68 protein-coding genes (2 of these 68 cut by a window edge) are annotated in these 115,343 nt (G+C 39.2%); 46 read left to right on the top strand and 22 right to left on the bottom strand.

Annotated features, from left to right (window positions below; genetic code table 11):
* The 7 genes from ACESQI_RS09005 to ACESQI_RS08975 all read left to right on the top strand — a co-directional run.
* Positions 1-2,876, top strand: partial view of a cellulase family glycosylhydrolase gene (locus tag ACESQI_RS09005; protein WP_229127621.1) — the 3' portion only. The gene continues 577 nt to the left of window position 1, outside the view; the window shows 2,876 of its 3,453 coding nt (coding positions 578-3,453); the start codon falls outside the window, past its left edge; the stop codon is at positions 2,874-2,876.
* A 13-nt stretch (positions 2,877-2,889) separates the two neighbouring features.
* Positions 2,890-4,707 carry a heparinase II/III family protein gene (locus ACESQI_RS09000; protein WP_122201406.1) on the top strand — a complete coding sequence of 606 codons (1,818 nt, stop codon included), beginning with the start codon at positions 2,890-2,892 and terminating at the stop codon, positions 4,705-4,707.
* 29 nt (positions 4,708-4,736) lie between these two features.
* Positions 4,737-6,173 (top strand): sialate O-acetylesterase, encoded by a 1,437-nt coding sequence (locus ACESQI_RS08995; RefSeq protein ID WP_195660432.1) that lies wholly within the window; start codon positions 4,737-4,739, stop codon positions 6,171-6,173.
* A gap of 29 nt (positions 6,174-6,202) precedes the next feature.
* Positions 6,203-6,352, top strand: a complete 150-nt coding sequence (locus ACESQI_RS08990) for a hypothetical protein (RefSeq protein WP_007482850.1) — start codon at positions 6,203-6,205, stop codon at positions 6,350-6,352.
* 54 nt (positions 6,353-6,406) lie between these two features.
* Positions 6,407-8,263 carry a sodium:solute symporter family protein gene (locus ACESQI_RS08985; protein ID WP_007482848.1) on the top strand — a complete coding sequence of 619 codons (1,857 nt, stop codon included), beginning with the start codon at positions 6,407-6,409 and terminating at the stop codon, positions 8,261-8,263.
* Between the two features lie 24 nt (positions 8,264-8,287).
* Positions 8,288-10,723, top strand: coding sequence for a GH36-type glycosyl hydrolase domain-containing protein (locus ACESQI_RS08980; RefSeq protein WP_195660431.1), 2,436 nt, complete (start codon positions 8,288-8,290; stop codon positions 10,721-10,723).
* A 238-nt stretch (positions 10,724-10,961) separates the two neighbouring features.
* Positions 10,962-11,795, top strand: coding sequence for a DUF4886 domain-containing protein (locus ACESQI_RS08975; RefSeq protein ID WP_195660430.1), 834 nt, complete (start codon positions 10,962-10,964; stop codon positions 11,793-11,795).
* Between the two features lie 82 nt (positions 11,796-11,877).
* Here ACESQI_RS08975 and ACESQI_RS08970 read toward each other — a convergent pair whose 3' ends face one another.
* The 3 genes from ACESQI_RS08970 to xerD form a co-directional block, all read right to left on the bottom strand.
* Entirely contained in the window at positions 11,878-12,909 is a 1,032-nt protein-coding gene (locus ACESQI_RS08970) for a TlpA disulfide reductase family protein (protein ID WP_195660429.1), read from the bottom strand.
* A 109-nt stretch (positions 12,910-13,018) separates the two neighbouring features.
* Positions 13,019-14,707 carry a tetratricopeptide repeat protein gene (locus ACESQI_RS08965; RefSeq protein ID WP_007482840.1) on the bottom strand — a complete coding sequence of 563 codons (1,689 nt, stop codon included), beginning with the start codon at positions 14,705-14,707 and terminating at the stop codon, positions 13,019-13,021.
* Between the two features lie 143 nt (positions 14,708-14,850).
* Complete coding sequence (gene xerD, locus ACESQI_RS08960; protein WP_002558314.1) at positions 14,851-15,798, bottom strand: site-specific tyrosine recombinase XerD; 948 nt, start codon at positions 15,796-15,798, stop codon at positions 14,851-14,853.
* A gap of 145 nt (positions 15,799-15,943) precedes the next feature.
* Here xerD and aroQ point away from each other — a divergent pair, with 145 nt between their 5' ends.
* From aroQ to ACESQI_RS08935, 5 genes are all read left to right on the top strand, one after another.
* Positions 15,944-16,357 carry a type II 3-dehydroquinate dehydratase gene (aroQ, locus tag ACESQI_RS08955; RefSeq protein WP_002558313.1) on the top strand — a complete coding sequence of 138 codons (414 nt, stop codon included), beginning with the start codon at positions 15,944-15,946 and terminating at the stop codon, positions 16,355-16,357.
* Between the two features lie 98 nt (positions 16,358-16,455).
* Positions 16,456-17,913 (top strand): pyruvate kinase, encoded by a 1,458-nt coding sequence (pyk, locus tag ACESQI_RS08950; protein ID WP_002558312.1) that lies wholly within the window; start codon positions 16,456-16,458, stop codon positions 17,911-17,913.
* A gap of 109 nt (positions 17,914-18,022) precedes the next feature.
* On the top strand, positions 18,023-18,655 hold the full coding sequence (locus ACESQI_RS08945; protein ID WP_373125840.1) for an O-methyltransferase: 633 nt from the start codon (positions 18,023-18,025) through the stop codon (positions 18,653-18,655).
* 162 nt (positions 18,656-18,817) lie between these two features.
* On the top strand, positions 18,818-19,150 hold the full coding sequence (gene rbfA, locus ACESQI_RS08940; protein WP_002558310.1) for a 30S ribosome-binding factor RbfA: 333 nt from the start codon (positions 18,818-18,820) through the stop codon (positions 19,148-19,150).
* Positions 19,147-20,385 (top strand): FtsX-like permease family protein, encoded by a 1,239-nt coding sequence (locus ACESQI_RS08935; protein WP_025867519.1) that lies wholly within the window; start codon positions 19,147-19,149, stop codon positions 20,383-20,385. Before rbfA ends, ACESQI_RS08935 begins: the two co-directional genes overlap by 4 nt.
* Positions 20,386-20,488: 103 nt before the next feature.
* Here the strand turns inward: ACESQI_RS08935 and ACESQI_RS08930 are convergent, their stop codons facing one another.
* The 10 genes from ACESQI_RS08930 to ACESQI_RS08885 form a co-directional block, all read right to left on the bottom strand.
* Positions 20,489-24,448 carry a Por secretion system protein gene (locus ACESQI_RS08930; RefSeq protein WP_373125838.1) on the bottom strand — a complete coding sequence of 1,320 codons (3,960 nt, stop codon included), beginning with the start codon at positions 24,446-24,448 and terminating at the stop codon, positions 20,489-20,491.
* 101 nt (positions 24,449-24,549) lie between these two features.
* Complete coding sequence (locus tag ACESQI_RS08925; protein WP_373125836.1) at positions 24,550-26,403, bottom strand: T9SS type A sorting domain-containing protein; 1,854 nt, start codon at positions 26,401-26,403, stop codon at positions 24,550-24,552.
* 19 nt (positions 26,404-26,422) lie between these two features.
* Entirely contained in the window at positions 26,423-27,706 is a 1,284-nt protein-coding gene (locus tag ACESQI_RS08920) for a DUF4302 domain-containing protein (protein ID WP_002558303.1), read from the bottom strand.
* The gene (locus ACESQI_RS08915) at positions 27,699-28,598 is read right to left on the bottom strand and encodes a putative zinc-binding metallopeptidase (RefSeq protein WP_002558302.1); all 900 of its coding nucleotides are present in this window, start codon (positions 28,596-28,598) and stop codon (positions 27,699-27,701) included. Before ACESQI_RS08915 ends, ACESQI_RS08920 begins: the two co-directional genes overlap by 8 nt.
* Positions 28,599-28,622: 24 nt before the next feature.
* Positions 28,623-30,152, bottom strand: coding sequence for a RagB/SusD family nutrient uptake outer membrane protein (locus ACESQI_RS08910; protein ID WP_226812679.1), 1,530 nt, complete (start codon positions 30,150-30,152; stop codon positions 28,623-28,625).
* A gap of 16 nt (positions 30,153-30,168) precedes the next feature.
* Complete coding sequence (locus tag ACESQI_RS08905) at positions 30,169-33,780, bottom strand: SusC/RagA family TonB-linked outer membrane protein (protein WP_373125835.1); 3,612 nt, start codon at positions 33,778-33,780, stop codon at positions 30,169-30,171.
* A 23-nt stretch (positions 33,781-33,803) separates the two neighbouring features.
* Positions 33,804-34,910, bottom strand: coding sequence for a FecR family protein (locus tag ACESQI_RS08900; RefSeq protein ID WP_002558299.1), 1,107 nt, complete (start codon positions 34,908-34,910; stop codon positions 33,804-33,806).
* A 124-nt stretch (positions 34,911-35,034) separates the two neighbouring features.
* Positions 35,035-35,646 carry an RNA polymerase sigma-70 factor gene (locus ACESQI_RS08895; RefSeq protein ID WP_373125832.1) on the bottom strand — a complete coding sequence of 204 codons (612 nt, stop codon included), beginning with the start codon at positions 35,644-35,646 and terminating at the stop codon, positions 35,035-35,037.
* A 168-nt stretch (positions 35,647-35,814) separates the two neighbouring features.
* Entirely contained in the window at positions 35,815-36,540 is a 726-nt protein-coding gene (locus ACESQI_RS08890; protein ID WP_373125830.1) for a response regulator transcription factor, read from the bottom strand.
* Positions 36,537-37,895: a cell wall metabolism sensor histidine kinase WalK gene (locus ACESQI_RS08885; protein ID WP_007482815.1), complete on the bottom strand. Its 1,359-nt coding sequence runs from the start codon at positions 37,893-37,895 to the stop codon at positions 36,537-36,539. Before ACESQI_RS08885 ends, ACESQI_RS08890 begins: the two co-directional genes overlap by 4 nt.
* Before the next feature lie 245 nt (positions 37,896-38,140).
* Here ACESQI_RS08885 and ACESQI_RS08880 point away from each other — a divergent pair, with 245 nt between their 5' ends.
* Positions 38,141-38,590, top strand: a complete 450-nt coding sequence (locus tag ACESQI_RS08880) for a DUF3267 domain-containing protein (protein ID WP_373125828.1) — start codon at positions 38,141-38,143, stop codon at positions 38,588-38,590.
* Here the strand turns inward: ACESQI_RS08880 and ACESQI_RS08875 are convergent.
* The 3 genes from ACESQI_RS08875 to ACESQI_RS08865 all read right to left on the bottom strand — a co-directional run bounded on the left by ACESQI_RS08875 (position 38,587) and on the right by ACESQI_RS08865 (position 45,590).
* The gene (locus ACESQI_RS08875) at positions 38,587-40,812 is read right to left on the bottom strand and encodes a sensor histidine kinase (protein WP_373125826.1); all 2,226 of its coding nucleotides are present in this window, start codon (positions 40,810-40,812) and stop codon (positions 38,587-38,589) included. The genes ACESQI_RS08880 and ACESQI_RS08875 overlap by 4 nt on opposite strands.
* Positions 40,813-41,282: 470 nt before the next feature.
* Positions 41,283-43,256, bottom strand: coding sequence for an FG-GAP repeat domain-containing protein (locus ACESQI_RS08870; RefSeq protein ID WP_373125824.1), 1,974 nt, complete (start codon positions 43,254-43,256; stop codon positions 41,283-41,285).
* A 66-nt stretch (positions 43,257-43,322) separates the two neighbouring features.
* Complete coding sequence (locus ACESQI_RS08865; RefSeq protein WP_373125822.1) at positions 43,323-45,590, bottom strand: glycoside hydrolase family 97 catalytic domain-containing protein; 2,268 nt, start codon at positions 45,588-45,590, stop codon at positions 43,323-43,325.
* A gap of 79 nt (positions 45,591-45,669) precedes the next feature.
* Between ACESQI_RS08865 and ACESQI_RS08860 the strand changes: the two genes are divergently transcribed.
* The 12 genes from ACESQI_RS08860 (at position 45,670) to ACESQI_RS08805 (ending at position 65,446) form a co-directional block, all read left to right on the top strand.
* Complete coding sequence (locus tag ACESQI_RS08860; RefSeq protein WP_373125820.1) at positions 45,670-45,816, top strand: hypothetical protein; 147 nt, start codon at positions 45,670-45,672, stop codon at positions 45,814-45,816.
* An 85-nt stretch (positions 45,817-45,901) separates the two neighbouring features.
* The gene (locus ACESQI_RS08855; RefSeq protein ID WP_373125819.1) at positions 45,902-48,853 is read left to right on the top strand and encodes a discoidin domain-containing protein; all 2,952 of its coding nucleotides are present in this window, start codon (positions 45,902-45,904) and stop codon (positions 48,851-48,853) included.
* Positions 48,854-49,157: 304 nt separating this feature from the next.
* Positions 49,158-52,550, top strand: a complete 3,393-nt coding sequence (locus ACESQI_RS08850; protein WP_320908107.1) for a hypothetical protein — start codon at positions 49,158-49,160, stop codon at positions 52,548-52,550.
* Positions 52,551-52,575: 25 nt separating this feature from the next.
* Positions 52,576-53,754 (top strand): T9SS type A sorting domain-containing protein, encoded by a 1,179-nt coding sequence (locus tag ACESQI_RS08845; protein ID WP_320908106.1) that lies wholly within the window; start codon positions 52,576-52,578, stop codon positions 53,752-53,754.
* 1 nt (position 53,755) lies between these two features.
* Positions 53,756-57,082, top strand: a complete 3,327-nt coding sequence (locus tag ACESQI_RS08840) for a DUF6443 domain-containing protein (RefSeq protein ID WP_373125818.1) — start codon at positions 53,756-53,758, stop codon at positions 57,080-57,082.
* 10 nt (positions 57,083-57,092) lie between these two features.
* Complete coding sequence (locus ACESQI_RS08835) at positions 57,093-57,500, top strand: hypothetical protein (protein ID WP_256143020.1); 408 nt, start codon at positions 57,093-57,095, stop codon at positions 57,498-57,500.
* Between the two features lie 218 nt (positions 57,501-57,718).
* Complete coding sequence (locus tag ACESQI_RS08830; protein WP_373125816.1) at positions 57,719-59,494, top strand: glycoside hydrolase 43 family protein; 1,776 nt, start codon at positions 57,719-57,721, stop codon at positions 59,492-59,494.
* Positions 59,495-59,506: 12 nt separating this feature from the next.
* A complete protein-coding gene (locus ACESQI_RS08825) occupies positions 59,507-61,225 on the top strand; it encodes an FG-GAP-like repeat-containing protein (protein WP_373125814.1) in 1,719 nt (572 codons plus the stop codon).
* A gap of 380 nt (positions 61,226-61,605) precedes the next feature.
* On the top strand, positions 61,606-62,022 hold the full coding sequence (locus ACESQI_RS08820) for a hypothetical protein (protein WP_373125813.1): 417 nt from the start codon (positions 61,606-61,608) through the stop codon (positions 62,020-62,022).
* 138 nt (positions 62,023-62,160) lie between these two features.
* Entirely contained in the window at positions 62,161-62,799 is a 639-nt protein-coding gene (locus ACESQI_RS08815) for a hypothetical protein (protein ID WP_229127619.1), read from the top strand.
* 1,103 nt (positions 62,800-63,902) lie between these two features.
* Positions 63,903-64,799 (top strand): hypothetical protein, encoded by an 897-nt coding sequence (locus ACESQI_RS08810; protein WP_002558283.1) that lies wholly within the window; start codon positions 63,903-63,905, stop codon positions 64,797-64,799.
* On the top strand, positions 64,781-65,446 hold the full coding sequence (locus tag ACESQI_RS08805; RefSeq protein ID WP_002558282.1) for a hypothetical protein: 666 nt from the start codon (positions 64,781-64,783) through the stop codon (positions 65,444-65,446). The genes ACESQI_RS08810 and ACESQI_RS08805 overlap by 19 nt, the downstream gene beginning before the upstream one ends.
* A 280-nt stretch (positions 65,447-65,726) precedes the next feature.
* Here ACESQI_RS08805 and ACESQI_RS08800 read toward each other — a convergent pair whose 3' ends face one another.
* Both ACESQI_RS08800 and ACESQI_RS08795 read right to left on the bottom strand, forming a co-directional pair.
* The gene (locus tag ACESQI_RS08800; protein WP_002558281.1) at positions 65,727-66,191 is read right to left on the bottom strand and encodes a cupin domain-containing protein; all 465 of its coding nucleotides are present in this window, start codon (positions 66,189-66,191) and stop codon (positions 65,727-65,729) included.
* A gap of 216 nt (positions 66,192-66,407) precedes the next feature.
* Positions 66,408-67,346, bottom strand: a complete 939-nt coding sequence (locus ACESQI_RS08795) for a helix-turn-helix domain-containing protein (RefSeq protein WP_373125812.1) — start codon at positions 67,344-67,346, stop codon at positions 66,408-66,410.
* Positions 67,347-67,583: 237 nt separating this feature from the next.
* Here ACESQI_RS08795 and ACESQI_RS08790 point away from each other — a divergent pair, with 237 nt between their 5' ends.
* The 4 genes from ACESQI_RS08790 to ACESQI_RS08775 all read left to right on the top strand — a co-directional run bounded on the left by ACESQI_RS08790 (position 67,584) and on the right by ACESQI_RS08775 (position 77,562).
* Positions 67,584-71,522 (top strand): two-component regulator propeller domain-containing protein, encoded by a 3,939-nt coding sequence (locus tag ACESQI_RS08790; RefSeq protein ID WP_373125810.1) that lies wholly within the window; start codon positions 67,584-67,586, stop codon positions 71,520-71,522.
* Between the two features lie 103 nt (positions 71,523-71,625).
* Positions 71,626-73,020 carry a sugar porter family MFS transporter gene (locus ACESQI_RS08785; RefSeq protein WP_373125809.1) on the top strand — a complete coding sequence of 465 codons (1,395 nt, stop codon included), beginning with the start codon at positions 71,626-71,628 and terminating at the stop codon, positions 73,018-73,020.
* Positions 73,021-73,032: 12 nt separating this feature from the next.
* Positions 73,033-76,368 carry a DUF5107 domain-containing protein gene (locus ACESQI_RS08780; protein WP_373125807.1) on the top strand — a complete coding sequence of 1,112 codons (3,336 nt, stop codon included), beginning with the start codon at positions 73,033-73,035 and terminating at the stop codon, positions 76,366-76,368.
* Between the two features lie 162 nt (positions 76,369-76,530).
* Positions 76,531-77,562 (top strand): aldose epimerase family protein, encoded by a 1,032-nt coding sequence (locus tag ACESQI_RS08775; RefSeq protein WP_373125805.1) that lies wholly within the window; start codon positions 76,531-76,533, stop codon positions 77,560-77,562.
* On the opposite strand, the gene ACESQI_RS08770 is transcribed toward ACESQI_RS08775, so the two are convergent.
* Together ACESQI_RS08770 and ACESQI_RS08765 are read right to left on the bottom strand one after the other, a co-directional pair.
* Positions 77,563-78,453, bottom strand: coding sequence for an AraC family transcriptional regulator (locus ACESQI_RS08770; protein WP_195660421.1), 891 nt, complete (start codon positions 78,451-78,453; stop codon positions 77,563-77,565).
* A gap of 613 nt (positions 78,454-79,066) precedes the next feature.
* Positions 79,067-79,264: a hypothetical protein gene (locus ACESQI_RS08765; protein ID WP_195660420.1), complete on the bottom strand. Its 198-nt coding sequence runs from the start codon at positions 79,262-79,264 to the stop codon at positions 79,067-79,069.
* 124 nt (positions 79,265-79,388) lie between these two features.
* On the opposite strand from ACESQI_RS08765, the gene ACESQI_RS08760 reads away from it, so the two are divergent.
* Genes ACESQI_RS08760 through ACESQI_RS08740 form a run of 5 tightly spaced genes read left to right on the top strand, consistent with a single transcriptional unit; the run spans position 79,389 to position 89,370 of the window.
* Complete coding sequence (locus tag ACESQI_RS08760) at positions 79,389-82,583, top strand: TonB-dependent receptor (protein WP_002558265.1); 3,195 nt, start codon at positions 79,389-79,391, stop codon at positions 82,581-82,583.
* 19 nt (positions 82,584-82,602) lie between these two features.
* Positions 82,603-84,579, top strand: a complete 1,977-nt coding sequence (locus ACESQI_RS08755; protein WP_002558264.1) for a RagB/SusD family nutrient uptake outer membrane protein — start codon at positions 82,603-82,605, stop codon at positions 84,577-84,579.
* Positions 84,580-84,610: 31 nt separating this feature from the next.
* Positions 84,611-85,819 carry a DUF5000 domain-containing lipoprotein gene (locus tag ACESQI_RS08750; protein ID WP_002558263.1) on the top strand — a complete coding sequence of 403 codons (1,209 nt, stop codon included), beginning with the start codon at positions 84,611-84,613 and terminating at the stop codon, positions 85,817-85,819.
* Between the two features lie 14 nt (positions 85,820-85,833).
* Positions 85,834-87,060, top strand: a complete 1,227-nt coding sequence (locus ACESQI_RS08745) for a DUF4998 domain-containing protein (protein WP_195660419.1) — start codon at positions 85,834-85,836, stop codon at positions 87,058-87,060.
* 36 nt (positions 87,061-87,096) lie between these two features.
* Positions 87,097-89,370: a glycoside hydrolase family 3 N-terminal domain-containing protein gene (locus ACESQI_RS08740; protein ID WP_195660418.1), complete on the top strand. Its 2,274-nt coding sequence runs from the start codon at positions 87,097-87,099 to the stop codon at positions 89,368-89,370.
* Between the two features lie 149 nt (positions 89,371-89,519).
* Here ACESQI_RS08740 and ACESQI_RS08735 read toward each other — a convergent pair whose 3' ends face one another.
* Together ACESQI_RS08735 and ahcY are read right to left on the bottom strand one after the other, a co-directional pair.
* Positions 89,520-92,009: a YfhO family protein gene (locus ACESQI_RS08735; protein ID WP_195660417.1), complete on the bottom strand. Its 2,490-nt coding sequence runs from the start codon at positions 92,007-92,009 to the stop codon at positions 89,520-89,522.
* 126 nt (positions 92,010-92,135) lie between these two features.
* A complete protein-coding gene (ahcY, locus tag ACESQI_RS08730; protein ID WP_007487570.1) occupies positions 92,136-93,554 on the bottom strand; it encodes an adenosylhomocysteinase in 1,419 nt (472 codons plus the stop codon).
* Between the two features lie 184 nt (positions 93,555-93,738).
* Here ahcY and ACESQI_RS08725 point away from each other — a divergent pair, with 184 nt between their 5' ends.
* The 12 genes from ACESQI_RS08725 to ACESQI_RS08670 all read left to right on the top strand — a co-directional run.
* Positions 93,739-95,316, top strand: a complete 1,578-nt coding sequence (locus ACESQI_RS08725) for a PAS domain-containing protein (protein ID WP_373125801.1) — start codon at positions 93,739-93,741, stop codon at positions 95,314-95,316.
* 263 nt (positions 95,317-95,579) lie between these two features.
* Positions 95,580-97,199, top strand: a complete 1,620-nt coding sequence (locus tag ACESQI_RS08720) for a tetratricopeptide repeat protein (protein ID WP_195660415.1) — start codon at positions 95,580-95,582, stop codon at positions 97,197-97,199.
* Between the two features lie 204 nt (positions 97,200-97,403).
* Positions 97,404-100,556 carry a TonB-dependent receptor gene (locus ACESQI_RS08715; protein ID WP_007487568.1) on the top strand — a complete coding sequence of 1,051 codons (3,153 nt, stop codon included), beginning with the start codon at positions 97,404-97,406 and terminating at the stop codon, positions 100,554-100,556.
* Positions 100,557-100,577: 21 nt separating this feature from the next.
* A complete protein-coding gene (locus tag ACESQI_RS08710; protein WP_025867062.1) occupies positions 100,578-102,098 on the top strand; it encodes a RagB/SusD family nutrient uptake outer membrane protein in 1,521 nt (506 codons plus the stop codon).
* A 77-nt stretch (positions 102,099-102,175) separates the two neighbouring features.
* Positions 102,176-104,785 (top strand): zinc-dependent metalloprotease, encoded by a 2,610-nt coding sequence (locus ACESQI_RS08705; protein ID WP_373125799.1) that lies wholly within the window; start codon positions 102,176-102,178, stop codon positions 104,783-104,785.
* Positions 104,786-104,863: 78 nt separating this feature from the next.
* Positions 104,864-105,700 (top strand): T9SS type A sorting domain-containing protein, encoded by an 837-nt coding sequence (locus ACESQI_RS08700; RefSeq protein ID WP_373125797.1) that lies wholly within the window; start codon positions 104,864-104,866, stop codon positions 105,698-105,700.
* Positions 105,701-105,856: 156 nt separating this feature from the next.
* Positions 105,857-108,544 carry a trehalase family glycosidase gene (locus tag ACESQI_RS08695; protein WP_368106683.1) on the top strand — a complete coding sequence of 896 codons (2,688 nt, stop codon included), beginning with the start codon at positions 105,857-105,859 and terminating at the stop codon, positions 108,542-108,544.
* A gap of 22 nt (positions 108,545-108,566) precedes the next feature.
* On the top strand, positions 108,567-108,851 hold the full coding sequence (locus ACESQI_RS08690; protein ID WP_025867060.1) for a LysO family transporter: 285 nt from the start codon (positions 108,567-108,569) through the stop codon (positions 108,849-108,851).
* Positions 108,848-109,450, top strand: coding sequence for a lysine exporter LysO family protein (locus ACESQI_RS08685; protein WP_002558248.1), 603 nt, complete (start codon positions 108,848-108,850; stop codon positions 109,448-109,450). Before ACESQI_RS08690 ends, ACESQI_RS08685 begins: the two co-directional genes overlap by 4 nt.
* An 18-nt stretch (positions 109,451-109,468) precedes the next feature.
* A complete protein-coding gene (locus ACESQI_RS08680) occupies positions 109,469-112,609 on the top strand; it encodes a glycoside hydrolase family 2 TIM barrel-domain containing protein (RefSeq protein ID WP_373125794.1) in 3,141 nt (1,046 codons plus the stop codon).
* A 17-nt stretch (positions 112,610-112,626) separates the two neighbouring features.
* Positions 112,627-114,561 carry a trehalase family glycosidase gene (locus tag ACESQI_RS08675; protein ID WP_373125792.1) on the top strand — a complete coding sequence of 645 codons (1,935 nt, stop codon included), beginning with the start codon at positions 112,627-112,629 and terminating at the stop codon, positions 114,559-114,561.
* Positions 114,562-114,782: 221 nt separating this feature from the next.
* On the top strand, positions 114,783-115,343 hold the 5' end (the start) of the coding sequence (locus ACESQI_RS08670) for a M43 family zinc metalloprotease (protein ID WP_373125790.1). 2,322 nt of this gene lie beyond the right edge of the window; the window shows 561 of its 2,883 coding nt (coding positions 1-561); it begins with the start codon at positions 114,783-114,785; its stop codon lies off the right edge, out of view.

Below are 115,343 nucleotides of genomic sequence, written 5' to 3'. Positions count from 1 at the left end.
GAGAACTTTATTGGTCGACGAGTCCTGATGGAATAAACTGGGCTCCGGATAAGAAATTAGCTGGTATGGGAGGACATTATCAGCTTAGTAATGTATGGAAGAACAAAGTTGTTACTGTTTTTAATTATCATCCTGACGGAGGAGCAGATTCTCGGACTAATGTTTATTTGGTTCAGACAGAAGATATGGGACAAACCTGGCAAACAGTGGATGGTGTGACATTAACTACTCCATTGACTTCTCCGCAAAGTGCAGCTTTGGTATATGATTATCAAAAAGAGAATAAATTAGTGTACTTGAATGATTTGAATTTTGATAAAGATGGTAATCCTATTATTCTGGCAGTTATAAGTAAACATTATCAACCGGGCCCCAAAGGAGATCCCCGAGAATGGGTTGTACTTCACAGAAAAAACGGACAGTGGTACTCACATGTGTTATGCTCTTCTTCTCATAATTATGATATGGGGTCTATTTATGTAGATAATGATGTCTGGACAGTGATTGGACCGACAGAGGATGGACCGCAAAAATTTGGTACCGGAGGAGAAATTGCTTTGTGGAAAAGTCGGGATGAAGGCCAACACTGGACTAAAGTAGCAAATGTTACTAAGAATAGCCCACGAAACCATTCGTATGTTCGTCGTCCTTTATATGCTCATAATGATTTTTATGCATTTTGGGCAGACGGGAATGCTGATAGTATGTCTGTGTCAAAACTTTATTTTACAGACAAAAATGGGAGTCAGGTATACGAAATGCCCTATCGGATGAAAACTGATTATGAAAAACCAATTGCAGCATATAATCAGAATTCGTATCAACCATTTGGTGTGAATTTGGCATGTGCAGAATTTGATGAAGCAAATTTACCAGGTAAATATGATAAGCATTATACTTATCCGAAAGTAGAAGAATTGGATTATTTTAAAGATAAAGGATTGAAACTGATTCGTTTTCCTTTTAAGTGGGAAAGGATACAGCATGAGTTGAATGGTGAACTTAATTCTGTAGAGCTGAAACGGATTAAAGATTTTGTAGGTGAGGCAGAGAAAAGAAGTATAAGCGTGATTCTTGATTTACATAATTATGCACGACGTTATCACCAAGGAGTGAAATGTATTATTGGTACTAATGGGGTAACCTTAGATCACTTTGCAGATTTTTGGCGGCGTTTTGCCATGGAAATGAGTTCATTCTCCAATATCTATGGCTACGGATTAATGAATGAGCCTCATGATTTAGGGAGTTCGGTTTCCTGGTTTCAAATGGCACAGAAAGGTATTGAGGCAATAAGAAAAAGTGATCAAGAACGACCAATAATTATTGGGGGGGACGATTGGAGTTCTGCGGAGAGATGGGTAGAGAAGAGTGATACATTGAAATATTTAAAGGACCCTGTGAATAATTTGATTTATGAGGCGCATGTTTATTTTGATGCGGATGCTTCGGGAAGTTATAAAGGATCATATGATACGGAGAAAGGATCTCCTACACGAGGGATAGAAAGGGTTCGGCCATTTGTTAATTGGCTTAAAAATAATCAGTTAAAAGGGTTTGTTGGTGAATATGGTGTTCCGGATGACGATGAGCGTTGGTTGGTCACTATGGATAACTTTTTAAATTATCTACAGAGCGAAGGTGTGAATGCTACCTATTGGGCAGCAGGTCCATGGTGGGGTAAATATCCTCTTAGCCTTACACCAAAAGGTGGGAAAGATGCTCCGCAAATGAAGATAGTAGAAAAATATCTTACTACCAGTTATCGGCATTGGGTAGATGGAGCACTTGCTAAAGCCGAAAAACAGGCTTTATTGATGGCCAGACATCTGAAAGATAAAGAAGGTAAATTACCGCGCTCTTTGAACTCTAATGGAGAACTAGTGACCTCTTCTTCTGATTGGTGGTGTAGTGGCTTTTTCCCTGGTGTATTGTGGTATTTGTATGAAAATAATAAGGGTAGTGAAGAACTGTTTGATTATGCTAATTTATATACTAAACGTATTGAAAAGGAACAGTTTAACACGAGTACTCATGATTTGGGGTTTATGCTGTATTGTAGTTATGGGAATGGATTTAGATTGAATCCGACATCTGAATCAGAGGGAGTTCTTATTAACGGTGCACACGCTTTATCTGCAAGGTATAATCCGGTTGTGAAGTGTATCCGTTCCTGGAATAAATGGCGTGATTATTCTTATCCTGTGATTATAGATAATATGATGAATCTGGAGATGTTAATGTGGGCTTATAAGAGAACGGGAGACGATACTTTTAAGAATATAGCCATTTCTCATGCGAATACGACGAAATTGCATCATTTTCGAGAGGATTATAGCTCCTTTCATGTGGTTGCTTATGATTTGAAAAGTGGTAAAGTGTTGCAGCGAGGGACTGATCAGGGATATGGTGACGATAGTTCTTGGGCACGTGGACAAGCATGGGCACTTTATGGGTATACGATGATGTATCGTGAGACAGGAAATGAAGATTATTTGAATTTAGCATGGCATATCGCAGATTTTATACTGAATCACCCACATCTGCCGAAAGATAAAATTCCATATTGGGATTTTGATTCTCCTGGTATACCTGATGATTATAGAGATTCTTCGTCTGCTGCTATTATCGCTTCCGCTTTGTTGGAATTGAGTAAATATTCGGAGGGTCATCGTTGTGAAAGGTACTACACAGTAGCGGAACAGCAACTTCGTATGCTTGCTTCGGATGAGTATATGGCTGAAGTAGGAACAAATGGTTTTTTTATATTAAAACATGGAGTAGGAAATATTCCTCAGAATTCAGAATTGGATGCTCCTTTGAGTTATGGTGATTATTATTTCATAGAGGCTCTTTTGCGGTATCGAAATTATTAAAAACAGAGAACATATGAGAACTATTTTTCTTTTGATATTCTTTTTACTTTTTCAGGGGGAATTAAATATGTATGCACAAGTATTACCTTCACATCCCCGTATATTAATGTCTGGTGGAGAGGAAATAGAAATTAAAGAAGCTTTATCTATGGATACTCTTTGGACTGGTTTACATCGAAATTTCCTCAAAGAATGTAATAATCTGCTTAATCGGCCATTGTTGGAAAGGAAAAAGGTGGGTATGCGGTTATTAGCTACTTCTCGAGAAGCTCTTCGAAGAATATTATTTTTGTCTTATGCGTATCGTATTACTGGAGATGAAATATATTTTCAACGTGCAGAGGAAGAATTACTTACTGTTTGTCGTTTTTCTGATTGGAATCCATCTCATTTTCTGGATGTGGCTGAAATGGTCTTAGGAGTTGCCATTGGTTTTGATTGGTTGTATACTAAGTTATCGGCTGATTCACGCAGAATCATTAGTGAAGCTATCATGACGAAAGGGCTCTTACCTGCACAGGATGAGAGATATAATTGGTATTTGAAAGCAAATCATAATTGGAATCAAGTATGTAATGCAGGTATAGCAATTGCTGCTTTGGCGGTTTATGAACAAAATCCGGAAATGTGTAGATCTCTTATTCGGCAGGCAGTAGAATCTGTAAAGCTCCCTATGGCTGAATATGCACCTGACGGGGCATATCCTGAAGGGTATTCATATTGGAGGTATGGAACAACTTTTAATGTTCTTTTATTGGGAACCCTGGAGAAAGTTGGTGATTGGGATTTGTTGCCAGCTTTGTCGTCAGGTTTTATGAATACCCCTTATTATTATGAGCAGATGGTTGGTCCAACCGGGTATAGTTTTAATTATGCAGATTGTGGTGATGAGCATGGGTTAGCACCTGTTATGTTTTGGTTTGCAAAGAAAACTGGGGATCTTTCTTTATTATGGACAGAAAAAAGCTTCATGCAAAAAGATAAATGTTCTGGCTATTTGGCAAATAGACTGTTTCCGCTAATATTTTTATGGGGTAGAAATATAGAAATAGACAAAATTGTTCCTCCTGAAAAAATGATGTGGATAGGAGGGGGCATTACACCAGTTGCATTGATGCGTACTTCTTGGACTGATAAAAATGCTTTGTATGTGGGCATTAAAGGAGGAACTTCCAGTAGTAATCATTCACATATGGATGCCGGATCCTTTGTGATGGATGCTATGGGGATACGATGGGCTATGGATTTGGGAATGCAAAACTATGAATCTTTGGAATCGAAAAAAATGCAAATCTGGAGTAATGACCAACATTCAGAGCGTTGGAAGGTTTTTCGTTATAATAATTATGCTCATAATACCCTTACGATTAATAATAAATTACATGATGTAAAAGGGTATGCGTGTTGGAAATCATTTATCGATAGTGAGAGTTTGAAGTCTGCAACGATTGACTTGACTACTATTTTTAAGGATGAACTGCTCTTTTGTCAAAGAGAAATTGCGATGGTGAACGGTACTTATGTAGTGGTGAGAGATAGTGTGAAAACAGATGCTACAAAGCAAGCTCTTTTACGTTGGACTATGTTGACAAGAACTCAGGTAAGAGAGATACAGAAGGATGGCTTTATACTGGAGCAAGATGGGAAAAGGATGAATGTGAAAATTAAAAGTCGGAATCAGGTTCAAATAAAAAGATGGTCTGCACAATCCGGTAATAGTTATGACGCTCCGAACCCTAATGTTGTTTTGATAGGATTTGAAGCTATTATTCCGGCTGGAGAGGAAGCGGTTTTTGAAACAGTTCTATGCCCGGAACAATTGGTTTATTAGTATAGGTTTAAAAAATATCATAGAATAATATGAAAATACGATTTTTTTTCTTGTTAATATGTTTTCTATCCGCTGGCTATTCTTGGCGCCTGCATGCAAAAATTGTATTACCCGCTATGTTTACGGACAATATGGTATTACAACGACAAACTGAAGTAGCTTTTTGGGGAACGGCTACTCCGAGGTGTACTGTAACAATTAAAACTTCTTGGAACAATAAAGAGTATTTGGTTAATTCATCAGATAAAGGTGAGTGGCGGACAAGAATATCTACTCCTCAGGCAGGTGGTCCATATTATATTATTGTCTCAGATGAAACGAGCATTCGTTTGGATAATGTATTAATTGGTGAAGTTTGGCTTTGTGCTGGGCAGTCTAATATGGAGATGCCAATCGGAAGTTGGGGGAAAATAAATAATTATGAAGCAGAAATTCGTTTGGCTCAATGTCCCGAAATACGTGTTTTGCATGTTGAACGTGCTGCAAGTTTGTCACCACTCAGTGATTTGAAGAAGGTACGTAAGGGGACTTGGCAGGTTTGTTTGCCGGAGTTTGCAGCAAACTTTTCTGCCGTTGCGTATTTTTTCGCTAAGAATCTTCATCGCCATTTAAATGTTCCTATTGGAGTAATTACGGCCTCGTGGGGAGGGACTATTGCAGAATCGTGGATTAGTAAAGAAGCAATAACCCGGATAACTGATTTAGATAGTTGTGAAAAGGATACTCTCAAAGAATATTCCGTTGATAGAGATGGTCCTAATATCCATTCTGTACTTTTTAATGCAATGATTCATCCTATCATTCCTTATACTTTAAAGGGAATCATTTGGTATCAAGGTGAATATAATTGTGCTCGTGCAGAACAGTATAAAGATATATTTCCGCTCTTGATTACTGATTGGCGTAAACAATGGAAACAAACGCTGCCCTTTTATTTTGTACAGTTACCTAATTTTGGAGAAAGAAATGAGGAGCCGACTGGTGCACAATGGGCTGAATTAAGAGAAGCTCAATTTGAAACATTGTGTATGGCCAATACTGGGATGGCAGTAACCATAGAACTGGGAGAAGCCAAGAATGTACATCCCAAAAGAAAGAAAGAGGTCGGTGACAGGTTGGCATTAATAGCAAGGGCTAAGACTTATGGAGAAGATATTGTTTATTCCGGGCCTCTGTATAATTCATATATCATTGAAAATAATCAGGTGAGGATTAAGTTTGATCACGTTGGTGGCGGGCTAAAGATTAAAGGAGGGGATTTGATAAAAGGTTTCTCAATAGCTGGTCCGGATCACAAGTTTTATTGGGCAGAAGCTGAAATAGATGGAGAAGAAGTAGTGGTTAGTTCTCCTAATGTTCCTTATCCACTTGCAGTGAGGTATGCTTGGGCTGCTAATCCAGAATGTAATTTGTATAACGGGGCTGATTTACCAGCCTCACCGTTTAGGACAGATCATTGGAAATAAAGTATAGTGTTGTTTTAAATTTTAATAGTATGAAAAATGTATTATTAGGGTCTGATAATAAAGAAGTTGGTTATCAGTGTAATGATTCGTATGTACATCTTGAATTACCGTCGCTGAATATAAATAAGCTTCTGTGTTTAAATACCTGGGTATTGAGACTGAACAATGCTTTGAAATAAATGATAGAGGGTTTTGTACAACTATTATAAATATTGAAAGTAAAAATAAATTTAATGGATTATCATTCTTTTCTTTCTTGTATTGATTTTACTATTGTTGCCGTTTACTTGGGGGTATTGGTCTTTATAGGATTTCATTTGAAGCGTCGTGCATCTCAGAATCTGGAATCATATTTGTTGGGGGGTAAACATATCCCATGGTATTTGCTGGGATTATCTAATGCCTCTGGTATGTTTGATATTTCTGGTACTGTATGGCTGGTTGGTATAACTATTGTATATGGACTTAAGAGTATTTATATACCTTGGCTTTGGCCTGTTTTTAACCAAATATTTCTGATGGTTTATTTATCGGCTTGGTTACGTCGTTCCAATTGTACGACAGGAGCAGAGTGGATTCGCTTTCGTTTCGGAACGGATAATGGTGCTGTGACTTCTCATTGGATTATTGTTGTGTTTGCTATTTTGGTTGGACTGGGCATGTTGGCTTACGGTTTTATTGGTATGGGTAAATTTGTGGAGATATTTATGCCATTAAAAAGCGTCTTTCCTTTTTTGTCTTTTCTTCCTGATACATATATTCCTCATGTCTGGGGTGTTATTTTTACTCTGTTTGCAGTATTCTATGCTTTGATGGGTGGAATGATGAGTATTGTTTGGGCAGATGTGGCACAATACATCATTATGGGTTTAGCTTCCGTGGCTGTAGCTATTATTGCGATATTGCATTTAGATATCATTGAGTTTTCTTCTTGGTTACCAAATAGTTGGTTTTCTCCGTGGTTTGGGCAAGAGTTAAATATGACTTGGACAGGTAAGTTTGTTGAGTTTAACAATAAAATAGGTAGTGATGGTTACCAGCTTTTCAGCCTTTTCTTTGGATTAGTTCTTTTGAAAGGTGTGTTAGCTAGTGTTGCTGGCCCGGCTCCTACTTATGATATGCAAAAAATACTGTCAACTCGTTCTCCTCGTGAAGCAGCTTTGATGAGTGGCTCGGTCACATTGGTATTGATGCCGGTTCGTTATATAATGATTACAGGCTTTGCTATATTAGGGCTTATTTTGTTTAATCAGATACAGGGGCAAATTACTACTCCTGCCGGTGTGATTGATTTTGAGTTAGTTCTTCCGGCAGTAATTAATCACCCTTGGATTCCAGCTGGAATAACTGGGTTGATTCTTGCAGGATTACTGGCTGCATTTATGTCTACTTTTGCAGGAACTTTAAATGCAGTTCAGGCATATATTGTTAATGATATTTATATAAAGTATTTTAAGAAAGATGCGACACCCAGACAAGCCAATCGTGCAAATATTGTTGTGGGTTTAATTGTTGTTGTTGTCAGTATTTGTTTTGGAGTATTAGCACAAGATGTGAATAGTGTGTTACAATGGGTTACTAGTGCATTGTATGGTAGCTATATTGCGGCGAATATCTTAAAATGGCATTGGTGGAGATTTAATGGACGTGGTTTTGCCTTAGGTATGGCTGCAGGCATGATTCCGGCATTGATTCTTCCGATAGTTCCTTACTTTGACGGAGTGTTACCTTTATACTATTTTCCGATTATTTTTATTTGCTCTATTGTTGGATGTGTATGGGGAACTTATTCAGTACCTCCTACCGATTTAGAGGTTTTGAAGGAGTTTTATAAAACAACTCGTCCATGGGGAATTTGGAAGCCTATTGATGTACTTGTTAAAGCTGAAACTCCTGATTTTAAGGAAAATTCTGATTGCTGTAGAGATCTTATTAATGTTGGAGTTGGGATTATCTGGCAGACAGCTCTGGTGGCGGCGTCGATTTATCTCGTTTTACAGCAATTCATTTATTTTATTGTAGCAGTTATTATTGTTATAATTACTTCAGTAATATTAAAAAGGAATTGGTTTAATAAACTGGAAAATTGAATTTAATAAATAATATTACAGATTATGAAATTTGGATTTTTTGATGACGATAAGCGTGAATATGTGATTACAAACCCACGAACTCCATGGCCATGGATTAACTATTTAGGAACAGAAGATTTCTTTAGCTTGATTTCTAATACAGGAGGCGGATATACGTTTTGTAAGGATGCAAGATATAGGCGTATTACACGATATCGTTATAATAATGTACCAATAGACGACGGAGGGAAATATTTTTATATCAATGATGGGGAGAATATATGGAGTCCGGGTTGGAAACCTTGTAAAACAGAGTTGGATAAATATATTTGCAGGCATGGGTTGAATTATACGGTTATTACCGGGGCTAAAAATGGTCTCGAGGTAGAGATCTTGTATATGGTACCATTGCATACATGGGCAGAAGTTCAGAAAGTTACGTTGAAGAATACAACAAATCAAATAAAACGATTTAAAGTATTTTCGTTTGTTGAATGGTGTCTGTGGAATGCTCAAAGTGATATGGAAAATTTCCAGCGTAATCTTTCATTAGGTGAGGTGGAGGTAGAAAACTCAATTCTATTTCATAAAACAGAGTATAGAGAACGACGGAATCATTATTCTTATTATTCGGTGAATGTACCTATAAATGGTTTTGAAACGGATCGTGAATCATTTTTAGGAATGTACAATGGTTTTGATCAACCTCAGGCGGTAACTCAAGGAAGGGCATGTAACAGCATAGCACATGGTTGGTCGCCAATAGCGTCTCATTATATTGAAATTGAGTTGGGACCGGGAGAGTTAAAAGATTTGATCTTTGTTTTAGGATACGTTGAGAATGGTGAAAGTGAGAAGTGGGACAAGGAACAGAAACTAAATAAAAATTGTGCATATGAAGTAATTGATAGATTTAATACTGTTGATTCTGTAGGCCGAGCTTTTAATGAATTAAAAGAGTATTGGGACCATTTGTTGAGTGCATATGTACTGGAATCACCGGATCCTAAACTTAACCGAATGGTGAATATCTGGAATCAGTACCAGTGCATGATAACTTTCTGCTTTTCTCGTTCTGCCTCATATTTTGAGAGTGGTATAGGGCGTGGCATGGGGTTTAGAGATTCTAATCAAGACTTGATTGGCTTTGTTCATCAGATACCAGAACGAGCTCGTCAGCGTATTATTGATATTGCATCGACACAATTTTCTGATGGTGGTTGTTATCACCAGTATCAACCTCTGACGAAGAAAGGAAATAATGAGATAGGACAAGGGTTTAATGATGATCCTATGTGGCTGATTTTTGGCACTATACATTACTTAAAGGAAACGGGTGATTTTTCCATCTTACATGAACAGGTTCCTTTTGATAATCAGAAAGGATCGGAAGCTTCACTCTTCTTCCATCTTCAAGTTTCTTTTGAGCATATTGTGAATAATTTAGGGCCTCATGGTTTGCCTTTAATAGGGCGGGCGGACTGGAATGATTGTTTAAATTTGAATTGTTTCTCAAGTAATCCGGATGAGAGTTTTCAAACTACGGAAAATAAATCGGAGGGTACAAAAGCTGAGAGTTTAATGATAGCTGGATTGTTTGTAATGTATGGACGAGAATATGCAAGACTGTGTAAGATATTAAATAAGAATATTGAGGCAGAAAAGGCATACAAGCATGTAGATGAGATGGTTGAGGCGGTGATGAAATATGGATGGGATGGCAATTGGTTTTTACGGGCCTATGATTATTGGGGGCGGAAGATCGGTTCGGAGGAGAATGAAGAAGGGAAAATCTTTATAGAATCGAATGGTTGGTGTACAATGGCTCAGATCGGATTGGAAGAGGGAATGGTGGAAAAGGCTTTGGATGCGGTGAAAGAAAAATTGGATTGCCAGTATGGTATAGTATTGAACAACCCGGCTTTTTCAAAGTACTATAAAGAGTATGGGGAGATATCGACTTATCCTGAAGGATACAAGGAAAATGCTGGAATATTTTGTCATAACAATCCATGGATTATGATAGGTGAAACCATTCGTGGACGCGGAGATAACGCTTGGGAATATTATAAAAAAATATGCCCAGCTTATCTTGAGAGTATCAGTGAACTTCATAAAATGGAACCTTATGTTTACTCTCAAATGATAGCAGGAAAAGATGCTTATAAACCTGGTGAGGCGAAAAACTCATGGTTAACAGGAACAGCTTCTTGGAATTATTTTGCCATAACGCAATATATTTTAGGTATCCGGCCAGAGTATGACGGTCTGTTGATTGATCCGTGCATACCTTCTTCATGGCGTAAATTTAGGGTGAAGCGCAGATTTAGGGGAGCTATTTATGATATCGTAATAAATAATCCGGAAGGAAAAATGAAAGGAGTTAAGCAAATTATAGTGGACGGTGAAAAACTTGAAGGTTCTTTCATTCCAGCGATGTTAGCCGGTAGTACTTATAAAGTTGAGGTAATAATGTAGTATTTATAAAACGAATAAGTATGAGAAAGAAAATGGATGTTTGGAGAAGGGGGGGATGAATTCGGGAGGAAAGGGAGGTAGTCGTAGTTATTGTTAATAGTATTGTATCTGCTAGAATCTATGTTAGCACTGTAAAAAGAAGGGGATTTTTATTGCTATATGTATAGGTGTAGTGTTCCCTTTTTTATAAGTTGTTGATGTTACTAATTTGATGTTGAATTAAAAAAAAGTGAATCTGATGAGAATTTTGAAACTGCTATTTTGGGTTTCTCTGTTACCCTTTGTATCTGTACAAGGTAGAATAATAAAGGTCTTAGCTATTGGGAATAGCTTTTCTGAGGATGCTATTGAGCAGAATCTGTATGAATTGGCTATTGGTGGTGGGGATACATTGATTATTGGAAATGTTTATCGTCCTGGGCAAAGTCTACAGTCACATTGGAAAATGGCTATTTCAGAAGAAGCTTTCGAGTATAGAAAAATTGAGAATGGAAAGAAAACGAATGTTCATAAGAAAATGCATGAGTGTATTACAGATGAAAACTGGGATTATATTACATTCCAGCAAGCCAGTTATGATTCAGGATTACTGGAATCTTATGAACCCTGGTTATCTAATTTGTTGGAATATGTAAGGAGATATATTACTAATTCTACTGTAAAAATAGGGTTACATCAAACTTGGGCTTACGCTCAGAACTCGACTCATTCTGGATTCTCTGTATATGGTAACAGTCAAATAGACATGTACCAAGCTATCGTAACGGCTGTTTCCATAGTAGCTCAACGCCATGCTAATGAGATAGCGTTTGTGGTACCTTCAGGAACTGCTATTCAGAATTTGCGTAACACTTTTGTTGGAGATACTCTTTGTCGTGATGGTTATCATTTGAGTTTGGGATTAGGACGTTATACTGCGGCATGTACTTGGCTTGAGATAATAACCGGACAGAATCCCGAAACGAGCTCTTATAGTCCTTCTTCATTGACAGAGCAAGAGGTTTTGTTAGCAAGAAAAGCAGCGCATACAGCTGTCCTTTATCCCTATGCTTCTGTTAGGATTGATGAATAGGGACTTTAATATGGTACTGTTCACTATTTTGTGTAGATAGAAGGCACTCTCCATAATATTGTGGACAGTGCCTTGGAAAACGTTATTTCTTTTCCTTCTTTAGTACTTTCTCTACTTCATGGTTCAGACTGTCTGTTGGGATATCTCTTGCAAGTATCCTGCCGCCCGGAGATACGAGTATATTGGTTGGTAATTTCAGTATGGCATATTGTTTGGCAGTCTCCAGATTCCACCCAGTAAAGGTACATACCTGTTCCCAGGTTAGTGTATCCTGCTTTATCTTATTTTTCCAGTCTTCTTTATTTATGTCGAGTGAAATACCTAATATGCCAAATTCTTTGTTCTTTTTATACTTGTTGTTTATCTTGCGCAGTTCCACATTTGTAGAATCACACTCTTCGCACCAGGATGCCCAGAAATTGATGAGCATATATTTGTCTTTGAACTTATCTAAGCGTGTTACTTTTTCTCCTTTTTGATTGGGAAGGCTGAAGAAAGGAGCTGTTTTACCTTCATTCACCTTTTCTATTTGGGTGATATTTTCGGTCAACTGTCCAATGGAAGGTTTATCTTGAAGTACTCCTGCCATCACATCAATCAGCTCTTTTATCTTTTTAAAGTCAGGAGTTTCCTTTTGTACAAAATACTTGTCCAGCAGATAAATGCTGACGAAAGAATTGTTGTGCTGGCGGATAAATTCTTCTGCTTTTGCTTCGAGCATTTTTTCGGAGGGTATGCCCGGCCCTTGCAGCGTTGCTTGGAAGGCTGAGAACTCTTCATTATAAATATTTCCCTCAATATTCAGGTGGTCCAGGTTGTTTGCATTCCCTTGTACCTTGATTTTCTCTTTTTTATCAAGAAAAATCGGATACTCTGTTTCCCCTTTCAAGAGTAGCATGGCTGTGGTGATGGTGTCTACTTTTAATGAATGAGAGAACTTGTCTCCCTTCACATATATAGTATCTATATGCTGGTAGAGTCCGTCGATGCCATATAAATAGATTGTATCGTCTCCCAGTCCTTTAATTTCTCCGGTTATGCTTGTTGTATCTGCATTTTTCTTGCAGCCTGTCAGGCAGATTATCAGGATGAGCAAGATATTTATTTTCTTCATTTTTACATCTTTTCTGCGAAAGTACGGGTTTTATGGATAAAAAAAAAGAATTGCTCACCATAAATGGTGAGCAACTCCTTTTTTTTCAAATAAAAAACGAAGGATTCGTTTATTTGATAATATTCATAAAGTCTGAGTTAACGAAGTATTTTGCGAACTCAAGATCAGTTGCAGCTTTCTTAGCTAATGAAGAGTCTTTAGCAACTGCGCTTTTCAGACTGCTTGTTAACATAGAAAGATTGTTAGTTCTTGCACCTAATACAGCCATCAGATAGTCTGTGTAAGCATCCGGTTTTTCTACACCAGCCAATGTGTTTTTAGCTTTGTTGTAGTCCTTAGCCAGGATCTGAGCAAGAGCAGCACTATTTGTCTTAGCGTCACCGAATGAGTTTACAGCTCTTTCATACTGACCCTGTGCAATGTACAGGTTACCCATTGTTTCGCCCAGTTCTTTAGCACCAGAAGCCTTACCTAAGTAAGATTCAGCAGCGCTCTTATCACCTTTAGCCAAAGCTACAAGACCTAAGTTCATGTTAACTTCAGGAGCAGCCTGAATGTTAGCAGCTTTCTTCAGGTATGATTCAGCTTTGTCAATGTTACCAGCCTGATAAGCCAATTTACCAAGGTTGTTGAATGCACGGTAGTCATTCGGGAACAACTCAGTAGCTTTTGTGTAGATTACTTCTTTCTTACCATTGTCATTAGTCAGCGTTGCAGCATACAACAATTCTTCCAAAGTCAGTTCTTTAGGATTAGAAGAAGCCAAAGAAGCGATTTCGTCGTCAGACTTACCAATAATTTCATAATTCAAAGTCAAACGAGAACGACGCAATTGTGGCAGGATTTCGTCAGCCAAAGTTTTGTAAACAGAAGAGATGTTTTTGATTTCTTGTTCTCTTTGTTCAGGATCCTGATACATAGAGAGTACGCGAAGGATCAATTCTTTGTCCTGGATGTTTGATTTAGAAACCAGTTCCTGGAAACCTTCCCAGTCCTGAGCTGTGTATTTAGCATCGATAGCTGCATCGATCTTAGCTTTCTTAAGGTCTTTGCTCAACATCTTAGTAGTGTTGTCTTCACGGTTTTCGGCCAGCTTAGTGTTCAAACCTACACCACCATCAGGAGATGCATAAGCAGAAACTTCAATGTTGCTGATTTTTTTGTTAGCAGCATCGTTTACGTTAGCTACTTCCTTGTTGAATTCTTTAGCAGTCTTCAATTCGCTTGCACGAATGTTAGCCTGTTGGATAAGGAACATAATGTTAGCATTGTGTTTCTCTTTGATGATACGTTGGAAAGCGTCGTCACCGTTAGCAGGGTTAGCACTTTGCAGCGTGTTTTCAATCAATTCTGAAGTAGAGATCACACCATCAGCAATTTTCACAGCAGGGATAGCTACTGTCTTGTTGCCGATTTTAGCATTGAATTCAAGGTACAATTCAGACTTAGCCATTTCAGGAACATAGTCAAATGAAGTTTTCATCGTGTAGTTACCACCCATCTTGTAAGAGATAGTCTGGTCGTTACCTTCAACTTTTTCACCTTGGAATACTGCAGGTTGGCCTTTAACTTCGCCACCATTCCATCTTAAAACCGGAGTTACTTCTACAACGGCTTTCTTTTTGAAATACTTTTCAGGAAACTTTCCGTTGATAGTTACAGGAACTTTACCACCCACTGCTTCCAACACCTGCGGAGTTGTAGTAAAGTAGTCAGATGATAATTCACCCATTTTGCTGCAAGACGAAAATGCAACAATCAATGCCATAAGGAAAGGCAAATAAAGCTTCTTAATCATTTTAGGTATAAATTAAATGTTTGTAATTGAAATATTCGTCCATTCATGCCTTTTCCATTTAACCCGGAAAAAGTAACGCAAAGATATTAAATATTAAGATATATATATAGCTAAAGTATTGTTTTTATTATAATTTAATGAAATCAGCCTTTCTTTTCTTGACGATATTTAATATTACGCGGGTGATGCTCTATTATTTCACTCCGTAACATGTTCCGATCGATGTGAGTATATATCTCCGTAGTGGCAATGGATTCATGACCAAGCATACATTGAATAGCTCGTAAATTGGCTCCTCCTTCCAGCAAATGAGTGGCAAATGAATGACGAAATGTATGCGGACTGATATTCTTGGTGATACCGCTTATCTGTGCGAGTTCCTTGATGAGGTGGAAGACCATAATACGGGATATGTTTTTACCCCATCGGGCCAGAAAAACAAAATCCTCATATTCTTTTTTTATTTTTCCCCGGTTCCGGTCAATAAAATATAGTTGTATCTCTTTAATAGCTCGTGGAGAAATCGGTACCAGACGTTGTTTGCTGCCTTTACCTTCTACTTTGATAAAACCTTCATCAAAATAAAGATCGGAAAGCTTTAAATTGGTCAGCTCGGATACGCGTAAACCGCAGCTATACAAGGTTTCCAGCATGGCACGGTTGCGCTGGCCTTCGTTTTTACTAAGGTCTATGGCTGAGATGATGGTATCAATTTCTTCAACTGTTAGTACCTCTGGTATTTTAAAGCCAATTTTGGGGCCTTCAAGCAGTTCGCTGGGATCGGCTTCTATATAGTCGGCCATAATGAGAAAGTGGAAGAAAGATTTGATACCTGAAATAATTCGTGCCTGCGAACGTGGGTGAATACCAATATCATGCAGTCCGGCAGAGAAGCGTTCCAGATCGTTCAGACAAACATCCAGAACTCCGGTATTCTCTGCTTGCAGGAAGTTGAGTAGCTTACTCAGATCGGTCATGTAAGCATCCAGCGTATTTTTAGACAGAGACTTCTCCAACTTTAGATATTGTTGGTACTTTTTAATTATCTGCTCTTGTGTATCCTTCTTCTCGGTTTTTTCGTTTATTTTCATTTCTTTTTTCTACCTTTGCTCCGCGAAGATAGGTTGCACCTCAGCAAAATACAAATAAATTTGCTTCTACATTCGGTTTGCGCTATCTTTGCACCCTGAAATAATGTTCCCGAGACAAAGGTATTAAAATTAGTAGGATTGTGTTATGAGGATACAAATTATTAATGGCCCCAATATTAATCTGCTGGGCAAGCGTGAACCTTCCATATATGGTAGTGTTACATTTGAAGACTATCTGGCAGAACTCCGCAAAGCGTATAAGGATATAGAAATTAACTATTTTCAATCGAATATTGAGGGAGAAATGATTGACTGCATTCAGCAGACGGGTTTTGAAGCAGATGGTATTATTTTAAATGCGGGGGCATATACACATACGTCTATTGCTTTACAAGATGCTATTCGTGCGGTGACTGCCCCGGTAATTGAAGTACATATTTCTAATGTACACAGTCGTGAAGATTTTCGTCATGTGTCTATGATTGCTTGTGCCTGTAAAGGAGTCATTTGTGGTTTTGGGCTCAATTCATACCGTCTGGCCCTTGAGGCTTTAAGATAATAATGTGAGAATAAAATAGATTCATATAATTAATGTGTAAATAAGCCGGAGGACGATTGGCATATGGGCACATTATCAAAATTAAATAATTATTTAAGATGTTGCTGAAACAGACTAAAATCGTAGCTTCCATCTCAGACAGACGCTGCGACGTAGACTTTATAAAACAGTTGTTTGATGCCGGGATGAACGTTGTTCGTATGAATACCGCGCATGCCAGCCGTGAAGGTTTTGAAGCTTTGATAGCTAATGTACGTGCCGTTTCCAACCGTATTGCCATCCTGATGGATACCAAAGGGCCGGAAGTACGAACTACTGCTAATGCCGAACCTATTCCTTTTCAGATTGGAGAGAAAGTGAAGATTGTTGGTAATCCTGACCTGGAAACAACCCGCGAATGTATTGCTGTTTCATATCCCAATTTTGTACATGATCTGAATATCGGTGGAACGATTCTTATTGATGATGGTGATCTTGAACTTCGTGTGATTGATAAAACAACTGACCATTTGCTTTGTGAAGTGCAAAATGAGGCTGTCCTGGGTAGTCGTAAAAGTGTGAATGTTCCGGGGGTGCGAATCAACCTGCCTTCGTTGACAGAGAAAGACCGTAATAATATATTGTATGCTATAGAGAAGGATATCGATTTTATAGCACATTCGTTTGTACGTAACAAGCAGGATGTGCTTGATATTCGTACTATTCTTGACGAGCATAATAGTGATATTAAAATTATTGCCAAGATTGAAAATCAGGAAGGTGTTGATAATATCGATGAAATCCTTGAAGTGGCTGATGGTGTGATGGTAGCGCGTGGTGATCTGGGTATTGAAGTACCACAAGAACGTATTCCGGGTATCCAGCGTACACTGATTCGTAAATGCGTGTTGGCAAAGAAGCCGGTTATTGTAGCGACACAGATGCTTCACACTATGATTAATAATCCGCGTCCGACTCGTGCGGAGGTAACTGATATTGCTAATGCTATTTATTATCGTACTGATGCTTTGATGCTGAGCGGTGAAACGGCTTATGGTAAATATCCGGTAGAAGCCGTGAAAACGATGACTGCTATTGCCGCACAAGCTGAAAAAGATAAACTGGAAGAGAACGATATCCGCATTCCGTTGGATGAAAATAGTAATGATGTGACTGCATTCCTTGCCAAGCAAGCTGTGAAAGCTACAGCCAAGCTGAAGATGCGTGCTATTATTACTGATAGTTATAGTGGACGTACTGCCCGTAACCTTGCTGCTTTCCGTGGTAAATATCCTGTGCTGGCCATTTGTTACAAGGAGAAAACCATGCGTCATCTGGCTCTTTCTTATGGGGTGGAAGCGATCTATATGCCCGAATTGGCTAACGGACAGGAGTATTACTTTGCTGCACTACGCCGTCTGTTGAAAGAAGGACGTTTGTGTCCTTCGGATATGGTAGGTTATTTGAGTAGTGGTAAAGCGGGAACCCAAACTTCTTTCCTTGAGATAAATGTGGTGGAAGATGCTTTGAAACACGCTGAAGAAACGGTACTGCCTAATAAGAACAGATATTTATAATTTATAATTGGACGATTTACAATTTACGATTGAAATAACTCTTGTTTATCAGAAGTAATTTCAATCGTAAATTGTAAATCGTCCAATCGTAAATCCTTTTTCTCTTTCCATGGATACTATAGACGATTACATCCTGAGCCATATAGATGATGAAGGCGATTATCTGAAAGCCTTGTATCGTGACACACATGTTAAACTACTTCGTCCTCGTATGGCTTCCGGCCATTTGCAGGGAAGAATGTTGAAGATGTTTGTCGAGATGATTCGCCCCCGGCAGATACTTGAAATAGGTACGTATAGTGGTTATTCTGCTCTTTGCCTGGCCGAGGGACTTCCGGAAGGAGGAATGCTTCACACATTTGAGATTAATGATGAACAAGAGGATTTTACACGTCCCTGGCTGGAAGGATCGGCTTATGCTGATAAAATAAAGTTCTATATCGGTGATGTCCTTGAACTTGTTCCCGGATTGGGTATTGTGTTTGATCTTGCCTTTATAGATGGGGATAAGCGTAAATATATCGAATATTACGAAATGACGCTTGTACATCTTTCCGCCGGAGGTTATATTATAGCTGATAATACTTTATGGGATGGCCATGTTCTGGAAGAGCATCCGCATAGTAACGATTATCAAACAATTGGTATTAAAGCGTTCAATGATCTTGTGGCAAAAGATACAAGGGTAGAGAAGGTGATACTTCCTTTGCGGGATGGGCTGACGATTATTCGCAAGAAATAGTGCAAACTTAGTGGGTATGTTATTTCGGTAATGAAAACTAAAAATATCATATAAATAACCTGTCAAGCGATATATTTCTGTAACTTTGTGTTCTATATAAGTAGGTGAAGATCGCCTGCTTGATATGAATAATTACATTTAATAAACCTGATAAATAACTTTATGGAAACAACCAGACAGAATAAGATATCCCGTTTGTTGCAAAAAGAATTGAGTGAAATCTTCTTGTTACAAACCAAGGCGATGCCCGGTATACTGGTGTCGGTAAGTGCAGTTCGTATCAGTCCTGATATGAGTATAGCGCGTGTATACCTTAGTATTTTTCCTTCTGAAAAAGGAGAAGAGATGGTGAAAAATATCAATAACAACATGAAATCTATCCGGTACGAACTCGGAACGCGGGTTCGTCACCAGTTGCGTATCATTCCCGAACTGAAATTCTTTGTGGATGATTCATTGGATTATATAGAAAAGATAGATTCTCTTTTGAAGTGAACCTGCCCTTTTATATAGCCCGGCGCTATCTCTTTTCAAAGAAGAAGCACAATGCCATTAATATTATTTCCGGCATATCAGTATGTGGGGTAGCACTTGCTACGCTGGCGCTTGTCTGTACACTTTCTGTATTTAACGGTTTCCAGGATATGGTGGCCAGCTTTTTTACAGCGTTCGATCCGGAACTGAAGATTAGTATCCGGGAAGGTAAGGTTTTCGATGGACAAGACGAACGCATACAAGCGATTCGTGCCTTGCCGGAAGTCGCTGTATTCACCGAAACGTTGGAAGAAAATGCGATGGTACAGTATAAAGACCGTCAGACAATGGCTGTAATAAAAGGGGTGGAAGATAACTTTGAGGATCTTACGTCTATTGACAGCATTCTTTATGGGGCAGGGGATTTTCTACTTCATGATTCCATAGTAGATTATGCTGTGATGGGTATCGAATTGGTTTCGACGCTGGGTACAGGTATACAGTTTGTTGATCCGTTGCAGATTTATACCCCTAAGCGGAATGCTAAGGTGAATATGGCAAATCCTTCTGCTTCTTTTAATATGGAGTATCTTTTTTCTCCGGGTACTGTCTTTGTGGTCAATCAGCAAAAGTATGATAGCCGTTATATTCTTACTTCCCTTGATTTTGTGCGTCGGATGCTTGATTATACAACCGAAGTTTCTGCTATTGAATTGAAATTAAATCCTGGTGTGAGCACCTCTTCCGCCAAATCAAAGATTGCATCGATATTGGGTGATGACTTTGTTGTGCAGGATCGCTATGAGCAACAAGAAGACGTATTTCGGATTATGGAGATAGAGAAATTGATTTCATATCTTTTTCTCACGTTTATTTTGATGATTGCCTGTTTTAATGTAATAGGTTCTCTTTCTATGTTGATTCTTGATAAGAAAGAGGATGTTGTGACTTTGCGCAATTTGGGAGCGGATGATCGTTTGATTTCCAGAATATTTCTTTTTGAAGGGCGTCTGATTTCTCTTTTTGGTGCTATATCCGGTATTGTATTGGGATTAATTCTTTGTTTGATACAACAAAAATTTGGTATTATCTCTTTAGGTGGTGGAGGAAACTTTCTGGTGGATGCCTATCCGGTCAGTGTGCACTTTTGGGATGTAGTGTTGGTGTTTGTAACGGTATTTGCCGTTGGCTTTCTTTCGGTGTGGTATCCGGTGCGTTATCTTAGTAAACGATTGCTCTCTTCAGGAGGGAAATAATAAATAACGATGTCTGTCAAATGACTTCTACATAAAAAATAGCGCCCCATATAATTTAGTACTAAATTATATGGGGTGCCTAAAAAGGATTCTTTCTTTTCTGTTACTGAATAGCTATCTTATAAGTACTAATTGTATTGTCTTTTGTTCGGATACATACAATGTATATACCTGTTGAGCCTACAGCTACTTCAATGCTCTGATTAGCTTCACCATTTGCTATGACTTGTCCGGTAGAAGTGAGTACGGAGTAAGTACAATCTTCTGTAGGGATAATTGTAATATTGGTATCAGTAGCATAAATTCGGGCTATATTCTCATTCGTTTTTTCCAGTCCTGTTCCTTGTGTTATTACACAGGAAGTTGTCTGATAGGGTTCATTGTAATCTGTATAATCAGGATATGCTTTGGAAGAGATAACACAGTAGATTGCACCATCTGGTATGGTATTGAAACGGAATTTACATCCTTCTGTTACCGTGTAGTCTTTTCCTGCACTAAGTTTTTCACCCGTACTGGCAAGATACCATTCAAAAGTAGGATAGACCCCATTTGGGAAGTATGAATCGGCCAATCCTTTCTTTTTCACATACCAGTCCGAAAAATCAATTGTTTCATCAGTCTTATAACTGCTTGCCAATTCATATTTCATCACTTTATCTTTCTGATATATATATGACATTTTTATCTTCTCACCTTCGGGAAAGTTTGGCATGATCATATAATTGTATGAGCAGTCGATTTCCAGAATCTGATTCAGACTTTCGGGAACCAGTATCTTTGTCAACTCGTTATATGAGCAATCCAGATACGTCAGGTTGATATAAGAACTTATATCCAGTGTTTTTAAGCCATTTTCTTTACATGTCAGAGAGGTCATGGTAGCTGCATTTTCCGGAAGAGTCGCTTCTTTTATTCCACTACAATTCAACATCTGTAGATTGGTGTATTCTTTCAGATTAATGCTGGCTAATGCTGTATATTCACAATTTAATTCTGTTAAAGCTGTTTTTACAGTCGGAAGAGTAAGGGTTACGAGTTTGGTATTGCTCTTACAGATTAATTTACTCAGCTTACTACATGTATTAACATCCAATTCTTCTAATGAAGAATTATTGGTGGCTTCTAATGAAGTTAAATTGGTATACTTACTCAAATCTATTGTCTTTGAGGATAGTTTTTTCAGGATGACAGTTTCTAAATTCTCTGTTTCGTCCGGCAGAACAATTGTGGCGGTACCGGATGGAGCATAATTCAGATTTTTCAGTCCTGACCAATCATGTATGTCCAGATTTCTTATATTACTGTTTTCAATAGTCAGACTGGTTATAGTTGCTATATTTTCAGGGTATGTTATTGTTGCGATTTTAGAACTTTCTTTTATAGAAAGTATTTCCAGTGCTGTACATCTGCTTAGATCAACTCCAGTGAGATAATCGCAGTAGGCTAAAGAGATTTCCTTTATTTTGGCTGCATCTGTATAAATCTTAATTATCTTTGTATCTGTAGGTGTACCTTGTATAGATGTTTTTGTTGAATTTATAACTTTATCAACCAGATTTCCATCTCCCCAGTCTATTTGAATGGTTGTATTATCTTCTGTTGCCCCAATAGAAAAGCCAATGCTCCTTTCATTGGATGTAGTGAGGCTGATAACCGGATCGGCTGCTTTCTCGATAATTACATCCGTAGTACGATAAGGAGAGTTATAATCCTGATAATCAGGATATGCCTTAGAAGCAATAACACAATAGGTATTACCTTCAGGGACTGTATTGAACCGGAATTTTGCAGGTTCTGTCACAGAGTAATCTTTTCCTTCTTCCAGTGGTTCTTTGCTTCCATTTACATACCAGGTGAAGGTAGGATAAACTCCTTCCGGGAAATAAGAGCCTTTGATACCTTGTTTAAGAACATAAAGCTCGGATAGGTCTATTATATCATTTGTGGTATATCTTTCACTTAGAGTGTATTGTGAAACTTTCTCTCTCTGGTCCATATAGGTCAAATCGATCTTCTCACCTTCCGGGAAATTGGGTAAAAACAGATAGTTGTAAGAACAGTCGATATTGATATCCTGGTTCGGATTCCCGGGAACTTTTATCTCTGTCAGTTCGTTATATGAACAATCCAGATACGTCAGGTTGGTACATGAACTTATATCCAGTACTTTCAGGCCATTTTCTTTGCAAGTCAATGAAGTCAAAGTAGACGGATCTTCGGGGAGGATTGTCTCTTTGATCCCGCTACAATTTAATACCTGCAATTTGCTATATTCTTTTAAGTCTATGGCTGTTAATGCAGTATATTCACAATCCAGTTCTGTTAAAGTTGTTTTGATTTCCGGTAGAATAAGAGTCGCCAGTTTGGTATCTCTTTTGCAAATTAGTTTTGTTAACTTGCTGCATTTACCCACATCCAGTGTTTCCAATGCAGAGTGAGAGGTTACTTCAAGAGAAGCCAGATTGACATATTTGTTTAAATCTATAGCTTTTAATGATAACTTACTAAGAACGATACTTTCCAGGTTTTCGGCTTCGTCGGGTAATACAATAGTACTGATACCGTAAGGACTATATTTTAGATTTTTGAGGCCAGACCAATTATGTAAGTCTATATTTTTTATACTGCTATTGTCAATAGTGAGATTCTCCAGTGTGGTTATATCTTCCGGATAGGCAATGGAAGTAATTTTAGAGCTTTCCTTTATTGATAAGGTTTGCAAAGCTGTACATTTACTTAAATCGACGCCTGTGAGGTAATCACAATAAGCTAAAGAAACTTCCTTTATCTTAGCTGCATCTGCATAAATTTTAATATTTTTTGTTCCTGCAGGAGTACCCTGTATAGAAGTCTTTGCGGAGTTTATAACTTTATCAACGAGGTTTCCATCTCCCCAGTCTATCTGTATAGAAGTATTATCTTCAGTAGCTCCTAAGGAGAAACCAATAACTCTTTCATTGGATGTAGTTAAAATGATAGCCGGCTCAGCTGCTTTTTCAATAGTAGTATCGGTAGTCCGGTACGGAGAATTGTAATCCTGATAAGCCGGATAAGCTTTGGAGGCAATGACACAATAAACACTGTTTTCGGGAACTCTATTGAATTTGAATTTTCCAGGTTCAGTTGTTGTGTAATCCTTTCCTTCTTCCAAGGGATCGCTGTTTCCGTTTGTATACCAAGTGAAGGTGGGATAAACTCCATCTGTAAAATAGGAACCGCTAATTCCTTTTTTAGAAACGTAAAATTCAGACAGGTCAATGATGTCATTTGTTGTATAACTTTCATTCAAAGTGTATTGTGATACTTTTTCCCGCTGGTCCATATAGTATAAAGTGATGTTTTCACCTTCTGGAAAATTAGGCATGATCATGTAATTGTATGAACAGTCTACAGACAGATTTTTATCCGAATTGGGAGTTTGGATAGAGGTAAGAAAGTTATAAGTACAATCCAGATTTGTCAGATTGGTATATTTACTGATATCCAATGTCGTCAGACCACATTGTTGCAGCGTTAAGTCATTCAGAATATCTGTATTTTCCGGAAGTACCAATGTTTTTAGTGTTGCATCTGCATTGGATAGGGCAAGTGTTTTAAGTTTTGCACATTTACTTGCGTCAAAAGAAGCCAGATTGAGATATCTACAGTTGATCTTTGTCAATTGATTCTCTGTAGAGGAAGGGAGAATAATTTCAGTTACACCTTGGCAACTTGAACAGGACAGTTCTGTTAATGCCAAACATTTACTGAAATCAAGCACTTTTAGAAGTTTATTGGAAGAGATTTCAATCTTTTTCAGCTTATTGGCATCTCCGTATACGTTGACTGAAGTACCCGAAGCGGAACCATTGACTGCTGTTCCGGTTGTTTTAACCGTTTGTTCTATTGCTCCCTCACCAAAGTCTACCTGGAAAACTGTTTCTTCAGTTGCATACAGTTTAAAACTGATTTTACCGGCAGTACAAGTCATGTTGATAATAGGTTCATCTTCATTTTTCTCCGCCCATACGCCAATGACTATCAGTGACATAAGACAGGTAATAAGTAGTCGTTTTTTCATATCTTCCGATGTGTATTAGTGAATAAATATTGTCCGGGACGTCAAATACGGGATTTTACGCCCGGACAATTGTTAAGAATAAAGTAAAGAGAGAGAGAGTTTTATTTTTTGATGACTTTTATAGAAGCATTGATAGAGTCGCCTCCAACTCTTATCAGGTAAATGCCTTCGGCCCAGTTTGCCCCCGTAACAGTTATATTAGCTTCATTTGTAGTTTTCTCATAAACGGTTTGTCCGTTAGCATTGAATACACGAATTAATTTCGATGTATTATCTCCGGTTTTTATGTTGAAGTCAGAGTGGAATACCGTTGGATAAACGCTGATCTTATTGTCTTCTACCTTGTTGATAGAAGTTCCTTTTACCTGATGGAAAGTCATTTCCGGTGATAGATAGAAAGAGAATCCGGTTTTATCAATCTCGTTAAACGGCCAGGGAAGATCAGGTACACAATACCATCCTCCGTTAAGATTCAACTCTGCGGCTCCTGCTGCATGAATCCGGACATAAGCAGAAGCAACTTTATCTGCTCTGTACACATCACAAACCAAAGCTAATTTGGTAGTTGCGTCCGGTACGATAGATTCGTCCAGTTCTATAGATAAATAGAATGTTCCTTTGACTTTTATAGGAGTTGCAAATTTAATTTTTCTGATGACATCTTCGTAGTCTACAGAAGTGGTACCGAAAGCACCGCTCATTGTTGTAACATATTCTCCAAATACATTATCCGGATCCGGTGCTCCCCATTTCTCTCCATATAATCTGACTTTTACAGGTTTACCTTTGTTAGTGGTAGCTGCTTTATATACATACAATCTGAAATGAACGGCACTGACGGTTGCTTCAGCGTCAGCAGGCAGTTCAAATCTTTCAGCAAAGGTGGTATAATATCTGTTTATGCCACTAACGTAGTCATTTGAACCAGGAACATCTGTTTCCGGCATGAACAGTCCATCGTACATATCAGAACTGTTAGCAACAATGTCTGTAACATCCTCTTCTCCTAAAATACCTACATTTACAATGTCTGAGAATGAATCAGTGGATTTAGAGTTTGTTACAGTCAACAGAGGTTTGTAATCTCCACTCTCCGAATAGGTTACAACCGGACTTTCTTCGGTAGTAGTAGCCGGATTCCCGAATGTGTTCCATTGGTAATCAGTTGCATATTTTGATTGATTAATGAATGAAATGGGTTGTTCCGGATATACATAGCGCAGACGCTCTTTTATGTGATTAGCATGAGTTGACCAAAGGCCGCCGTATGCAACGTATTTAGCTACAGCCGGAAAAGGATTTTCATTATCATAGACTTCAAAATTGTCTATTCCTACACCATTTGCAACGATCGTAGTAAAACCGATTCCAAAGTAATAGATACCATCGGTTTCAGGTATGAAATCAGCCTCTACTTTTTTCCATTCTTTGTACTTTATATTTTTTAAATCTACCAATGTGATACAATCAGCTTCCTTTGATTGTCCTTTACCAACAGTAAAGCGTAAGCTTTCGCTCTTATTGGCCGATTCAGAAAGCCCGGGAGCCAATAGCCAGAAACTGGCATGATAGATTCTTCCGGCTTTCATTTCAAATCCGGGAGTATATGCCCAGTTATTTTCTGTTGCAGAAGAATAGACACCCAGACAATTGGGTTCGGAATATATATTTTTCCAACCGTTGAAAGTTGTGATGGCAAAAGCATCTTTGTCACCTGTACAAACCCATCCTTCGGGGACAGTCCGAATCTCATAACTGTCAAAATCATTAGAATAGGGTAAAGTGCCTAATGTAGTGGCCCGCGTTGTTACTGTCCGGGAGTTTGTTACTTCCGGTGCACTTACTTTCTCCGTTTTATTTCTTTGTGGCTTGATTTGTTGGGCATTCACCTGTGAACAAGCAAAAGAGATGAATAAAACCATCTGAATAAAAATGTAAAAACTCTTTCTTTTCATATTCGTAATTTTTATGTGGTTATTTAATGTATCTGATTGTTTTGAACCAAACGACGTCGGGATTATCGTTTCTTCTGAATGTGATTTCACTTGGACTTTTCAGGTTGTTATAAGTCATGTTGTATGGTTCGTCATCACTCATGTATCCTAGAATCATTTTGAAATATTCCATATAAAAGTATCTGGCGAAATCATCTCCTCCTCCGGCGAAAATTATTTTCACCTGGTCGGCATCTTTTATCGGAACGAAGTCCATATAAAAATTAGCACTATACAATTTTCTGTCATTAATTGAATAACTGTATATAGTAAATACCTGATAAGGACTTTGTAAAGAGGCCTGTTGTAACTCTTCCGGACCTTGTCCATAAAGGTCTTTTTTCATGTTTTCGGCAGCAGTATTCCACATGGTAGTAAATCGGGGCCCCATCTGTTTCGTGTCAAAGAACCAGTTACCTTTTTTTGTTACAAATGCTTCTCCTAAAGGCATCTGTGTGATTTGTACATTGTCTGCTCCTTCGTCTGTACAAGTCAGGTGAGTTTTATCTTCCGAAGCAGTGAAATTCTGTATTGTTTTTCCTGCAATGGTTATAGGCTCTTTGAATTTGATGCCATCTGTAGTATAGATATAGGCCATTCCTTCGGCTGATGAGCTGACTCCTTCCGGCAGGTTGAAAGTCTGGTAACGTCCTATCTCTTCAGATTCTTCCATTTCAATAGTAGTACCATTTACATTCAAACGCATGGTGAATCCCGGGAAAGCTTCTATCATCTTATCCAGCTTACTACTGTAACTTTCCCATGTCATATCATTGGGCAGAGGGATCATTTGCATTTTAGTCCCATTCTTTTTTCCCTTTAACTCGATTTTGTCTTTGGCTACATTAAGAATGATGAATTCATAGTCACCCTCGTAACCAAGTCCATCTGGATTGGGATCGGAGAACTGGTGCAGTATGTGATTGTATGTATCAAAACTTAATATAGGGCCCATGTCTCCTTTTATCTGATACATACTTGTGGCTTGGTCACCCGGTGATTCCAGTATGGGCGACTCTGCAGTAATACTTACTTCTCCCTGTTTAGAGAAGACCATGTAGAAACGGAACCCTCCGTATTTGTTATCTTCGGGGTAATATTCAAAAATCCATCCGTTTTCCGATCCAGTCAGTATTTCTTTACACTGTTGCAACATTGCATTCATCCTGTTGGCAGAAGAACTGTCAAATATGTTTTTTTCATCTGAGCATGAAGTAATGCACAATGTAAACAAAGCAATGATAGTATAAGCTAATTTATTCATTGTATGCTATTTTTTCATTTAAAATTGAATCAATATCTCCGGAACGTCTGATGATAATGGTTCTTAATTCATCAATGTCAATATTCCACGCAGTCATTAGCCATTCTTTTACCATATCGAACTTGGTTTGTATTTTGGTAGCTCCCTCTGTTCCTGCATTTGCCAGCATGTTCTCCCAGAAACCATCCGGTTTAACAAGATAGTTGGCTATTACTTCTACGAAGTCTTCTTGTGGTTCCATACCTGCATAGGGGGTGACGAAACCAAGTTTCCAGGCTTGTTGTTCCGTTCTGTTTTGCCAGCCGGTAGAGGAGTAGTCGGCTGCAGATATTTGATTATATTCGGTAGGATAGTTCTTTTTCTGGTGTAGGATGTGAGCAAATTCATGATGCATTGTTTCAAAATAGTATTCATTCAACATCTCTACGTCTGTAGGATCTATGGCATTCACCTTATATAATATGACTTTGATACCAGCCTCTGCCGAACCTAATACTTCTGTAGAAGAAGAGGCATTGATGGCTGATGAGCCAACCAGCAGAATGACTTTGGGTGCATAAGTTCTCATGAAGTCTTTGTTTTTTCCGGTTTTGTCGAATATCTCATCATAAGATTCAAGCCACAGATACTTGATAATTTTTGCCAGCTTTTTTGACTTCTCCACTTCGGCCGGAATAAGATTGTATGACATGTCTGCTTCTATGTCTTCCATCCGGTATTTGAAATCAATATTATACTCTTTCACATAGTTTTGAAGCAACCAATTGTCAAATTCTGTGCGCTCACGAGGAGTTGTATCAAAAATACTTTCTCCGAACTTATCATCAGAGCAGGAAGATATCATCACTCCGGTTAAAAAGATTACTAATGTGTATAATAAAATCTTTTTCATATGTTTCTGTACATTTATTTATTATTATCTGGGATTAGGTTGCATACCGGCTCCGATTGCATCTGCAGGTAACTGCAATACTCTTCTGGGATCGTCTTTTGTCAAGATATCGTCAGCTTGCCCGGATATGTTGTGTTTGATTTCGATACCGAATCGTTTAATGTCAAACCACCTGAGGCCTTCATGTGCGGTTTCTATACGTCGGAAGTGCAAAAGACAGTACATAAAGTTTAGCTGTTTGTCACTCTCAATCTCAAACATTGGGTTTAACTCCGGACGCAATGCTTTATCTGCTGTTTTGTAATAGGCATTGATGTAATCTTCAGTCAGTGGTTTTACCCCTTTTATAGTGTGTGAATCATACCAGGAGATCAGATCTTTTGCTGCATTGGCATAATCTTTCATATGTATATATGCTTCTGCGCGGCAAAGAAGCGTTTCATCAGTAGTGAAAACCGTATTTACAATGTTCAGATATCCTATGCCGGATATGACATCCGTATACTCAATAAATCCATAGAGTTTGGGATAGTAGGATGTCTGATCGCCTCCATATATCTTATTGGCATGATAAAGATATTCCGGAGTTACCCAGGGACCTAAGCTCCAGTAGGTTTCCTGCAGTTTGGCTGTATTCATTGCATATCTGCAATATTTAGAGCTCCAGTGGTTGTAATTCCACATAGATGTAGCGGGCATTAACAGGAGATTACATGGTAATTCAGCTTTTACATAAGCAATACCACAATCTTTTGCAGCGGCAATGCTCTGGTATTGCGTAAGGTTACGGAGTACTTTTGCCGGATTGTCTCCAATGGCCTTTGTGGCATATTTGGCAGCTTTGTCATAATTGCCGTAATATAGGTTGAATCGTGCGGCAAAAGCATAAGCTGCTTTCTGATTAAAATGATATTTGATAACAGTACTTTTGTACTTTGTGTCGTCAATAAGTGGCAGGCCTTCTTCTATATCACGATTTATCTTTTCATATACTTCCGCAACAGTACCTCTTTCGTATTTTCCGGATACTATTTTTTCCGGTTTTTCTACGTAAGGTACTCCCAGGTCTGCACCGCTTGTTTGTGGATTATATGCTTTACAAAAGACGTTAGCCAGAATGAAGTGTGAGTAAGCACGACAGATAAGAGCCTCTCCTTTGGCGGCCAGTTCTGTTTCATTATCTCCTTCGGAGGTATTGAGGTATTCCAGTGCATGATTGGCAGCAGCTATTGCTTTATAGTACTCATTCCAGATAAATTGTGGGGTATCTTGCTGGTTATCTGTAAAATCCTGCCATTTGTAGCTTTCTTCCACACTTTTATTGTAAGAGATATAGAGCGGACCGTTATCTGCAACATTATCAGACATTAATTCTGTAATTTGTACGTAAGTACCGGTAGAATAGGCTGAGACGAGTAGTTGCAGTACTTTCTCGTTATTGTCGAGCTCGGTTCTGTTATCCGGCATTTTATCCAGAAAACCGTCACAAGAGGATATCATCAGGAGCATTGCTGTGGCTCCAAACCATGTTGAGTATTTATTTTTATATTTCATATTCATTGCAGTCTTTTTATAATCCAAGTCTTAAAGTTAAAGTGAACTGTTTGGGTACGGGAGAAGCAACTCCTCCGGAGCGGAAGAATTCCGGATCCTGTCCGTTTAATTTAGAATCCGAATAAATCAGAAACAGGTTTGTAGCTTGTAATTTAAGTTGTAGATTGTTCAGCTTGAACTGTTTGATCCAGGTTGGATTGAAGTCATATGACAAAGAGATTTCTTTCATTCGGATAAAATCACCTTTTGCTACACGAACATCCGAATAGTTGTATGCATTATAGGCATATTTCAGATTTGGAATGTCTTTCACCTGGCGGGTATGAGCTATAACGGGTATGTTGGTATAGGCTTCATCTCCCGGTACAGTCCATCTGTTCCTGAATTCTTTGGGCATAGCGTCCAGATCGGAGTACTCGCTTTTGAATACAGGGTCAAGACGAACTACATTTCCAAAAGAATAAGTCATGAAAACATTCAATTTAAAATTTTTATACGAAAAGATATTTCCGAAACTTCCAGTAATAGTCGGGTCGGTAGGACCTTCATATTTCAGAAAATCTTTCTTTAAGGCTTCCTGGAAGTTGATATCTGTAATTGTGACCTCTCCGTCTTCGTTGATAAAAGTTGGGAGTCCATCTTCATTCAGGCCCTGGAACGGAATGGAAAATAATGCACGTACGGGGTACCCTTTTTCTGCAAATCCCATACCGGAGATAAGACTCATTACACGTGCTTTCGAATCCAGTTCGGTTATTTCATTCTTTGATTTTGAGAAGATGAAATCCGTAGTCCACTGAAAATCTTTGGTACGTATATTTTTTGTTGATAAAGTAAATTCCACTCCGCTTGATTTCATGGAAGCTACATTGGCATACTTAGTGCCCTGTCCGCCGCCGCCTTGAGTGTTGATAAGCCCTATTAAGTCATAATTATTGCGGGTATAATAATCCAGGCTCAGATTAATTCTGTTGTCAATGAAGCCAAAGTCGGCGCCCACATTAAACTCATGTTTCTTTTCGTAAGTCAATTCACTGTTTTCCAGATCTTCTATTTGCAAACCTGATTCTTTCACACCTGCAAAAGGACGAAAGGGGGAGTAGTTACGATATACAACGCGGGAATTGGTGACAAAAGCGGGTCCTCTGTCGGCTGTAAGACTATAGGATGCTTTCAATGTAAAATGAGATAGAGCCGGAGTAAGCTTCTCAAAGAATTCTTCTTCGTGCATATTCCATGCAGCAGCCACATTCCATGTGGGTAGCCAGCGGGCCGAACGGGCTTTACCCAGTCTGTTGGAGCCCTCATAGCGGATTGTTCCGGTAGCTGTATATTTCCCCATATATGAATAGGTTCCCATCCCGAAAAAAGCAAGGTTGCGTGAATAGGTCAAATCGTTGTAGTAATACTGGTTATTCTGTTCTATTCCTTGCTTAAATATCAGATAATCATAAAAGGGTATACCTCCTTTTTCGTATTGATATCCCCATCCTCTTGACCAGTATTGGGTCCGGTCGGCTGAATTGGCTTCTGTTCCGGCAAACAGATTCATGATATGTTTGTCTTTGAAACTTGTATTGTAGCTTAAACTGGCTCTGAAATCATAGCCCAATAATTTATACTCGTTTTTATCGAATATGCCTCCTTCCGGCAAAACGACCACTGGCAAAGAATTGGGGATATCCGGATTTTTATATAATAGAGGGTTCCTATCACGTATAGTAGCATCCCCTGCTGCACGATATGCTTCCGGTTGGTTAGAATGCTCTTTTATCAGATGGTCCTGTGAAGTCATCTGATATTTTACGGCTCCTACTACATTAGCTTCGAGTCCTTTGATAATTTTCCAGTTTAGTTCACCCTGAAATTTAAGATCTACTACATCCAGGTCAATGTAGTTTTTATCTAATTCATTCAGGATGTTGAAAGGGGCATAATTTCTTGTATAATATACAAGTCCGTCGGCATCTTTCAATGCTAATGTTCTTGAAGTATTCAATGCGTAGCTATACGGGTTGATGTCAAAATCCCGTCTTACTTCTCCGCTTACTACATCTATCTCCTGGCTTAATGTTCCGGGAGCTTTTTGTTTTCTGTATGATCCATTGGATAATAATGTCAACGTCAGGTTGTCAGAGAGATTGAAAGAAGCATTTGCATTGGCTGTATATCTCTTGACCGAACTGGCTTTTGTCCATCCCGGATCATTGTAAATACTGATTGATCCGTAGTATTTAGCTTTCTCCGTACCAGAACTGATACTTATTGAGTGGTTCATGGTAATGTTATTGTTGAACAATTCATCAAACCAGTTTGTATTTCTCATTTCGGCCATTTGAAGGTAGGCAGCCTGTGCTTCCGGAGTATTCACTAATCCCCACGATTGATTTTGTGGATTATAGGAATTAATGAGCTGATACATTTTTCCATATACTCCACTGTTGGAAGCTCTGTAAGTATCGGAGAAAATCAACCAGCCTTTTTCTGCCATTTCATTATAAACACCCATTTGTTCTTGGGACCCCATTATGTTGAAATTGTCATAATTGGGCTTTAATCGGGAGGTAAATTCTCCCGTATAATTAATGCGGCTGACACCGGCTTGCCCTCTTTTGGTAGTAATAACCACAACACCTGCCATTGCTCTGGCACCATATATTGAAGTAGCCGATCCGTCTTTCAAAATTTGAAAGCTTTCAATATCATCGGCACTTAGTCCGGCTATTGCCGAACTTATAAGGGTTACAGCATCACCGGAAGATAAATCGTCGGCATCAATTTCTACGGCATCTTCCATAACCACTCCGTCAACGACCCATAAAGGTTTTGAACTACCATAAATAGAAGTGGCACCACGGACACGTATTTTCGGGGCTGTACCAAATGTTCCGGATACATTTTGTACAGATACTCCGGCGGAACGTCCTTCCAAAGCACGGCTTACGTCCGGTATACCGTCCAAACGTGCGTCTTCTGCTTTAAGCCTGTCGGTTGCACCGGTAAACAAACGTTTATCCACTTTAGTCATACCCGTTACAACGACCTCTTCCAGCATTTGGGAATCTGAACTAAGCGTAATTTTTATGTTGCCCTCTTTTATAGGTAACTCTTTAGTTTCCATTCCAATGTAAGAAACAATCAGGGTTTTTGCTTTTTCGGGAATACTTATCTGAAAATGTCCGTCGAGGTCGGTTACCGTACCTACTGTCGCATCTTCTTTGAACCTGACGCTTACCCCCGGCAGACTCTCTCCCATATCATCTACTACTGTACCTGATATTTGTTTGTTTTTCCCTTTCTCAGAATTTTGCCGGGGCTTGAATATCTGAATGTATTTATCTTTTATTTCATAATTCAAAGCTTGCCCTTTCAGGATAATGTTTAACGCTTCGTTAATGGATTTATCCTGGAAATTGATCGTTATTTTTCGTCCCAGATCCACTTCACTCACATTAAACCATAACGAATAAGTAGTTTTTGCTTTTAGCTGTTCTAAAGCTTCTTTGACTGTTACATTTTTCAATTCAAGAGATATATTTTTCTCCTGAGCAGAAATGATTTGTGCACAGACCAGAAAACAGGTGATTAAAGCCATCTTTATGAGGGCTTTCCATTCTTTTACATACATCGGCGCTATTGTTAAAATTGTAATTAATTATTTCTTGATATGATTATTTCATCTCCATTGATTGTGTAGTGCAGGTTATTGTTAGCTGCCATAATATCGAGTATTTTCGTTATTGTTTCATCGTTTCGGAAATCACCATAGAAGCGTTCCGTACATAGTTGTTTGTCTTTTATTTCTATTTTGACATTGAATGCACGTTCAAGATCGCGTACAATCTGGCTTAAAGGTTCTTCATTGAAGAATAGTGTATTTCTTAATGTCACACTGGGAACCCGGATTGCTGCAGTGGGTTGTCCGGTTACATTGCTCGATATGGCATCCAGTATTTCCTGTTTGGGCTGTGTCCACATTGCGTAACTTTGAGCATCTACGCTTTTTACAGTTACACGATTCTCTTTCTTATTAATTACAGCCTGTTGGTTGGGGATAAGTAATATGTTCTTTGCTTGTCCTTCTATACTACCTACATTCAAGCTACCTTCAACCAAGGTAACCCGGGCACTTTCATCTTCGGCATATGATTTGAAGTTGAATTTGGTACCGAGTACTTTAATTTTCACTTTTCCGGAAAGAACACTGAATGGGAGAAGTTTATTTTTAGTAACTTCAAAATAGGCTTCGCCATCCAAAGAAACATTTCTATCAGATTGTCCGAAGCTCTCCTGATATGAGAGGCGGCTACCCGAATTTAACCAGACAGAAGTTCCGTCCGGCAAAGTTACTTTAGACTTGGAACCATAAGGTATCTCGATGGTTTGTGCCAGATGGGAAGAAGAGGGTGATGGAGAAAATACATAATAAGAGCCCACTCCTAATCCGAATGCGATAACAAATACAGCGGCATATTTCATCCATGGGTGAAGAGTGATAAAGTGTAGTTTGCTTTTCCGGGGTTTTTTCAATCCGGTCTTCTTTACAAAGTGCGTATATGCAGATTCTATATCCGATTTGAAGAAAAATCTGTTTCTGGATATACGCATGCTTTTGATTAAGAAATAGTATTCTTTGTATAGTTGCCTGTTTTCGGCACTACTTTCATACCATGCTCTCAAAACAGCTTCTTCTTCTTTTGAAATTCGTTTGGAGAACTGCTTGTCTATAAGATTAAAAACATCAATATTACTATTCATACTTGTCGCCTTTTATAAGTAGGACGACCGAAGAATTCAGTAGGGTAGTGAGAAATGATATATTTTCGATAAAAAGTTTATTTTTTATCGAAAAAGATATCACGAAGTCTGTCCGAATCGGATTTTATTGATTAAAGAGATAGAAATATAGGGCTGTAATAGCAAGAATGTAATCTTTCAACTCTTCTCTAAGCAGGCTGAGTGCTTTTTTTATGTGGTATTTTACGGTATTGACAGAAATATTTAGTTCGTCGGCAATCTCAGCATAGCTTTTGTCACCGTACCGGCTGAGTAAAAACACTTTTCTACATTCTTCCGGCATTTCCCGGATGATGTCTTCTATTTTATCTTCCAGCTCTGATAAAATAATTTGTTCAAACATTTCTTGATCCGGAATATAGCAACTCGATGAACCAATTTCGCTTTCAAAGCTGACTACTTCTGCTTCCCGGGAGTAACTACGTAAATAGTCGATACTCTTATTGTGTACAGAAGTTAGCAGATATGACTTTACAGATGTTGAAATATTCAGTAGTTCTCTTTTTTCCCAAATAGAGAGCATAACATCTTCCGCTATATTTTGGCTTAGGTGATAATCTTCCACATATTCATATGCAATGGAGCACATCAAGGCATAGTAATGGTCAAAAATGAATCTGAATGTATCATGATCTCCTTTTCTGATTCCATTAATGAGCTGTGCATCGTGTATGAAAATGTCTTTTTTATTATTCATCCGATCCGATATTCGTGTTATTCTATGAAATGTACGATTACTTTGCTGATACTATGTCAGTTGTGTATTCTAATTTTTGTTTTTTAAAGTATTTATTATAGCAAATCAATAAGCATGAGTAGTTAATACAAGAAATAAAGAATGAAAATAATGACAAATGTATTGTTTCTACTCTTCCTGCAGGGTCAAACCTACTCCTTTTACTGTTTTGATATTCACTGTTTCATCTTCTGCGAATAGTTTTCTTAATTTAGTGACAAATACGTCCAGGCTGCGTGAAGCAAAGTAATCATCTTCTGTACCCCATAGTTTTTCAAGAATAGTTTCTCGTTTTACTACTTCACCTTTCTTTTCACAAAGCATCTGTAAGAGTGCAGCTTCGCGTACTGTCAGCGTTCTGCTACTTCCTGATGCGTACTTTAGCGTAGCATGTTCCGCATCCAGTGTATAATTCTTACCTATCCGGTAGATGGCTTCATCTACTGTTGTTGTATTTGTGGGTGCAACAGGCTTTTCCGGTACTTTTTGGCTCATCTTCATCAATGCCTGCACATGTGCATTCAGTTCTTCCGGGAGAAATGGTTTTTTCAGATAGTTGTTTACTCCCAACTCATAACCTTTTACTACGTCTTTGGGCGATACCCGTCCCGAACTGAATAGAATAGGGGTGTCTGTATCCGTTTCACGAATGCGCTTCACCATTTCATATCCATCCATAACAGGCATTTCAATGTCCGAAACGATCACGTCCGGTCTCCACTCCTGCCATATTTTTAATCCTTCCACACCGTTGGCGGCATCTTTTATTTCATATCCTCCAATCATGTCTTCAAGCCCGCCCTGGATAATATACCTTAGGTTGGCATCATCTTCAACTAACAATAACCTTATCATACCATCTCTTTATTTTGTTGTGGAATATTTATAGTAAATTCGCTATATTCTCCCTCTATACTTTCAAGCTTTACGCTTCCGTGATGTGCCCGTACAACATGGAATACATAGTTTAATCCAAGTCCAAAACCCGGAGCTCCTCCTTTTCGATTTCGCTGTACAGCTGAGGCACGTTCAAATTTCTCGAATATTTTTCCTTGCTCTTTCAGTGGAATACCCATACCGTTATCTTTCACACTGATGTGTGTATATCCATTGGATGAGGCCGATGAAGATATTTTTATTTGTACACTCTCTTCCGAGTATTTGATGGCATTATCAATCAGATTGCTGACAGCTTCTTTCAGAAATTCTTCATCTGCATATACTTTTTCTTCCTGCAGATCAAGAATGAATTCAACAGGCTTTTCTGCTTTGGCAGTAAACTTTTCGGTGAGATCTTCTATAATAGGACGCAGACTTACCTCCTTTTTCTCGAGCAGCAGTTTGCCCTCTTCCAGCTTTGACAATGTCAATACCTTATTGACCAATGCCAGCAAATGTTCTTCTTCGTCCTCCATGATGTCGAAATACTTCTCCTTCCGTTCCGGTTTATCATCCAGCTTTCCACTGCGCAGGATACGTGTACCCATGAGGATAGAACTGAGTGGGGTTTTCATATCATGTATCATGGCATAGGAGAAGTCCTCGCGTATCTTGGCTATTTTGTTTTGTTTCACAATCACTTTGATTTGTTGTACAAGGCAATAGATCACGATGAACAGAAGCAATACCGTTCCGATGAGGAACATTCGCATCTGAAGGATAATCAATTTATAAGGATTGTCGATGGTAGCCTGTATACCTTTGGAGAAGTCCTCCCGAATGGGGAATATCTGGGTTTGCATTTCGTTGTGAAGCCGGACAAGGCTACTGTCTTCTGCAAAGTCTTCTACATATTTATAGCGTGTAGAATCGATGTCAACAGAATCTATACGGAAATGGAGTTTTCCGAGATTTACTTTGTCCAGTTCTTCTCTGTAACAAGAGTCAAGAGATTGATAGTTGAGAGGGATGTTATATTCGTGATGAATGCTGTGCAGGGCAGTTATCAAAATCAATCTGTCGGCCATATCATTTTTCGCACGTATTTTGGTAGAATCCAGTTGGAGTACGGTACCATTGGGGATATTCCCTTTAAATTGCTTACTTGATTTTGAGGACTCCTGTAATTGTGCTTCCAGAAAAGCATTATTGATTTTGTCGTACAATTCATTCTCCAACAAATGATAGGAGTTGGAAAACCACATTCCTTGCAGCCCTACTACCGCCAGGATAGCAATGACAGTAATATATCGAAATAGCGGTTTATTCATGCTTTTTTCTTTTAATTCGTTGGCAAAGATAGAAAAATAGTTTGTGATTATTCACTTTTTTAAGTATTTGGTAACGTCGAATGTTTTGTACGTATGGAAATTTCCCCGTATAGGAAGGGCTTAACGTAGCGTTAACGTAACGATAACATTGTAATAACATACTCTTAATTTACTCTGTTTTATCTTTGCAATGCCGGGAGTAGAGAAAAATAGAAATCCTTCTTCCTTTATTTATATGGAATGAGATGACGACCGATACAGAAAATAAAAAACCTCTGTTAGCCATTAGCTGTGGAGCGGGTGGGACGCAGATTATCCTGAGGACAGTTCCGTGTGCTTATTCGTTTATTGCATACGAACTTATCCGTGCATTTTTCTTTCTGCTTTTTGTAAAGCGGGGTTTCCGGTCTGTTTTCTTGACAATGAAGGGGAGGCTATTGTTTGCCAACTGTGCGTGTAATGAACCTTTATATGTATGGCAATTTGTCATAGTATCTTTGATGCCTGTTTTTCTTTTAGGAGTTCTTCCTCTGTGTTACACTTTGTTTTCCGGACGATTCATTTTTCTTTTAATCAGCATTCCGTTTCTGCTGATGGGTATCAATGATTATAAAACAATTTGGCTGCTCAGATATTTCGAGGAGAATAATCTGGTAATTAATTATTTAGAGCGAAAGGAGAAGAAGATACATTAAACCGGGAAAAATAATGTGAACTCACTGAACTTATTTTCTACACTTTCCACTCTGACTCTACCATTATGTGCAACCATTACCTGCTGAACATAATTTAGTCCGAGTCCAAAGCCGTTGGCTTTACTTCGACTATTGGCTGAAGCACGCTCGAACTTATTGAATATTTTACTTTGTTCTTTCAGTGGGATGCCCAACCCGTTGTCGTGTACTTTAATTTTGATGAAACCATTTTCTTCTTCACACACAATGCTGATTTTTACTTCTTCGTGAGAGTATTTGATGGCATTGTCTATCAGGTTACTAAGAATTTCACGCAGACAGAATGCATCGGCATAAATAGACTGACAACGGTGGAATACTTTCGAAAACTCTACCGGCTTATGAGCTTTTAAACGGAATTTTTCTATAAGATCATCTATCAGAGGTTCTAAATCCACATTTTCTTTATGTAACTGTAACTTGTCTTCTTCTATTTGTGTGAGCAGTATTACCCTGTTTGACAAGGTAAGCAGATGCTCGCATTCGTCGGACATAGTACGCAGATATCTTTCTTTTTTTACAGGATTGTCGTTAATTCTCCCTGTACCCAATATATGTGCTCCCATAAGAATAGAGTTCAGGGGTGATTTCATATCATGAATCATGGCATAAGTAAGGTCTTTCTGGAACTGTGCAAGGCGGCGTTGCAGGAAGGTAATTTTCACCTGATAGAATACGCAACCAACAATAAGGATAAACATTAATCCCAGTGAAAGCAGTAATGGCCACAACGGTTTTAGTATTAATAGTTGCGGAGAAGATATTGCTGCCTGTACTACTTTGCTGCTATCATTGTTCAGAGGGATGAACCGGGTTATCAGATTCGGTGCCCCGGTTGTATATCCGGGGCGTGTGCTTTCTTCTGTTTCAAAGGTGGGATATTTCAGTATATTGATACAGACCGGGTTTGTGATTCCTGCTTCCTGTAGATAGGTGATAAATACAGAATCCATGTGGTGCAAAGAAAATGGAACAGGGGTGGAGCAGGAGTTTATTGCTTCAAGCATTTTAAGAGCCGAGCGTAGCGTGTAGTTTGCATCGATTGAGTTGTAAATGTGATAAACATATACCCTTGTTACAGGCGCTTTTGTTCGTATAGCTTCTTCTTTTTGCTTTTGTGCAAAAGGGGTAAGGCCGGTTTCCGGGAAGTTGAGTATTACTTTTTTCTCTTTACTGGCCATATAATGAGGAAACTGATGATAACTTACTTCGTTGAAGAATGCTTCTTCAAAATACGTATTTATTTTGTGTGCAAATGCTTCTTTTCCGGTACTGTATAAAAAAACAATCCAGATTATTAATAGTAGAAATGTACCTGCCAGACTGAGTATAGAAAGTGCTTTGGAAGAACGTTGTTTTTTCCCTTGATTCCGTTGTGTTGCCTCCCGGGCGGCTGTCAGAGTTTCTTCGGTCATCGTAAGCAATGTATTGCTCTCATTCTCAATTTCCTGCCATTGCTCTTGTGCCATTTTAGCCGGAATGGCAGAAACCGGAGCAGCCATGTTTCCGGCTAATGCATAAAAAGAGTTTTCCTGTACTTTTATGGTTTGCTGTTGGCGAATGATGAGTTTTATCTGTGAAATGATACTGTATATTACTATGGTCATCAGGCCGAAAGTGAATAGATAGAGCAATGATACTTTCTTTAAAATCAAGATGTAGGGAGAAACAATTACGGCTTGCACAGCTATATCGTTTTCACGGTCTATAAAAAAAGGTTCGGATGCTAATACACCTATGCTTCGGTTGAATGCCGGGTTGGTGCTGGCTAACGTCCGGTGAGTTTTCGTATCTATTTTGTTGATTACAACTTCGCTGTCAATATGATCTTGTTTCAGCTTCTTTCTCAGTACTACTGCCAACTCATCAATAGGAAATTCTACACCGTATTCAGTTTTTAATATCCGGGCCAGATACTCATTACCTCGCAAATTTTGCTCGTCTGCCGGGAGGTCTGCATATGGTTTAATAGGTATATAGGTGACGGTTGTTCCGTCAGGATAGGGAAGCTGGTTGACCAGATTGTCGATGGTTTCGTAAAAGGCAATGGAAAAACTCTTTTTTACTGTGAGTTTCATGATTTCCATGTTACTGCGATAGGCATAAAATAGCCCTCCGATTTGGAGTATCAGAGTTAATGTAAGTCCTACAAGAGTGATAATCGTTACTTTACGCGTACGCATCTCTTACAATTTTGTCGCAAAGATAGCACATTTTGGGAGAAGCATTGTGCGGCTTATCGGTTTTTAGGTAGTTATTAGCTGCTATGGAAGTATTATTTTGGGCAGATGGCAAAGTGATTGGATATAAAAACGAGTTTATAAGAACTGTTTTGTATATAATTATGAAGTCTGAATAATCGATATTGGCAAAGAAAAGATGAATCTTGAAAGTAAATAGATATGACATTCTTTGGTTTTATAAGTCGTTGTTTATCAATGCGTTATAGAATGGTATTTTTCTCTACGAGGAACGCATCGAAACTCTACGAGGAATGACTCGTTTGTCGTAGAGAAACAGGGCTTTTCTCTACGACAAACGAATTGAATATTTATAAGATTTGACAGAAACAACTGGAAAAGAAAAGATCGCTTCCTATCAATGTAATAAAATATGATTTCTTTTTCGGGTTATTTCCATACATAGCTAATTTTTATTGTAGTACACAAACTTTGTGAGTGGTATTGGCTACTTTTACCAGATAGATACCCTGGTTTACTCTTTCGGTTGCTTTATTGTCACATATACCGTTAACGATCTGTTTGCCGTCAATTGTGTTTATGGCATAAGCCGTACTACTGTTGCTTTCAATGATAATAGTACCATTGTTTACATATACGTTGGCAGTTACCACTTGAGTATTTCCGATACCACTGCCACCTGCTATATTCGCTACGATAAATTTACCACCGAGGTTACCATTATCCACAGGTTGTACGGCGAATTCATAATCAGTCGTATTGAACCCTTTCATACGAATCTGATGGCTATTAATCAGACGAGCTGCAACTTTAGAATCATAAGTTGTAGTCCCGAACATTTTATTCGCCTGGAGACTTGCCGGGGCATAGGTATAGGTGTAAGTTACTCCGAAGTCATCTGCTTTTTTAGCTTTAATGTATATATTGTAACGGATGGCTTCTGCCGGAGTTGTATCGTCTGTTGCGTTTCCCCAGAAAATAATAACATCTGAACCGTCTTGTTTAACCTGTACATCTGAATTGCTTGTAAATCCGGGAGCTTCATTCATAGCAAGATCACTGGTTAAATTGTTGGGTACTAACCGGTTGAACCAGTTAGGCTCTTTAGGTCCCCATCCACTGATAGAATAGTCGAGCGCACCGTCATGGTTGAAATCAATAAAGTTCACATCAGATTCGTGAGAGTTGGTATTATCATTCAGGAATTCACGGGTGAAGCTGTTGTCTCCATTGTTATAATATAAGTTAGCGAGTGAATAGTCTGTCTCGGTTTGTCCGTCTGTTGATGACCATCCACATTGAATCATAATATCAATCTTACCATCATTGTTGATGTCACCTATAGCGGGCATAGCTCTGGCTGTAAGTAGATTGGTTACTTCTGTTTTCAAAGGATCGGCAAAAGTTCCGTCGCCATTATTGATGTATAAGTTTCCTACAGTGTTATTGGTTTCTGTATCACTATTTTTTAAATCTCCAAACTCTAATATGTCGGGATAACCGTCATTATTCACGTCTGCAGTAAAGGTAGTACCGCTCTTTTGACCTTCGAAAAAGCCCTGCTGAGTTGTTTCACGGAAAGTGCCGTCACCATTGTTAAAGTAAATAGTGGTAGTGGCAATCCAGCCGTTAGTCTGGTCATTACCGGATACGATAAGATCCAGATATCCGTCTTTATTTAAATCACTCAGATAAACGGAGCCGGTTGTGATTGTTTTGAAGGGCTCAATTCCTTCTCCGTCTTCTCCCACGGGGTTTTGTACCTCTTCAAAAATACCTTGGTTATTTCTGTATAGAATCACGTGCCAACTCTCATCTTTACGTGCCCATCCTGTCATAAACAGATCTGTCCAACCATCATTGTCATAGTCGCCGGCTGCGCAGAAGTAACCCCGGTGTTGTCCTTCGGATTCTCCGATACCCAGTTCGTCTATCTCTTGCTGAACAGCATGCTCAAAAGGATTGTCCGGATCTCCTGTTCCTCTCCAGATAGCAGTATAGTTTTCTCTGTTTTGTCCGCCCTCTCCGTTGTCAGTCACTTTTTTCCCCTGTACATAAAGATCCATGATACCATCATTGTCGAAATCCAATACAACTGCGCCGGCAATTTCGAGCTTAGGAATATTAACGGGTATGTTGGTAAATTCGCTTCCTTCTTCATTTCTGAACAGATATGCATGACCCATATCCTGGTGTTTACCACCAATGAGGAAACGGTCCGGATAACCATCGTTGTTGTAGTCAAACCATAAGTCCTGTCCCCATTGAAACCAGGAACAGACATTGGCACCTTCAGGATCACTGGGATCTCCCCACGGCTGTTTGATCACATCTCCCCATTCTACTTTTACAGGTTCGGTAGCGAATGCATTTGAAGCTACTAAAGCACTTAATGCCATTGTTGAAAGTAATTTTCTAATTTTCATAATGTAACTATTTAATGGTTAATATTAAAGTCGTTTATCGGAGATGAAATTTATTCTCTCAATAATTTAGTTTTTGTAAATGAGTTTACTCTGACTGAGGTCTGGAGTAGTACACTTCACACAGTAATAGCCTCTTGACAGTTGCGCTATTGATATGCAGAGCGGATTATCTTTCTTTGTATAATCCGGATAGAACGGACGTCCTGTAATATCGTAGAGATGAATGTCGGCTGTTAGTTCGTGTTCCGGGAGTTGTACATAGATACTTTCATTATTTTGCTCGTACCATATCTGCACCTTTTCCCGGAGTGTTATGTTTTTGACGCTTGTATAGTTGGGATCGGGATAAATGCGCATAACAAAACCACCTCCTTCTGCCAGTTTGAAGCTCATCCGGGTTTGGCTGGTAACATCAATCGTATGGCATTTGCAAGCTGTTGCATCTCCTGTTGTACTTGATGTATCATTATTTTTTTCCGGTACGTCTTCTATGATGTAAGCTTTATAAGGTATTCCGGGAGTAAGAAATGAAAAATCGACATCCAGTGTCCGTTCTGTCCAGTTGCTTAGTCCGCCTACATACCATTCCTTATCTGATCTACGGGCCATGACAGCAAATTCACCTATTTTGCCTTGCAGCGGTTTGGTTTCGTTCCAGATAGTAGGCACATGTTTTAGAAATTCCATTATTTCGGGGAATTTACGGTATTCTGTTGGTGCATCGCTTACGAATCCTAATGTCTGATGATATACTACGTACTGGGCCATTTGGTGTGCACGTGTACCCAGACTCCAAGGAGCACCTGTCCCTTTCCAGGTCCATCCTTTCCGGGTCTTGTTACGCAAAGATCCCGGAGTCATATCCATTGCTCCTCCAAGCATGCGTAAGAAAGGAATAACGGTGTGATACAATGGATTACAATTGTCGTTCCATTTGTTACTTTCTTCGCCTGTCACAGCTTCGTAACTGATGATATTCGGATAAGTACGGTGCCAGGCTACCGGTTTCGGGCAACCGTGAAGTAATAACATCAACTGGTATTTGGCGCAGCGTTCCGCCATTGTAGGTATCCAGCCGGACGCCACCTGGTCATCTCTTGACATAAAATCGGCTTTCACCCCCGATATACCCCATTCTTTGAAACGGGCAAGCATCGGTTCATCAACCAGCAGGAAGTTAAAGTAGCTCCATACCATGATTTTGATATTTTTTGATTTGGCGTATGTACATAGCTCTTTGATGTATTCTTCTCCCCAGCCGGCATCACAAGTCATCCATTCAAATCCCATTTCCGCGGCAAAGTCTACATAATATTTATAAAATTCAAGTGTATGCGGACGTCCGTCTCCAAAAGGACCGTAGATAAATCCAAGGTCTCCTTCAAGTTCTCCGTCGTGTAACCATTCAAAAGCTGTCCGGCCGGCCGATATCCAGGAGAAATCCCTTTCTACCTGGGGCTTTGCCAGTTTGTAGATCAGGTCATTGTTCATTAATTCCGAATCATCGCGGCTGATAATGAATCCACGCCAGGGATAAGTACGTACGCCCGGTGTCAGGGCAATGTAATCATAACGCTCCAATACTGCCTGTGAATCATATTTACTATCGTTCTTTATTTTTTTAGGATATTCGGCCCATTTGCCTACCAATTTATTACCGGCTTCTTTTTTAAGCAGATACATGCCCGGGTAGTTTTCTAAATCGGACTCAATAACGGTGATACCTATATTTTTCTTATTATTTCGGAAGAAACAGGGATTGATACCATAATCTCCTGTTTTAACAGATTTGACACTCAACTCACGTTTGTAAGGAAGTTCCCATTGACTCATCGTACGTTTGTCTTCATCGTACGCAATCCATACTTGCGGGTTATCCTTAAAGTTGAATTCTGCTATTTCATTCCGAATGGTGATACTTCCGCTTATTTTACTTTCTATCCGGTATGCCACCCCTTCATCATAGGCACGGCAGTGCAAGGAATAGAGAGAACCCAGATCAAGGATCATTTCATTATAAGTATCATCAATCTGGTCATTTTCGCCTAAATGCATGGGAATTTTCTGACTGATGGAGTTTCGGGAACACTTTTCTACTGCCGGATTCTCTCCCAGTGTGATCCGACGTCCGTTTCTCTCTACTATCATTGCGATCGGAGAGATTTCCGAAAGGGCTTCGCCGTCAGCGAATATCTGATAAGAGAGAGTGTCCCGCATGCTGATTTTGAGTTCCAGACTTCCGTTAGGAGAACTGACTGTATATTCTTCTTGCGCTTTTATTGGCAAGGTCGCGGTGAGGTATAAAGCGATGGTTAAAATAAGGTGTTTCTTCATTTTCAGTATTGTTATTACAAATTCTATTAGCCTCTTTTATTGGCTGCTACAAAGAAACGGCACATTTGACACATTTGAAATGGAGAATTCTATTCTGGATATGGATAATTTTACCTTTGCAGAAATAACGATATTGGAAAGTAAGATTATCCATATCGATGGTAAGATTATCTATTTCTTTTTTGCTATCTATCTGCTTATTTTGCACTCAGCTAATAGAATATAAAAATGGATAGTTTTTATAATATAAAGGTAATGTTGTTTTCAGGATTTTTTTGGAGAATATTATTTATAAATACGATAAAATGGATATGAAAAGAAAGATGAGTAACACATTAGGAGCCGGACTTTTGCTGCTGGCATCCACTTTGGGGGGGGCTGCTCAGGCACAACAGGTTTTTCTACATAGTGGTGAGCCCGTTGTTGATTGGAAACTGAAGCCGCAGGTTGAAGTAAAGGGGGATGTAAACACTTTGTGCAATGCAGGCTATAATGTATCTTCATGGGTAGATGCAGTAGTTCCCGGTACGGCTTTTACGGCTTATGTAAATGCAGGACTGGAAAAAGATCCTAATTTTGGTGATAATATTCATAAGGTGGACCGGGCTAAGTATGATCGTAGCTTTTGGTATCGTACTGAATTTAAAGTCCCTGCTGATTTTGACAAGGAACTGATCTGGCTTAACTTTAATGGTGTGAACCGTAAAGCTGAAGTTTATCTGAACGGACACAGCTTGGGCATTTTGGATGGTTTTATGCATCGGGGACGTTTTAATGTAACTGATATTGTAAATAAAACAGGAGAGAATGTACTGGCTGTACTGGTACACATGCCTCAAACTCCGTTGGCCAATTGTGGTAGTCCTACTTATCTGTCGAGTGGAGGTTGGGACTGGATGCCATATGTTCCGGGATTGAATATGGGTATTACCGATAAAGTATTTCTGAGTAATACCGGCGGCGTAACCCTGATTGATCCGTGGATACGTACAGATCTTCCAACTCGTGCCCGTGCAGATTTATCTGTTCAGCTGGAAGTGAAAAACAATGAAAGCAAACCGGTTAAAGCTATTGTTACAGGGACCATCAAGCCGGGTAACGTTACCTTTACGAAAGAGGTAGATCTGTCTGCAAATACTACTTCTACTGTTAGCTTCGATAAGCGTTATTATCCGCAGTTGATGATTAATAGTCCGAAATTGTGGTGGCCTAACGGATACGGAGAGCCTAATTTGTATACTTGTACCTTTGAAGTGAAAGTAGACGGAAAAGTATCTGAAGTAAAAGATGTCACTTTCGGTATTAAAAAATATACATATGATAAGGAGAATAACACTTTTCATGTTTATATAAATGACGTTCCTGTATTTGTAAAAGGGGCCAACTGGGGTATGTCGGAGTATATGCTTCGCTGTCGTGGTGCAGAGTATGATACAAAGATTCGTTTGCACAAAGAGATGAACTTTAATATGATTCGCAACTGGCTCGGCTCTGTAACCGATGATGAATTCTATGAAGCCTGTGACAAATACGGAATTATGTTGTGGGATGATTTTTGGATTAATTCGAATCCGAACCTGCCTTATGATCTCAATGTGTTCAATAATAACATGATGGAGAAGATTAAGCGTGTACGCAATCACCCGAGTATTGCCGTATGGTGTGGTGACAACGAATCTAATCCGCGACCGCCGTTAGAAGGTTGGATGGCCGAGAATATTAAGACTTTCGATGGTGGTGACCGTTATTTCCAGGCAAATTCTCATGCACAGGGCTTGACGGGTAGTGGCCCGTGGGGAGCTTTTGAACCACGTTTCTACTTTACCAAGTATCCCGATGGTCTGGAAGGCGATCCGGCACGTGGCTGGGGATTCCGTACAGAGATCGGTACTGCTGCCATGACTACTTTTGAAAGCTTTAAGAAGTTTATGCCGGAAGAAAACTGGTGGCCACGTGATGAGATGTGGAACAAGCACTATTTTGGTCAGAATGCTTTCAATGCAGCTCCCGAACGTTATGATGCTTCTATCGAGAAAGGTTTTGGCAAACCCGATGGCATTGAGGATTACTGCCGTAAAGCACAGCTTATAAACCTTGAATCCAATAAAGCTATGTATGAGGGCTGGCTGGATCGTATGTGGGAAGATGCATCAGGTATCATGACCTGGATGGGACAGTCGGCTTATCCTTCGATGGTGTGGCAGACGTATGATTACTATTATGATCCGACAGGTGTTTATTGGGGTACAAAATCTGCTTGCGAACCGATACATATTCTTTGGAATCCTGTAACGGATGGTGTAAAGGTTGCCAATACTACGGCACGTGATCTGGAAGGACTGACTGCCGAAGTGAAAGTATACAATCTGGATGGTAAACCTGTGGTAGCATATACAAAGTCGGCTACGGTGAATTCGCCAAGCAACACCACTGTACAGTGCTTTACGATTGATTTCAATAAAGAACGGAAGAACCTTTCTTTAGGTAAACCGACCTATGCATCAAGCGTGACTCACGGACAGCCTTCGGATGCTACGGATGGTAAGAAAGATACCCGTTGGGCAGCAGCTAAAGCCGATAATGAATGGATTTATGTGGATCTGGGCAGTGTACAACCCGTAGGTGGTGTACGTCTGGATTGGGAAGCTTCCTTTGGAAAAGCTTATAAGATACAGGTTTCCAGTGACGCACAAAATTGGAAAGAAGTGTATAAAACGGATGAAGGCCGTGGTGGTGTAGACGAAATTACATTCCCTGAGGTAGATGCCCGCTATGTACGTATGTTCGGTATCGAATTGGGCTGGTGGTTCGGTTATTCGTTATGGAGCTTTGATGTATTGAGTGGTACGCAGCCAAGTGAAGGCCTGAGTGATGTTCATTTTATCCGCTTGACTTTGAAGGATAAATCCGGGAATGTACTCTCCGAAAATAATTATTGGCGCGGCAATGACCGTTTAGATTTCACTGCTGTGAATTCTTTACCCAAAGCCGACCTGAAAGTTTCTTCTAAAATGGTGAAGAAAGACGGAGTTGCCGAGATTCAGGCTACAATTACAAATCCGGCTTCAGCCAAGGGTGTGGCTTTTGCCGTACATGTACAGGCATATCGCACTTCGGATGGTGAACGTATTTTGCCCGCTATTATGAATGATAACTATTTTACATTAATGGCAGGTGAGAAAAAGAATGTAACAATTTCATTTGATGAGAAACTGTTGCAAGGTGGTTCTTATAAATTGGCGGTAACTCCTTATAATAAATAAGGATAGGGTAATTCACCACAGGGTATACACAGGGCACAGAGTTCTAATTATTTAAAATCAATTATATAATAACTCTGTGCCCTTAGTGTATTAATTATAATATTACGTGCTTTAAATAACCATATTGTAGGCTATGGTCGTTTTATTGGTATGCCAGCGGAGTGGATGCAGTTACTGCTTGAGTAGTAGTAATTATACATTTAAATTACCGATACAAATAAGTCCTTTTGCATATTATCTGTGATATCATGAGTTGTATAATGAGGATAATAGTAGTTAACTTATTTTTTTTGTATAAAAAACAATGAAATACAAAATTTTCATCTTATTACTTACCTTATCGACTGCTTTATATAGTCAAGATATAAATATCCCGGTTTCTCCCAATGTTGCCTCCATGGGCGAATTTGGAAACTTTCCTATAGGATATCATACCGGCACTCCTGTAATCGAATTTCCTTTCTATGAAATAGATTTGGATGGTTTAATCATACCCATAAAATTGAAATATAATTCATCCGGTATCCGGGTTGATCAAGAATCCGGATGGGTAGGGTTAGGTTGGTCTTTAGAAACGGGAGGGTGCATAACTAAGGAAGTGAGAGGCTTTAATGATTTTAGTTATGACGATTCTACTACTCCTGAAGGAGTGTCTTTCGGGTATTATTATACATGGCAGTCTAACTATGAACAATATCTCTATAAAATTAATTATAATCCGTTGACTGAAGTGATTGAGCAGATAGCGGGAAATGAGTTATTGACTACTGAAGCATCCTACTTGACAGGTCAGGACAATGAACCGGATTTATATCATTTTAATTTCTGCGGTTATTCCGGCACCTTTTATTTTGAACCGAGGAAGAATGGCGATCCTATCTCTGATTATATAAAACCTGTAATTAAATCTTCAAATCAATACCTGAACATTACATACAATACGAGGGAGAATAAATGGCTTGTTGTTGATCAACAAGGTTTTAAGTTTATTTTTAAAGAGAATGAATATACCCATGTCTATGCTGAACAAACGGAGTACGAAACTCCAGCTCTCAGTACAGATAAGAGTAGATTGTATCTCAGAAAAAAAGGTTCCTGCACGGATACGAACTGTCAGTTGGAGTCTATCGAATCCCCCAAAGGCCGAAAGGTTAGTTTTACATATAATCATGAGAATTCGAGTACACCCATAAGTACTTCTTATCAATCTGATATTCCGATATTTGATAAGAGTTTTGGCGATATAAATATTGGAGGCGGAACAAATAAGTATTATAGCTATACCTACTCCGGCATAGAACAGTTACTACCCTCTACTATCAGCTTTGATGGAGGTAGTATCTCTTTTATAACTTCGGCAAGGAAAGATATGGAGCGTTACGCTGATTTGTATCGTGTCCGGCCGGGGATTTCATCTTTGCCTCCTCAGAAACTGGATAAGGTTATAATTAAAAAACGATCAGATAATCATGTCAAAAACATAAAACTTTCCTATAGTTATATGGGTGATACGACGGATGTTAAGTTGAGTCGTTTAATGCTCAATTCGTTTGAAATAACTGATGCACAGGAACAGATACATCAGCAATACAAATTTACGTATAAAGAGGGAGTATTACCTGCCAAAAACTCTTATAATTCAGATTTGTGGGGATATTACAACGGGGCTGTGAATCAAGTCCAGCTTCCTACTTATACAGATTTAAAAACTCTGGGAAATATTAAGAATACTTGTAACTATCCTGAATCTTACATAAAAATAGGTGCTGATAAATTTACGAATGAAAAGTATATGCAGTATGGAACTTTGGATATGATTGAATATCCTACCGGAGGTAAAACACGATTTATATATGAATCACATGATTTTTGGAATGGGAGTAATGGTGGATTTATTAGAAAATTTCCCTTAAGTTCAGGTGTTTCATACAGTCCGGATGCCAGTTTCCAACAAGGCAGTGAATACACTTATGGAAAAGATTTTGTTTTAGAAGATGATTCGTATCTAAGATTGTCTTTTCATTATCATATACACGATTCATACAAACCGGCTTTGTCAAGAGCAAGTCGTATCTTTCTTCAGGAAAAGCATGGTAACAGCTATATAGATGTTTATAGTAAATTGATTAATCTGGAAAAAGAAGCTGAAACAATTGATTTAGATGCGGATGCCATTTATCTCAAAAAAGGAACATATAGAATTTATTTATGGAGAGAGACAAAGGATCAAAACGGACAAAATAAATCTTTCAATTATCATCTATCAGTAAGTACCATGGCTTTTGCCTGGCATAGTGAGAGTAAGGGAGGTGGTCTTAGAATTAAAGAAATACAGAATATAGATAAGGGTGACATAGTAAGTACAAAGCGATATTCCTATTCGGAAAATGGACAATCATCGGGTTGCTTGTTATCAATACCCGACTATGCTTTTTTGCAGATTTTAGACCGGACGATAGCGAACAGTACTTATTATGAAGGTATACGAATGCGGATGCTGAAATTTATGGCTTACAATAAACAATTTAGTCCCAACTTTGGCACCCCTTTTATTCCCAACAATGGTGCTGCCGCTCAGGTTGTTTGTAAATACGTTGAAGAGAGCTGTGTGGATGCGAACAACCAAATGACAGGAAAAACTACCTACAGATACATGGCAGAACCCTTCAAAACAAAGATCCCATTTCCAATACCTAAAGAGTATCATATAGGCAATGGTTCATTGCTGGAGGAGGCTCATTATGACAGTGACGGAATTCTACAGAAGAAAAAGATATTTAATTATTCTTTTAAACAGATACCGGGAGCTTTTACACAATATATACCTAAATTTTATGAACCTTTTGATGCCAGTAGGATAGGAATACAGTTCTATGAAGTCAAACCTGAATATTGGAGTTTGGATTCTATTTCGGAGAGTGATTATTTTGACTCTGGCAAGAAAGCTGTTTATAAGCAGACAAGGTATAAATATGATATGGGCAACCGGCTCGTTTCAGAGAAAATGGAGTCTTTAGGGGAAAATGACTTTGTAACCTTAACAAAGTATGCAAAAGATTTTTCAGACCAAATAGCTTTAAAAATGAAAGATAAAAGTATGATTGGAGTTCCTCTTGAAATTGTTACACTCAAAGATGGTAAAATCATATCCGGAAATAAATCTCAATATATTTTTGATGCAAGTTTGGATGCTGTATTAAAGAAAAGTTCTTACTCATTGAAAAAAATACCTTCTCTGTCTCTGACAGATAATTATTCGCAATACTATGAAGCCGATTATACGGTTGTTAGTTATGATAATTACGGTAATCCTGTTGAGATAGAAAAAAAGGATGGTATTCGTGTTGTATATCTTTGGTCGTATAATGGGCAATATCTGGTTGCTGAGATAAAAAATGCTACTACCTCCACTGTAAATACTGCTTTGGTATCTGTTGGTCTGATATCTATTGATTCTTTGTCAACAAATGTCAATCCTGATAAATCGAAACTGGATAAGTTAAGAACCTTATCTGCCTTAAGTGACGCTCATATTACGACCTTTCAATATAAGCCATTGATTGGTGTAACTCAAATAACTGATCCCTCAGGTGTGACGGCCTATTATGAATATGATTCATTAGGTCGTCTGATACATGTAATGGATATGAATCACAGTACTGTTGAAGAGTACGAATACCATTATAGGAGTCAATAAAAAATAATACTTTGAACTTATGATTATGGACAATAAAAAGAGAGTTGCTCTGCTACTTCTACTTCTTATAAGTACGAGCTTATGTTACTCACAATATACCTTACAAAAGGATTATATCCATATACGTGCTAACGACACAGTAGTGAAGCAAGAAGTGAATTATAAGGATCCGGGGCGTAGTGGGACTAATGTTTTCTGGAATTACAGTAATCTCCAACCGGTGAAGTTCCCTTATTGCGTTTGCTATGGTGGCAACGATACGGTGGTTTTTGTGAAAGAGCACCTGACAGAGTATAAATACCGGTTGAACTGTGGTGATTCTTTGATGTTGGAGGGATATCGTAATCGTACCACCTATTTCAATGCTCTTGTACCCGGCCTTGAATTTCGATATCCGTTTCATTATATGGACTCTCTGGAAAGTAATTTTTATGGAGAGGGGAAATATAGTGATAAGTTGGCATTCATTTCACAAGGTCGTGAAAAAGTGAAGGTAGATGCCTGGGGAACCATGTTGCTTCCGGGCAACGATACCTTGAAGAATGTGGTTCGGATGTGTCTACAAAAAGATATTTGTGAACATATCTCTTGGACGGACTCCATCTTACTTAGAGTACACGGTGATTCTACTGTCCTTCGTAAAGCCCGTATTGAAGAGCATCTGAGAAGCGATACTGTATTACTGCGTCAGACAAATTATCGTTGGTATGCCGAAGGATACCGTTATCCGGTATTTGAAACCATCCGTTGTGAAACTTTTAAGTCCGGTAGCCCGATGGCATATTATGCGACTGCGTTTTATTATCCTCCGGAAGAGCATATCTATCTTGAAAATGATTCGCTCAACAAGCAATTACAAGAGTTACTGAAGGAGAATAGTCTCTTAGCTGGCCAGCATACTTCCAAGCCAGGAAAAGATGAATCTCTCCCTCCGTTGCAATCAGAATTGTTGGTCTTTTACAATATTTACCCCAATCCGGCCAAAACAGATGTTACTTTGGAGTATTATTTATCGGATAACGCACAGGTATGTATCAGTCTTTTTGATCTTAGCGGACGGTTACTGAAGCAAACAGACAGTGGGAGGAAGCCTGGAGGAACCTATAATGAAACCATCTCAATGGATGCTTGTCCAAGAGGAAGCTACATACTACGGTTGACGGTGGCTGATAAAACATTTGTTGAAAAACTAATAAAGGAATAGAATGATGAGACGTACATTATTATCCATGTTTATAAGTGGCTTATGTTTTTCTCTGCTGAACGGACAATCTGCTGATCAAAACTATATTCGCATTATTACTCCCGGCATTACTACTTCGGATGCTTCTTCATTGGTACCTTCTCAGTGTATCACTCGTGTTCAGTATTATGATGGGCTTGGACGTCCTGCAGAGACTGTGATGAAGAGTATTACTCCACAAATGAATGATCTTGTTTCAATGGTGGAATACGATACTTTTGGGCGTATGTCACACGAATGGCAACCTGTTGCAATGGGTGGTACTTCGGGTGAATACCGTTCTACATCGGATGTGAAAGCACGGTCTTCTTCTTTTTATGGAGATGAATATGCCTATACGCGTACTTATTATGACTCTTCTCCTTTGAACCGTGTCGTGAAGCAAATTGGTCCCGGAGCGGATTGGCATGTCAATGATAAAGCCCGACGAACCGAGTATCAGGTGAATACGGCAACCGGAGAGTTATCCGTTCCTTGTTTCGTTGTTGAAAACAATCGCCTGAAGCGAAGTGGCTTTTATCCGGCTTCGAGCTTGATCATCACATTGACGAAGGACGAAGATGATGTTGCCTGCTATGATTTTGTTGACTTGGAAGGTAAGCGCATTAAGTATAAGGGTGTTATTTATGTGTACGATAATCTGGGTCAACTTCGTTATGTCTTACCTCCTTTCTTTTTTAATACTTATGGATCTTCTGTTTCGGCTGATGGCTTCTATGATGTCACTCCGGAAACAGGCTTGTATAAAATGTGCTATGTCTATAATTACGATGACAGGGGTAATTGTATCAGCAAGAAACTGCCTGGCATAGAACCTATTTATTACGTTTATGATAAAGCCGATCGGCCGGTTCTTTCTCAATCTCCCAATCAACGTGCTCGTGATGAGTGGAGTTTTACAAAATACGATGCTTTGTCTCGCCCTATTTTGTCCGGTACAACAAAAATAAGTGGGAAAAGTCATGGACAACTATGTGAAGAATATCGCAATCAACTCTCGAAAGAGACCTTTACAGGTAGTATCGTATCTGATTGTTATGGCTACAGTAATGTGAGCTTACCTACTCGGAATCTAACTATTTTAAAAGTGGACTTTTATGATAACTATACGTTTATAGGCAACCTTGGATTGCCTTCTCCGTTTAATTATCAAATGCAAAGTGGTTTTCCCACCTCTTATCTTACTACTCCTAAGGGGGTACATACCGGTAGTATAGTCAAAGTCTTTGATTCTACTGTGACGAACAAGTTTTATTCGGTTTCTTATTATGATACTAAGGGGCGTGTTATTCAAAGCTGTAATAATAATTCCTTGGCAGGTTTTGATACTTATTTCACCTCTTATAATTTCTCCGGTTCTCCCGTTGATATGCTGCATATCCATTCCAGTAGTACGATTTCCTCTTTGAGTGAACGCTATCATTATACGTATGATCATGGCGGTCGATTGACGCAAACTACCCACTCTTTGAATAGTGGGGCAGAGCGAATTCTTGCACAAAATGAATATGATGAACTGGGATATCTTCGGAAGAAGAGTTATCCGGGAAATCTTGATGCCGCTACGTATGGTTATAACGTCCGTGGATGGATAGATCAAATCAATTCTACTCATTACAGGCAGGCTATTTATTACGGTTTTTGGCAGAATAAATCGAAAAGTTGTTATAATGGCAATCCAGCCGGTGCGTCCTATTCTACTACTTATCGTGATCCGGTTACAGGGGGATTGGCACAAACCGGCGAGCAGTTGATTGAATATGAATATGATGGTGAAATATTGAAAATGATGTCGTCCGGAAGTATAGAAGATGGCCAGTTCGAATATGATAGTGATATAGGGGAGAGCTGTCCTTCTATTTATGACGCTATCCTTCGTTTTTACAAAGGACAATCTGAAGATTTAATGTTGCTAAGTTCACAGGGATACGGAATTGATAATATTTGTGAATATGGTGCAAACAATGTTGCATCTCTTCCTATACAATTTATGTCGAAATACCCTGATGCTACTCCTACCTTTTTCTATGATGCTAACGGAAACTTATATAAAGATTTAAACCGTGGTATTACAGGTATTGATTACAACTTGCTGAACCTGCCCGAAAAGATAACTTTTGAAAATAGCAGTAATATCCGTTACCGTTACGATGCCGACGGTACTAAACTCCGGGCTGATTATAAAACCGTTTTTAATGAACTGTATACTCCCATCGGCTTACCCGTGCAAACAAGTTCCGGTACTTTAACGGTCGAGCACCATATCGATTATTGCGACAACCTAATCTATGAAGACAATGTATTGAAAAAGATCCGAGTCGATGGTGGCTATATCAACTATAATCCCTCTACAAATAATGGTGAATACTGTTATTACATCACAGATCAAATCGGTAGTAATCGCGTTATATTAAGTGAGACCCGCGGTGTGATTCAGTATGCCGGTTACTATCCTTATGGCATTCCTTTTTCAGAGATACCTATGGAAGAAGATAATTTCCTCCATGCCGGTAAAGAACTTGAAAAGATGCACGGGCTTTATTGGTATGATAACGGCAAGCGTTGGTACGATCCGATCCTTGCCCGTTTTACTACGATGGATCCGCTGTGTGAAAAATACTATGATAAGAATCCGTATTCGTATTGTGCGGATAATCCAATGAGGTATGGAGATGTGAATGGGGATAGTATTTGGTTTACATTTGATAAAGATGTAATAACTATGCATGTAACAGGCAAAGTTCTTAATGACTCTAATAATGATGTAGATATGGAAAGTGCTATTGAAAATATTACAACAGGTATTATTAGGGCATTCAGTGGTGCTATCGATGGTATTTCGTTTAATGTAGATGTTCAACTTTCTGAAGCAAAGAATATGGATGGGGTTGAAGGTAGCGATCATTTGTTTGTACTGACGGATAAAATTAGTGAGATAAAGGAAGGAGAAGTTTACGGAGCTTCAAATGCTTTAGGAGGGAAAGTTGCTTTTATAAATTCTGATTATTTTACTGGTCCCTATGATCGGATGCTTGGGAGTCGGAATTATGGTACTTTCACTGCGACTCATGAATTTGGGCATTTAAGTGGTCTTGAACATAATAAGCGTAATCCTTTTAACTTAATGAGGTCAAATGGTTCCTTTTACAATTTAAATAGTACACAACTTAAAACAGTTTATTCAAAATGGAAGAATAAAGAGCTAAATAAAAGATATAATTATGAAATTAACCCCTTAGGGAGGAAAAGGCCCAATAGAGGGAAGGCATCAATTTATGTTAGACCATAATTTGCATCATATGAAAAAGAGAAAAATTCTATTATTATTAGCAATGTCATATTTTTTGATATTTGTTTCTAAAAACATTTATTGGTATGTTAGAAAGGATTGTACCAATTTGTCTTTTGTTTTATCAAATCATATTACATGTTGGAATGGAGAGAATACAGAGATACCTATTGAGGTTTATATTGACAACAAACTATATTTCAAGGATAATAGATTCTCTGAGCTTTATTTGTTTATTGATAATATGAATGTATCTATAGGTTATCATCATCTTAAAGTTGTTGTAGATTCTCATTTTGTTGAAACGGAGGGCTTTTTTGTTTTTCCTATAAAATGGATTACTATTGAATGTTGGGGAGAAGGAGATATTGAGAATATTACGTTAGGGTTTTCCTCATCACCTCCAGGGCTAATGTAAGAGAGGATATATGGTAAGTATTTGGGAAGAGTCGGTTATAGTAAATTTTCGTGGTTTACTAGCAGAAATGTAGAAAGTAGCCTGCATTCTATTCTTCAAATATCAAAAATATCTACATTGATTATATTTATTGATACATTTATCACTATATGCGATAACCAATAACACTACATTTGCGCACAAACCTTCGAGTTATTAACCAAATTAAAATAAAAATTATGAAGAACATTTTCTCTTTAAAGAAAAGCAGGTCTGCTCTGTCACTTGTTCTTTGCTGCTTACCTTTTATCACTATTACTGCGCAGCAAATGACGGCATTTGAAAGAGTAGGAACAGATGATGAATCTATTCAGGAGTTTTTTCCGGGTGAACACCGGGCTCGCCCGGTACTAGGGGCATATACCAATAGCGGTTATATGGGATTGTTTTGTGGTGGGCAGGATCTGGGAGGCTCCAGTGGCTGGTATATAGATCCGCGTTGGGGAGATTTGGGAGACGGAACGTTTGCCAATCCTATTCTGAATGGTGACTATTCCGATCCGGACGTTATCCGGGTAGGGAATAAATACTATATGATTTGTTCCGAATTCCACTTTATGGGTATACCGGTTCTGGAATCGGATGATATGGTAAACTGGACCATTGTTGGTCAGATATACAATCATATCGATCTTCCCGGTTTTTCGGAAATGAAGCGCTATGGCGATGGCAGTTGGGCACCTGCTCTACGCTATCATGACGGAAAGTTCTGGATGTTTGTATGTATGCCAAACGATGGATTGTTTATGTCTACAGCTACAAACGCTGTCGGCCCTTGGACACCTTTACATTGTGTGAAGAGTGCCGGTGGTTGGGAAGACCCTTGTCCGCTTTGGGATGATGACGGGCAGGCTTATGTGGGGCGCAGCCAATTGGGTGGCGGTCCGATTTATATTCATAAGATGAGTGCAGACGGTACCCGGCTTCTTGACGATGGCAAGAAAGTATACGAAGGTCCTGTTGCCGAAGGGACGAAACTCTTTAAGAAGGATGGTTATTATTACATCAGTATTCCCGAAGGCGGTGTAAGTTCGGGTTGGCAAACGGTGATGCGTTCTAAAAATATTTATGGACCTTATGAATCAAAACGTGTATTGGAAATGGGAGTGACGAAGGTCAATGGTCCTCATCAGGGGGCTTTGGTAGATACACCCGAGGGAGAATGGTGGTTCTATCATTTCCAGTCGGCCGATCCACAAGGGCGGGTGGTGCATCTGCAACCGGTGGTATGGGAGGATGGTTTCCCGGTTATCGGCACGGACTATGACAAGAATGGAATTGGTGAACCGGTGAAAGTCTGCAAAAAGCCGGCTGTTAAATGTGATGTAACTCCGCATGCACCGCAGGCCAGTGATGATTTTTCTTCTGACAAATTAGCTATACAATGGCAATTCAATCATAATCCGGCAAATGAGAACTGGTCGCTTACTTCCCGTCCGGGATGGTTGGAGATCAAAGCATTGAAAGCAGAAAGTGTGCGTGATTCCCGTAATCAGTTTACTCAAAAGACGATGGGGTATAAGGGAGAAGCCGTTATCCGGATGGATTATTCTGCTATGACCGAAGGACAACGTGCGGGGCTGGAGTGCATTGGTAATAAATTCTGTGGAGCAGGTGTTTTGGTGCAGAAGGATGCCGGAACATTAACCCCGGTTGTTTATTACGAGAACGAAGGACAGATAAAGCTGATTAAAACAGTAGAAAAGGGCGGTGATCCAGTGATTTATGTAAAATTGGCGATCGATGCCTTGAATAATAAGCATCAATTCTCTTATAGTCTGGATGGTCAAAACTATCTGGAGTGTGGTGATTCCTTCCAGGAAGGTTCCCGTGACTGGAAAGGTTCTCGTGTAGGGCTTTACTCATATAATACAAAGGAAGAGGGTGGAAGCGTCTGGTTCGATTCGTTCGAATATAAATTTGACGGCCCTGGTGGTCTGGTAACAGAAGAATAAAAGGAGTGGTTTATGAAAAGATTAATTGCTTGTTTGCTTGCAACGTTACCGTACATCGGAGCTGTTGCTCATGTCTGGGATGAACTGGCTATCCTCGCCCGGCGTAATGGTGATGGTACTTTCACCCTTGAGAAAGACTCTTATCTGGCTGTAAGTACCTATACGAATGCTGTCTTTTTTGATTATAACAATGACGGAAATCTTGATTTGCTGATCATGGGGCAGGGAGGAGACTGGAATGTCAGTAGTGATATTAAGATAGTTGCTTTGTACCGGAATCTGGGAGAAGAGAATGGGTATCGTTTTGAGAAAGTTGCTGCTCCGGGTTTTTTGCCATACAAGGATGAAGGATTCTTCAATCCTGTATCCGTAGGCGATTATAACCATGACGGATATACGGATGTAGTTGTGATGAGTTATCACAACGGACGCCGCATTGATCTGTATCTTAATGATCGTGGAAGTGGTACCTTTATTCGTCAGGAACAACAGGGGTTTGAGGCAGCTACCAATGGATCGGTCATGTTTGGTGACCTGAATAATGACGGTTGGCTCGATATTGAGTTCACCGGATATAGTGACAAAACTTCTACTGCGCTTAAAACGTATATTAATAAACGTGACGGTGCGTTTGTGGATGAAACACCTTCAAATATTCGCGGAGCTTTTCAGGGACAGTCTACACTCGCAGATATTAATGGCGACGGTACATTGGATATCATCAGTACCGGAAACGGAGACGGTTGGGTCTGTCTCTCTTCTTTGTATTACAACACTGTAGATAAAGATGGTAAATGTATCTATTGGTATGTATCCGAAAAAGAAAGTAATATTCTGGGAGTGAGCCGTGCCAATCCGTTGGTTGCCGATTTTAATGGCGATGGGCTGATGGATATGGTGATCAATGGAGAGCCCAGTGATGGCTCCGGTTTTAGAAATCGTATTTATTATCAGACGCGGGAGGGTAAGTTTGTTATGGATAAATCCTATCCGGTGGTTCCTGTCAATCAGGATGGGGGTATTAACATGGGTGACGTCAATGGAGATGGTAATATGGACTTGATTGTTGGCGGCTATGTGGGTACTTACGAGAAGGCTCCTGCCTCCTATTATACGGCTCCGTTACGCGTTTATGAGAATAATCCGCAAAAGGTGGGACTTTCCGGAAATACTTTTCCCGAACCGCCATCCAAAGTTACGGCTGTGATGGAAGGTGATGAACTTGTTATCTCCTGGCTACCCGGTTCTGATAAGGAAACGTCGGAAGTTGCTTTGCGTTACAATATTTATGTTCGTAACGAAACGACCGGAGAATTATATACAATGATCCCGGTAGATATTGAAACCGGTAGGCTGAAAGTAGGTACCGACTTGCAAACTTCTCTTTCTTCCGCCCTCAACTCCTATCGGATGCGTGTGTTCGGCGATGGTAGATATACTGTAGGTGTTCAGACGTTGGATCAGTCATACGCCGGTAGTAAGTTTGCAACCACCGGTTTATCTGTTGCGACCGGCATTCGGTCAATCGTATCATCCGATCATTTCAGGGTTGTTCCGGTAGATACCGGAGTAATGGTTCGTGGTATGGATAATCACAAAGTAGTTGTGTATACTATGGACGGTAGAACTGTGAATACCGGTTTTTCTAATACGGTTATTCCTTTGTCGGAAAGAGGGGTATATCTTGTTTCTGTGAGTGGAGAAAGAGCACCGCTGAAGTGTATGTATTAGTAATGATTGGGTGTATTCAAAAATGAGAAGCATAATCGTTGGGTTACTGTGAAGATATTGCAGGTTCCAGAAGAGAACCTGCAATATCGTTTGTGTTTACAATATGAATCCATTCTGTTTGTCATGCCGGTATTTTATATCGGAGTATTTCTTACGTTTTATTGGTTTAAACTAAATTTCGCCCAAGGGGAATTGGTTTTGTTTATGTTGCTTTGTAGTATTAATATTTCATATTTATAATAAGAAAATCTGTGTATTGTTACCTTCCTGTTACTTCTTGAGTAATATTGTTACTTTACTGTTACCAAGATAGTTTGTTTTTTTTCTGGAAATGGGTTTGATTTGCATCCGGAACTCAGATACTAAAAAAATAATGAACTATGGAGAGGCTGATAAAAGACTATTTCTTGGTCACTGTACTTTTACTATTAAATTATATTGATGAAGTTGTTGACTCTGGTTTTAATGTAATGGGATTTGTTCCTATTCTATTATTAGGTATTTATAATTATAGTATCTACAAAACCACCACTCATCGATCAGCAAGGTCAGAGATTGAAATATCGGATGATTATTCGAATGATGTAGTTAAGAAAGCATTTAAGTGGGACCCCGGATCTTTGATAAGTAGTCCTGTTTTTATTTATACTTTATTTTTAGGAGTAGAACTTTTACAGGAAGGACGACAAAGGAATCTTGCGATATTTTGTTTTATTCTATCTGCTGTCTATTATTCGATGGGAGTATATTTGCATGTGCGAAGATGGAGAATCGGAAGAGCTAAAGTTGATAAATAAAAGAGTTTGATTTTCATTGATATTATTGAGTAGAGGTGAACTCAATTGGAATCTATATTTTTCCCTATGTTTTTTCTTCATTATATTTATTAGTTGTATATTTGTTATACATATTGACAGCTAATACAATATATCGCTTTGGAAATTTTGTTGATCTTCATTTTCACTTCTTGCTCTTCGACACATATCGCAGGCACACAAGGAAAAGAAAACATTGAATGGTTAATGGTTTTAATCTTTCTTTGTATGGTATTCATTGTTTTGTTTTGGCTGATTTGGATAGAACAGAATCGCAAAAATAAATATATTGCTTTGCAGAGGGAATTGATGCAAAAACGTTCGGATACATTTCTAACGGCTGGAGATGAAGCTGAGAATGAGCAGAACCTTGATAAATTGAGAAAGGAAAAGCTTTCCTTATGTGTAAGGTTGTTTCAGACAACGGGTACTTGCAAGCGTTTACGGGTAATAGACTGTTCAAAAGATGAGAGACTCTGTAAAATGACCGCCTTAGAACGTGCTGATACCTGTAAGGTTATTAATGAAACATTTGTTGATGTGATGCTTGATTTAAAAAGTACATGCAATGAATTGAATCATGATGATTTGTTATTTTGTATTTTTTCTTTGTTGGGATATTCCAAGGCAACCATTATACTTTGCATGAATATCGTTTCCGATGGAGCTTTTAAGATGCGCAAAAGTCGTATAAAGGATAAGGTGAGCGCAGAATTGTTTGATTGGATTTTTAGTAAGGAAGTAAGATTAGCATTTTGAATAGTAGAAACATACCGATATGGGAGAGATTCGTTTCACATCTGAATTCTTTATTGTTGTTGTATTGTATACCCAATCCTTTTGTAGGAAGAACGGATTAGATATTTTTGCATTTATTCCTTCCGTATTACTTATATTTTGTATCGTGATGGATATTTATAGTAAAAGGGGATGTAACTATAAGTTCTATTCTTTTCTCAATTCGTTTAAAGATGAACATTGGCTAAAGGGGGTGTTGATGGAAGTTGGCAGCCCTTTTGTGCTTTATGTACTTTTGCTGGGTTTAAGTTCTATGGAGGAAAATGTTTTTCTTTCTTTTCTGCTTATTTTCTTTTCTATTCTTTATTATGTGGTAATGATTGTTTTTTTTATTATCGTGAGAAGTAAGTCCCGGAAACATTCAAAGTTGTTATAATTTGTCTCACCAATCGGATCTTCTGTTTTTTCTTTCTCTAATACCAACTTTTGAATGATACACAAAAGAACTTTCATGGTTCTTTTGTGAGTGGAGAAATAGCTCCGCTAAAGTGTACATATTAGCAATGATTAAGTGTATAGTATTTAAATGTTTATTACATAATGTGTTGTGCGCTTGTTGTATGATTCCTTATTATAAAACATCCGGGTGTTATTGTTGAAAACATCCGGGTGTTTTACTCAAGAACATCCCCATGTTTTATTGCAAAACATGGGGATGTTCTTGAGTCTTACCTTTGGAGATGAAAGATGGAGAAAGCAGGTTTTTTGTAGAGAGAAAGTATACTGTGATAGGGTATAAGAAGGTACCATGATGCATATCAAAATCCTCATCTTGATATTTCAATATACCATTGTCTTTTTCTGGTACTTTTATTCAAAAGTAAAATGAAGTTATCATGCATGAAATAGAAGAATATGAATATAGATGAATTACAATAAATTGCATTAACAAGTGAAAGAATGCTAAAATATAGCTTTCAAAGATCTAAAATGTGTATATATGTTTTAATTTTGAAACTATTGATTAAATATATTTCATTGTTCTCTAAGTAAAGTAGCTGAATAGTGAATAATTGAAGTACATACATTCAAAACAAATGGAGCATTAATTAAAAATTGAAATTATGAAAAAGAATTATCTATTGGGACTTATCGTCCTTGTGAGTATGCAATGTGTTTTTATATCTTGCGAAAAAGTAAATATTGAACCCATAACGGAAAAATACAATACTGAATTATACTCATTTGGTAAAAATACAATTTCTTATATAGAATTGCAGCAACAAATTGATAGTTTGAGACAGAAATATAATTTACAACACAACACAATACAAACAAGAGGTATTAAGAACTTTTGGACGCATCTGTTTTTAACAGCTTGGATTGATGCTAAAGGATTTCTTTATGGAAAGAGCCATTGGGGAGGAAATACCGGTGGCATAATATGTTCTGCACTGTCATCTATTAGCTACGTATCAAAAGGTTATAAAACTATTGATTTAATAATCGACAAAGTAGGAAAGTTTGAAATAAAATCATCTCCGGATGTAAATTATGGTTCTTCCGGGCTACTTGATGAAGATCAATATGGAGTTTTGCATAATAAAATAGCAAAAGAATTTTTTAATGATTCCTATGTCAGAGAAGGACGGTATTTGGAGTCTGATCTCGTAAGAAGAATGAGTATTAGAATGGTGCAGTTAGGGTATCAGGGGTTAAATGCAAAACAACAAGAAGAACTAACTCTTTACATAAAGAATCAAAGAAAGCTTTCCACTATGGAAGCATTTGTTGCAAACGCCCAACAGGCTATGCCCTATTACAAACAAGAGTTGGATATGCTTGAGGACTATGTAACGGACATAATTGACATGGAAAAATCATCTGATGTAAGAGCATATACTATTGATTTCCAAAATACAATAAAACGCTCTTCTATTCCAGCTGATAACAAGTCTGTATTATGTATATCGATTTCTATTGCAGAAAATAGTAATGCATTATGGGAGCCCAAAAAATAAAAACAAGAGTTGTATGTGTTATCGGCCTTCTTTTCTATATAGGTACTTTGTCAGCACAGGCAACCTTTGGGGATAAAAAGGGAAAGAGCCATGTCATTTCTTTATCGGCAGGTATCGCTTCTCCCTATAAAGCTATTTCACGATGGGATGAACGAGATAAAAACTCTTATCCGGCTGCTTGGGAAATACAAGGTAAAGGTCTGGAGTATGTGGCCGAATGGGGATATGGAATTCTGTTTTCCGGTTATCGGTATAAGGATAAGTATCATGTAGAAAATGTGTATGAGCAAAATATACATGAAGACATACTACTGATTTACTTGGCTCCACAAATTTCCTATCGACAAGAAGAAACACTTTTCAGCGGAGTTAATGCACATTATGAAGCAGGGATAGGATATACCTTATATAGTAATAAAAGCAGATATATTAATAGCGTCGAGCGTGCAAATTTGTCAGGTGCGGGAGGTAATGTTACGGTTGGACTGGATTATTATTTCACCCCTCAATGGGGAATAGGACTGGATGCCGGTATATTGGGAGTTGTTCTAAAGAATAAAAACAGTCAATGGATGTTGCAAAGCAAAAAGAACATAAAAATTCTGCAAATAAATGCTGTTATTGGATTAAAATATTGTTTCAGATAACTGCAAAAAAGTAGGTTAAGGTGATAGAACCACAATAAATGGGTTGTTCAAATTTATATTATTTGATGGAAATCTCTAAAACACCCAAAGAGGATAGTTTGTATGACTCCTCTTTGGGTACTGTTATTAATAACCTTAGTAGCTAAAAACTGTAAGTATCCGATAAACTACCCATTGTTTATCGGATACTTACTATATATTAATGAAGCTTTTTATTAATAACAACATATATATCCTATTTGTATGACTTTGAAAATCATCGTAAATAGTAGAACCATTACTATTGACACAATCGTCTTAGTACCTCTTCGTGCTCCGGAAAAAGCTTAGATAATTCATCAAATGTACCTAACTCGAAATTATCGAAAGTAAAGGCAGGAGCAACTGCACAACTAACCAATGCATATCCGAAATGTGAAGGCAGTTCAGCGGCAAACCAACATCCGGGCTCGATGGCTACTTGCTGTTCACCTGAAATATCGGTATTCATCAAATGAGTGACTAATCTTCCGTCAGGGTGGATTACATATAACATTAATGGGTAACCGGCATGATAGTACCATACTTCCGGCGAAGAAAGTCTATGAAATGCTGATATTTCATTATTCTCTAATAAATAATATATGGAAGTCATAGCGGGTTTGTTGCCATCTACCATTTTTCCGGTTCGGAAAATTTCTCTGTAATACCCTCCCTCCGGGTGACGACGTAAATTTAGATGTTCTATCCAATCTGCTGCTTTCATAAGGTTACTGATTTATTAATATAGCCCGGGATGAGGACTATTATATTGTCTGAATTACAAATGTATATGAATGTATGAACAGTAACAAGTAAAGTAACTAATATATTAGTTATATTAACTCTTCATTTATTCCGGCAGATACCAGTGAGATTAGATGGTTATATACATTGGGTTACGTATCCTGTAAGGATTTGTGTAACCCAATGCTTAAAGTGTTTATACCGCCATAATATGATGGGATGTTTGTACTGTAGTTCTGAAATATATGGTTCTATTCTTATTCTCTCTATACTGTGTGGGAGATAATTTCAGATAATTAGTAAATAGTCTTGAAAAATAAAGTGGGTCATCAAATCCTACTAATGGGCTGATTTGATTGACTTTCATTTCTGTCTCTTCCAGATAATGGCAGGCTTTCTCCATACGGAGTTGTGCCAGATACTTGGAAGGAGAAGTACCGATCTGGGCTATGAATATTCTGGAGAAATAGGATACGGAGAGGTTTACATGCTCTGCCATATTTTTTAGGGAAAGATGTTTATGCAGATTTTCCCGCATAAATTTTAAGGAAGTATCAATGATATTACTTTCTCTAATGGTTTCTGATTCCTTTTTATTCTGATTGGAACATCTGATGATGCCCAGAAAATGGAAAAATACACTGGCTGCATATGACATCTGTTCGGTGCTGCTTTCTTGTTGTAATGTATCGAATATCTCTTCGAACATGTCTATCTTATTTTTAAATCTCGACTGTGAATTATAAGGCATGTCTTGAGGTATATCGAATCCTTTGCTGAAATACCCTGCTTTTTTACCGTTGAAGTGAATCCAGTAAATAGACCATGGTTTCCCCTTACTGCTTCCATAAGCGTGCGGGGTTCCCTGAGGGATAATAAAGAATTGATCTTCTGTTACTTTTGACTTCTTACCATTGTATTCGAGCCATCCTTCGCCTTTTACACAATATATAAGAATGTAATTGGTGGAGCTTTCCGACTCTCTACGGCAGTAATGATATTCGGCATTTGGAAAATAACCCATATTGGAGAAATACAACTCTTTGCCTAATTCGTCGTTTTTGAATTTTTCAATTGCGAATGAGGGAAGACTTATCAGTCGTTCACCTTTGAATCCTTCTTTGATCTTCAGCATAGTATTAAAATAATTAAAGGTTATTGCTCATGGTGCAAATATAAAGGAGCGGTTTTGCAATGGATATTCGATAAAAATGAAAAAGTATCAGATTTTGATTTTGTGGGGTGTAAGTACTTTTTTTAGTGAATATATTATATTTTAGTATCGAAATTTTATATTTTTCGGTGTTTGTATCGGGAAAAAGATATTTTATAATACTTAATAGTTATTTTTGTATCCATATATTGTATTACTATGAAAGCAATTTTGTGTCTGATCCTTTTTCTTAATCTATCAGTTTGGCCATTATTGGGACAGGTTCATTTTACCCGTTTGAATAATGAAGACGGATTGTCACATAGTGAAGTAAAGGCTATATTGCAGGATAGCTACGGATATATGTGGATCAGTACGCGTAATAAACTGAACCGCTATGACGGGTGTGAGTTTAAGGTATTGGATTGTTATGACCCGATAGCGAATAAGCGCAATAACAATACGGCTGCTCTGTGTGAGGATATGAACCGGCTATTGTGGGTAGGCACGGATGAAGGTGTTTTTATCTATGATCCGGTAGTGGAGACTTTTACTTATCTGGAACGTTGGCTGAATCTTCAGGACGCAGGTTTTCTATATAACTGGGTTTCAAATATCGTAGCTGACAAGGAGGGGAATATGTGGATTGTTCTACCTTCTTGTGGCATACTGAAAGTGAATGTACAGACAAAAGCATACAAACTTTATTCAAATTTTGGGCACACTGTGTTTGAAAAAGGAGGACCATTGTCATTGACAGTGGACGGACAGGGTGCTGTCTGGGTTGGATGTATTGACCAGGGAATTTGCCGGTATGACAAAGCGAAAGATGATTTTGTACAAGTACTGGAAGAAACCGGGGTATTCCGGGGGAAAGGAGTGTATGCAATGCTGTCCTGCAAAGAATCTTTATTTGTTGCTTTACACGAGGGGCGATTACTGAGGTATAATAAGGAGACGGGAACGCTGGCTCTGCATGACTTTCCGGAAGTAGACAATGTGATGATCCGCTGTTTGATGATGCCAAAGGATGAAGAACTATGGGTCGGTACAAATAATGGGGTGTATATCTATAATTTGTTGACTAAAAATTGTACTGTATTCAGGAACGATTCTTTTGATTCACACTCTCTTAGCTGTAATACAGTTACTGATATGTATATTGATAAAGAGAAAGGCATCTGGGTTGGTACTCTCTACGGAGGGCTGAATTATCAGAGTCGTAGTGCCGGGAACTTTACGGTTTATATACCGAATGATCATCCGCAGAGCGTACAAAGCCAGTGGATTCATGGTTTGTATTGGGATGCCGATATGCAGAAGCTTTGGGTGGGAACAGAAGATGAAGGCTGTTCGGTTTTTGATAAGAAGACATCGGAGTTTAGCAGGATTAGTACACGTCGTACAGCTCCCATCACTTATATACGAAAAATCAACGGGAATATCTGGATTGGTTATTTTAAGAATGGGTTGGATATTATATCTCCTTCCATGAAGATAACACACTATTCAAGTTCTGAACTGGGCTTGAGAGAAGAAAGTATCTATGCCTTTTGTGAAGATCATACGGGTACCATCTGGATCAGTGATGGTGGAGGAGTATACAGGGCGCAGAAAGGGACGATGCGTTTTGAGAGAGTAACAAAATTCGGAAACGGATACATACAAGATATTATGGAGGATAGCCAGGGGAATATCTGGATTGCGGCGATGGGTAATGGATTATACAAATATAATATCCATTCCCGTAAATCGAAACAATATCTTGCTGACGGTAAACCTGGGTCTATCAGTTCGAATTCGGTCAGTAGTATTTTAGAAGATAGTAAGGGACGTATCTGGGTCAGTACGGATCGTGGTGGCATTTGCTGTTTTCAGAACGGGGCTTTTCAAGCCTATTCGCTTGCTGAGGGACTTCCGGACGATATTGTTTACAGAGCAGTGGAAGATGCCCATGGAAATATCTGGTTTGGAACAAATCATGGACTTGTGCGGTTGGAACCGGATACTAAAGAGGTACAGGTCTTTGATAAGAAAGACGGTTTGAGTGTCTCCAGATTCAACTATAACTCAGTGGCGATGACAGATAAAGGCACCATTTTTATGGGGACGATGCATGGATTGGTTTCGTTTAATCCGGGGCAATTTGTGAGAAATGATTTAATCCCTTCTGTCTATTTCACCGATTTTCTGGTAAATGGTAAGAATCTTCTTCCCAATGTTATTAACCAGTATGAAAAGGACTATAAGATCACGCTTAACTATGATGAACGAAATATCAGTATCCGTTTTGTTGCATTGAGTTTTGCTTCTCCTGGGGCAAATCGCTATGCTTATCGTATGAGTAATGTAGACAATGATTGGATTTATACGGATAAGAATGTGATTTCTTATGCCGGACTTACTACCGGAAAATATGTGCTTCATGTGAAGGGAGCCAATAACATGGGGGTATGGGATGAAACTGAAAAGGTGTTGATCATTGATGTATTGCCACCGTGGTGGGCATCTCCTATGGCTTATGTAATCTATGTGCTGGTAGTACTTTCATTACTTTTCTATTGGATTCGTACATATCTGAAAAGGATAGCCCGTAGAAATGAGGAAAAGAATCTCATCTATACAATCGAAAAAGAGAAGGAGCTTTACGAGTCGAAAGTAGCGTTCTTTACGAATATTACGCATGAGATACGTACTCCGTTGACGCTGATTAACGGCCCGTTGGATCTGGTAATACAGGAGTCTGTACTTTTCCCGAAGAATGTACAACGTTACCTGGGATTGATAAAGCAGAATGTGGAACAACTGTTGAATCTGGTCAATCAGTTACTGGACTTTAAGGCTGCCGAAAATATGAATAAGCCGTTGATTTTCTCAGAAATTAAAGCTTTGCATCTGATTGAATCTTTGAAAGAGCGGTTCTCTGTGTTGCTTTCGGAACGGAATAAAACGTTTGAGGTGATAGCGGACCGCGTGGCCCCGGATATATGTGTCATTGCAGATAAGGATGCGGTTGATAAGATAATGAATAACTTAATCTTTAATGCGATCAAGTATAGTGATACGCGTATTACTGTGCGGGTGAGCCGTGATGATGAGTTTTTGATACTTGAGATCATAAACGATGGCTTGCTGGTATCAAAAGATATGCATGAGGCAATCTTTGAACCTTTTGTCAGGGCAGAAAACAGTAAGGAGAATATAGGCGTAGGTATCGGACTTTCGCTTTGCCGGAGCCTGGTGGAACAACATCGGGGTACTTTAACCTATCAGGAGATGGAAGGTTTGAACTGTTTTGTGCTGAAACTTCCCGTTCGTCAGAAAATAACGGAGAACGTACAGGCTGTTGAAATGAGCAACGGGCAGATTCAGCTGAACCGAAACAGTATAAGAGTGACTTTACTGATCGTGGATGATCATCCGGATGTGGTGGATTTCTTATCAGAACAGTTATATGAGGAGTATACCATCCTGACAGCTTCGGACGGAGTACAGGCTCTGAATGTGATAGAGCATAATAAGGTGGATATTGTATTGAGTGATATTATCATGCCTAATATGGATGGATTGTCTTTGTGCCGTAATTTGAAATCGGAAGTAAACACCAGCCATATACTGGTAGTGTTGTTAACGTCAAAAAATGATGTCAGTACAAAGATTCAAGGGTTGGAAGCCGGGGCAGATGCATACATTGAAAAGCCATTTAATCTGAACTATTTATCGGCTTTACTAAAGAGCCTGATAATAAATAAAAACCGGGATATCAGCTTGCAGAGCTCTAAACCATTGGTACCTATCGGTCAGGTAGAGATTAATAAGGCTGATGAAAATTTTGTGAATCAGGTAGTAGATATCGTGAATGCGAATATAGCCGATCCTGCTTTTAATGTAGAAGTACTGACTACTAAAATGTGCATGAGCCATTCAAACTTCAGCAAGAAACTGAAAGGAATTGTGAATATGAGTCCTGTAGAGTTTATCCGCTTTGTTCGTTTGAATCGTGCGGCAACTATTCTTTCACAGGAAGATTGCCAGGTGAATGAGGTGAGTATACTGGTAGGCATAAACTCTACAAGCAATTTTATTCAGCAGTTTCAGAAGCAGTTTGGTAAAACACCCAATGAATTCCGAAAAGAATGCAAGCGGAAAGGGGATTGAATCGGAAAAGTAAAATTGTCCATACTTTAAGTAATTCTCTCTATTTCTTTATAGGCTAAATCCCGGTTACTTTGCGGTCATCAAATTAATGATTAATATTTGTATGACCATGATGAAAACACAATCAAATCTTTATCTGTTCCTGATAGCTTTAATATCGGCTATGGGAGGTTTCCTTTTCGGCTATGACTGGGTAGTGATAGGGGGAGCCAAACCTTTCTACGAACAATATTTTCAAATTGCGGATAGTCCGGTCTTACAGGGCTGGGCAATGAGTAGTGCGCTGATAGGTTGCCTGGTGGGTGCACTGAGTGCCGGAAAGATGAGTGACCGTTTTGGAAGGAAGCCTATTCTTACATTGGCAGCAGGACTTTTTATCTGTACGGCTATTGGTACAGGTGCTGCCCACTCCTTTACTTTTTTCAATATTTTCAGATTGATAGGTGGGTTTGCTATTGGTATAGCTTCCAGCTTGTCACCTATGTATATTGCTGAGATTGCTCCGGCCCATTTGCGCGGACGTTTTGTTTCCATTAATCAGTTGACGGTTGTATTAGGTATTCTTGCTTCTCAGATTGTGAATTGGCAGATTGCAGAACCGGTGGCTATAGGAGCGACTTATGAGATGATACGTGAGTCATGGAATGGGCAAATGGGTTGGCGTTGGATGTTCTGGGCCATGACAGTTCCTGCGGCATTGTTTTTTATTTTTAGTTTTATACTTCCTGAGAGCCCCCGTTGGCTTGCATCTTCCGGCCACAAAGAGGCTGCTTTTAAAGTCTTCAGCCGTATGGGTGGGCGTGATTACGCTCGTCAGGAACTGGAAGCGATTGCTATGGCTTCTTCGGATAGCGAACAACAAGGAGGCTTTAAGCAATTGTTGCGTCCGGCAATGCGCAAAGTGCTGATTATTGGTGTCGTGATGGCTGTTTTGCAGCAGTGGTGCGGTATTAATGTGATATTCAACTATGCACAGGAGATATTCATGGCTGCCGGATATGGCGTTTCGGACGTGTTGATGAATATTGTGGTGACCGGAATCACTAATGTGATATTTACAATTCTGGCTATGTTTGTGGTGGATCGTTGGGGGCGTAAGGCACTTACCCTGATAGGCTCATTCGGTTTGACTGTGATTTATGCTTTTATGGGTGCAGCCTATTATTTTCATATTACCGGTATTGTACTGCTCGTTATTGTAGTGATGGCTATTGCATGTTATGCGATGACACTGGCAACAACGATGTGGGTGATTATTTCTGAAATTTTCCCCAACCGGGTTCGGGGGGTAGCTATGTCAGTCTGCACTTTTGCTCTGTGGGGGGCTTGTTTCATTCTTACATATACTTTCCCGGTACTGAATAGCGGATTGGGGGCTGCCGGAACCTTCTGGCTTTATGGCATCATCTGTCTTGCCGGGGGTATTTTTGTGGTGTTCTGTCTGCCCGAAACTAAAGGTAAGAGTCTGGAAGAATTAGAAAAAGAATTAATAAAATAGTTGTTATATAATATGGAAAAAATAACCCAATATTTAATTCAAAGTACGGTACATACCAGTGAGGTACGTGCCTGGGAAGAAGACATTTTGCTTCCTACCTATGAAATAGGGAAGGAAGAGAAGAATCCCATTTTCTTGGAGAAGCGAGTGTATCAAGGTAGTAGTGGTTCTGTATACCCTTATCCTGTAGTAGAAAAAATATCTGATAATAAAGTTGATAAGAAGTATCATGCTCTTTTTATAGAGAATGAGTATATCAAGGTTATGATATTGCCGGAACTGGGTGGACGCATACACATGGCTTATGATAAAGTGAAACAGCGCCATTTTGTGTATTACAATCAGGTGGTGAAGCCTGCTTTGGTAGGGCTTACCGGTCCATGGATTTCGGGTGGTATTGAATTTAACTGGCCTCAGCACCATCGTCCCTCCACTTTTCTTCCTACTGATTTTTCTATAGAAGAGAATGCGGACGGTAGTAAGACAATCTGGTGTAACGAAGTGGAACGCATGTTCCGTACCAAAGGGATGCAGGGCTTTACCCTTTATCCGGGTAAGGCGTATATTGAAATCAATGTGAAGATTTACAATCGTACAGCTTTCCCCCAGACATTCTTGTGGTGGGCTAACCCGGCTGTGGTGGTGAATGACCACTATCATTCGGTATTCCCACCCGATGTAAATGCGGTGTTTGATCATGGTAAGCGCGATGTGTCGTCCTTTCCTATAGCTACCGGAGTTTATTATAAGCAAGACTACTCAGCGGGAGTGGATATTTCAAAATACAAGAATATTCCCGTTCCTACTTCTTATATGGCTATTCAGTCGAAATATGATTTTGTGGGTGGTTATGAGGCCGATGTTCAGGGTGGTTTGTTGCATGTAGCCGATCATCACGTATCTCCGGGTAAGAAACAATGGACCTGGGGTAATGGAGATTTTGGGAAGGCTTGGGACAGGAACCTGACTGATGAGGACGGGCCTTATATTGAATTGATGACAGGAATGTATACGGATAATCAGCCGGACTTCTCATGGTTGCAACCTTATGAAGAAAAATCGTGGGTACAGTATTTCATGCCTTACAGTGAAGTGGGCTATGTGAAGAATGCTACCAAAGATGCTCTGTTGAATGTAGAGCTAAAAGAGGATAATGCTCATCTGGTACTTTATACCACAGGAGTGAATAAAGATGTACATCTGTTGGCAAAGGATATTCAAGGTAAGACATTGCTGGATAAGATAATTCAGATTTCTCCGGCAGATCCGTTTACTGTTACTTTCCCGGCAACTGGGTTAAAGGAAGAAGATATCCGGATAGAAATCAGAGACTGCGAGGGGAAAGTAATGCTTGCTTATCAGGCTGATAAACCGGAAATAAAACCGGTACCCGACCCTGCCAAAGCAGCGAAAGATCCTAAAGATATTGCTTCTATCGAACAGTTGTTCCTGACCGGACTTCATTTGGAACAATATCGCCATGCCACTTATAATCCGATGGATTACTATCAGGAAGCTCTGCGTCGTGAGCCGGGTAATGTGCGTTGCAATAACGCTATTGGTTTGCTGTTAATGCGTAAAGGGCAGTTTGCCGCAGCTGAAGCGTATTTCCGTACGGCTGTAGCTACTTTGACAGAACGTAATCCGAATCCGTATGATGGAGAACCATCCTATAACTTAGGGTGGAGCTGTAAGATGCAGGGTAAAGCGGATGAAGCTTATGATGCATTCTTCAAATCGGCATGGAATGCCGCCTGGCAGGATGCTGCCTATTATGGACTTGCACAAATAGATACGGCAAAGGGTAAATATGAGAGTGCTTTGGATAAAGTGGACCGTGCTCTTATCCGTAACTGGCATAATCATAAAGCACGTCAGCTGAAAGCTTCGATTCTGCGTAAGCTGAACCGTAAAGAGGAGGCTTTAAGCCTGATAGAGGAGTCTTTGAAGATAGACCGTTTCAATATGGGATGCCGTTTTGAGTATTATCTGTTGACTAAAGACGAGAACTCACTGGTGGAAATGAAGGAACTGATGCGACAGTGGGAACATGCTTATATTGAATATGCGCTTGACTTTGCGGGGGCAGGCTTGTATGAAGAAGCCATCTTGTTTTTGCAAAGTTATGTTGCTGGAGCCGGTAAGGTATATCCTATGATTCACTATGCTCTTGGCTATTTCTATGCCTGCCAGGGAGATAACAACAAAGCATTGGATTGCTATCGGAAAGCAGAACAAGCTGATCATTCTTATTGCTTCCCGAACCGTATCGAGGAAGTAGTGATTTTGCAAAATGCATTGGCTTTGAATAGTCAGGGAGCTAAGGCAGCCTATAGTTTAGGAAACTTCTGGTATGCTGCCCGGCAGTATGAGAACGCCATTAGTTGCTGGGAGACTTCTGTCGCTATTGCTCCGGACTTTCCTACAGTGTGGCGTAATCTGTCATTGGCCTATTATAATAAACAGAATGATAAAGCAAAAGCACTGGACGCTTTGGAAAAAGCATTTCAGTTGGATGAACACGATTCGCGCATTCTGATGGAACTGGACCAGTTATATAAACGCTTGGGATACTCGCACGAACAGCGTCTTGCATTTCTGGAGGCACATTTGCCTGAAACAGAAGAAAGGGATGATTTATCTATTGAACGCATCACTCTTTACAATCAACTGGGACGTTATGCTGAGGCTAAAGCATTGATAGAAAGTCGTAAATTCCATCCTTGGGAAGGGGGAGAAGGAAAAATTACGGGACAATATGTACTTTGCCGGGTAGAACTTGCCAGAATAGCTTTGCGTGAACAGCGTTATGCAGATGCATTGGCTCTGCTGAAAGAGACTGAAAACTATCCTTATAATTTAGGAGAAGGTAAGTTGGCAAATGCTGAGGAAAATGATATCTGGTATTATAAAGGTGAAGCCTATCGGGGACTGGGTGATGAGGAGAACGCCAAAGCTTGTTTTGAGAAAGCAACGATTGGTTCCCCGGAACCACAACAGGCATTTTATTATAATGACCAGCAGCCGGATAAAATATTCTATCAGGGATTGGCATGGAGAGCATTAGGTGATGAAGATAAAGCACGTAGTTGTTTTAATAAGTTGATTAAGCATGGTGAAAAACACCTCTTTGATACGTGTCGCATAGATTACTTTGCTGTTTCGTTGCCGGATCTGGCTATCTGGGAAGATGATTTGAACAAGCGCAATCGTATTCATTGCAATTATGTGATGGGATTGGGTTATTTAGGATTGAATGAAACATCTAAAGCAATTGAATTTCTGGATAAAGTCATAGAACTGGACATTAACCACCAGGGAGGGCAGAGTCATAGAGGCCTTATTTAGAAGGGAGAATGGAGAGGGGAGAAGGATCTGCGCTGTGTTAATATACTTCTCCTTTCAGAAAGATACTTCCTCAGAGAGGGATGAGACTGTACAGTAACAGCGCAGCCCCTTCTCCCTTCTCCCCTCTCTTTCCTTCTCTCTTCTTTTTTTAATATTTTGTTTATGAAAGTAACGCATGAAATAGCAGCTTATACGGCGACGGGTGAACCTGTTTCTTTATTTAAAGTGGTCAATGGGACCGGAGCTTATGTTGAGTTTACGAATTGGGGTGCCAGATGGATAACAGCGGCAGTACCTGATACTAACGGGCATCTGACCAATGTGATAGTAGGCTATGATACGCTGGAAGAGTATTTGTCTGATACTTATTATATGGGGGCTACGATAGGACGTTTTGCCAACCGGATAGCAAATGCTTCATTTGTTATAGATGATATTACTTATCAGCTGGAAACAAATGATGGGTGTAATACCAATCACGGAGGGACCACCGGATTCGATCAGAAACTGTGGCAGTGGGAGGAATTACCCAATGGAGTTCGTTTTATACTCACTTCACCCGATGGTGAAGGCGGTTATCCCGGAAACCTTGATGTGGTGGTGGATTATTGCTGGGATGAATGCAATGAACTGACGGTTAGCTATTTCGGAAAGGCGGATAGGACTACTTATCTGAATATGACAAATCATGCTTATTTTAATCTCAGTGGCACAAGGGAGAAGATTACTTCGCATCTTTTGACTATTCCTACCGGGAGAATGCTGGATACAACACCCGCGTTTATTCCTACAGGTAAAATAATACCAGTGGCAAATACTCCTTTTGATTTTACACACTGTAAACAAATAGGGCAGGAACTCTATGCTGATAACCGGCAATTACACAATAATAGAGGATATAATCATTGTTATGTATTAAAGGAACATCCTTCCTGCGATATGCTGCAAGCTGCCTGTCTCTGCGAACCCGTATCTAAACGGCGTTTGACTGTAACAACTGATTTGCCCGGAGTACTGCTCTACACGGCAGGTTATTATAAACTTCCCGATACAGCGGTATGTCTGGAAACTCAGTTTTTTCCCGATACACCTTCACACTCTCATTTTCCCTCTTGTTTGTTGACCCCGGGACGAGCGTATAATCAGCGAACTATATATAAATTTGATATAGATGACCGGGAAGTGTATTCATAACTATCCCTTTTTCTTAGCTTTATACTCCGAAGGTGGAATTCCCATTGTTTTGGTAAATAACCTGGAAAAATAAAGAGAATCTTCGTAACCTACTAACGGACTTATCTGACTGATTTTCATGTCAGTGAAGTCCAGATAATGGCATGCCTCCTGTATTCTAAGGTAATTCAGGTATCGCAGAGGTGAAGACCCGGTTTTTTCTTCAAACAGGTTCGAAAAGTAAGAGGCAGACAGCTTCACTTCGCGGGCGATATCCGTAAGACGGATTTTCTTATTCAGGTTTTCTTTCATATAATGAATGGCAAGCTGTACTACGTCTTTACGTGAGTTGTTCATAGAACCACAGTCGCGGTACTCTCCGATAAATTTCATGGAACCCAGAAAATGAAACAGGCTGGTGGTGGCGTACAACATATAATTCTTGTTGTATCCGGAACTGATGGAAGAATAAATTTCTTCAAAAAGTGTCAGTCGTTCTTTGATACGGGAGTGTGCTTCGGGAGTAATATTACGTGGACGGTCAAAGCCTGCACTAAAGAATGCTGCTTTATCCCCATCAAAATGTATCCAATAAATTGTCCATGGATTGGTGGCATTACTACCATAAGCGTGAGCCTGGTGTTTGGGAAGAATAAAGAATTGATTAGAGGTGATTTTGTATCGTTGATGATCCAACTCAAACCAGCCTTCTCCTTCTACGCAGTAGATGAGAACAAACTCGTTCACTTCTTCGGCATTTCGCTCGCGATAATGAAAATTGGCATGCGGGTAATAACCAATATCAGTGATATGGAGTTCCCGGCCCAAGGGGTCTCGTTTTAGCTCTTCGATCAGGAAATCCGGCAATACAATAGCACGTTCTCCTTTGAATCCTTCTTTAATTCGTGGCATGTTTTGTCAGGTATTGGATTTTATAAATCTGAATGAAACGGCTTATACTCTCAGCACCCAAAGTTACAAAAAATAGTTGTAATAGTGACTGACTCCTCCTAAGATTTTAGTTGACCGACATGGATTTGATTCATCACGGATGTGCCAATGAACCGACGTAATATAAATGTGGTGTATGTATCAAAATGTCAGACTGTCAAAGTGATATTCCTGAGCTTCGAGAATTTGCTTGTTTGTGGAGAACGGTGGCAAAGGTGTCCGGAATTGTCTTTATTTGGGAGTTGGATTTTTCGGATTGTTAGGGTTTGATGCTGATTGGATTTATTTTGTACCCTTGTTTTGTATTTACTATGCAGTTTGCTTCCAAATATTATCTATCTTGCTCTTTATTCTTTTTTTGGATAGCTCTGTTTCGGGGGGCAACTAGCGGAAAAACAGGTCGTCCGGTAGAGATTCAGATGTTTCTCTACGACACTCTTATCGTTTCTCTACGACATTCGCATCGTTCCTCGTAGAGTCTCGGAGTGTTTGAAGTAATGAAATTGTAATTAATGTGCCGGAATAAATGCATTTATATCCGGATAAAGTGATAATATGCAGTTTTTGCTGCATGTTATTGCGACTCTTTATGCAGTTTTTCTTCTGGTTGTAGCAGAACTCTAAAAGTTCTTGTTATTAAAACAAGTGATATTCGTGCAAAATATTTGTTTATTCCTTGTTTTAATGACTTTTGTACAAAATCTCCGAAGGATAAATTCATGCTGCAAGGGGGAGAGGCTGACTGACTTTTCCTTTGGGTAAGATTCTCCATATCCATGATGTTTTTGTCTATTGATTACTGTCCTTTTTTAAGCTTCCTTTGCATATGATAAACATTATTCTTATGAGTGTATAATCTTGTAATGAAATTAAGTGATGATTTAAAATAATTATGTATGGAAAAACACATGTTTGAGAAACTTTCTTTCCGGAAAGTATTTAAGTTCATTTTGGCCTTGTTGCTGTTTTCCTGTAGTGTATCGGGCTATGCTGAAGTACTCGATAACAGAGTGGTGAAGGGAGTAGTTAAAGATGAATTGGGTGAACCGCTACCTGCTGTAACCGTAGTAGTAAAAGGTACGACCAACGGGGTAACTACTGACCTGGATGGTGAATATACACTGTCTAATGTGCCTGCCGGATCTACATTGGTGTTTTCTTTCTTAGGAATGCAGACACAGGAAATTGTAGTAAGAAATCAGAAACGTATTGATGTGGAAATGAAAGAAGATGCTGTCAGTATTGATGAAGTAGTAGTGGTAGCATTTGGTACGCAGAAAAAAGAGAGTATGGTTAGCTCTATCCAGACGGTAAAACCTGCGGCTTTAAAGGTACCTTCCAGTAACCTTACTACTGCACTGGCGGGGCGTATGTCCGGTTTGATTGCTTATCAGCGCAGTGGTGAACCGGGGCAGGACAATGCTGACTTTTTTATCCGTGGTGTGACAACTTTCGGCTATAAGAAAGATCCGTTGATTTTGATTGATGGTATTGAAACGACCTCTACTGAACTGGCACGTTTGCAGCCGGATGATATAGCTGCCTTTTCTATCCTGAAAGATGCTACTGCTACGGCTTTATATGGTGCACGTGGTGCCAATGGCGTCATTCAGGTACAGACAAAAGAAGGTAAGGAAGGTCCGGCTAAGGTCAGTCTGCGTGTAGAGAATTCCTTCTCTTCCAATACATCGAATATAGAGCTGGCAGATCCGATCACTTATATGCAAATGGCGAATGAGGCGGTAACAACACGCAATCCGTTGGCTCCTTTGGCATATTCACGTGAGAAAATAGCCAATACAATAGCCGGTAAGAATCCGTATCTGTATCCGGCTAATGACTGGCGCAAACTGATGACCAATCCGTTGGTAGCAAACCAGCGCGCTAACCTGAGTGTGAGCGGTGGTGGTAAAGTGGCTCGTTATTATATTGCTGCCACTTTTTCGAAAGATAATGGTAATCTGAAGAATGATAAGTATGCCGGTTATAAAAATAACATTGATCTGAGCACTTACCAGCTGAGATCGAATGTAAATATTAATCTGACGAAAACGACCGAAGCAATTGTCCGGTTGGCAGGTACATTTGATGATTATACCGGACCGCTTGATGGAGGAGATACGATGTATAAGAAGATTATGGTTTCCAATCCGGTATTGTTCCCGGCCTATTATCCTACTTCCGATCTTCCTTCTGCAAAACATGTGCTGTATGGTAACGCACTGTATAATAATAATGTGGAATATACGAATCCTTATGCGGAATTGACCAAAGGATATAAGGATTATTCTAAGTCGACAATGGATGCACAATTTGAATTGAAGCAGGATTTGTCATTTATCACGAAGGGATTGAATGTACGTGGTTTATTCAATACGTCCCGTTATGCTTATTTTGAAGTAGGTCGTGCATCGAGTCCTTATTTCTATAATGTAAGTTCTTATGACAAAGGTGGCTCATATTCTATTATGCAATTGAATGAGGATTCAAATCCGACGGAATACCTGGAGTCTACCGGTTCTTGGACAGATGTACAGTCTACTGTATATATGGAGGCTGCGATGTCTTATAACCGTTCTTTTGGGAACCATGATGTAAGCGGTTTGCTGGTATATCAGCGTCGTGAAAAAAGAGTATCGAACATTAAAGACGATTCACAAAAAGATAATCTGCAAAAGTCTTTGCCCTATCGTAATCAGGGATTGTCCGGTCGTTTTACCTATGCTTTTAATAATCGGTATATGGCTGAATTTAACTTCGGTTATAATGGTTCCGAACGTTTTTATCGTTCCGAGCGCTATGGCTTTTTTCCTGCTATCGGTATAGGTTATGATATTTCCAATGAAAAATTCTGGGAACCGTTGAAGAAGGTGCTCCCTAAGTTTAAATTGAAATATACGTATGGTTTGGTAGGAAATGATGCTATTGGTGACGAAGATGACCGTTTCTTCTATCTGTCTGAGGTAGATGCAAATGATAGTGGTAAGAGTTATGGTTTTGGTACGGACTTTAATTATACAAAGAACGGAGTAACAGTAAGGCGTTATGATAACCGGGATATTACCTGGGAAAAGGCTTATAAGTCTAATTATGGTCTTGAATTGTCGTTGTTTGACGGTCTGAATGTGCAGGTGGATTATTTTACCGAACATCGTACCAATATCCTGATGGACCGTGAGTCTATTCCTTCTACTATGGGACTTTCGGCAAAGGTACGTGCTAATGTGGGTGAGGCGAAAGCGAGAGGTCTGGATTTATCTGTAGATTATAACAAAGTGTTCCGGAAGGGGATGTGGTTACAATTACATGGTAATTTTACGTATGCTCATAGTGAGTTCCTGAAATATGAAGAACCGGAATATAACGAAAAGTATAAACTCCACGTAGGGCAGTCGCTGAAACAGGAATATGGTTATATTGCAGAACGCCTGTTTATCGATGAGGCCGATGTGGCTAACTCTCCGAAGCAGACATTTGGCGAATATGGGGCCGGTGATATAAAATATCGTGATGTAAATGGTGATGGGCAGATTACTGAACTTGACCAGGTACCTATTGGTTTCCCGACAGTTCCGGAAATTATTTATGGCTTTGGCTTCTCTTTTGGTAGTGCACGTTTTGATGTTTCGGCTTTTTTCCAGGGATCTGCCCGTTCTACTTTCTGGTTGGATGCTAAAAACACTTCTCCGTTTGTACATGTATATGAAGACACTAACTGGGATAATGTATCAATGTGGAAAGACATTCCTTTGCTAAAGGCTTATGCTGATAATCACTGGACAGAAACCAATCGTAATATCTACGCTTTGTGGCCACGTCTGAGCAGTACTCGTATGGAGAATAATATTCAAAAGAGTACCTGGTTTATGCGTAACGGAGCTTTTCTGCGTATGAAGACGCTGGAAGTTGGATATACCTTCCCGGAAACATTGACAAAGAAGGCTTATATAAATTCTGCCCGTATTTATTGTAGTGGTAATAACCTGTTTGTGCTCAGCGGATTCCATATGTGGGATATTGAAATGGGAGGTAACGGATTAGGTTATCCTATTCAGCGGGTTATTAACCTGGGTGTCCAATTAACTTTTTAAATAGAGGAGACGAAAAGCTATGAAATATAATTTGAAAAATAAACTAAGAAACCTGGCTTGTATCTCTTTGTGTGCCAGTGGAATGTGGATGTTGAGTGCTTGTGGCGATTATCTGGATGTTGTGCCCGATAATGTAGGTACTATTGAACACTCTTTCAGTAACCGTAATGAAGCCGAGAAGTATCTGTTTACCTGCTATTCTTATATTCCGGAGTATCATAGTGAACGGGCAAATGTTGGTTTGATGGGTGGTGATGAATTAGCTACTTTCTATCCTATTCAGAGTGGCGATGACTATGCTACCTGGCGTATCGGGTTGGGATATCAGAATGTGAATGATCCTTATCTTAATTATTGGGATGGAGGTAATGGTGCGGCTCATAGTCTGTATGAAGGGCTTCGTGATTGTAATACATTTCTGACTTATGTGTCTGATACGGATTATGTAGGCGATCTTGCTCCTTCGATGAGGAAGAGATGGCTGGCAGAAGTGAAGTTCCTGAAAGCCTATTACCATTATTTACTGTTGCGTATGTATGGTCCGATTGTGATAGCAGATGAAAATCTGCCAATCTCTGCTACTCCGGAAGAAGTACGGCTGAAACGTGCCCCGGTTGATAAAGTAGTCTCTTATATCTCTGATTTGCTTGATGAGGCAAAAACAGATTTACCTGTGAAGATAGATGATCAGGCAACAGAACTGGGACGTATTACTCGCCCGGCAGCTTTGATGCTGAAAGCTAAATTGCTGGTAATGGCTGCCAGCCCGTTGTTTAATGGTAACCCGGATTATGCTGATTTTGTGGATAAAGACGGTGAGCATTTATTTAATAGCGAGTATAGCGTACAGAAATGGGTCGATGCCCAGGAAGCTTGCGAACAGGCCATTGAAATATGTGAGCAGGGTGAAGGCGGAATAAGCCCGGACATTGTATTGCATGAAACACATACGAATCTGGTATTCAGTGCTAAACTGAAACGTGAGTTGAGTTTGCGTGAGTGTGTGACAGAAAAGTGGAATGACGAGTTGATCTGGGGGCTGTCCGGTCGTCTGACAGGTGGTTTACAGCAGTCCTGTATGTCACGTGTGGGTAAGTATCCGTCGAATATGCACGGTGCATCTGAAAAGATAAATCCGACAATGTACGCTACGGAATTGTACTATACAAAAAATGGTGTACCTATTGATGAAGATAAAGAATGGGAATACGCTAACCGTCTGAAGGTAAAGAAGAATACCAATAATACAGCGAATGAGTTTTATTTGATTCCGGATTATGAAACGGTAAGTGCCAATTTTGACCGGGAACCCCGTTACTATGCAAATATTGGTTTTGACGGATGCTTGTGGTATCAAAACAACTGTGTTTCTGGAAATTCATCTGATATCTGGCAACTAAAGGGACGTGCCGGACAAGCACAAGGTATTTTGGGAGCTTACGGCTATTCTAAAACAGGGTATTGGGCTAAGAAATTAGTGAGCTTGGGATTCGTGAATACCGAAAGCGGATGGAATACAGAACAATATCCGTGGCCGGAGTTCCGTTTGGCCGATCTTTATTTACTTTATGCTGAAGCTGTTAATGAAGCTTCGGATTCTGAGGCTGCCCGTACACTGGCAATTAGCTATGTGGATAAAATCAGAGCACGTGCAGGGCTTTTAGGAGTGAAAGAGTCCTGGGAGCAACATTCACGTAAGTCGAATAAGTTTAGAACTCAGTTGGGATTACGCGAGATTATTCAGCGTGAACGTGCCATTGAGCTGATGTTTGAAGGACAACGCTTTTGGGATGTGCGACGCTGGAAAATAGCTGATAAGGAATATAATAAAACATTGATGGCATGGAATCCTCGCGGTAAAACGGTGGATACTTATTATCAGCTGACTGCCATGTATACTCAGCAATTTGTGGCACCACGTGATTACTTCTGGCCCATTAAAGAAAAATCATTGGTGATCAATCCCAATCTGGTACAAAATCCGGGATGGCAATAAAGCGTTTATTTGATTAAAAACAGAAAGAGATATGAAATCAATAAGAATATATATACTTATGTTGGGGATGTTGATGGCCCTTGCCGGCTGTCAGACCGACTTTGTGAAGCCTTTGGAAAATGATAGCGAGGCACCTGCACCGGTACGTGATGTAACTTATGTCAAGATGCCGGGTTCTGTACTTCTTACATATACATTACCTTCAGATCCCGATTTACTCTATGTAGCAGCCAGTTATACAAATAAAGAAGGCAAAAAATATGAATTTAAGGCTTCTTACTTCACGAATACATTGCTGGTTGAAGGTTTTGGAGATATGGATACCTACTCGCTTGATGTATATGCCGTGGATCGTAGTGAGAATTATTCTGCACCGGTAAATATACAGGTTTCTGCAGATACCCCTCCTGTACAGGCGGCTTATGAAACGCTGGAAGTACAACCCGACTTTGGGGGGATGACCTTTTCGTTTGCGAATACATCAAGAGCAGACTTAACAGTTTATGTTTCTACTCCGAATGAGGATAATGAGATGGTCAATGCAGAAACTTTCTATACAGGGCTACCCAAAGCTACATTCTCTGTGCGTGGTTATCTGGATATATCCCGTGATTTTGAAATTTATTTTCAGGATAAATGGGGTAATAAGTCACAGGTAAAGAAAGAGACCCTCACTCCGATATACGAAGCCGAACTTGATAAGAAAAAATTCAAAGAGGTGATTCTGCCCGGTGATTTTCCATGTACTTTCTATGAAAGTAAGATGGAGTATATCTGGGATGGACGGGCAGCTGCCGATGGTGACGGACAGACAGGAGCCCATACAGGTATTGAAGAGCATAACGGCCCTACCTGGTTTACTTTTGACCTTGGAGTCCTGGCGAAGTTGAGTCGTTTTAACTTGAAGTTTGTACAGGATGACAAGCACTTTTATAACGATGTTTCTCCGAAAGTGTATGAGGTCTGGGGATGTGCAGAACTGGATAAATCCGGTAGCTGGGATAGTTGGATAAAATTACTTCATATTGAAAATGAGAAGCCTTCCGGTTTGCCTGGAAGTGAACTGACTGAGGATGATCGTCTGGCTGCACGGGAAGGTGATAATGCTGATTTTCCGTTGGATGCGCCACGTGTGCGTTATATCCGTATCAAATGTATTGATAACTGGACCGGTAACTCTAATATGGTATTTACTGAGGTTACTTTCTGGGGAGATGATAAATCAGAAACGAATAATTGATAAATGCTTGAATTATGAAATTGATGTTTAAATATATAGTGGCAATAGCGGCTTGGTTCTTATTTCTTGGCGGTTTTTCTTCTTGTACACAGATGGATGAGTATCTGAAGTATACGGATCGAAAGGAGATACTGTATATTGGTAAGCCGGAGGGTATGCAGATGTGTTCCGGAAAAGGGCGTGTACAATTCTATGGTATTCTTATTGACCCTAAAATTACCCGGCTTCGTATTACCTATAATATGGGGAAAGAAGTAATTGACTTACCTATTCAGCGTGGAGAAGGAGCGGAAGTATTTACTTACGATATCCCATTGAAGGAGGGGATTTATAATTTTGTTGTTCAGACTTTTGATGACAACGGACATGCTTCTGTACCGGAATCACTCATTGGCTCTTCTTATGGTACTATTTATGAAAGTACATTGTATAATAGAGGCATTTCGTCTGTGGTATGTGACAATAATGCTACTACGATAAAATGGGCTACTGCTGATACTCATTCACCTTATGTCCGTATCTGGTATACGGATACTAATGGCCAGGAGCGTATGATAGAAGTAGAACAAGCTGAGCAGGAAACGATTCTGGAAGACTACAAGTCGATGAGTGGCTTTAAGATGAAAACTTACTATCTGCCGGATGTTACAGCCGTGGATATCTTTGAGATTGAGGCAAATGTAGAAGCGGATGAAACGTTGACGGCCAGCGTATTGAAAAATGCCACTGACCCTGTGATGCGGAGTGACGATAGTACAGAGAAAAGTGGAATTCTGAAAGACTGGAAGTATACCTCTAATCTGTTGACACAGAATAATGGTACTACCGGTACTTTTTATGAGGCTTCTGCAGGTAAGACATTTATAAATATATCTACGATGAATTATGCCGCTGCCATCGAAAATGGTAAAATATGGCAGGAAGTAACTCTGCCTGCCGGGACATACGAGTTCTCATTCAATGTGAATACTTCGAAAGGTAATAACCTGAATCCATATGGGGTAGTGGTTACTGGTAGTGAAATACCAAATGTAGATCAGGTTGAAGCACAGTCCTTGGCTTATCTTAATTGGGGACGTACCACGGGAGTAAAAACATTGAATTTTACATTGGATGAAGAGACAACCGTTCAATTGGGATGGGTTGCAAGTATGGGCGAAAAGAGTGCCGATATTCGTATAAATAGTGTTGCTCTGAATAAAATACATAAAATAAATACGATAGAAAGAGGCATTGAATGATGCTATTTGCTTATCTAAATGAACATTAGTAATAATATGAAGAAAAAGAGCTTTTTGATAGTTTTAGGGGTATGTATCGGGACTACCGGTTTTGTGTGGGGAACCAATGATAAACCATTGTATAAGAATCCGGACGCCCCTATCGAAAACCGTGTGGAAGACCTACTGCGCCGTATGACTTTGCAGGAGAAGGTGTTACAACTACAGAACAAACCCGTTGGCAGGATTGATGAGATAGAACGTGTTTTTGGCGGACAGAGTTATGGATGTACCCATGAAATGGGCCAGACTGCAGAAGAATGTGCCCGAATCTATAACGAGTTACAGAATTATATGCTGACTAAAACCCGGTTGGGGATCCCAATTTTAACAGCTGTAGAAGGAATCCAGGGCATTTTACAAAATAATTCTACCTTGTTTCCGCATGCTATTGCACAAGGAAGCACGTTTAACCCCGGGTTGATAGAGCGCATGACGGAGGCGGCAGGTGCCGAAGCGGCAACGATGGGTATTCATCAGGTTTTATCTCCTGTGTTTGATATTGCCCGAGAACTGCGCTGGGGCAGGGTGGAGGAGACTTATGGCGAGGATCCTTATCTGATTGCTGAAATGGGGATTGGCTTTGTGAAGGGATACCAGAAGCACCGGATTACATGTACCCCGAAACATTTTGTAGCACACGGTACACCGACGGGAGGACTGAATTGTGCCTTTGTCAGTGGTGGTGAACGCGAATTCCGAAGTATGCATCTTTATCCTTTTGCACGCGTTATTAAAGAAGCTGATCCGCTTTGTATTATGAGTTGCTATAGTGCCTATGATGGCATTCCTGTATCAGCATCTCCTTATTATATGACCGATGTATTGCGCGATGAACTCGGATTTAAAGGATATGTATATTCTGATTGGGGATCCGTTGATCGGGTGATGACTTTTCATTATGCTGCCTCTACCCGTGAAGAAGCTGCCCGCCTATCGTTGATAGCCGGTGTTGATCTGGACGTGGATTCTGATTATGAAACACTGGAACAACAGGTGAAAGAGAACATTATAGATGAAAGCTATATCGATAAGGCTGTACGGCGTGTTTTGTATGTGAAGTTTGCTTTAGGTTTATTTGACCGTCCTTATTTCGGTGATCCGGAACTGGTGAAAAAGATCGTTCGTTCTGCCGAACACATCGCTTTGGCAAAAGAGATCGCGGATGAGAGTGCTATCTTGCTTGAAAACAAGAATAACATCTTACCACTTGATTTATCGAAATATAAATCGATTGCTGTAATAGGGCCTAATAGTAATCAGACTATCTTCGGAGATTATGCATGGACTACTCCGGATACGAAAGAGGGGGTAACTTTATACCAGGGTTTAAAAGAAGTAATGAAGAATAAGGTAAAACTGCAACAGGCAGATGGTTGTGACTGGTGGAGCCAGAAGGAGGAGAATATTGCGGATGCAGTAAGAATTGTAGAACAAAGTGATTTGGCTATTGTGGCGGTAGGTACGCGTAGTACTTTTCTGGGACGCGGACCACGTTATTCTACGGCAGGTGAAGGATTCGATTTGTCTTCTTTGGAGTTACCTGGTAAGCAAATGGAACTATTGAAAGCAGTAAAAGCAACAGGCAAACCGATGGTGGTTGTTTTTATATCGGGTAAACCATTGGTAATGACCTGGGCGAAAGAAAATGCGGATGCTGTATTGGCACAGTGGTATGCTGGTGAGCAGCAAGGGCGTTCTATGGCCGATATTCTGGTTGGTAATGTGAATCCTTCAGGACGTGTAAATGTATCGTTTCCGCGCAGTACGGGAAATACACCTTGCTTTTATAATTATTTTCCTACGGACCGTGTACAGCGATTTGACCGTCCGGGTACTTACGAAGAACCGGCAGGGCATTATATTTTTGAGCACCCTTATGCGCTATGGGAATTTGGCTATGGTTTGAGTTATACCGAATTTAAGTATACCGATTGTAATTTAAGTGATTCTATTTTCTCAGACAGAGGTAAGTTGACTGCTACTATTGAGATTGAGAATACCGGAAAACGGGATGGGAAAGAGGTTGTTCAGTTGTACGTTCGTGATAAGATTAGTTCGGTTGCTACCCCTATCAAACAACTGAAAGCTTTCAAAAAGGTATCGGTTAAAGCGGGTAAAAAGGAAACGGTAACGTTGGAGCTGCCGATTTCGGAATTAGCTCTTTATGATGCCCGTATGAAGCATATAGTAGAACCTGGTGAATTTGAGATACAGATTGGTAGCTCTTCCGATCGTATTCATTTCAATAAGACTATTGTGGTGAAATAAAAGGGATTACAGAGTGTACATTTATGTATCATAAGAATGTACATTCTTACATAACAAAAGTGTACACTCTTGACATACAAGAATGTACACTTTTATATTTGTTGACTATCAGTGTGTTAGCGCTTGGTTTCCTATAGAAAACTTCTACTTTATTGTTTCTTTCTGCAATAGATCCACAATCCTGCTATTGCTCCGATAATTAGTAATGCCAAGCCACTGTAAGCAATGCCTTCTGTTACATGCAGACTCTTCGGATCGAAACGCATTTCGATGGTGTGTTTGCCTGCAGGAACGTTTACAGCACGCAGAATATAGTTGGCTCGGGCAATATCTATCGGCTGACCGTCAATGGTAGCTTGCCATCCCGGATAGAATATCTCTGAGAATACTACAACTCCCTCTTTCGGAGAGGACGTTTCATAAATCAGGTGATTGGGCTCATAATTGGTCAACTTAATTGTGCTTAGGGAATCTACTTTGAGATTTTCAGTTTTTTCTTTCAAAGCCTCTTTGAATTTAGCATCTGCAACAGCTGTGTTCTTCAGATCCACTTCACCAACAGCAGCAATTTCTTCGTTGGCGTTATTGACATACTTCACATTGTTTACAAACCATGCGTTACCGTATGCGTAGGGGTTGAGGATAGGAGCTGTCTGGCCTTGTTGGTTGACAGGGAATATAAAGTATTTCGTATTCAGCATATTCAGAATACGGAACTTATTGGCATCTACACTGTCCATTTCTCCACCGGCTGCTGCTATCTCTTTGAATGTGGCTTGCATCTCCGGAGCAATATGGTGATCTATCATTTCCTGATAACGGCGTAACTTGGCGGCATGATACCCTCCTATGCTCTTGTGCCAGTACGAAGTATTGTTTTCGTTGAATGTATTGGATGCAAAGTTCAATACACGATAATCCAATGATTTATCTTGCAGGATTTGTTCATCGGTAGGAGTCTTTTGGAAGGTTTCTATACGTGCGGATTGTGGGACAAACATATCGTCATACAGGTAGCGTTTATTGATATGCCACATTTCTCCTATACAAAGTACGGCAATGGCGCTTACTGTCCATACAGTACTCAACTTACCTCGCTGATAGAGGAAAAGAAGAACGAACCCAGCACAGATAAACAGGAAACTTGCCCACGCATCTGAGGTTACCATATTCATGCGCATCTCTTTCAGATTATCAAGAATTGGCAAGAGCTGATCTCCGGGGATAGCTTGTTGCAGGGCTGCCAGTTCACGTGCAGGAATAAAACTGGGTACAAGTATGCCCGGAGCTACTGCCAGAATCAATGCTACACCTGCAGTTAATGCAAAGCTGATGATTACTCCGCGGCGGTTTTGTTTTAATACCTCGGGCTTATCAATGATTGCTTTTAAGGCGAATATGGCTAACAGTGGTATTGTAAACTCTGCAATAACCAGTATGGAAGATACTGCGCGGAATTTATTGTACATCGGTATGTAATCGATGAAGAAATCAGTGAGTGGCATGAAATTCTTGCCCCACGACAGTAGAATGGAGAAAAGGGTAGCCCCAAGCAGTGCCCACTTCATAGGACCTTTTACGATAAAGCATCCCAATATAAAAAGTGCCATGACAAAAGCACCTACATAGACCGGACCGGAGGTCATTGGCTGGTCACCAAAGTATTGGGTGATCTGTGAGTACAACCCGTTGTACATTGGGTTGGCTTTTTCCATGGCAGCCTTGTTCTCCGATAGCGGAACAGAAGCTCCACCTCTTACATTAGGAACGAAAAGGCTGAGCGTTTCGCCGATACCATAGCTCCATTGGGTAATATAGTCACGGTCGAGTCCGCTACTGGTTTGTTCGGCTTTAGGACCTTCGTGTACCAATTCGCTCTTTCCCCGCATCGTTTCTTTACTGTATTCGTAAGTATGATAGAGGTTAGACAGGTTGGTAGATACTCCGATGAGGGCGGCTACTACCAATATAGCACTGGCTTTAAAAAAATGAGGCAACTCTTTTTTACGCCATGCTTCTTCAAAAAAAGCACCTACCATAAATAAGATGACAAATAAGAAGTAATATGACATCTGTACATGGTTGGATTGTATTTGTAAAGCTATGAACAGAGCGGTGACAATGGCTCCTAATAAATATTTCTTTCGATATGCGAGCACAATGCCGGCTATCGTGGGGGGGATGTAGGCTAAAGTGATAAACTTCCAGATGTGTCCGGCAGCTATCAGTATGAAAAAATAGGAAGAGAAGGCCCAGATAACACCTCCTAACCCAGCCAGCCATGCTGGCAATCCGAATGCTCGCAGCAGGATATAAAACCCTAACATCATAATGAATGTAAGCCATACATAGGGTGGAAGATAGAGGCGGTAGATGTTTTCTATCCATTTTAGTGGCTTGACAGAATCGTAACTGGGAGAAATCTGATAGGTGGGCATACCACCAAAAAGACTGTTTGTCCAACGGGTTGTTTCACCGGTACGTTCGTGAAATTCTTTAGCCTCTTGGCCTGCTCCTACTCCGGCAACACTGTCATGTTGAAAAAGTGCCCGGTCTTCAATGACTGCCGGAAAGAAATAAGCGAAGGAGAGAATAATAAATGCCAGAATGGCGATGAGGTCGGGGAGAAACTTTTTCATTTACAATTTGACGATTTATGATTTACAATTGAGTTTTGTATCATTTCTGATTTGACGATTTACGGATTCGGATGTTGATAACCAAAGGGTTTTCAATCGTAAATCGTAAATCGTCAAATTGAAAAATTAATAACGGTAGTGCTCTGCTTTATACGGTCCATCTACTGATACGCCAATATATGCAGCTTGCTCGGGAGTTAACTTAGTTAGTTTTACCCCGATCTTCTCAAGATGTAGACGAGCTACTTCCTCATCAAGATGTTTAGGCAGGCGATATACATTGATATCGTATTTCTTGCTGAATAGCTCAATTTGTGCCAGCGTCTGATTTGTGAAAGAGTTACTCATTACGAAAGATGGATGTCCGGTAGCACATCCTAAATTTACCAGACGGCCGTCAGCCAACAGGATGATACTATGTCCGTCGGGGAAATAATAACGGTCTACCTGCGGTTTGATATTTACGCATTTGATACCCGGATAATGTTTCAGAGCTTCTACCTGAATTTCGTTGTCAAAGTGACCGATATTACAAACAATAGCCTGGTCTTTCATCTGTTCCATGTGGTCAATGCGGATAATATCGATATTGCCGGTGGTAGTTACGAATATATTACCCTCTTTGCATGCATCTTCCATGGTTACTACTTCGAAGCCTTCCATTGCAGCTTGTAATGCGCAGATCGGGTCTACCTCTGTTACCAGTACGCGGGCTCCGTAAGAACGCATTGAATGGGAGCAACCTTTGCCTACATCACCATAACCACACACTACTACCACTTTACCGGCGATCATTACATCTGTGGCACGTTTGATACCATCGGCCAGTGATTCGCGGCAACCATAGAGGTTGTCAAACTTTGATTTGGTTACTGAGTCATTTACATTGAATGCCGGGAAAAGTAGTTTTCCTTCTTCCTGCATCTGATACAGGCGGTGTACACCTGTGGTTGTCTCTTCCGATACACCACGCATCTCAGCTGCTACACGATGCCAGCGATCTTTATCTTCTGCCAGCACTTTTTTCAAGATAGCGTTCAGTTCTATTTCATCTTCTGCATGTACTTCTTTATCAAGTACGGCTGCGTTATTTTCGGCGTCGTATCCTACGTGAATCATCATAGTGGCATCGCCACCGTCATCTACGATAACCGTAGGTCCTTTGCCACCGGGGAAGTTCAATGCCTGAAGCGTACACCACCAGTAATCTTCCAGTGTTTCACCTTTCCATGCATATACGGCAACACCTGAAGCAGCAATGGCAGCTGCGGCATGATCCTGGGTTGAGTATATGTTACAAGAACACCAGCGTACTTCGGCACCCAAAGTAACGAGTGTTTCAATCAGTACGGCAGTTTGAATGGTCATGTGCAATGAACCCATGATACGGGCACCTTTCAACGGTTTGGATTCTCCATACTTTTCGCGAAGAGCCATAAGGCCAGGCATTTCTTTTTCTGCCAGATCGATTTCCTTGCGACCGAAGTCTGCAAGTGTGATGTCTGCCACTTTATAGGGCAGGGTAGAGAATAATTCTGTAGACATATGTAATTTGTTTAAAATAAAAGTGATGCAAAGATAGAACTTTCTGAATAGTAGGGCAAAAGCTATGACTTTTTTTATCAATAATAATTTGGAGATATGTATCTATTTTTATGTAAAAAAACATATATTTGCATGTAAATGATCAACATATACAACAATATACCTCTGAGGAAGATGCTTTTTTATGGGACTATATGAACAAAAAACGAAAGAAGAACTACTAATAATTGTAGAGAATTTAGAGAAAAAAGTAGAAAAACTTTCTTCAGAACTATCCTCACTAAAGACGGGGAGATTTCGAGAGAAATATAGCACCCGTATTTTAGATGCATTACCTGATATGCTTACTGTTTTTGATCATGATGCAAACATTGTGGAACTTGCATCTTCTCCGGCAACTAATCATGTAGAAGGTACTGATTCAGGTAGCATTGTAGGATCAAATGTAAAAGATATTGTTCCGGAAGAAGCGTATGATAGTGTTCGGAAAAATATGGATAAGGTGATTGCTACCGGGCAGGGGTCTATAGCGAAACATTCACTTATGCTTGATGGTGTTTTGCATCATTATGAAAATCGTATTTTTCCTCTGGACGAAAAATATCTGCTTTGTATGTGTAGAGATGTTTCTGAAAAGGTTAAAGCGGAAGTATTGAATGCCTCTCAGCGAAACGAGATAATTCGCTTGAATTCTTTGATGCATGCAATTTTAAACAATGTTCCTGTATATTTATTCGTAAAAGACACAGGTGATAATTTTCGTTATCTTTATTGGAATAGAGCTTTTGCGGAACAAACAGGCATTGCTGTAGAAGTGGCCGTAGGGAAGACTGATATTGAGATTTTTCCAAATAGTGAGGAAGCCAGACGGTTCCGTGCAGGTGATTTTGCTGTGATGCAAACTGGAAGAATGGAATATTTGGAAGAATATACTACACTTTCCGGAGATATACGTATGGTGACGATGATAAAAACCTTGGTCCCTTCAGGTAATGAGCATCCATATATCATTGGCGTAGGCTGGGATGTAACTGATATTAAGAAGGTAGAAAAAGAGTTGATTAAAGCACGTATTAAGGCAGAAGAAGCTGATAAGTTAAAATCTTCTTTCCTTGCTAATATGAGTCATGAAATTCGTACACCGTTGAATGCGATTGTAGGTTTTTCTAAACTTATTATAGAATCGATAAACAAAGAAGAACAACTTCAGTATGCAGAACTTGTAGAAAAGAATTCAGGTTTACTTCTGAACTTGTTTAATGATATACTCGATTTGTCTGCTCTTGAGGCTGGTTCATTAAGATTTTCGATACGCTCGGTGAGATTGATAGATGTGTGTGCGCAATTATATTATTTGAACCATAGTTCTGTTCAGCCTGGTGTGAAACTTATTTTGGACGAAGTTGATCCTGAATTGTCCATTCAAGGTGATTGGGACCGTATTTCTCAGATATGGTTGAATCTGCTCAGTAATGCTATTAAATTCACTTCAAATGGAGAAATTCATTTCGGTTTTGAGAAGAAAGACCAGATCGTACAGGGATATGTTTCTGATACGGGTATTGGTATACCGGCAGAGCGTGTAACTACTATTTTCAGTCGCTTTGGAAAAGTAAATGATTTTGTACAAGGTACAGGGCTTGGATTGACTATATGCAGAATGCTGACCGAAAAGATGGGTGGTCGTATATGGGTACGTTCCAAAGTAGGAATAGGAACAACATTTTATTTTACTTTACCGGTTGAGTTTAAAGAAATGTGAGTGAGAAATGTCATACTATAGTGGCGATCTGTATTTACTTTTATTCAATTTTTGAAGTTTTATTATTTTTGATAATCTTTTGTTTATTAGTATTTTATTTGGAAGATTCTGTTTCGGATAGTCTTGGAGTGAAATAATATTTTCACATTCTTATCTATATTAATTTATACATGTGAAGAATTAATTATATCTTTGATTTTCTATACTATTAGAGAATTGAAGATATTTATTTGTATACCTAATGTTAGACTAACTTTATTATTATGAAAAACTTGTTACTATTTCTGTCGTTTATTTTCTTTTTTAATACAATTAATGCTAACTCTTACCAAAGAGATGTTTGGAAATTTTTGGATAAATCTTACAAATCACTTCTGACTGATCCAAAGCAGGCTGTTGACTACACATTACAAGCGTTTGATATACTAAAGCAAACTACAGATTCCAATTTGATTGTTTCTACATTAATTGTATCTGGTCATGCCTACATGCTTTATGGTAATTTCGATATGAGTGTAAATACATATTATAAGGCTTTATCTTATTGTCCGGCAAAAGATCTTAAAACCAAGGCTAAGATAAATGTTAATTTAGGAGCTTTATATGGTTCGTTAAAAGACTTCTCAAAAGCAATAAATCTGATAGATAATGCCACTTCAACCTATAAAGTCCTTAAAGATTCTTCGGGAATGGCAAACGCCTACAATGCACGCGGTCTGATTCATGTCTATATGAAAGAATATGAGATTGCTGATAAATTTTTTAGGGATGCTTTACGTATAAATAAAACATTAGGTGATAAGAAGAATATAGCAGCGAATATAAATAATCTTTGTCTTTATGAAGGTGACACAGAAGAAAAAATAAAATTAATACAAGAAGCCATTGTCATTAATGAAAATTTGAATGCTTTATGGTCATTGGCAGAGAATTATAATAATTGGGGAATGCAGCTGTTTTATGCTAAAAGGAATAATGAGGCTTTGAGTGCTTTAAAAAAAGCGGCTGTTTATGCATTTGATGTTAATGCACATGAATTAATTTGTGATAATTATGAGTATCTTTCTAAAGTATATGCAGCACAAAAATGTTATAAAGAGGCCTATGATAATTTATTGAATTTCGAAAAGAAACGGGAACAGTTACTTCAAAAAAGAGAGTTGGTAAATATTGAAAGAAATCTCATAAAACAGAAATTACAGGATCAGAAAAAAGAATCCGAAATTCAGAAGCATATGCATCAAATTGAATTATTGAAAAGAAATATAAGCCTTGCGGTTGTGCTTTTTTTGTGTATTACTCTTCTTGCTTTCTTTTTAATTAAACAATATAAACGGAAAAAGGATTTACAGATAGCAAAGGGACAGACTGAGTTGTTATTAAAAGATAAGATAATAACAGAACTAAAGTTACAACAACAAGCTGTGGAATTAAGTGCAAAATCGGAAAAATTAGAGAGTACACAAAGTGAATTGACGAATTTTGTTCTTTTCTTAAATAGTCGGAATGAACTTCTGGAGAAAATTAGAGAGATGATTAAAAGTACTTATAAAATGAATAATAATGAGATCTTAACTCACTTAAAAAAAATAAATACCTTTATTCTCCAATTTAAAAAGCTGGAAGATGATAATAATTCTTTGACCAAAGAGGTTGATGAACAAAACCATGAATTCTTGAGTCGTTTGGAACAAAAACATCCGGGATTAACTCATGGTGAAAAGAAGTTAGCGACTTTCTTGCGGATTAATTTATCCACAAAAGAGATATCCTTGTTAACTGGAATATCTATCAAAGCAATTAGTATGGCAAGGTATCGCTTAAGAAAAACACTCTGTTTGCATTCTCAGGATGATATTTCTGCTTATTTACGTGATATTTGATTTTTTTTTATTTTGTAGGTTTCTTTATAGATATAAATTGGCTATTATCAACATTTTAAGAAATGTTTTGTAGGGTGTAAAGTCTTTTGTTTTACTATTTTGTAGGGGCTATGTAGATTAGTATTTTTAGGTGGTAGTTAGATTTTGAAGTTTATTTGTCACGTGTTTGAAAAGCGCATTTATTAACTTTAAAATTTAATTGCTATGAAGCAAAGTAATTACTTAGGAGGTACATTATTATATGCAATAATGTCATTACTCTTTCTTATTCCACTCTCTGCTTATGCACAAAATTATCAATTAAAAGGGTACGTGTTGGATAGTAATGACGAGCCATTGATAGGTGCAAATGTCGTTGTTACTGGAACAACTAATGGTATGATTACCGATTTAAATGGAGAATTTGTATTAGTAGTTTCTCCAAATGATCGAATTGATGTCTCTTATATGGGATATATCAAGCAGACTATTTCTTTAAATGGAAGGAAAACGCTTAAAGTTATTTTGAAAGAAGATAGTCAGATGTTAGATGAAACGATAGTCATTGGTTATGGTACAATGAAGAAGAGTGATATGACAGGAGCTATCTCTTCTGTGGATGTTGAAGCACTGGCCAGTCGTGCAACTACGAATCCGGCAGAGGCTTTGCAAGGTAAAGTAGCTGGTGTCAATATTCTGAAGTCGGGAGGTAATGCAGGGGCAGGTGTTTCTGTTAAAATCCGCGGTATTAAAACGATGGGAAGCAATGAACCACTTTATATTGTAGATGGTTTTCCGGGGGATATAACCACTGTTAATCCGCAGGATATTGAGTCGATGGAGATATTGAAAGACGGTGCGGCAGCTGCTATATATGGTTCTGTTGCAGCAAATGGAGTAGTGATAGTCACTACCAAAAACGGTAAGAAGGGTGAAACTAAGATTGACTTTAATGCATTTTGTCAATTTACAAGTGCTTCCAATAAGTTTGAAATGCTGAATTCTGATGAGTATTTATATGTACATAATATGATGTACGAAAACGCTGTTGCTAAGAAACCGGGATATTTATCATTTAAAGATTCAGATGGGAAGTTGAAGAATCCGACCGGGTTTGATACGAATTGGCAAGACGAGATGCTTCGTAATGGTTTATCTCAGAATTATAATGTCAATATCAGGGGAGGTTCTGATATTGCAAAATATTCAATATCTTATAATCATTCGGATGATAAGGGGATTTTCAGAGGTAATAAATACACTCAGGATAATGCTCGTGTCAAGTTAAATCTGCAAAAAAGGATTTTTAATTTTGATGCTTCTTTAGCTTTTAAAGTAACACAAAGCCAACAGCCACAATATTCCTTAAAGGAGATGTATGCAATGGCCCCAATGGTACCTGTTTATGATGAAAATCAGCCTTCTGGTTATGGTTTAAATGATATGACTGTCGATGGAGTTCGTTTGGAAATGCCAAATAATCGTAATGTGATGGCAGATGATCATTTTAAACATAAAAAAACGAATGGGTATGATATTATTGGCAATATAGGTTTGACCGTGGATATTGCTCCATGGCTAAAGTTCAAGACAGCATATGCTTATAGAGGATATTATGCAAATACTAAATACCATTCGGAGAAGTATACTGCCGACATTCAGGGACAAAGCTTATATCCATATAATTATGATAGCAATTCTTACTGGTATGAGCAGACATTCGATAATGTACTGACTTTTGATAAAACGTTTGGTAAACATTCTCTGAGTGTGATGGCTGGTAGCTCTTTATCTGCAGCTCGTAAAGACTGGAGTCAAATCAATGTTGAGGGAAAGAAAATGAATTATGATGTGGTAAATGGGAAGTTGGTAATAACAGAAGTTCCAGCGGGATTCTTTGATCCTACATCACCTACGATAGATGCTGGTACAGGCGGAACATTTACTGGAAGCGGATCTTTCTGGAATTATAATCGTGCTTCATTTTTTGGTCGTATTAATTATTCATATTCAGGTAAATATTTATTTCAGGCAACGATTCGATCCGACGGTTCCTCTAAATTTGGAAAGAATAACCGGTGGGGGGTATTCCCTTCTATGGCTTTAGGATGGCGTATTAGCGAGGAAGAATTTTTTTCAGGAGATGTTGTGAGCAACTTGAAATTGAGAGCGAGTTGGGGACGGTTGGGTAACGAAAATGCATTAGGATATTATTATGCTCCGACGATGACCAGTGACAATACCCAGTGGATGAGCTACGTACAAGGTACCAATCCTTGGCCAGGTATGGTTAACTTGTATCTTGTAAATGATGCTTTACGTTGGGAGACTACTGATACGAAGAATATTGGGGTTGATTTTGGCTTTTTTAATAATAAGCTCTCGGGCTCTTTGAATTATTATTATAATACAACGGAAGATTTATTGATTGAGAAGGTTATGTCTCCATCCGCTGGTATCTATAACCCGACAGTGAATGTAGGGAAGATGAGAAATAAGGGATTTGAGTTAGAATTGAACTATGCAGATAATAGTAATGGTTTTGAATATAATATCGGATTCAATCTCTTTACTACTAAAAACGAGATGCTAAAAGCCGATCCTAATCAGGTTCTGTATGGATCAGCTTTAAAGGGTGCCGGCCATTTTGTTACTCAAACTTTGGAGGGATATCCCGTGGCGAGTTTCTTTTTATACAAAATGGATGGAATATTTCAATCACCGGAAGATGTGACCAATCACTATACAGAGGTTGTACAGCCAGACGGCTCTATAAAAAATATAGTTCTTCAGCCCGATGCGAAACCTGGTGATATCCGATTTAAAGACTTGAATAATGATGGCGTTATTGATGAAAATGATAAAGAGTATTGTGGTTCAGGTATACCCAAATTAGAGGCTAACTTATCGTTTGGCGGTTCTTACAAGGGAGTTGATCTTTCTTTCTTATTAGGAAGTGCCTGGGGGCATAAATTGTATAATGCTAATCGCCTGTATTATGAATCAATGGACGCAGGAATCAATCTGTTTAAGTCGACGTTGGGAGCATGGACCGAAGATAACAGGAGTAATGTAATGCCACGTGCCGTACTAAAAGATCCTAATATGAATTCTCGCGAATCTGATCGTTTTCTGGAAAAAGGTAACTTTATTCGTTTACGTCAGTTACAAGTGGGATATACATTACCTAAAAATCTGACTAAGAAGGTTTATATAGACAAGTGTCGTTTTTATGTTAGCGGTGAAAATCTGCTGACATGGACCAATTACTCGGGTATTGATCCGGAGTTCTCTTCCAGTATTCTGGATACAGGAGTAGATGTCTTTATTTATCCGTTTACTCGCTCTTATGTTGTTGGTTTGCAGGTGACATTTTAATCAATTCTAATACTATCAACCATGAAAAAATATATTTATATAACCTCTCTTTTTTGTGCAACATTTTTAGGTGGATGCGATAACTTTCTAACGGTAGAGTCTCCGGATTTTTCTACTGATAAATTTTGGAGAGATTCTATCGATGTAGAATCCGGGTTATCTGCTGCGTATGCTCAGTTGGATAACAGATGTGGTACTTATAATTTCTCTGAAATTAAATTTGTGATAGAAACTTTTCGTGAAGATATCATGGAGAAAGGTTCGGATGTAAATAACTATCCGGAATGGGGGCAAATTTATGATTTTACATATAATAATGAGAATTCCCGAATCAAAGAGTATTGGATGAATTGCTATAATGGCATTAATTACACAAACAATGTCTTATTTGGTATTAATAAAGTTCAGACAGGTGATCATCCGATGGATCAGAAAAAGTATAATAGTGTGGAAGGTGAAGCATTATTTTTACGTGCCTACTATCACATGAAGTTACTGCTGAACTGGGAGAAGATTATTATTCGTGATGAATATTTGACAAGTGAAGAACAAACGCATAAGGCTCTTTCTACCAGGGAAGCAGGCTGGGAGTTCGTTTGTTCGGAATTATCAGCGGCTGGTAAAATATTACCCTTAACCCGTCCTTCTCTACAAGCCGGCCGCGTGACAAGTGGTGCTGCTTATGCCTATCTCGGTTGGGCCTACTTGACGCGGGCTTACGAACAACCGGAGAAGAAAACGGAGTATCTCACTAAAGCAGAAGAAGCGTTAGAGCAAGTGAAAGGTTATGCTTTGGAGAAAGATTTTCTAAGTATGTTTAATGGAACAAATAAGAATTGTAAAGAATCTATCTTTGAAATTCAGTTTACAGGAAATACCTCTGATGGTGCCTATCACCAACATGTGATGCACTATTGGGTAGCAGCTCCTGTATTGAGGGGATGGGATGAGATTCGTCCGAGCGAAATGATTCTGAATGAATATAGAAAAGAAGGACGTATTGCTACTACAGGTAATTTGGATTCCCGGGCATATGCAAGTATGTTCTTTGACGATCCTTATTTTAATGATGGTAATGAGAGAATATATGGATTTGAATATACAGATTTATTTGATGCGAATGATGAGATTAATCGTTGTTTCCGCAAATATATGCCCGATGATATGCAAAAACTAAAACAATCCAATACTTCGACGAATGTACCTATTATGCGTTATGCCAATGTTCTGTTGATGCAGGCTGAGATTTACAATGAACAGGGGCATCCAGAAAAGGCCGTGCCACTGATTAACGAAGTAAGAAGAGTACATGGAGATATGCCGGGAATGTCAGGGGAGTCTTACGAGGCTGTAAAAGCTCAAATAGAGCATGAGCGTTTGATGGAATTTGCTGTAGAAAACTTCCGTTTCTATGATCTTCGTCGCTGGGGTAAGCTGGATGAAGCTTTACATTTGGCAGGGCGCAAAAACTTTAGTACCGAGAAGCATGCCTTCCTCCCGGTTCCTTTGATGGAGATTCAAAGCAATAACAAAATCGATTAGAAATAACTTTTATTAATTGTTTAACAGGGATTTGAGGGGTCTGTGAAGACCTTTCAAGCCCACTTAATATCTGAAAAATGAAAAAAAATACACTGTTTTTACTGGGTGTACTTCTTGGAATGGGAAGTATAAACGGGGTATCGGCACAGCAAAATGTGTGTGGATTCGAACATCAGCAAGAGATGTATAGGAAATTACATCCTACTGCGGAAACTGAAAATGTAGATGCTCTGGTAGCGACGAGGACTAACGTCTCTTATCATCAAGGGCAGTATGTGATTCCGGTTGTTTTCCATGTATTTGCAGACGCCACAAATGATTCTCGTCTGAAAGTGACTTATAGCTTAATAGAAAAAGCCTTAAAGCAAACCAATGAAGATTTTCAAGGATTGACTGCCGATTACAACCAGACAGGGGCAAGCAGTCGTTTTGAGGAGATAAAAAAGCCATTGAATATTGCTTTTCGTTTGGCAAAAATAGATCCGGACGGAAATCCGACGAAAGGTGTTGTATTCTATGATGAAGCCGAGAAAGGTTTTGGCAATGGAGGAGGATATGATGAAGCGATCCAGAAATATGCATGGGACAATAGTCGATATATGAATATATATATAATGAAAGATCTTTATGCAGATGGGGATTATTATAATTCCGGCGTTTCCTGGTTACCGGACAATTCAATGACAATGGAAAACTTGGCTCGTGTAGTCTACAACGGTAGTTATATAGGTAATAATACAAGCGAAAATTTTCGCCGGGTTTTGACTCATGAATTCGGGCATTTTATGGGGTTACATCACACCTTTGAGGGTGGATGTACTTATCCGAATGACGGGATTGAAGATACCCCTCCTGTGGCTACTTCCAAATGGCCGGCTGATCAGGTGAACTGTGAAGGAGATTATACAGACTGGGAAAACTTTATGAATTATACAGACGCTTATCGGCATTTTACTGCAGGACAGGTGGCTCGAATGGAATATTATTTAAATGAATCTCTATCTCGTAGTGAATTGTGGCAAGAAGAAAATCTGGTTGCAACCGGAGTGAATGATGATTATGTAGCTGTTCCTGTAGTTCTGATTGTAAAAGGAAAGAATTTTTCCGAAACTATAGATAATCAAGGTGAGGTAAGCGGTTCTCTACAGTTAGAAGCAAGTGCTGGGATGACATTTGCCAAACTCGGTGTACTGGTAGAAGGTACTGATTATACAATTTCAAATTTGCCGGCAGGTTTGCAGGCAACAGTAACTCTTTCAAGTGATGTTACTGCTATGATTACGATGAGTGGAAAAGCCTTAAGTCACCAGGCTTCCGATAGCCATAAGGATGTCTCTATAACTTTGAATACTTCTGTTTTAAAGGTGGAGAATGGAACGCCAACTGCACAGAATATTAATTTTGGAGTATTGTTTAATGATCCGTATACTTCTTACTGTTTATTTAATCCTCGTTTTGCTCCTTATGCACACATTTCTAAAGTTAAGTTTGCTCAAATAGAAAGAAATACGGACTTTGATGGACAACAGTATAAAGATTTCCGGGCTGATTATGTAGCCGGACTGGAGAAAGGTAAAACATATAAATTGGAAGTTACTGTGCAAAACTGGAAATCCGGCGAAAATGATCCCTACACAGTTCGTGCCTGGTTTGACTGGAATGGTGATTATGTATTTCAGCAAGATGAAATGATTGCTCCCCAGAAAATAAGTAAGATTGGTAAAGCAGGTACAGAGCATGTACTTATTTTTGATATTGTTGTACCGGATGATATGGTAATGGATAAAGAATTTGGTTTCCGTGTGATGTTACACTATACATTAGGCAAAGACGGAGAAGATCCCTGTGGCGAAATCGATAGTGGAGATGTTGAAGATTATGGTATCATATATGGTGAAGAGAACGCCCATGTATTACCTCCTGATGGTCCGGACGAGCCGGTTGATGAGGTATGTGTTCCGGAGTTTTCTTATCGTCCTTATGCTTATATTAAAAAAGTGGAATTTGCAAATATCTCTAATGAAACAACCGGTGAGGTGAATAATACGGAGATTATTGAGGATTTCAGAGACAATCAGGAACTGAATGGGCATATAGAGAAAGGAAAAGAATATGTAATGAAAGTGACCTATTCGAATCTGAATTCTAACTCGAAGGATGCTTATGTGATACGTGCCTATATTGATTGGAATCATGATAATATACTTGAAAAAGAGGAATCTCAGAAGATAGCAATTCCTGCCATTGGTTCAGCTGATAATCCGGGAACTGTTGAATTCAGATGGACTGCACCGGATGATGCAGTACTGAATGAAAAATTACATATGCGTGTTTTTATGCATTATGGTGATGCTGATAGTATGGTAGGGGAACAGCCTTGTGGAACTGTGGAAAATGGACAGTTAGAAGAGTATTATGTGATTGTTTCTTCTGATCCCAGTATGATAATTGATCATACAGTTGGAGCAATGAATGTTTACCCTAATCCTACAGATGGCATTTTGTATATTGGTGGTGAAAATATGAATATGGTAAAATATAGCTTATACAGTATTGATGGTCGTTTGGTACAACAGGACAATATTACTACCTCTCAAATAGATATCAGTAAGCAACCGAAAGGTGCTTATCTTTTAAAAATAGAGACGAAAGAGTCTGTATTACAGCAAATTGTAATTCTGAAGTAAATAATTGGACCGGTAGGTGATCACTGGTTTCCTACCGGTCATATGTCTATTTATTAATTATCAAAACAAATTAAAATTATGAAGAAAAAATTACTTTGCTGCTTTACGCTACTTAGTATGGTAGCTGGGCAAGCGATGTCACAATCTCAATTGTGTAGACCTGAATTGACATGGGGTGCTTATGCTTGTATCTCAAAAGTTGAGATTAATAGTATGGTGAGTGAATCATCTACAACTCCTGAAGGATGGGATGGAAAGATCGGTTCTAATACGTATGATGAAAATGTTCTTTTTGCTGATTACACAATGGACAAAGAGCGTGTTGTTACGTTGGAGGCAGGTAAAGAGTATGAATTAAAAATTACCGTTTGTAACTTCTCTTCCGGTGCCGGAGATGAGTATTATGTAACTGCTTTTTTTGACTGGAATGGTGATAGCAAACTGACTGCTGCTGAGACGGTTTTTCAAAAATCGATTGCTGTAGGAAAACCGGGGCAGAGTTCTTTTAAAGTAGTTTCCGGAAAAATAACTGTTCCTGCCGATGCCAGCAAGACTTTTACAATGCGTACTTATCTGCATTATAAAACTCCGGATGTTCCTTATACAGATCCTTGCAGTACACAAGACGGTGGTGTGTTACAGGATTATACTGTTCAGCTTGATGGCGGAACCTCTATTGAAAATACGTCACTTGATGCATTTGCTGTATACCCGAATCCAACAGACGGAGAAGTCTTTATAAAATTGGAGAATGCCAACGAATATATGCTTTATAGCGTTGATGGTAAATTGGTACAAAAAGGAATGATAACAGGAAACTCTATCAATATTTCAGGTAATGCTTCCGGCATGTACATTCTGCAAGTGAAGACAAACGATGGATTAGTAAAACGAACCAATATTATCATTAAATAATATTTTTCACACTTTATAGGGTATTTAGAAGCTGGTTCGACTGATCGTGACTGAATACAATTGTATATGGTCTAAGAACCTTAATACAAGATTCTGGTAGAGAGGGCCGAACCAGCTTTTATTTTTTAATATTAACTGATAAAATTTAATACTGATATGTTTAGAGAGAAATTTAAAGTACAAATGTGGCGATTATTGTTTGTGGTGGTGTATACCATTTGCTTCTCCATATCAGTTTCTGCGACCCAACAAACAGCTATTTATAATGTAGAATCTTATAGTGATATTTTAGATATCCGGTGTACTCCATACAGCAATGATTATTTTACAGGAGGTTTTTCTGATTTGGGTTCATGGATGTGTTTTACATTACCTTCGGAGAATAACTGGATAAATGGTTTTTGTGGTCCTTTTGAGCTCGATCACCGGCAATGGATATCGGATGCCATTCTCCAAGTCGGATTTACTGCAGACATCACAACTGAAACTTTTACTCCTGATAGCGTGACATACGTTCCGGGAGAACTATATATGAATTCTTCTTCTCAACAGGGGAATATACAACAACGCTTATTTTTTGTAGATAAGTATACGGCGTTATGGAGTTGTGAAACCAGTGAGAAGCGGGAACTCTACATTACAAATGGTTCGTTACAAGGAATACAGTCATCCGGATTGGAGAATAATATTCTGTCTTTGAAACTATCAACCGGAGAGATGTGTGTCGTCACATTTTCATCGGATATTCAGCTTTCCTATGAGAATTCCAAGCTCTTGGCCAAACTTCCTGAAGGGCATAAAGGATATGCCACTATATCTTATTTCTACGAATCGAAACGGCCGGATAATTATGCCCAGTTGATACAGGGTATATTATTACATCCTGATAATTATATAACAGAACATACGAATCGTTGGATGAAATATCTGAAATCTGTTTTACGTCCGGAAATGCCTGTAGAATATCATCGTATCGCAGTAAAAGCTATGGTGACATTGTTGACAAACTGGCGTGCATCCAGAGGTGATTTGTTTCATGATGGAGTTATTCCTTCTCATGCAATGTCTTATTTCATCGGTTTTTGGGGATGGGATTCGTGGAAGCATGCGGTAGCATTAAGCCTGTTTGAACCTAACCTTGCTAAAGATCAGGTTCGTGCAATGTTCGATTATCAGACTTCAGAAGGGATGATCATCGATTGCATCTATACCGATAAAAAAGAAAATAATGAACGAAACAGTAAACCGCCATTGGCAGCATGGGCAGTGAGCGAAATCTATAAAGCTACTTTAGATGCTGATTTTGTGAAAGAGATATATCCTAAATTGCTGAAATATCACCGTTGGTGGTACGAATATAGAGATCACGATAAAAATGGTTTTTGTGAATTTGGCTCAGTGGATGGTACGCTTGAGGCTTCTGCCTGGGAAAGTGGTATGGATAATGCGATTCGTTTTGATCATTCTTCTATCCTGAAGAATGATAACAGAGCCTGGAGCTTAAATCAGGAATCTGTTGATTTGAATGCTTATCTGGCCCATGAATATCTATTGCTGAAGGAATTGAGTATAATAGCCAACTGTGAGTTTAACGAACCGGATCGGACAGCAACGACAGCCGATTATTTCTTTGATAGAGAAAAAGAATTTTTTTATGATAAAAGGCTGAGTAATCACAGTTCTGTGCAGGTAGAAGGTTGTGAGGCTTATATTCCACTTTGGGCAGGAATCGCTACACCCGCTCAGACAGAGTGTGTCTTGAAGTATCTAACTGATCCTTTGAAGTTTGCAACGTATATTCCTTTTCCTACTGTTACGGCTGATCATCCGAATTTTTCGCCGAATGGTTATTGGAGAGGTCCGATATGGCTGGATCAGGTATATTTTGCAATTCATGGATTAAGAAATTATGGTTATACTGAATTGGCCGATGGTTATACAAAACAAGTGTTCGATCGCCTTAATGGTTTGCGTATAGATGCTCCAATTCATGAAAACTATGAAACAAGTACCGGGAAAAGGCTGAAATCTCCACATTTCAGCTGGTCTGCTGCTCATTTACTGCTGCTTTATCGTGAATCGGGGGTATTGGATGGTAAACAGACTGATTTGTGTCTGTTTCAATCAGATTACCGTAACTATGCTTATATAAAAGGGGTTGAATTTGCCGGGATTAATAATAATGTTTCTTACTCGGAGACAGGATGGATGGATTATTCCAAAGAAAATGTAGCCGCGTTGGAATGTGGCAAAACACATGTGATGAATGTAAAAATAGAAAATTGGGATTCGGGTTCTTCAGATATCTATAAACTGAGACTTTGGATGGATTGGAATGGTAATTATGAGTTAGAAGAGAATGAATTGGTTGATACCAAGCTTATTAGTCCGATTGGGCAGCAACATAAAGAGCATGATTGTCAGTTTCAGATTACTATTCCGGAAAATGCAGTAAAGAACGAGAAACTCAAGTTTAGGTTATTCTTACATTTTGTTACGGACGAATCGGACGGAGTAACCCCTTGTGGCTGGGTGGATAGTGGCATTGCACACGACTATGGCTTCGTTATAAAGTCGGGTGGATCTTCTGTTCAGCAGAATACTGATACTCTGAAAGCAAAAGTTTTTCCGAATCCGGTAACAGATTATCTATATATACAGGTAGATTCTCCAATCAGACAATATTCAATTTTAGGTTTAGAAGGTACCGAATTATTCAAATACTCCGGAGACATAGATAAAATAGATATGAAATCTTTTGCTTCAGGCAATTATATTCTTCAGGTTAAATATGAAGAGAATGGAAAAGAGCGGACAGAGGTTTTTAAAATAGTTGTTCAATAGGAATTATATAATTTGTATGTTTATATTTACTATTATTGGGTTGATGGGCAGTGGAGTATTACTTGGTTATCTATCAAGAAAACGAAACCTGAATATTGTACATCGGATTATTACGTGGTTAATATGGATTCTTCTATTTCTTCTTGGAACGGAGGTTGGTGGTAATAAAATGATATTGGAAGGACTACATACGATCGGGCTTGAAGCACTGGTAATTACATTAGCGGCTGTTGCAGGTAGTGTTTTGGGGGCCTGGGGATTGTGGCTTTTTATATCATACCGAGACGTGAAAGGAGGAAAGGAATGAAAAGTAGCATTGTTATTGTACTGTTTTTCGCATTGGGTATCTTACTTAATTTATACGGTTTGTATCCTTCGTACTTAGAACAACTGGATTTGAGTTTTTATGCATTATGTGCCTTGATGTTTTGTGTTGGTATTACTGTTGGCAATAATCCTCAGATACTATTGAATTTTAAGACAGTAAATCCAAGATTCTTTTTGCTTCCTGTATTGACTATTTTAGGCACTCTTGTTGGCTGTTGTATGAGTAGTGTTTTCTTCAATAAGCATTCTCCGGTAGATTGTATGGCTGTGGGAGCGGGTTTTGGATATTATTCGTTATCAAGTATTATTATTACTGAATATAAAGGAGCCGAATTGGGGACTATAGCCCTGCTATCCAATATAATGAGAGAGATTATAGCTTTACTGGCAGCACCTTTTCTGGTTCGTTTCTTTGGAAGATTGGCACCTATCGCAGTAGGAGGGGCTACGACAATGGATACTACTCTTCCTATTATAACTCGCTATTCCGGAGAAAAATATATAGTTGTATCTATTGTCCATGGGTGTTTACTGGATTTTTCCGTACCATTCATTGTAACGTTATTGTGTACCATTTAACTATAATACATTGAGAATATGAAAAAGCATATTTTATACTTGATCATTCATGGTTTGTTTTGTTCTACATCTTTGTTGGCAGGGGAGCAAGTTCCCTGGCAGGATCCACAAATCAGCGGTATTAACAGAGAGCCGGCGTGTGCCTATTTTATCTCTTTTCCTTCCGAAGCAAAAGCGTTGTCCAATGATGTACAGGCTAATGAACGGAGAGTCTCTTTAGATGGAATATGGAAATTTCTTTATTCCCGGAATATAGATGCATGTCCTAAGAATTTCTTTAAACCGGATTTTAATACAAAGAACTGGAGTGATATTGAGGTACCTGGAAGTTGGGAACTCCAGGGTTTCGATTGTCCTATCTACACAGATGTCAAATATCCTTTTCCCACTAATCCTCCTTTTGTTCCTTCAGATTATAATCCGGTAGGCATTTATGCCAAAGATTTCATTGTACCAAAATCTTTTAATGGGATGGATGTATTTTTGGATTTTGAAGGAGTTGAATCTGCTTATTATTGCTGGGTAAACGGACAGTTTGTTGGTTATGCCGAAGACAGTCGTCTTCCTTCACACTTTAATGTGACCTCTTTGTTGAAAACCGGTAAGAACAAAGTAGTGGTTCAGGTTTTCAGATATAGTGACGGCTCTTATTTAGAAGGACAAGATTACTGGAAATATAGTGGCATTGAAAGAAGTGTATACCTGATCGCCAGACCAAAGTGCCGTGTGAAAGATTTTAAGGCGTCTGCTCAGTTGGTGAATGATTATAGAGATGGAGATCTACAATTGGATTTGACAATGGCCTTACCTGAAAATGCAGTGGGAAACCGGGTGCAACTGAAGCTGATGGAGGGTAAGAATTCTCTATTTTCTGATGAGAAGATTATCACTTCTTTGTCTGATACTCTTTTGCGTTTCGATCATCTTATTAAAAATGTGAATGCATGGAATGCAGAGACGCCTAATCTTTATACTATGGTAGTAAGTGTGAAGGATAAGGAAGGACATGTTTTAGAGGCATTTCGGCATCGTATTGGTTTCCGTACGGTTGAGATACGTAACGGACAGCTTTTGATAAATAATGTTCCTATTTTAATTAGGGGAGTAAACAGGCAGGAGCACGATCCACATCGGGGACGTACACTTTCTTTGGAGACTATGCTTACAGATATTAAAATGATGAAGCAATTTAATATCAATGCTGTTCGCTGTAGTCATTATCCCAATAGACCGGAGTGGTATGAGTTGTGTGATGAATACGGACTTTATATGGTTGATGAGGCCAATATTGAATCACATGGAATGGAATATCATGAAGATGGAACTTTAGCTAATTATCCTGATTGGGAACGTCCTTTTATGGAACGTATGAAACGTATGGTGATGCGTGACCGTAATTTCACAGCTATTATTACATGGTCATTAGGCAATGAATCAGGTTATGGAAAGAACTTTGAAACACTGTATAATTGGACAAAAAGCTTTGATACGACTCGTCCGGTTCAATATGAAGCAGCTCGCCGTGAAGGTTTGTCGGATATCTACTGTCCTATGTATGCCCGGATTTGGTGGTTGCGCGAATTTGTTAATGAACGGAAGTTGCGTCCGATGATAATGTGTGAATATGCACACTCTATGGGAAATAGTACAGGTAACCTGCAAGACTATTGGGACTTGATTTATAAGTATGATAATTTGCAGGGTGGATTTATTTGGGATTGGGTTGATCAGACATTTGCTAAAAAGGATGAGAAGGGTCACGATATTTGGGCATATGGCGGTGATATGGGATATGTTGGTGTACCTAATGATTCTAACTTTTGTGCAAATGGTCTGGTAGCAGCAGACCGTTCACTTCATCCACACATCTGGGAGGTAAAGAAGGTTTATCAATATGTACATTGTGAACCGGTTGCTTTCACAAAAAACAAGATATTTGTTACCAATCGCCACGATTTTATAGATCTGGCAGGTTATTATTTGAGATGGGTGGTTGAAGCAGACGGTGAAGAAATTCAATCGGGTGTTTTAGATTTTCCTGCTATTCCGGCAAATTCCTCCCGGGAAATAACAATTCCTTATCGCGAACTTCTTCCTGCATCAAAAGAATATTTTCTGAAGATTGAAACGTTGACCAAGCGTGAAGAATCTTATGCTCCGAAGGATTTTATTGTAGCGATGGATCAATGGCAGCTACCGATTGAGAAGAGCGGGCAACATGTAAATAAAACCAATGAACCCGTTAAAGTATTGCATACCGAAAAAGGATTGATACTCGAAAGTAAATTGTTCAGAACAGAGTTTTCAACTGTTTCAGGAGAAATGACTTCTCTGAAATATGGCAGTAAAGAAATGCTTCTGGCAGGTTTAAGACCAAATTTTTGGAGACCCTCTACAGATAATGATGTGCCCAGTGGTTTGCTCTCACGTAGTGTGGAATGGAAGAAAACAATGGAAGTTGCCCGGCTTCTTAAGTTGGACATGGAAACTAACCCTGATAGTATATGTGTTAAAGTACTTACCAAATATCGCTTGGAAGAGCAGGACTCTTTTGTGCAAATAGCCTATCAGATTCTCGGAAACGGAGTAATTAAAGTGGAAATGTCGTTTATACCGGGACAAAAACCGTTACCGGAAATGCCTCGTTTTGGGATGCGTATGATTATTCCAAAAGAGTATGACCAGATGACCTGGTTTGGAAGAGGCCCCCATGAAAATTATGCTGATCGTAAGACTTCTGCTGCCATAGGATTTTACCAGGCAAGCGTATGGGAACAATTTCATCCTTATGTACGTGCACAGGAGACCGGTAATAAGTGTGATACCCGCTGGCTTACCCTTTGTGATAAAGAGCAAAAGGGATTATTGATTACAGGTACAGAACCTTTGTCTGTAAGTGCGTGGAATTTTATGCAGGATGATATTGACTACGTCCCTTTCAGTGTAGAACGCAGACATGGTGGAAGTGTAGAGAAGAAAGATTTGGTGTGGATTAACATAGACCAAATGCAAATGGGAGTAGGTGGAGATAATAGCTGGGGGGCTCAGGTACATCCGGAATACACTATTACTCCGTCAATGAGGAAATATAGTTTTGTTATACAACCTATCCGGACTTTAGAGGGAATAGTTGAGCAGGCTCGTCAGATATGGTTTTAATTAAATTCGTAAAGATTATGAGAAAATATATTATAAGATTTTGTGTACTGATTGGCGTGAGTATACTTTTTAGTAATTGTTCTGAGCAAAAAAAAGAGTCTCATCCTTTGTTAGTACATAAGTATGACAATATTTTGGATATATCTTATACTCCTAATGACTCTTTTTATTGTAGCGGGTGGTTTTCTGATCAAGGAGCGTGGATGGGGTTTACTGTACCACAAAAGGAACGATGGATTAATGGCTTTTGCGGTCCCTTCGATCTGGAAACACGCCGATGGATTTCTCAATCATTGGTAACGGTAGGATTTGCTGAAGCTCCCGATGAAGTTTTCTCTCCGGATTCTGTTGTCTATTTCCCGGGAGAGCTGTATATGCGTTCTTCCTCCGGGCATGGGACTATAAGTCAGCGTCTTTTCTTTATTGATAAATCCAACGTGCTGCTGGAATGTGTTTCGGATAGTAATAAACCGTTGTGTTTTTATGGTCAGGCATTAGATGATAATTCTTCTTATAGTGTAGTAAATAATTCATGCATGCTTTCTTCATCCTCCGGAGATCAATATCTGATTACCTTTCCGGAAAATGTAAAGATCCATTTCTCCGGTAATAGATATGAGGCAAATGTTTCGTCTGCATCTCCAATTTATGTGGTAATCTCTTCCCTGGAGAATATCAAAGGGCAGATGTTTGATTTTGGTGCTATTGCCAAGATGCAATCGAATCCTTCTGGTTTCATCAATAAGCATTATCAGTGTTGGAACGGTTATTTAGAGAAAGTGTTGCGATCTGATATGCCGGAGGAGTACGATCGGATTGCAGTCAAAGCAGTGGTTACTCTTATCGCCAACTGGCGTAGTAGCCGTGCCGGATTATTACATGATGGAGTGGTTCCATCACATGCTGTAGGCTATTTTATGGGATTCTGGGCCTGGGACTCATGGAAACATGCTGCTGCATTGGTTGACTTTGCTCCGGAACTGGCTAAGAATCAAGTACGTGCCATGTTCGATTATCAAATGGATAACGGAATGATAATAGATTGTATCTATACGGACATTCGCGAAAACAACGCAAGGGATAGTAAACCACCTTTGGCTGCATGGGCTGTGAATAAGATATTTGAAGCAACGGCTGATACTGCTTTTGTGGAAGAGATGTATCCTCAATTGCTTCATTATTATCATTGGTGGTATCTGGATCGTGATCATGATTCAAATGGTATCTGTGAGTTTGGTTCGGTAGATGGAACGATTGAGGCAGCAGCTTGGGAGAGTGGTATGGACAATGCCATTAGATTTGATTGTGCAAAAATGGTCAAGAATAGCGATACAGCCTGGAGTTTTGATCAGGAATCGGTTGATCTGAATGCTTTTCTGGCTTATGAGTATTCTTTACTGAAAAAACTGGCAGTAGTGGCGAAACAGCCGTTCAATGAAAAGGAATATGCAGATATTATAAGTACTTATTTTTATGATAAAGAGTCCGGATTCTTTTTTGATAAAAAGTTGGATGGAACATTCGTGAAAGAACCAGGCAGTGAGGCTTATATACCTTTTTGGGCAGGTATCGCGACCAAGGAGCAGATGAAGGAGGCTATGAAGCTATTTACGGATTCTACAAAGTTCTCTACTTATATTCCTTTTCCTACTGTTGCGGCTGATAATCCGAAGTTTATGCCCCGGGGATACTGGAGAGGGCCTATATGGTTGGATCAAACTTATTTTGCTATTTCCGGATTACGAAGATATGGCTATGTGGAGGAGGCGGATGCATATACCCGTCAGGTATTCGACAGGCTCCATGGTTTGAAGGGAGATGGTGCAATACATGAAAACTACGAAACATATACAGGTAAGCAGTTGAAAGCTCCCCACTTTAGTTGGTCGGCTGCACATCTTCTGATGTTGTATGAGGAGTACAACAGGCGAGCTTCTGTTGCCGGGTTATAAGTTACTACAATTTATTAAGTAATCGTTCTAAATTATTATGATATTATTATTGAAACGCAGATTATCGCAGATTCACGCAAAGCATATCATCGCTCAAGTATAGCGCAGCCATTTAATCTGCGAAAATCTGCGATCATTTGCGTTTCAATAAAACGTTGTCATAGTATGAACTAAATTTGAAATACTACTTATTCTATATAAACCATTTAAAATTTTTTGCAATGAAAAACAGAACAAGTTATTGGACTACATTACTGTGTCTATTAGTAGCTTTGGGAGGTACTGCGCAAAACGTTCCGGGTTATGTACCGGGAGCACCTTTGCCATGTCGTGCCCATGAACAGATTCAGCGTTATTTTGAGGAAAACCCGACTGCTTTAAAGAGACACAATCAACTACCACAAACAAGGGTGTCAACAGAGCGCCCCGACTCTTATGTAATCCCGGTAGTGTTTCACATCTTTGGAGAGACTTTTAATGGGGCAAAGCTCAATGATGAGATAATAAAGGATGCTTTGAGAAAAACGAATGAAGATTTTCAGGGTATAACAGCAAATTCCGGTGATGATAATCCTGACTTTAACAAACTTCAGGCCAATATGAATATTACTTTCAAGTTGGCCGAAAAGGGACCCGACGGAGAAGCGACTACCGGTATTCTGTATCACCGTCTTGAAAGTGGGTTCGGGAACTATTATGCACCCCGAATGGCACTGTATGTCTGGGACAATCATAAATATATGAATGTGTATGTGATGAATGATCTTTATGGTGATGGAGTG

The sequence above is a fragment of the Bacteroides sp. HPS0048 genome, assembly GCF_964240755.1.
GTDB classification, from domain to species: domain Bacteria; phylum Bacteroidota; class Bacteroidia; order Bacteroidales; family Bacteroidaceae; genus Bacteroides; species Bacteroides nordii.
Note: the sequence above shows the minus strand (reverse complement) of the source record. Positions and strands in the feature narration are given on the sequence as shown.

Excerpts from the sequence above, each read along its gene's own strand:
- ACESQI_RS08905 (WP_373125835.1), bottom strand. The coding sequence starts at position 33,780 with ATGTATGTAAAAGAATGGAAAGCCCTCATAAAGATGGCTTTAATCACC.
- ACESQI_RS08735 (WP_195660417.1), bottom strand. The coding sequence starts at position 92,009 with ATGAAAAAGTTTCTCCCCGACCTCATCGCCATTCTGGCATTTATTATT.
- ahcY (WP_007487570.1), bottom strand. The coding sequence starts at position 93,554 with ATGTCTACAGAATTATTCTCTACCCTGCCCTATAAAGTGGCAGACATC.
- ACESQI_RS08685 (WP_002558248.1), top strand. The coding sequence starts at position 108,848 with ATGAAAAGTAGCATTGTTATTGTACTGTTTTTCGCATTGGGTATCTTA.
- pyk (WP_002558312.1), top strand. The coding sequence starts at position 16,456 with ATGTTGCTGAAACAGACTAAAATCGTAGCTTCCATCTCAGACAGACGC.
- ACESQI_RS08715 (WP_007487568.1), top strand. The coding sequence starts at position 97,404 with ATGAAGCAAAGTAATTACTTAGGAGGTACATTATTATATGCAATAATG.
- ACESQI_RS08740 (WP_195660418.1), top strand. The coding sequence starts at position 87,097 with ATGAAGAAAAAGAGCTTTTTGATAGTTTTAGGGGTATGTATCGGGACT.
- ACESQI_RS08925 (WP_373125836.1), bottom strand. The coding sequence starts at position 26,403 with ATGAAAAGAAAGAGTTTTTACATTTTTATTCAGATGGTTTTATTCATC.
- ACESQI_RS08710 (WP_025867062.1), top strand. The coding sequence starts at position 100,578 with ATGAAAAAATATATTTATATAACCTCTCTTTTTTGTGCAACATTTTTA.
- ACESQI_RS08820 (WP_373125813.1), top strand. The coding sequence starts at position 61,606 with ATGGAGAGGCTGATAAAAGACTATTTCTTGGTCACTGTACTTTTACTA.
- ACESQI_RS08965 (WP_007482840.1), bottom strand. The coding sequence starts at position 14,707 with ATGATTAAGAAGCTTTATTTGCCTTTCCTTATGGCATTGATTGTTGCA.
- ACESQI_RS08970 (WP_195660429.1), bottom strand. The coding sequence starts at position 12,909 with ATGAAGAAAATAAATATCTTGCTCATCCTGATAATCTGCCTGACAGGC.
- ACESQI_RS08780 (WP_373125807.1), top strand. The coding sequence starts at position 73,033 with ATGGAAAAAATAACCCAATATTTAATTCAAAGTACGGTACATACCAGT.
- ACESQI_RS08805 (WP_002558282.1), top strand. The coding sequence starts at position 64,781 with ATGGGAGCCCAAAAAATAAAAACAAGAGTTGTATGTGTTATCGGCCTT.
- ACESQI_RS08975 (WP_195660430.1), top strand. The coding sequence starts at position 10,962 with ATGAGAATTTTGAAACTGCTATTTTGGGTTTCTCTGTTACCCTTTGTA.
- ACESQI_RS08765 (WP_195660420.1), bottom strand. The coding sequence starts at position 79,264 with ATGGAGAATCTTACCCAAAGGAAAAGTCAGTCAGCCTCTCCCCCTTGC.
- ACESQI_RS08895 (WP_373125832.1), bottom strand. The coding sequence starts at position 35,646 with ATGAATAATAAAAAAGACATTTTCATACACGATGCACAGCTCATTAAT.
- xerD (WP_002558314.1), bottom strand. The coding sequence starts at position 15,798 with ATGAAAATAAACGAAAAAACCGAGAAGAAGGATACACAAGAGCAGATA.
- ACESQI_RS08920 (WP_002558303.1), bottom strand. The coding sequence starts at position 27,706 with ATGAATAAATTAGCTTATACTATCATTGCTTTGTTTACATTGTGCATT.
- ACESQI_RS08865 (WP_373125822.1), bottom strand. The coding sequence starts at position 45,590 with ATGAAGAAACACCTTATTTTAACCATCGCTTTATACCTCACCGCGACC.
- ACESQI_RS08750 (WP_002558263.1), top strand. The coding sequence starts at position 84,611 with ATGAAATCAATAAGAATATATATACTTATGTTGGGGATGTTGATGGCC.
- ACESQI_RS08845 (WP_320908106.1), top strand. The coding sequence starts at position 52,576 with ATGGACAATAAAAAGAGAGTTGCTCTGCTACTTCTACTTCTTATAAGT.
- ACESQI_RS08825 (WP_373125814.1), top strand. The coding sequence starts at position 59,507 with ATGAAAAGATTAATTGCTTGTTTGCTTGCAACGTTACCGTACATCGGA.
- ACESQI_RS08840 (WP_373125818.1), top strand. The coding sequence starts at position 53,756 with ATGATGAGACGTACATTATTATCCATGTTTATAAGTGGCTTATGTTTT.
- ACESQI_RS08760 (WP_002558265.1), top strand. The coding sequence starts at position 79,389 with ATGGAAAAACACATGTTTGAGAAACTTTCTTTCCGGAAAGTATTTAAG.
- ACESQI_RS08945 (WP_373125840.1), top strand. The coding sequence starts at position 18,023 with ATGGATACTATAGACGATTACATCCTGAGCCATATAGATGATGAAGGC.
- ACESQI_RS08695 (WP_368106683.1), top strand. The coding sequence starts at position 105,857 with ATGTTTAGAGAGAAATTTAAAGTACAAATGTGGCGATTATTGTTTGTG.
- ACESQI_RS08755 (WP_002558264.1), top strand. The coding sequence starts at position 82,603 with ATGAAATATAATTTGAAAAATAAACTAAGAAACCTGGCTTGTATCTCT.
- rbfA (WP_002558310.1), top strand. The coding sequence starts at position 18,818 with ATGGAAACAACCAGACAGAATAAGATATCCCGTTTGTTGCAAAAAGAA.
- ACESQI_RS08835 (WP_256143020.1), top strand. The coding sequence starts at position 57,093 with ATGAAAAAGAGAAAAATTCTATTATTATTAGCAATGTCATATTTTTTG.
- ACESQI_RS08855 (WP_373125819.1), top strand. The coding sequence starts at position 45,902 with ATGAAAAGAAAGATGAGTAACACATTAGGAGCCGGACTTTTGCTGCTG.
- ACESQI_RS08830 (WP_373125816.1), top strand. The coding sequence starts at position 57,719 with ATGAAGAACATTTTCTCTTTAAAGAAAAGCAGGTCTGCTCTGTCACTT.
- ACESQI_RS08860 (WP_373125820.1), top strand. The coding sequence starts at position 45,670 with ATGGAGAATTCTATTCTGGATATGGATAATTTTACCTTTGCAGAAATA.
- ACESQI_RS08745 (WP_195660419.1), top strand. The coding sequence starts at position 85,834 with ATGAAATTGATGTTTAAATATATAGTGGCAATAGCGGCTTGGTTCTTA.
- ACESQI_RS08810 (WP_002558283.1), top strand. The coding sequence starts at position 63,903 with ATGAAAAAGAATTATCTATTGGGACTTATCGTCCTTGTGAGTATGCAA.
- ACESQI_RS08795 (WP_373125812.1), bottom strand. The coding sequence starts at position 67,346 with ATGCTGAAGATCAAAGAAGGATTCAAAGGTGAACGACTGATAAGTCTT.
- ACESQI_RS08900 (WP_002558299.1), bottom strand. The coding sequence starts at position 34,910 with ATGAATAGTAATATTGATGTTTTTAATCTTATAGACAAGCAGTTCTCC.
- ACESQI_RS08785 (WP_373125809.1), top strand. The coding sequence starts at position 71,626 with ATGACCATGATGAAAACACAATCAAATCTTTATCTGTTCCTGATAGCT.
- ACESQI_RS08790 (WP_373125810.1), top strand. The coding sequence starts at position 67,584 with ATGAAAGCAATTTTGTGTCTGATCCTTTTTCTTAATCTATCAGTTTGG.
- ACESQI_RS08705 (WP_373125799.1), top strand. The coding sequence starts at position 102,176 with ATGAAAAAAAATACACTGTTTTTACTGGGTGTACTTCTTGGAATGGGA.
- ACESQI_RS08995 (WP_195660432.1), top strand. The coding sequence starts at position 4,737 with ATGAAAATACGATTTTTTTTCTTGTTAATATGTTTTCTATCCGCTGGC.
- ACESQI_RS08890 (WP_373125830.1), bottom strand. The coding sequence starts at position 36,540 with ATGATAAGGTTATTGTTAGTTGAAGATGATGCCAACCTAAGGTATATT.
- ACESQI_RS08880 (WP_373125828.1), top strand. The coding sequence starts at position 38,141 with ATGACGACCGATACAGAAAATAAAAAACCTCTGTTAGCCATTAGCTGT.
- ACESQI_RS08980 (WP_195660431.1), top strand. The coding sequence starts at position 8,288 with ATGAAATTTGGATTTTTTGATGACGATAAGCGTGAATATGTGATTACA.
- ACESQI_RS08985 (WP_007482848.1), top strand. The coding sequence starts at position 6,407 with ATGGATTATCATTCTTTTCTTTCTTGTATTGATTTTACTATTGTTGCC.
- ACESQI_RS08875 (WP_373125826.1), bottom strand. The coding sequence starts at position 40,812 with ATGCGTACGCGTAAAGTAACGATTATCACTCTTGTAGGACTTACATTA.
- ACESQI_RS09000 (WP_122201406.1), top strand. The coding sequence starts at position 2,890 with ATGAGAACTATTTTTCTTTTGATATTCTTTTTACTTTTTCAGGGGGAA.
- ACESQI_RS08770 (WP_195660421.1), bottom strand. The coding sequence starts at position 78,453 with ATGCCACGAATTAAAGAAGGATTCAAAGGAGAACGTGCTATTGTATTG.
- ACESQI_RS08680 (WP_373125794.1), top strand. The coding sequence starts at position 109,469 with ATGAAAAAGCATATTTTATACTTGATCATTCATGGTTTGTTTTGTTCT.
- ACESQI_RS08915 (WP_002558302.1), bottom strand. The coding sequence starts at position 28,598 with ATGAAAAAGATTTTATTATACACATTAGTAATCTTTTTAACCGGAGTG.
- ACESQI_RS08800 (WP_002558281.1), bottom strand. The coding sequence starts at position 66,191 with ATGAAAGCAGCAGATTGGATAGAACATCTAAATTTACGTCGTCACCCG.
- ACESQI_RS08850 (WP_320908107.1), top strand. The coding sequence starts at position 49,158 with ATGAAATACAAAATTTTCATCTTATTACTTACCTTATCGACTGCTTTA.
- ACESQI_RS08775 (WP_373125805.1), top strand. The coding sequence starts at position 76,531 with ATGAAAGTAACGCATGAAATAGCAGCTTATACGGCGACGGGTGAACCT.
- ACESQI_RS08930 (WP_373125838.1), bottom strand. The coding sequence starts at position 24,448 with ATGAAAAAACGACTACTTATTACCTGTCTTATGTCACTGATAGTCATT.
- aroQ (WP_002558313.1), top strand. The coding sequence starts at position 15,944 with ATGAGGATACAAATTATTAATGGCCCCAATATTAATCTGCTGGGCAAG.
- ACESQI_RS08910 (WP_226812679.1), bottom strand. The coding sequence starts at position 30,152 with ATGAAATATAAAAATAAATACTCAACATGGTTTGGAGCCACAGCAATG.
- ACESQI_RS08725 (WP_373125801.1), top strand. The coding sequence starts at position 93,739 with ATGGGACTATATGAACAAAAAACGAAAGAAGAACTACTAATAATTGTA.
- ACESQI_RS08870 (WP_373125824.1), bottom strand. The coding sequence starts at position 43,256 with ATGAAAATTAGAAAATTACTTTCAACAATGGCATTAAGTGCTTTAGTA.
- ACESQI_RS08675 (WP_373125792.1), top strand. The coding sequence starts at position 112,627 with ATGAGAAAATATATTATAAGATTTTGTGTACTGATTGGCGTGAGTATA.
- ACESQI_RS08990 (WP_007482850.1), top strand. The coding sequence starts at position 6,203 with ATGAAAAATGTATTATTAGGGTCTGATAATAAAGAAGTTGGTTATCAG.
- ACESQI_RS08885 (WP_007482815.1), bottom strand. The coding sequence starts at position 37,895 with ATGAATAAACCGCTATTTCGATATATTACTGTCATTGCTATCCTGGCG.
- ACESQI_RS08700 (WP_373125797.1), top strand. The coding sequence starts at position 104,864 with ATGAAGAAAAAATTACTTTGCTGCTTTACGCTACTTAGTATGGTAGCT.
- ACESQI_RS08720 (WP_195660415.1), top strand. The coding sequence starts at position 95,580 with ATGAAAAACTTGTTACTATTTCTGTCGTTTATTTTCTTTTTTAATACA.